This is a genomic window from Kordia antarctica, from assembly GCF_009901525.1.
GTDB lineage: Bacteria > Bacteroidota > Bacteroidia > Flavobacteriales > Flavobacteriaceae > Kordia > Kordia antarctica.
The window spans coordinates 4,480,391-4,595,733 of the sequence record NZ_CP019288.1; the positions used below are offsets into that span (position 1 = coordinate 4,480,391).

At 33.0% G+C, this 115,343-nt stretch carries 109 protein-coding genes and 1 tRNA gene (1 of these 110 cut by a window edge); 57 read left to right on the forward strand and 53 right to left on the reverse strand.

The annotated features are described in order from the left end of the window. From IMCC3317_RS18770 to IMCC3317_RS18780, 3 genes are all read right to left on the reverse strand, one after another. Positions 1–958, reverse strand: partial view of an RNA polymerase sigma factor gene (locus tag IMCC3317_RS18770; RefSeq protein WP_160131018.1) — the 5' portion only. 281 nt of this gene lie to the left of the window's left edge; the window shows 958 of its 1,239 coding nt (coding positions 1–958); it begins with the start codon at positions 956–958; its stop codon lies beyond the left edge, outside the window. A gap of 3 nt (positions 959–961) precedes the next feature. After that, positions 962–1,312 carry a YciI family protein gene (locus IMCC3317_RS18775; protein ID WP_160131019.1) on the reverse strand — a complete coding sequence of 117 codons (351 nt, stop codon included), beginning with the start codon at positions 1,310–1,312 and terminating at the stop codon, positions 962–964. A 92-nt stretch (positions 1,313–1,404) separates the two neighbouring features. Next, positions 1,405–2,175 (reverse strand): SGNH/GDSL hydrolase family protein, encoded by a 771-nt coding sequence (locus IMCC3317_RS18780; RefSeq protein WP_160131020.1) that lies wholly within the window; start codon positions 2,173–2,175, stop codon positions 1,405–1,407. A 93-nt stretch (positions 2,176–2,268) separates the two neighbouring features. Here IMCC3317_RS18780 and IMCC3317_RS18785 point away from each other — a divergent pair, with 93 nt between their 5' ends. From IMCC3317_RS18785 to IMCC3317_RS18800, 4 genes are read left to right on the forward strand one after another with little or no spacing between them, the layout of a single operon-like run. Beyond that, positions 2,269–2,412: a DUF2256 domain-containing protein gene (locus IMCC3317_RS18785; RefSeq protein WP_160131021.1), complete on the forward strand. Its 144-nt coding sequence runs from the start codon at positions 2,269–2,271 to the stop codon at positions 2,410–2,412. After that, the gene (locus tag IMCC3317_RS18790) at positions 2,405–3,703 is read left to right on the forward strand and encodes a DASH family cryptochrome (RefSeq protein WP_160131022.1); all 1,299 of its coding nucleotides are present in this window, start codon (positions 2,405–2,407) and stop codon (positions 3,701–3,703) included. The genes IMCC3317_RS18785 and IMCC3317_RS18790 overlap by 8 nt, the downstream gene beginning before the upstream one ends. Positions 3,704–3,712: 9 nt before the next feature. Continuing rightward, positions 3,713–5,248, forward strand: coding sequence for a cryptochrome/photolyase family protein (locus tag IMCC3317_RS18795; protein ID WP_160131023.1), 1,536 nt, complete (start codon positions 3,713–3,715; stop codon positions 5,246–5,248). Positions 5,249–5,260: 12 nt separating this feature from the next. Next, positions 5,261–5,671, forward strand: coding sequence for a DUF2452 domain-containing protein (locus tag IMCC3317_RS18800; protein ID WP_160131024.1), 411 nt, complete (start codon positions 5,261–5,263; stop codon positions 5,669–5,671). 20 nt (positions 5,672–5,691) lie between these two features. Here IMCC3317_RS18800 and IMCC3317_RS18805 read toward each other — a convergent pair whose 3' ends face one another. Beyond that, positions 5,692–6,741, reverse strand: coding sequence for a hypothetical protein (locus tag IMCC3317_RS18805; protein ID WP_160131025.1), 1,050 nt, complete (start codon positions 6,739–6,741; stop codon positions 5,692–5,694). Between the two features lie 129 nt (positions 6,742–6,870). Continuing rightward, positions 6,871–8,184 carry an aryl-sulfate sulfotransferase gene (locus IMCC3317_RS18810; protein WP_160131026.1) on the reverse strand — a complete coding sequence of 438 codons (1,314 nt, stop codon included), beginning with the start codon at positions 8,182–8,184 and terminating at the stop codon, positions 6,871–6,873. A 490-nt stretch (positions 8,185–8,674) separates the two neighbouring features. On the opposite strand from IMCC3317_RS18810, the gene IMCC3317_RS18815 reads away from it, so the two are divergent. Beyond that, positions 8,675–9,376 (forward strand): zinc-dependent peptidase, encoded by a 702-nt coding sequence (locus IMCC3317_RS18815; protein ID WP_160131027.1) that lies wholly within the window; start codon positions 8,675–8,677, stop codon positions 9,374–9,376. On the opposite strand, the gene IMCC3317_RS18820 is transcribed toward IMCC3317_RS18815, so the two are convergent. Beyond that, on the reverse strand, positions 9,373–10,029 hold the full coding sequence (locus IMCC3317_RS18820) for a sensor histidine kinase (protein ID WP_160131028.1): 657 nt from the start codon (positions 10,027–10,029) through the stop codon (positions 9,373–9,375). The two genes, IMCC3317_RS18815 and IMCC3317_RS18820, sit on opposite strands and share 4 nt — an antisense overlap. Before the next feature lie 548 nt (positions 10,030–10,577). Here IMCC3317_RS18820 and IMCC3317_RS18825 point away from each other — a divergent pair. From IMCC3317_RS18825 to IMCC3317_RS23850, 4 genes are read left to right on the forward strand one after another with little or no spacing between them, the layout of a single operon-like run. Continuing rightward, positions 10,578–11,360, forward strand: coding sequence for a T9SS type A sorting domain-containing protein (locus IMCC3317_RS18825; RefSeq protein ID WP_160131029.1), 783 nt, complete (start codon positions 10,578–10,580; stop codon positions 11,358–11,360). A gap of 49 nt (positions 11,361–11,409) precedes the next feature. Continuing rightward, the gene (locus IMCC3317_RS23845) at positions 11,410–13,623 is read left to right on the forward strand and encodes a thrombospondin type 3 repeat-containing protein (RefSeq protein ID WP_160131030.1); all 2,214 of its coding nucleotides are present in this window, start codon (positions 11,410–11,412) and stop codon (positions 13,621–13,623) included. Positions 13,624–13,644: 21 nt separating this feature from the next. Then, the gene (locus IMCC3317_RS18835; protein WP_228054850.1) at positions 13,645–15,840 is read left to right on the forward strand and encodes a thrombospondin type 3 repeat-containing protein; all 2,196 of its coding nucleotides are present in this window, start codon (positions 13,645–13,647) and stop codon (positions 15,838–15,840) included. 16 nt (positions 15,841–15,856) lie between these two features. Continuing rightward, entirely contained in the window at positions 15,857–17,461 is a 1,605-nt protein-coding gene (locus IMCC3317_RS23850) for a thrombospondin type 3 repeat-containing protein (RefSeq protein WP_160131032.1), read from the forward strand. Between the two features lie 187 nt (positions 17,462–17,648). On the opposite strand, the gene rpe is transcribed toward IMCC3317_RS23850, so the two are convergent. The 3 genes from rpe to IMCC3317_RS18855 all read right to left on the reverse strand — a co-directional run bounded on the left by rpe (position 17,649) and on the right by IMCC3317_RS18855 (position 20,211). Beyond that, the gene (rpe, locus tag IMCC3317_RS18845) at positions 17,649–18,308 is read right to left on the reverse strand and encodes a ribulose-phosphate 3-epimerase (protein WP_160131033.1); all 660 of its coding nucleotides are present in this window, start codon (positions 18,306–18,308) and stop codon (positions 17,649–17,651) included. A gap of 141 nt (positions 18,309–18,449) precedes the next feature. Next, positions 18,450–19,313 (reverse strand): sigma-70 family RNA polymerase sigma factor, encoded by an 864-nt coding sequence (locus tag IMCC3317_RS18850; protein WP_007096854.1) that lies wholly within the window; start codon positions 19,311–19,313, stop codon positions 18,450–18,452. 136 nt (positions 19,314–19,449) lie between these two features. Then, the gene (locus IMCC3317_RS18855; protein WP_160131034.1) at positions 19,450–20,211 is read right to left on the reverse strand and encodes a 7-carboxy-7-deazaguanine synthase QueE; all 762 of its coding nucleotides are present in this window, start codon (positions 20,209–20,211) and stop codon (positions 19,450–19,452) included. A 293-nt stretch (positions 20,212–20,504) separates the two neighbouring features. On the opposite strand from IMCC3317_RS18855, the gene IMCC3317_RS18860 reads away from it, so the two are divergent. From IMCC3317_RS18860 to IMCC3317_RS18870, 3 genes are all read left to right on the forward strand, one after another. Further along, positions 20,505–21,620: a helix-turn-helix domain-containing protein gene (locus IMCC3317_RS18860; protein ID WP_160131035.1), complete on the forward strand. Its 1,116-nt coding sequence runs from the start codon at positions 20,505–20,507 to the stop codon at positions 21,618–21,620. A 329-nt stretch (positions 21,621–21,949) separates the two neighbouring features. Next, positions 21,950–22,738, forward strand: coding sequence for a hypothetical protein (locus IMCC3317_RS18865; RefSeq protein WP_160131036.1), 789 nt, complete (start codon positions 21,950–21,952; stop codon positions 22,736–22,738). A gap of 32 nt (positions 22,739–22,770) precedes the next feature. Beyond that, on the forward strand, positions 22,771–23,277 hold the full coding sequence (locus IMCC3317_RS18870) for a hypothetical protein (RefSeq protein WP_160131037.1): 507 nt from the start codon (positions 22,771–22,773) through the stop codon (positions 23,275–23,277). Between the two features lie 71 nt (positions 23,278–23,348). On the opposite strand, the gene IMCC3317_RS18875 is transcribed toward IMCC3317_RS18870, so the two are convergent. Both IMCC3317_RS18875 and rpsO read right to left on the reverse strand, forming a co-directional pair. Continuing rightward, a complete protein-coding gene (locus IMCC3317_RS18875; RefSeq protein ID WP_160131038.1) occupies positions 23,349–25,586 on the reverse strand; it encodes a polyribonucleotide nucleotidyltransferase in 2,238 nt (745 codons plus the stop codon). 166 nt (positions 25,587–25,752) lie between these two features. After that, positions 25,753–26,022, reverse strand: a complete 270-nt coding sequence (gene rpsO / locus IMCC3317_RS18880) for a 30S ribosomal protein S15 (RefSeq protein ID WP_160131039.1) — start codon at positions 26,020–26,022, stop codon at positions 25,753–25,755. Between the two features lie 241 nt (positions 26,023–26,263). On the opposite strand from rpsO, the gene IMCC3317_RS18885 reads away from it, so the two are divergent. Next, positions 26,264–27,094: a hypothetical protein gene (locus IMCC3317_RS18885; RefSeq protein ID WP_160131040.1), complete on the forward strand. Its 831-nt coding sequence runs from the start codon at positions 26,264–26,266 to the stop codon at positions 27,092–27,094. Between the two features lie 393 nt (positions 27,095–27,487). On the opposite strand, the gene accD is transcribed toward IMCC3317_RS18885, so the two are convergent. The 5 genes from accD to tamL form a co-directional block, all read right to left on the reverse strand. Then, positions 27,488–28,345 carry an acetyl-CoA carboxylase, carboxyltransferase subunit beta gene (gene accD, locus IMCC3317_RS18890; RefSeq protein ID WP_160131041.1) on the reverse strand — a complete coding sequence of 286 codons (858 nt, stop codon included), beginning with the start codon at positions 28,343–28,345 and terminating at the stop codon, positions 27,488–27,490. Positions 28,346–28,742: 397 nt separating this feature from the next. Then, the gene (fbaA, locus tag IMCC3317_RS18895) at positions 28,743–29,810 is read right to left on the reverse strand and encodes a class II fructose-bisphosphate aldolase (protein WP_160131042.1); all 1,068 of its coding nucleotides are present in this window, start codon (positions 29,808–29,810) and stop codon (positions 28,743–28,745) included. A gap of 256 nt (positions 29,811–30,066) precedes the next feature. Beyond that, the gene (gene dcm / locus IMCC3317_RS18900; RefSeq protein WP_160131043.1) at positions 30,067–31,041 is read right to left on the reverse strand and encodes a DNA cytosine methyltransferase; all 975 of its coding nucleotides are present in this window, start codon (positions 31,039–31,041) and stop codon (positions 30,067–30,069) included. A gap of 63 nt (positions 31,042–31,104) precedes the next feature. Continuing rightward, positions 31,105–32,376 carry an MspI family type II restriction endonuclease gene (locus tag IMCC3317_RS18905; protein ID WP_160131044.1) on the reverse strand — a complete coding sequence of 424 codons (1,272 nt, stop codon included), beginning with the start codon at positions 32,374–32,376 and terminating at the stop codon, positions 31,105–31,107. A gap of 31 nt (positions 32,377–32,407) precedes the next feature. After that, entirely contained in the window at positions 32,408–34,948 is a 2,541-nt protein-coding gene (gene tamL, locus IMCC3317_RS18910) for a translocation and assembly module lipoprotein TamL (protein ID WP_160131045.1), read from the reverse strand. A gap of 38 nt (positions 34,949–34,986) precedes the next feature. On the opposite strand from tamL, the gene IMCC3317_RS18915 reads away from it, so the two are divergent. From IMCC3317_RS18915 to IMCC3317_RS18925, 3 genes are all read left to right on the forward strand, one after another. Further along, a complete protein-coding gene (locus tag IMCC3317_RS18915) occupies positions 34,987–35,718 on the forward strand; it encodes a TrmH family RNA methyltransferase (RefSeq protein WP_160131046.1) in 732 nt (243 codons plus the stop codon). A 452-nt stretch (positions 35,719–36,170) separates the two neighbouring features. Continuing rightward, positions 36,171–37,976 carry a hypothetical protein gene (locus IMCC3317_RS18920; RefSeq protein ID WP_160131047.1) on the forward strand — a complete coding sequence of 602 codons (1,806 nt, stop codon included), beginning with the start codon at positions 36,171–36,173 and terminating at the stop codon, positions 37,974–37,976. A gap of 10 nt (positions 37,977–37,986) precedes the next feature. Beyond that, entirely contained in the window at positions 37,987–38,967 is a 981-nt protein-coding gene (locus IMCC3317_RS18925; protein ID WP_160131048.1) for a hypothetical protein, read from the forward strand. 130 nt (positions 38,968–39,097) lie between these two features. Here IMCC3317_RS18925 and porT read toward each other — a convergent pair whose 3' ends face one another. Both porT and ubiE read right to left on the reverse strand, forming a co-directional pair. Next, positions 39,098–39,817 carry a type IX secretion/gliding motility protein PorT/SprT gene (gene porT / locus IMCC3317_RS18930; RefSeq protein ID WP_160131049.1) on the reverse strand — a complete coding sequence of 240 codons (720 nt, stop codon included), beginning with the start codon at positions 39,815–39,817 and terminating at the stop codon, positions 39,098–39,100. 5 nt (positions 39,818–39,822) lie between these two features. Beyond that, on the reverse strand, positions 39,823–40,551 hold the full coding sequence (gene ubiE, locus IMCC3317_RS18935; RefSeq protein WP_160131050.1) for a bifunctional demethylmenaquinone methyltransferase/2-methoxy-6-polyprenyl-1,4-benzoquinol methylase UbiE: 729 nt from the start codon (positions 40,549–40,551) through the stop codon (positions 39,823–39,825). A 160-nt stretch (positions 40,552–40,711) separates the two neighbouring features. Between ubiE and trkA the strand changes: the two genes are divergently transcribed. From trkA to IMCC3317_RS18955, 4 genes are all read left to right on the forward strand, one after another. Beyond that, positions 40,712–42,061, forward strand: a complete 1,350-nt coding sequence (trkA, locus tag IMCC3317_RS18940) for a Trk system potassium transporter TrkA (protein ID WP_160131051.1) — start codon at positions 40,712–40,714, stop codon at positions 42,059–42,061. A 9-nt stretch (positions 42,062–42,070) separates the two neighbouring features. Continuing rightward, positions 42,071–43,561, forward strand: a complete 1,491-nt coding sequence (locus tag IMCC3317_RS18945) for a TrkH family potassium uptake protein (protein ID WP_160131052.1) — start codon at positions 42,071–42,073, stop codon at positions 43,559–43,561. A 103-nt stretch (positions 43,562–43,664) separates the two neighbouring features. Then, entirely contained in the window at positions 43,665–43,925 is a 261-nt protein-coding gene (locus IMCC3317_RS18950; RefSeq protein ID WP_160131053.1) for a hypothetical protein, read from the forward strand. Positions 43,926–44,169: 244 nt separating this feature from the next. After that, the gene (locus IMCC3317_RS18955; RefSeq protein WP_160131054.1) at positions 44,170–44,466 is read left to right on the forward strand and encodes a hypothetical protein; all 297 of its coding nucleotides are present in this window, start codon (positions 44,170–44,172) and stop codon (positions 44,464–44,466) included. Positions 44,467–44,904: 438 nt separating this feature from the next. Here IMCC3317_RS18955 and IMCC3317_RS18960 read toward each other — a convergent pair whose 3' ends face one another. Both IMCC3317_RS18960 and IMCC3317_RS18965 read right to left on the reverse strand, forming a co-directional pair. After that, on the reverse strand, positions 44,905–46,086 hold the full coding sequence (locus tag IMCC3317_RS18960) for a pyridoxal phosphate-dependent aminotransferase (RefSeq protein ID WP_160131055.1): 1,182 nt from the start codon (positions 46,084–46,086) through the stop codon (positions 44,905–44,907). A 208-nt stretch (positions 46,087–46,294) separates the two neighbouring features. Beyond that, positions 46,295–47,347 carry a fatty acid desaturase gene (locus IMCC3317_RS18965; protein ID WP_160131056.1) on the reverse strand — a complete coding sequence of 351 codons (1,053 nt, stop codon included), beginning with the start codon at positions 47,345–47,347 and terminating at the stop codon, positions 46,295–46,297. A gap of 117 nt (positions 47,348–47,464) precedes the next feature. Here IMCC3317_RS18965 and rsmG point away from each other — a divergent pair, with 117 nt between their 5' ends. Then, positions 47,465–48,094, forward strand: a complete 630-nt coding sequence (gene rsmG / locus IMCC3317_RS18970; RefSeq protein ID WP_160131057.1) for a 16S rRNA (guanine(527)-N(7))-methyltransferase RsmG — start codon at positions 47,465–47,467, stop codon at positions 48,092–48,094. Between the two features lie 108 nt (positions 48,095–48,202). Here rsmG and IMCC3317_RS18975 read toward each other — a convergent pair whose 3' ends face one another. Beyond that, positions 48,203–49,882, reverse strand: a complete 1,680-nt coding sequence (locus tag IMCC3317_RS18975; protein WP_160131058.1) for a DUF6029 family protein — start codon at positions 49,880–49,882, stop codon at positions 48,203–48,205. 40 nt (positions 49,883–49,922) lie between these two features. Beyond that, on the reverse strand, positions 49,923–50,411 hold the full coding sequence (locus IMCC3317_RS18980) for a TlpA family protein disulfide reductase (RefSeq protein ID WP_170293858.1): 489 nt from the start codon (positions 50,409–50,411) through the stop codon (positions 49,923–49,925). 225 nt (positions 50,412–50,636) lie between these two features. On the opposite strand from IMCC3317_RS18980, the gene IMCC3317_RS18985 reads away from it, so the two are divergent. Beyond that, the gene (locus IMCC3317_RS18985; protein ID WP_160131059.1) at positions 50,637–51,947 is read left to right on the forward strand and encodes an Omp28-related outer membrane protein; all 1,311 of its coding nucleotides are present in this window, start codon (positions 50,637–50,639) and stop codon (positions 51,945–51,947) included. A gap of 77 nt (positions 51,948–52,024) precedes the next feature. Here the strand turns inward: IMCC3317_RS18985 and IMCC3317_RS18990 are convergent, their stop codons facing one another. After that, on the reverse strand, positions 52,025–54,421 hold the full coding sequence (locus IMCC3317_RS18990) for a T9SS type A sorting domain-containing protein (RefSeq protein ID WP_160131060.1): 2,397 nt from the start codon (positions 54,419–54,421) through the stop codon (positions 52,025–52,027). Between the two features lie 235 nt (positions 54,422–54,656). Between IMCC3317_RS18990 and IMCC3317_RS18995 the strand changes: the two genes are divergently transcribed. Next, positions 54,657–54,824, forward strand: coding sequence for a hypothetical protein (locus IMCC3317_RS18995; protein ID WP_160131061.1), 168 nt, complete (start codon positions 54,657–54,659; stop codon positions 54,822–54,824). A gap of 92 nt (positions 54,825–54,916) precedes the next feature. Here IMCC3317_RS18995 and pruA read toward each other — a convergent pair whose 3' ends face one another. Continuing rightward, positions 54,917–56,542 carry an L-glutamate gamma-semialdehyde dehydrogenase gene (gene pruA / locus IMCC3317_RS19000; protein WP_160131062.1) on the reverse strand — a complete coding sequence of 542 codons (1,626 nt, stop codon included), beginning with the start codon at positions 56,540–56,542 and terminating at the stop codon, positions 54,917–54,919. A gap of 209 nt (positions 56,543–56,751) precedes the next feature. Between pruA and IMCC3317_RS19005 the strand changes: the two genes are divergently transcribed. Beyond that, complete coding sequence (locus IMCC3317_RS19005; protein ID WP_160131063.1) at positions 56,752–57,477, forward strand: NRDE family protein; 726 nt, start codon at positions 56,752–56,754, stop codon at positions 57,475–57,477. Then, positions 57,470–58,483, forward strand: a complete 1,014-nt coding sequence (locus IMCC3317_RS19010; protein ID WP_160131064.1) for a DUF6695 family protein — start codon at positions 57,470–57,472, stop codon at positions 58,481–58,483. Before IMCC3317_RS19005 ends, IMCC3317_RS19010 begins: the two co-directional genes overlap by 8 nt. Positions 58,484–58,493: 10 nt before the next feature. Here IMCC3317_RS19010 and IMCC3317_RS19015 read toward each other — a convergent pair whose 3' ends face one another. Both IMCC3317_RS19015 and IMCC3317_RS19020 read right to left on the reverse strand, forming a co-directional pair. Then, positions 58,494–59,099, reverse strand: a complete 606-nt coding sequence (locus IMCC3317_RS19015) for a hypothetical protein (RefSeq protein WP_160131065.1) — start codon at positions 59,097–59,099, stop codon at positions 58,494–58,496. Further along, positions 59,096–59,686 carry a hypothetical protein gene (locus tag IMCC3317_RS19020; RefSeq protein ID WP_160131066.1) on the reverse strand — a complete coding sequence of 197 codons (591 nt, stop codon included), beginning with the start codon at positions 59,684–59,686 and terminating at the stop codon, positions 59,096–59,098. Before IMCC3317_RS19020 ends, IMCC3317_RS19015 begins: the two co-directional genes overlap by 4 nt. A 105-nt stretch (positions 59,687–59,791) precedes the next feature. On the opposite strand from IMCC3317_RS19020, the gene IMCC3317_RS19025 reads away from it, so the two are divergent. Further along, complete coding sequence (locus IMCC3317_RS19025; RefSeq protein WP_160131067.1) at positions 59,792–60,754, forward strand: hypothetical protein; 963 nt, start codon at positions 59,792–59,794, stop codon at positions 60,752–60,754. A 565-nt stretch (positions 60,755–61,319) separates the two neighbouring features. On the opposite strand, the gene IMCC3317_RS19030 is transcribed toward IMCC3317_RS19025, so the two are convergent. From IMCC3317_RS19030 to IMCC3317_RS19040, 3 genes are all read right to left on the reverse strand, one after another. Then, positions 61,320–61,460, reverse strand: a complete 141-nt coding sequence (locus IMCC3317_RS19030; protein ID WP_160131068.1) for a hypothetical protein — start codon at positions 61,458–61,460, stop codon at positions 61,320–61,322. Positions 61,461–61,519: 59 nt separating this feature from the next. Continuing rightward, positions 61,520–61,771 (reverse strand): hypothetical protein, encoded by a 252-nt coding sequence (locus IMCC3317_RS19035; RefSeq protein WP_160131069.1) that lies wholly within the window; start codon positions 61,769–61,771, stop codon positions 61,520–61,522. A gap of 100 nt (positions 61,772–61,871) precedes the next feature. Beyond that, a complete protein-coding gene (locus IMCC3317_RS19040; protein WP_160131070.1) occupies positions 61,872–63,452 on the reverse strand; it encodes a helix-turn-helix domain-containing protein in 1,581 nt (526 codons plus the stop codon). A gap of 586 nt (positions 63,453–64,038) precedes the next feature. Between IMCC3317_RS19040 and IMCC3317_RS19045 the strand changes: the two genes are divergently transcribed. Next, positions 64,039–64,281, forward strand: a complete 243-nt coding sequence (locus tag IMCC3317_RS19045; protein WP_160131071.1) for a hypothetical protein — start codon at positions 64,039–64,041, stop codon at positions 64,279–64,281. Positions 64,282–64,366: 85 nt separating this feature from the next. Continuing rightward, positions 64,367–64,540: a hypothetical protein gene (locus IMCC3317_RS19050; protein WP_160131072.1), complete on the forward strand. Its 174-nt coding sequence runs from the start codon at positions 64,367–64,369 to the stop codon at positions 64,538–64,540. Between the two features lie 714 nt (positions 64,541–65,254). Here the strand turns inward: IMCC3317_RS19050 and apaG are convergent. Both apaG and IMCC3317_RS19060 read right to left on the reverse strand, forming a co-directional pair. Further along, on the reverse strand, positions 65,255–65,641 hold the full coding sequence (gene apaG / locus IMCC3317_RS19055) for a Co2+/Mg2+ efflux protein ApaG (protein WP_160131073.1): 387 nt from the start codon (positions 65,639–65,641) through the stop codon (positions 65,255–65,257). 295 nt (positions 65,642–65,936) lie between these two features. Continuing rightward, positions 65,937–67,196, reverse strand: a complete 1,260-nt coding sequence (locus IMCC3317_RS19060; RefSeq protein WP_160131074.1) for a type IX secretion system plug protein — start codon at positions 67,194–67,196, stop codon at positions 65,937–65,939. Between the two features lie 193 nt (positions 67,197–67,389). Here IMCC3317_RS19060 and IMCC3317_RS19065 point away from each other — a divergent pair, with 193 nt between their 5' ends. The 17 genes from IMCC3317_RS19065 to IMCC3317_RS19145 all read left to right on the forward strand — a co-directional run bounded on the left by IMCC3317_RS19065 (position 67,390) and on the right by IMCC3317_RS19145 (position 86,950). Beyond that, the gene (locus tag IMCC3317_RS19065; RefSeq protein WP_160131075.1) at positions 67,390–68,739 is read left to right on the forward strand and encodes a Na(+)-translocating NADH-quinone reductase subunit A; all 1,350 of its coding nucleotides are present in this window, start codon (positions 67,390–67,392) and stop codon (positions 68,737–68,739) included. 4 nt (positions 68,740–68,743) lie between these two features. Next, positions 68,744–70,015: an NADH:ubiquinone reductase (Na(+)-transporting) subunit B gene (locus IMCC3317_RS19070; RefSeq protein ID WP_160131076.1), complete on the forward strand. Its 1,272-nt coding sequence runs from the start codon at positions 68,744–68,746 to the stop codon at positions 70,013–70,015. Positions 70,016–70,017: 2 nt separating this feature from the next. Next, on the forward strand, positions 70,018–70,812 hold the full coding sequence (locus IMCC3317_RS19075) for a Na(+)-translocating NADH-quinone reductase subunit C (protein WP_160131077.1): 795 nt from the start codon (positions 70,018–70,020) through the stop codon (positions 70,810–70,812). Between the two features lie 3 nt (positions 70,813–70,815). Beyond that, positions 70,816–71,463 (forward strand): NADH:ubiquinone reductase (Na(+)-transporting) subunit D, encoded by a 648-nt coding sequence (locus tag IMCC3317_RS19080; protein ID WP_160131078.1) that lies wholly within the window; start codon positions 70,816–70,818, stop codon positions 71,461–71,463. Between the two features lie 79 nt (positions 71,464–71,542). After that, a complete protein-coding gene (gene nqrE / locus IMCC3317_RS19085; protein WP_160131079.1) occupies positions 71,543–72,268 on the forward strand; it encodes an NADH:ubiquinone reductase (Na(+)-transporting) subunit E in 726 nt (241 codons plus the stop codon). Between the two features lies 1 nt (position 72,269). Next, on the forward strand, positions 72,270–73,577 hold the full coding sequence (gene nqrF, locus IMCC3317_RS19090; RefSeq protein ID WP_160131080.1) for an NADH:ubiquinone reductase (Na(+)-transporting) subunit F: 1,308 nt from the start codon (positions 72,270–72,272) through the stop codon (positions 73,575–73,577). A 234-nt stretch (positions 73,578–73,811) separates the two neighbouring features. Beyond that, positions 73,812–74,174 carry a Na(+)-translocating NADH-quinone reductase subunit F gene (locus IMCC3317_RS19095; RefSeq protein WP_160131081.1) on the forward strand — a complete coding sequence of 121 codons (363 nt, stop codon included), beginning with the start codon at positions 73,812–73,814 and terminating at the stop codon, positions 74,172–74,174. Continuing rightward, positions 74,171–75,202: an FAD:protein FMN transferase gene (locus tag IMCC3317_RS19100; protein WP_228054852.1), complete on the forward strand. Its 1,032-nt coding sequence runs from the start codon at positions 74,171–74,173 to the stop codon at positions 75,200–75,202. The genes IMCC3317_RS19095 and IMCC3317_RS19100 overlap by 4 nt, the downstream gene beginning before the upstream one ends. 160 nt (positions 75,203–75,362) lie before the next feature. Beyond that, on the forward strand, positions 75,363–78,347 hold the full coding sequence (locus IMCC3317_RS19105) for a sensor histidine kinase (protein WP_160131082.1): 2,985 nt from the start codon (positions 75,363–75,365) through the stop codon (positions 78,345–78,347). After that, positions 78,344–79,096 (forward strand): LytR/AlgR family response regulator transcription factor, encoded by a 753-nt coding sequence (locus IMCC3317_RS19110; protein WP_160131083.1) that lies wholly within the window; start codon positions 78,344–78,346, stop codon positions 79,094–79,096. Before IMCC3317_RS19105 ends, IMCC3317_RS19110 begins: the two co-directional genes overlap by 4 nt. A 95-nt stretch (positions 79,097–79,191) precedes the next feature. Continuing rightward, positions 79,192–83,010 carry a beta strand repeat-containing protein gene (locus IMCC3317_RS19115; RefSeq protein ID WP_160131084.1) on the forward strand — a complete coding sequence of 1,273 codons (3,819 nt, stop codon included), beginning with the start codon at positions 79,192–79,194 and terminating at the stop codon, positions 83,008–83,010. A gap of 22 nt (positions 83,011–83,032) precedes the next feature. After that, a complete protein-coding gene (locus IMCC3317_RS19120; RefSeq protein WP_160131085.1) occupies positions 83,033–83,848 on the forward strand; it encodes a T9SS type A sorting domain-containing protein in 816 nt (271 codons plus the stop codon). A 614-nt stretch (positions 83,849–84,462) separates the two neighbouring features. Beyond that, a complete protein-coding gene (locus IMCC3317_RS19125; RefSeq protein ID WP_160131086.1) occupies positions 84,463–84,783 on the forward strand; it encodes a hypothetical protein in 321 nt (106 codons plus the stop codon). A gap of 469 nt (positions 84,784–85,252) precedes the next feature. Next, positions 85,253–85,507: a hypothetical protein gene (locus IMCC3317_RS19130; RefSeq protein WP_160131087.1), complete on the forward strand. Its 255-nt coding sequence runs from the start codon at positions 85,253–85,255 to the stop codon at positions 85,505–85,507. Then, positions 85,507–86,010, forward strand: a complete 504-nt coding sequence (locus tag IMCC3317_RS19135) for a hypothetical protein (protein ID WP_160131088.1) — start codon at positions 85,507–85,509, stop codon at positions 86,008–86,010. Before IMCC3317_RS19130 ends, IMCC3317_RS19135 begins: the two co-directional genes overlap by 1 nt. A 271-nt stretch (positions 86,011–86,281) precedes the next feature. Further along, complete coding sequence (locus IMCC3317_RS19140; protein WP_160131089.1) at positions 86,282–86,533, forward strand: DUF6364 family protein; 252 nt, start codon at positions 86,282–86,284, stop codon at positions 86,531–86,533. Further along, the gene (locus IMCC3317_RS19145) at positions 86,534–86,950 is read left to right on the forward strand and encodes a type II toxin-antitoxin system VapC family toxin (protein ID WP_160131090.1); all 417 of its coding nucleotides are present in this window, start codon (positions 86,534–86,536) and stop codon (positions 86,948–86,950) included. 85 nt (positions 86,951–87,035) lie between these two features. Here the strand turns inward: IMCC3317_RS19145 and IMCC3317_RS19150 are convergent, their stop codons facing one another. From IMCC3317_RS19150 to gpmI, 7 genes are all read right to left on the reverse strand, one after another. Next, positions 87,036–87,800 carry a class I SAM-dependent methyltransferase gene (locus IMCC3317_RS19150; RefSeq protein WP_160131091.1) on the reverse strand — a complete coding sequence of 255 codons (765 nt, stop codon included), beginning with the start codon at positions 87,798–87,800 and terminating at the stop codon, positions 87,036–87,038. 7 nt (positions 87,801–87,807) lie between these two features. Further along, positions 87,808–88,224, reverse strand: a complete 417-nt coding sequence (locus IMCC3317_RS19155) for a hypothetical protein (protein ID WP_160131092.1) — start codon at positions 88,222–88,224, stop codon at positions 87,808–87,810. 23 nt (positions 88,225–88,247) lie between these two features. Beyond that, the gene (map, locus tag IMCC3317_RS19160; protein WP_160131093.1) at positions 88,248–89,054 is read right to left on the reverse strand and encodes a type I methionyl aminopeptidase; all 807 of its coding nucleotides are present in this window, start codon (positions 89,052–89,054) and stop codon (positions 88,248–88,250) included. Next, on the reverse strand, positions 89,051–89,461 hold the full coding sequence (locus tag IMCC3317_RS19165; protein ID WP_160131094.1) for a BT0820 family HAD-type phosphatase: 411 nt from the start codon (positions 89,459–89,461) through the stop codon (positions 89,051–89,053). The genes map and IMCC3317_RS19165 overlap by 4 nt, the downstream gene beginning before the upstream one ends. Positions 89,462–89,506: 45 nt before the next feature. Further along, positions 89,507–90,085 carry a thioredoxin family protein gene (locus tag IMCC3317_RS19170; protein WP_160131095.1) on the reverse strand — a complete coding sequence of 193 codons (579 nt, stop codon included), beginning with the start codon at positions 90,083–90,085 and terminating at the stop codon, positions 89,507–89,509. A gap of 86 nt (positions 90,086–90,171) precedes the next feature. After that, a complete protein-coding gene (locus IMCC3317_RS19175) occupies positions 90,172–90,762 on the reverse strand; it encodes a porin family protein (protein WP_160131096.1) in 591 nt (196 codons plus the stop codon). After that, entirely contained in the window at positions 90,762–92,279 is a 1,518-nt protein-coding gene (gene gpmI, locus IMCC3317_RS19180; RefSeq protein ID WP_160131097.1) for a 2,3-bisphosphoglycerate-independent phosphoglycerate mutase, read from the reverse strand. The genes IMCC3317_RS19175 and gpmI overlap by 1 nt, the downstream gene beginning before the upstream one ends. A 354-nt stretch (positions 92,280–92,633) precedes the next feature. Here gpmI and IMCC3317_RS19185 point away from each other — a divergent pair, with 354 nt between their 5' ends. Further along, positions 92,634–93,026 (forward strand): ankyrin repeat domain-containing protein, encoded by a 393-nt coding sequence (locus tag IMCC3317_RS19185; RefSeq protein WP_160131098.1) that lies wholly within the window; start codon positions 92,634–92,636, stop codon positions 93,024–93,026. A gap of 71 nt (positions 93,027–93,097) precedes the next feature. Here the strand turns inward: IMCC3317_RS19185 and IMCC3317_RS19190 are convergent, their stop codons facing one another. From IMCC3317_RS19190 to IMCC3317_RS19210, 5 genes are all read right to left on the reverse strand, one after another. Beyond that, positions 93,098–93,268 carry a hypothetical protein gene (locus IMCC3317_RS19190; RefSeq protein ID WP_160131099.1) on the reverse strand — a complete coding sequence of 57 codons (171 nt, stop codon included), beginning with the start codon at positions 93,266–93,268 and terminating at the stop codon, positions 93,098–93,100. A gap of 386 nt (positions 93,269–93,654) precedes the next feature. Next, positions 93,655–94,416 (reverse strand): M48 family metalloprotease, encoded by a 762-nt coding sequence (locus IMCC3317_RS19195; RefSeq protein ID WP_160131100.1) that lies wholly within the window; start codon positions 94,414–94,416, stop codon positions 93,655–93,657. A 368-nt stretch (positions 94,417–94,784) separates the two neighbouring features. Further along, positions 94,785–95,513: a M15 family metallopeptidase gene (locus IMCC3317_RS19200; protein WP_160131101.1), complete on the reverse strand. Its 729-nt coding sequence runs from the start codon at positions 95,511–95,513 to the stop codon at positions 94,785–94,787. Further along, positions 95,506–96,468 carry a TolB family protein gene (locus tag IMCC3317_RS19205; protein WP_160131102.1) on the reverse strand — a complete coding sequence of 321 codons (963 nt, stop codon included), beginning with the start codon at positions 96,466–96,468 and terminating at the stop codon, positions 95,506–95,508. Before IMCC3317_RS19205 ends, IMCC3317_RS19200 begins: the two co-directional genes overlap by 8 nt. Positions 96,469–96,488: 20 nt before the next feature. Next, positions 96,489–96,938, reverse strand: coding sequence for a GNAT family N-acetyltransferase (locus IMCC3317_RS19210; RefSeq protein WP_160131103.1), 450 nt, complete (start codon positions 96,936–96,938; stop codon positions 96,489–96,491). Between the two features lie 94 nt (positions 96,939–97,032). Here IMCC3317_RS19210 and IMCC3317_RS19215 point away from each other — a divergent pair, with 94 nt between their 5' ends. The 3 genes from IMCC3317_RS19215 (at position 97,033) to IMCC3317_RS23805 (ending at position 97,843) form a co-directional block, all read left to right on the forward strand. Further along, entirely contained in the window at positions 97,033–97,458 is a 426-nt protein-coding gene (locus tag IMCC3317_RS19215; RefSeq protein ID WP_160131104.1) for a GNAT family N-acetyltransferase, read from the forward strand. Positions 97,459–97,508: 50 nt separating this feature from the next. After that, a tRNA-Gly gene (locus tag IMCC3317_RS19220) sits at positions 97,509–97,581 on the forward strand. A 136-nt stretch (positions 97,582–97,717) separates the two neighbouring features. Next, positions 97,718–97,843 carry a hypothetical protein gene (locus IMCC3317_RS23805; RefSeq protein WP_262887061.1) on the forward strand — a complete coding sequence of 42 codons (126 nt, stop codon included), beginning with the start codon at positions 97,718–97,720 and terminating at the stop codon, positions 97,841–97,843. A 142-nt stretch (positions 97,844–97,985) separates the two neighbouring features. Here IMCC3317_RS23805 and pepE read toward each other — a convergent pair whose 3' ends face one another. Continuing rightward, positions 97,986–98,693: a dipeptidase PepE gene (gene pepE / locus IMCC3317_RS19225; RefSeq protein WP_160131105.1), complete on the reverse strand. Its 708-nt coding sequence runs from the start codon at positions 98,691–98,693 to the stop codon at positions 97,986–97,988. A 155-nt stretch (positions 98,694–98,848) separates the two neighbouring features. On the opposite strand from pepE, the gene IMCC3317_RS19230 reads away from it, so the two are divergent. The 6 genes from IMCC3317_RS19230 to IMCC3317_RS19255 all read left to right on the forward strand — a co-directional run bounded on the left by IMCC3317_RS19230 (position 98,849) and on the right by IMCC3317_RS19255 (position 105,031). Beyond that, on the forward strand, positions 98,849–99,610 hold the full coding sequence (locus IMCC3317_RS19230) for a carboxypeptidase-like regulatory domain-containing protein (protein WP_160131106.1): 762 nt from the start codon (positions 98,849–98,851) through the stop codon (positions 99,608–99,610). Between the two features lie 86 nt (positions 99,611–99,696). After that, positions 99,697–100,197 carry a DUF6702 family protein gene (locus IMCC3317_RS19235; RefSeq protein WP_160131107.1) on the forward strand — a complete coding sequence of 167 codons (501 nt, stop codon included), beginning with the start codon at positions 99,697–99,699 and terminating at the stop codon, positions 100,195–100,197. A gap of 64 nt (positions 100,198–100,261) precedes the next feature. Next, a complete protein-coding gene (locus IMCC3317_RS19240) occupies positions 100,262–102,535 on the forward strand; it encodes a M1 family metallopeptidase (protein ID WP_160131108.1) in 2,274 nt (757 codons plus the stop codon). A gap of 102 nt (positions 102,536–102,637) precedes the next feature. Further along, positions 102,638–102,910 (forward strand): Sec-independent protein translocase subunit TatA/TatB, encoded by a 273-nt coding sequence (locus tag IMCC3317_RS19245; RefSeq protein WP_160131109.1) that lies wholly within the window; start codon positions 102,638–102,640, stop codon positions 102,908–102,910. Next, the gene (locus tag IMCC3317_RS19250; RefSeq protein WP_160131110.1) at positions 102,910–103,473 is read left to right on the forward strand and encodes a phosphatase PAP2 family protein; all 564 of its coding nucleotides are present in this window, start codon (positions 102,910–102,912) and stop codon (positions 103,471–103,473) included. Before IMCC3317_RS19245 ends, IMCC3317_RS19250 begins: the two co-directional genes overlap by 1 nt. A gap of 37 nt (positions 103,474–103,510) precedes the next feature. Next, positions 103,511–105,031, forward strand: a complete 1,521-nt coding sequence (locus IMCC3317_RS19255) for a S8 family peptidase (RefSeq protein WP_160131111.1) — start codon at positions 103,511–103,513, stop codon at positions 105,029–105,031. A 404-nt stretch (positions 105,032–105,435) separates the two neighbouring features. Here IMCC3317_RS19255 and IMCC3317_RS19260 read toward each other — a convergent pair whose 3' ends face one another. Beyond that, positions 105,436–106,077 (reverse strand): O-methyltransferase, encoded by a 642-nt coding sequence (locus IMCC3317_RS19260; protein ID WP_160131112.1) that lies wholly within the window; start codon positions 106,075–106,077, stop codon positions 105,436–105,438. 119 nt (positions 106,078–106,196) lie between these two features. On the opposite strand from IMCC3317_RS19260, the gene kynU reads away from it, so the two are divergent. Together kynU and IMCC3317_RS19270 are read left to right on the forward strand one after the other, a co-directional pair. Next, positions 106,197–107,456: a kynureninase gene (kynU, locus tag IMCC3317_RS19265; protein WP_160131113.1), complete on the forward strand. Its 1,260-nt coding sequence runs from the start codon at positions 106,197–106,199 to the stop codon at positions 107,454–107,456. 1 nt (position 107,457) lies between these two features. After that, complete coding sequence (locus tag IMCC3317_RS19270) at positions 107,458–108,861, forward strand: FAD-dependent oxidoreductase (protein WP_160131114.1); 1,404 nt, start codon at positions 107,458–107,460, stop codon at positions 108,859–108,861. Here IMCC3317_RS19270 and IMCC3317_RS19275 read toward each other — a convergent pair. From IMCC3317_RS19275 to IMCC3317_RS19310, 8 genes are all read right to left on the reverse strand, one after another. Then, entirely contained in the window at positions 108,858–109,799 is a 942-nt protein-coding gene (locus IMCC3317_RS19275; protein WP_160131115.1) for a hypothetical protein, read from the reverse strand. The genes IMCC3317_RS19270 and IMCC3317_RS19275 overlap by 4 nt on opposite strands. A gap of 2 nt (positions 109,800–109,801) precedes the next feature. Then, positions 109,802–110,686, reverse strand: a complete 885-nt coding sequence (locus tag IMCC3317_RS19280; protein ID WP_160131116.1) for a DUF6175 family protein — start codon at positions 110,684–110,686, stop codon at positions 109,802–109,804. A 14-nt stretch (positions 110,687–110,700) separates the two neighbouring features. Next, positions 110,701–111,162 carry a hypothetical protein gene (locus IMCC3317_RS19285; RefSeq protein WP_160131117.1) on the reverse strand — a complete coding sequence of 154 codons (462 nt, stop codon included), beginning with the start codon at positions 111,160–111,162 and terminating at the stop codon, positions 110,701–110,703. Between the two features lie 5 nt (positions 111,163–111,167). Continuing rightward, a complete protein-coding gene (locus IMCC3317_RS19290) occupies positions 111,168–112,022 on the reverse strand; it encodes a CsgG/HfaB family protein (RefSeq protein WP_160131118.1) in 855 nt (284 codons plus the stop codon). A 306-nt stretch (positions 112,023–112,328) separates the two neighbouring features. Beyond that, positions 112,329–112,850: a TPM domain-containing protein gene (locus IMCC3317_RS19295; protein WP_160131119.1), complete on the reverse strand. Its 522-nt coding sequence runs from the start codon at positions 112,848–112,850 to the stop codon at positions 112,329–112,331. Positions 112,851–113,094: 244 nt separating this feature from the next. Beyond that, positions 113,095–113,877, reverse strand: coding sequence for a hypothetical protein (locus IMCC3317_RS19300; protein WP_160131120.1), 783 nt, complete (start codon positions 113,875–113,877; stop codon positions 113,095–113,097). A gap of 91 nt (positions 113,878–113,968) precedes the next feature. After that, entirely contained in the window at positions 113,969–114,421 is a 453-nt protein-coding gene (locus IMCC3317_RS19305; RefSeq protein WP_160131121.1) for a hypothetical protein, read from the reverse strand. 20 nt (positions 114,422–114,441) lie between these two features. After that, positions 114,442–115,329 carry a dienelactone hydrolase family protein gene (locus IMCC3317_RS19310; RefSeq protein WP_160131122.1) on the reverse strand — a complete coding sequence of 296 codons (888 nt, stop codon included), beginning with the start codon at positions 115,327–115,329 and terminating at the stop codon, positions 114,442–114,444. Between the last annotated feature and the right edge of the window lie 14 nt (positions 115,330–115,343).

Consider the following 115,343-nt stretch of genomic DNA (forward strand, 5'->3'; position numbering starts at 1 on the left):
ACTCATACCAATACAAAATTTTTTCCCAATCGGTTTCTTCAAAATTTGAAGCGCGTAAATGTTCGGCGGCAATAGCGGCTTCGTAATGATAACAAGAATATTCAGTATTTTGAACCGCTTTATTCATTATTGTATTTCCGAGTTGAATTAATGGTAAATGCCACAAACTGCGATCTTGATGTTTTAAATCGAGAATTTCATTTGACGAATTTATTTTCGCTTCCAAACGTGCTGAATGAAAACACATCAATGCAAACAAAGCGTACGCAGCGGAAGTTCGTGTATGTTCGTTTTTGAGCAACATTTTGCACAATCGCATGGCTTCACCGCACAATTCTTTCCGAATCAAGGTTTCTTTTGCATTGGAATGAAAACCTTCATTAAAAATCAAATACAAAACTTCCATGACGCTTTCCAAACGTTCGGGCAATGCTTTTCCTTGCGGAATGTGAAATTTAATAGTTCCTTTTTGAATCGTTTTTCGTGCGCGAGACAATCGTTTTTTTACGGTTTCTTCTTTGGTTAACAATGCAGAAGAAATCTCTTTAATGCTAAAACCTGAAACTGTTTTCAGTGCAAACGAAATTCGATCACGCGGATCTAAATTTGGATGACACGCCGTAAAAATCATACGCAATTGTGCATCTTCAATTTCAGGATCTAAAAAAAGTTCGTTTACAGCAATAAAATCGCGACTTTGCTGCAAATTGGGAAGTAGTTTTCTGTCCGCTTTCAGTTTCCTGAAAATATCCAAAACTCTGTTTTTAGCCGCTTTCGTTAACCAAGCTTCTGGATTCTCAGGTTGTTGTTTTCGCCACGAAATGCTGGCTTTTACAAACGTATCTTGTACGGCATCTTCAATAATTTCAAGATTGGAAAGTCCAAAAATTCGAGTTAACACAGAGACCATTTTTCCACTGTGATGTCGGAATAAATGGTCTATGAGTTTTGATTCCATTTCTTAATGATGTTCAAAAACGGTTACTTCTCTGATGTCAACAGTTCCGTCTAAATCGTAATCGGGAAAATCTTGTGCAATTTCTTGTACAGCGTCAAAATCTTTGGCAACAACGATGTAATAACCGCCAATTATTTCTTTCACTTCCGCAGAAGTAATATCAGTTACGGTTCTATTTTTACCAACAATTCTACGAATTTGAGGATTCAACGCGTTTCCTCCACGAAGAATTCCTGCTTCTTCCATTTTATTTCCCCAAGCAAACCATTTTCCCATTCGGTTTTGTAATTCCTCTGGCGAAAGCCCTAAATCAGCGTAATCTGCTCCAGTGAAAATCATCATAAATTCTTTCATAATTTTGTGTTTTTATAGATTTATATCTCTAAGACGTTTCCCAAAAGATAAAAGAGGACATATTTTTTAACTATTTTTCTAAAATGATTTATTCAAGTTAAAATCTTTTCTTCCAACATATAATTCGCCACATCTTTTGCCCAAATTTGATATGCAAATTCTGACGGATGTATGCCATCGCTGAAAAAATCGGCAGTTGTTGCGTCTAAATTCATACTTTCAATATACTCATTAAATACAATGGGTTTTGAATAGTAATGCACATTGTCAAAATCGTTCACAACTTTTTTGAGTTCTTTGCTAAAGTGTAACACTAAATTTCCCATCACAAATTTAATCGTATTTGTAAATGCAGGAAACTCTTTAATTGGCGGCATATTGATGAAAAAAATGGGCGTTTCGGGATATTTTTCACGAAGTGTAGCAATCAATTCTCGAATAGCTCTATTCCATTTTTTAGGAGAATTTAATTTAAAACTATCATTTCCGCCAAGTCCAATGACAATGATATCCGCAAACTTTTCATGAATGTTTTGAATGATTTTTTCTTTGACACGTTTTGCTGTATATCCGCTTTTTGCATACACTTTCCATGAAATATTTTTGACTAATTTTTCGGATAATGCTTTCGCGAGCGTTCCCGTAAATCCATTTTCATGTGTAGTTGCGCCAACGCCAGCAATCGTGCTTTCGCCAATAGTAATTAATTGAAAAGTTTGATTGCTTGAAACGGTGCAAATTCCTTCAATTCCTGTTGCTTCAGGTAATTGCGGAATCGTTTTTTGAATTTTCTTTCCTTGAAAATATAAAATCGGCAACAACGGAATGGAAACAATCGCGCCAAGCGTATACTTAATATTCATAATCATTTCAAATTAGCGTTCTAAATATACAAATTTCAACTTTGAAAAACATTTTGTTTAATTATTTAGTATATTTGTTAAACAAAATAAAATATGAAGAAAACGCACTTGCCATCAAAATTATGTAAAGTTTGCCAATTACCTTTTAATTGGCGAAAAAAGTGGGAACGCGTTTGGGACGAAGTTCAATATTGTAGCGAACGCTGTCGCAGAAATAAAAATAAAAAAGATGACTAAAACAGGTTTGGTTTGGTTCAGAAATGATTTGCGGATTCACGATCAAATTTCGTTGGTAAAAGCTGCCAAAGAAAATGATTTTGTGATGGCAATTTATTGTTTTGATCCGCGTCATTTTGAAAAAGATCGGTTTGGATTTGTGAAAACAGAGAAATACCGAGCGCAATTTTTGATTGAATCTGTTGAAAGTTTACAAGTAGCATTGAACGATTTGAATATTTCGCTTTTTATTCATGTTGGAAAGCCTGAAAATTTAATTCCTGAATTTATAAAATTGCATAAAATTACGTCTGTGTATTTACAAAAAGAATGGACTTCGGAAGAAGTTGAAGTTTTTGAAAATGTAAAGTCAAACGTTGAAACGGAAATAAATTTCATTGAAAGTTACGATCAGTTTTTGTATCATCCAGCAGATATTCCGTATGAAATTGAGAAGATTCCGCAAGTTTTCACAGGATTTCGAAAGAAGTGTGAGAAATACGCAAACATTCGTCCGATAGAAACAGTTGCAAAAATGGTAGCAACAAACCGTGTGGCGCATCTCACGAAAGTGCCAACATTGAAAGTATTAGGATTAACCGAATTTGAACAAGACGCACGAACCGCTTTTCCCTTTAATGGTGGCGAAAAAGCAAGTTTGCAACGTTTGAAAAATTATACTTGGGAAACCAAAAAGTTATCTTATTATAAGCAAACACGAAACGGATTGGTTGGAAAAGATTATAGTTCTAAATTCTCCGCTTGGTTAGCAAATGGAAGTTTATCGCCACGAATGATTTACCACGAAATTCAAAAATACGAATCAGAAATTGTAAAGAATCAATCGACCTATTGGATGATTTTTGAATTGATTTGGCGCGACTTTTTTAAATATATTTCTCTAAAACACGAAAATAATATTTTTAAGTTGGAAGGAATTTTGCATAAAACCTACGATTGGAATCGAGATCAAAAATTAATTCAACAATGGATTGATGGCGAAACTGCTGAACCTTTTGTAAACGCAAATATGTTAGAATTGAAACACACAGGTTGGATGAGCAATCGCGGACGCCAAAATGTAGCTTCGTATTTTGCCAAAACTTTGCAACTAGATTGGCGAATTGGCGCAGCATATTTTGAATCTTTATTACTCGATTATGACGTTCACAGCAATTACGGAAATTGGTTGTATGTTGCTGGCGTTGGAAACGATCCGAGGAATAGAACGTTTAATGTGAAGCTTCAGGCAGAACGATATGACGCGAATAAGAAGTTTCAAAACCTTTGGTTACAAACAAGTTTATTTTAGAAAAAACATATGAAAACACTTCGATTTATACTTGGCGATCAACTGAATCATGAACATTCTTGGTATCAAAATACCGATGCGGAAGTTGTGTATTTTATGGCTGAAATGAAACAAGAAACGAATTATGTAAAACATCATATTCAAAAAGTGGTGGCGTTTTTTAAAAGTATGCGTTCGTTTTCAGATTGGTTGCAACGTGAAAACCACAACGTTGTATATTTTACGTTGGATTCTGAAAAAAATCAACACGATTTGGTAGCCAATTTGAAACTTCTCATTAAAGAACACAACATAGAAAAGTTTGAATATCAGTTGCCTGACGAATATCGTTTGGATGTGCAATTGAAGTCATTTTGTCAAGAAGTTTCTATTGAAACAGAAGTTTATGACACGGAACATTTTTTAACGTCACGAACCGATTTTGCAGAATTCTTTGAAGGAAAGAAACAATTTGTAATGGAATATTTTTATCGCGATATGCGAAAGAAATACGATATTATGATGCTTACGGAGAAAAATCCGGAAGGAGGAAAGTGGAATTTTGACCAAAGTAATCGTAAGAAGTGGAAAGGATTGCCCGAAATTCCGCCAGAAAAACAACTTAAAAATTCGGTTTCAGCTATTTATGAAATGATTCAGAAAGCCGAAATTGAAACGATTGGAAGTATTGATGTTGCTAATTTTCCTTGGACGACAAATAGAGAAGATTCTTTAGATTTGTTGGATTATTTTTGTGATGAATTGTTGGTTCATTTTGGCGATTATCAAGATGCAATGCACACAGAAGAACGTTTTTTATTTCACAGTCGATTGTCATTTGCGATGAATTCAAAAATGTTACATCCGAAAGAAGTAATAGAAACTGTAATTTCCTATTGGCGAGCAAATAAAGAAACAATTGATATTTCGCAAGTAGAAGGTTTTGTTCGACAAATTTTGGGTTGGCGAGAATATATGCGCGGAATGTATTGGAAACAAATGCCAAATTATAGAACTTTGAATGCCTTAAATAATACAAATTCGCTTCCAGATTTTTATTGGACAGGAAATACGAAGATGAATTGTTTGAAACACGCAATTACGCAAAGTTTGGAAAACGCGTATGCGCATCATATTCAACGTTTGATGATTACAGGAAATTTTGCGTTGCTGACACAAATGCATCCTGACGCGGTTGACGAATGGTATTTAGGTATTTATATTGACGCGATAGAATGGGTTGAAATTACCAATACACGCGGCATGAGTCAGTTTGCAGATGGCGGATTGGTTGCGACAAAACCGTATGTTTCTAGCGGAAGCTATATTAATAAAATGAGCAATTACTGCAAAGGTTGCGCCTATAAAGTGTCTAAAAAAACGGAGGAAAATGCATGTCCATTCAATTCGTTATATTGGAATTTTTTAGACGAGAAAAGAGAATATTTGAAAGATAATCAACGCATGACAATGATGTTTAGTTTGTTAGATAAAATGGACAAAACAAAGTTAGAAGCGTTAAAAAATAGAGCACAAGCAATCATCGCGAATCCTGATGATTATTAAAAGAAAAAGAACATGCAAGAAGAAGATAAAAAGCCAGATAATGTAGTTTTTGACGAAGAAACGCAAAAATATGATGCGGCGTTAAAACCATATGCAACAGGCGTTGGTGCGCCTGTAATTACCACACCAGATACAGTCACGTGGAAAAATGTCAATATTGATAAAGTAAATAAGCAAGTAAAGGCGAAGTACGAGGAACTCAAAGCTGAGTACGATGCGTTGATGGAAAAGTTTGAGTATAATAACTTGATTTACAGCGCGAAGTTTAATTTTGAGCCAATTGTTGGTGAGATTTATCATTTGTATCGTGATAAAAAGCAACAATCATTTTTGTCTATTATTGCACCAAATCAATGTCGTTTTGATTATGTACAAAGCTTTCGCTTGAATGCGGATAAGATGTGGGAAGTTATAGGTGATTAAATAATTAAATGATTTAAAAATTAAAGTATTGAAAGATTGGCTTTTGTTTCTTTTTGAAGATTCAAAGCGGTATCAACATACGTTTTAAAAGCTACATCTTTGTCAACATGAAGTGCCAATTTTGTGAACTGTTTTTTAATACCGAATAGTCCGTGAAGTGTTTGTTCGTTGTGAATTTCTATTAGAATATTGTGACTTTCCATTTCGCCCAATAAGGAAAACCGCATACTATTATCTTCTTCTGTGAATGATTTTTTATAAAGTTTTATTTCTTTGATTTCACTTAGCGGAATTTCGGCTTCATGCATAATTCCGTAACGTAAAAGCAAGGTGTCTTTTGTAACTTCAATTGGTCGTTTTGTCATCGATCTTACAAATCCAAATATTTGAAAACCTGAATAGATACTTAAAATTGTCAAAATCCACGCAACGATAGGATTCCACATTGCCAGCAAAAAGTGAATTGGTACAGTTTCAATCGCGATAAGCATAATGAACATATAAAACAATGTGATTGAGCCACTTTCTTTGTGATAGCTAAATTCGTTTTCGGCTAATTTTCTACGTTTCCAATTGAAAAATCCATAGTAAAAAACCGCAATTTCAGTAGCAAAAGGAATTACAATTGGTTTCGGAAGTATTTCTGCACATGTTTTTTTTAAGGTAGTGAAAAAATCCAGCGTACTGTTTTCTTGTGATTTATGAAAAAGGATTGCTTTTCGCATTTTTACAATGACAAAAGTGACAACACTAATTTCTATGATTGGAAGAAACCACGTTTTAAAAAAGTTGAGGTATTGATGATTTGTTTCTGGCAATACAAAGATTCCAATGAGCAAACCAACAATCATCATTGGGACAATTGTTGTTTTGGGAATGGTAGTTTTTCGAATTAATAAGAAGTAAATAATCGGAATTGTGACTAATAAATCGAGCGAAATCCCTAAAGTTAAAATATCGGTATTTGCTTGAAAGTACGGTGATTTTACATAAATAATAAGAATGGAAAATAATAAGGCAGGAATTCCAAATCGTACGAAGTTTCGGTTGAATAGCTGTGTAATGTTCATACGTTTCTTTTTTGCTTTGGTACTAAAAGTTAGTGCATAAAATTATGCATACGTTACAAAAAAAAGCTAGTATTATTTTTATGTGATACTCATATTTGCAATTAACTCGTCTGAGCGAAATTTTATGTATTAAAATCCAAAATTTGCCAATCTAGGATCGTCTACTTCAAAATCGTACGCTCTCCAAAAACCTGCGCCATCGCCGCCATTGTATTTCCAAACAATTTCTTTTTCAGGAGTGATTTCCCAAAAACCAAAATCACCTTCACAGATTAATGTGTTTCCATTGGATAAACGTTCAGCACCAGATATTTTATTAGAGAATATATCTGTGTTTTCATACGACCAAACTAAATTTGGTTCATTGTCAACATCTGGCGTAAGCGTAAAAGTTGCGGGCATTTCAAGTTCTAATACTTTGGAAAAACCTGCGCTTAATCCGTTTACGTACAATAGAATGTTTCCTTCTCCTGGAACGCCATTTTCTAATAAATTTGGATAGTGATTGCGATCACTTCGCACTTCTCCAACGGTATTGTCATATGCTAATGGATTTCCAAATCGGTATAATAAATCGCCACCTTTTCCGTAATTTCCGCCAGTACTTGTGGTAGCTTCTGCGGTAGTTGTGCTGTGATCTATAACCCAAACTTCACTAAAAAAGTTGACACTTAAATAAATGACATCTTTGGTTTCATCATAATCAAAACCATTTGCGTGCATGATATCGCCGTTACTTGCTGGATTGTAATTGATGTGTATTTTGTGTGGATTTTGACTTACAACACCATAATTTAAAAGTGCTGGATCTTCATCTTGAACGATGTGTTCCCAACTTCTCCATTCCCAAACAATTGAGTTTGTGGTAGGATTGATTTCCATGATTTTTTCTGTATAAATATTGCCACTATTTATAGAACCATGTGGTTCTTGGATGGTTTCGCTAATACGTTCCCAAACTAATAATAATACATTTCCATTTGGCAACATTTCTACATCATGATGCAAAACAAAATCATCAGAACTTAAAAAATACTCCCAATCTACCGAACCATCTGAGTTTAAGATTTTCACTTTTCCGCCATGACCACCAAATATAATTGTAGCAGCAGGATCTTTAAAAATTCCTAGCATTTTTCCGTTGGGCAAAATCTCTAAGTCATTCCCTAAACGATCATCAAATGTAAATTCATGTACTTTCTGACCAGTTTTGTCAAGTAAAAAAGCCGAATCAGAACCGTTTACAACAGCAAGTGTGAGATTGTTATGAATTTTGTCCGCTACGTATATTTCTACTTCATTAGTCAGTGAAACTGGATTAGGATCAGGAGTTGGATTTGGATCGGAAGCAACTGGCGTTATCGTATTGTCATCGTCAGAACAGCTAACAAATGCAAACAGAAGTGCGAATGCAATATATTTTATGGTTGGTGTAATTTTCATTATCAGTCTTAATTAGATTTTATAAAAGTATGGAATTATACAATAAATTACATAGTAAACTAATGTGGTTTTTATTTTTTAACTAATTTATACCAAGTAAACTTTAAAATGACAGTTTAAAATCGTTTCTATTTCCTTTATGTTTCAACATAAAACAGAACCGTAGCTATGGCTATGCTTTCTATATCACATAAAGCAACTATAATTCAATTTTTTATCAATCATTTTAAAATCCATTTGGTATTACTTTTTAAATACGCCTATTTTTCAATTGATTACTATTTTTTATTGTCCAAAGTGGCTTGCGAATACTTTATATAGAACTCTGATTAATTTTCATAACTATTGTACATTTTATAACGTAGAATAATTATTTTAGCTATCTAATTTTAGTATTAACCAATACCGAGTACTGTTACTGCGTGTATTTTTTAAATTTTCACTATTGCTTCTACACCTTATTAAAGGATTTTTTTATAGATCAACAAATATGCATCGTTTTGTGTTGTTTGCGGATGCGTTTACTGAAAAGCAGCGCGCTATTATTGTAAAAGAAATATCATTTTATAGTAAATTGACGCCAAAAGAGCAACGTGTTTTTGAACATAGAGTTTTACGATTTATTCGCTATCATACATTTGTTGGGCGTGAAAATTTGTTTGTTACAGAACGAATGCAATTGTTGATTTCTGCAACAGCAATTATGCTTACGTTTGGTTTTAGCAGGTATTTATTGTCGAAGTTTGAAACGATTTTGGTATATCCGGAGCATTATTTTTCTAATGTTACAAAGCAATTTCATAAAGGAGAAGCAAATCCAACCTATAAAACTATTGTATTTTCTTGGGAAGATTTTGAAGAAGGAATTAAAATTGAAGATGATAATCTAAATTTAGGAATTCATGAACTTACACATGCATTGCACTTTAGTTTTTTGACAGAAGATAGTTATCATGCATCACATTTTTTAAAACATTATAAACTACTATTACTTTCATTGCGAAAAAAAGAGGCGCAAAAACGTTTGATTGAAATGAAATATTTGCGTGAGTATGCGTTTGAAAATCAGTACGAGTTTTTATCAGTTTTGATTGAACATTTCTTTGAAACACCAGATGAATTCAGATCAAAATTACCTAACATTTATAATCGTGTGAAACTCATGCTAAACATGAAGGTTGAAGGTTTTTAAATTTGAATAAGCGGAACTCTAAGACAACTTCGTGTACCTAAAGCCATTCCTGTGTCATTTCGTAGCGTTCGCACGTGCAGAAGCTTCTTTTCGCATTGATTGCCATTGATAATTTTTAAGCGTTCATTTATATTTTCTAGTGAGATTCCAGAAGATTCATTCAATTCACTTTTTGTTTTTGTAATTCCGTCGCCATTGTCAGTTATACAAACATAAAGCATCTCCTTTTCTAACGTAATTGAAATCGTTAATTCGCCTTTTCCTGTTCGTTTTTTACCTTTCAAACCATGTAAAATTGCATTTTCAATTAATGGTTGAAAAATTAATGGAGGCACTTTCGTGTACTGCAAATCGTCTTTTAGTGCTTCATCAATCTTGATAGTATATTTGAAACCTTTATCAAAAAGGTCTTTTTGCAATTCGATATATAATCGTGAAATTTCAATTTCATCTAGCAAATCAATCATTTTACATTTGGTAGATTTTTGAACTAATCCGTACAAACGTGAAAGTCTATTGAGCCAGTTTATAGACTGATTCACATTTCCCTTGGTAATAGAGTTACAAATACTTTGAATCGCATTATTTATAAAATGCGGATTCATTTGAGAATTTAAAAGATCATATCTTAACGATAATTCATTTGATGACATGTGCAATACATTTTTTAGTTTATAATTTGTTGTGCGGATTATTAGGGACGACCACAAATTGGTATAGGTAAATGTAACATCGTTACAGAAGATAATCAAACAGTTGTAGTGCGTTTTCCGTGAATTGGTATTCTACATTCACGGAAAGTAGAAATATAGTTTTGAGTGTAAGTGGTTGTTTTTTAACGATTTAATGTCATTTTTGTGATTTTTATGAAAAAACTAAAAAGTAGCTAAACTTGTAGTGTAAATTCATGAATTCGTACTTGAAATTCATGAATTTACACTATAATTTTTGCTGAAAAAGGTAGTAAAAAGGTAGTAAAAAGCGTAATAAATGACGTTGAAGACAGATTCTTTTGAAAAAACAGCAGTAAATTATATATTCGTTTGACTAAGTATTTTAAAGGATTTAAGCTTTTAATTACAATTTCCGGATCACTTTTTTGAGATAAATAAGGAGTTTTCTCCTTAAAATTCTTAACATTTTTTGTTTTTTTATGTAGATGAAAAATTGTAGTTTTAAGCTATTGAAATAAAGATTTTTTATGATAAGAAAAATACACGTTGGATTGCTACTATTTTTTGTAGTGCAATCGTATGGTCAAAGTCTAATAAATGATGGAGCTACAATCATGCTTCAAGAAGGTGCAATTGTTTATAGTACTGAGAGTTTTACTAATAGAAACGGCGGACAAATTAAAGGCGATGGAACCATGGATTTTGCTTCTGCAATGAATTTAGCAGTTATTAATCCGGGAGTTGTCATTGGCGATTTAAGTTTTAGTTCTTCTTTAACAAATACTTCAGATGCAGGTTTTATGATGGATATTCAAGGAACTGCAGGAATCGGAGTCGATAACGGAAACGATCATGTTTTTGTAGATGGCGATTTAGTCATAAACGGAATCCTTGATATTGCTGCGATTGATGGTTTTATGCCAGTAATAAACGATTCATTTACGATCATATCATATACAGGAGACTTATCAGGATCTTTTACAACGGTAAATTTAGGCGCAAACCTTACTGATTTTGCTGTCGATTATTCCATGTTAGGACAAATACGTTTGGTGCATCAAAGTCTATTAAGTAGGGAAGAATTCATTTTAGAATCTTTGCGTGTATTTCCAAATCCTACCAATGATTATATTTATATCAAAGCTTTGCAAAAAATAGATAAAGTAGAAGTCTATGATTTGCTAGGAAAACAAGTGTTATTGACCAATCAAACAGAAAAAGTAAACTTAGTTTCTTTAGCTAAGGGTTTGTACTTGGTAAAAGTATACAGCGGAAACGCTTCCCAAGTCAAAAAAATACAAGTAAAGTAATTCGCTTTACGATTCAACTAAAAATATAAATCGTTTATATCATTTCCCTATGAAAAAATATTATGTTCTAATTATTTGCATATTAATAAGTTACGTGAGTCAAGCACAAAATTGCGGACAATACAGTGTAGATTTATCGAGCCAGACAGAAGTTGATAATTTTGTGGCTACGTATACAGGCACTTGTAACACAATGCCTTATGATTTAACCATTTCAGGAAGCACTACTGTTGATATTTCTGGATTGTCATTTCTTACGCAAGTAAATAAAAAGCTAACAATTGCAGGTACTTCATTAACTAATTTAAATGGACTTCAAAACTTAACTTCCATTGGTTCTGTTGTATTGACAATTTCTAGTAATCCAAATTTAACTTCAATTAGTGAATTACAAGGCGTAAGTACTTCTAGTGGTACTATTAATTGGATAACGATTCTTAATAATCCTGTATTAGATAACTTAGATGGTTTGGGAAACTTAGAATTAGGACAACGATTAATTATTCGTAACTCAGGACTTACAAGTTTGGGAGGCGTAAATATCCCTAATGGATTTGAATTAATACTAGAAGATAATCCGAATATTGTAGATTTATCTGGAGGAAATATTACAGCATCAGGAGCTACGATTACTATAAAAAATAATGCTTCCTTAAATTCTCTTGCTGGTTTGGAATCGATAACATCCGTTGGAAATTTTGTTATAGAAAATAATGGACTAACAACATTGAATGGTTTGAATAATTTGGGTACAGTATATTCGATGATAATCAAAGAAAACAATAGTCTAAACTCATTAGATGGATTAAATAGCTTAAATTCTGTTGGAACTAATCTCCTAATTAACTTAAATTCAAGCCTAACTAGTATTTCTGCACTCAGTAATTTGACATCTGTAGGAAATTATATTTACGTCATAAATCATCCAAATTTAGCGTCATTAGTAGGGTTGGAAGGGGTAAATACAGTAGATGAAGTGTTGATAACAAATAATCAAGCTATTACCACTGCAGATTTTACAGCACTTACTAGTGTGACTGACTTTATCATATATAATAATAGTCAGTTGCAAAACCTAAGTATTCCAAATTTGACTACAGTCAGTAATCAACTATCTATTTACGGACATAGTTCATTACAAACAATTTCATTAAATTCAACAACAGCAACTTCAATTGGTGTGCTTAGAATCTTTACAAACCCTTCATTAACTCAGATAAATGGAATGCTAGCTAATCATGTTACTGCTTCAAATTCTGGAGGAGTTTTAATTGAAAATAACCTTGTACTTACTTCTATAGATATTTTTACAGCTCTAACAAACTATAAAAAAGTAATTACGATCAAGAATAATTCAAGTTTAGCAAATCTTGATAATCTTCAAAACTTACAAGAATCAGGTGAAATACGTATAGATGGTAATTCGGGATTGGTAAATATTGATGGCTTGCAAAGCTTGCAACTAGCAAATGATATAACGCTAAACAATAATGCTTCATTAACAACTATTGATGGTCTGCAAGGTTTACAACAATCAGGTAGTATAACGCTAAATAATAATGCTTCCTTAGCAACTATTGATGGTTTTCAAAACTTAATCAAAACAGATAATTTGACGATTAGTAATAATCAAAGTATAACGACATTAAATAATTTAGGGCAACGAATAGAAATTTTTGGAGATCTTACAGTTACAGGAAATCAAAATTTAACTGATATCGATTACCTGGAAGATCTTATAAAAATTTATGGAGACCTATCTATTACTAACAATGTAAATTTAGATGAATGTTGTGTGCTTTCTCGTTTTTATACTGATGGAGCAATCAATGGATCACTTGTTATTAGTGGAAACAATACAAATTGTGATAGTAACCGCGATGTTTTAGATAATTGTGGTGAAGATGGCGTTATTGCAAATGATAACTGTCAAGACACAAGCAACCCAGACCAAACAGATACAGACAATGATGGCGTTGGTGATGTGTGTGATAATTGTCCTTCTGTAGCCAACAACAATCAATTAGACTCAGATAATGACGGAATTGGTGATGTTTGCCAAACACTAGCAGGCGTAAATACAGGTTTTGTTGGAATCAGTACCAATACACCAATGAGTAAATTTCATGTTGAAGATGGCGACGTATTTATAAGTAACATCAATCGTGGAATTATCATGAAAACAGCAGACGGAAAATGTTTCCGTTACCAACCAGATACAAATGGTATTTTGGTTGGAAAACTAATTGCCTGTCCACAATAAAAATATAACATTGAAATGAATATGAAAAAATATTTTTTAACAACTATATTGATGCTTTTATGTATTATGATGAATTCACAAAATTATTGTGGATTTTCTAATTCATTTAGATCTCAAGGTTTTACCACACAAGCACAGATTGATTCTTTCGTTGCAAACCATGGATCATGTAATGCAATTGGTAATAGTAATTTAACTATTGGAAGTACTTCTGGTCCAAGCGATATTGTAGATATTTCTGGTTTATCTTTTCTTGTAGAGATATTACAAGGAGGACTTACTATTGCTAATACACAATTAACAACATTAGATGGACTTCAAAATTTGACCACATTGGGTAGTTATAACCATAGCATAATTATTACTGGAAATCCAAATTTGACATCTATTAGTGCTCTACAAGGTGCAACCAACAGTCCAGGAGGACTGCTAAATACTATTGTTATTAGAGACAACCCATTATTACAAAATTTGAATGGTTTAGAACTATTTTCGGTAAAAACTACATTTAACTTGGTTAACACTGGTGTAGCTTCATTGTCAGGGCTAAATCTTAGTCAAAGTTCATTATATTTTATAGCAACTGATAATCCTAATCTTGGAGATTTTTCAGGAATGACAATGGCTTCAGGAACTAATTTCGATCTAATTTCTATAAAAAATAATGCTTCTTTAAGTTCTCTTGCAGGTTTAGAATCAATAACGACCGCTGGAGAAATTATTGTAGAGAATAATGGACTTGTAACATTGAATGGTTTGAATAATTTGACTACAGTGTCTACTACACTTACAATCAAAGAGAACAATAGCCTAAACTCATTAGACGGATTAAATAGCTTGAGTTCTGTTGGAACTAATCTCCTAATAAACTTAAACTCAAACCTAACAAGTATTTCTGCACTAAGTAATTTGACATCCGTAGGAAATGATATTTACGTCATAAATCACCCAAATTTAGCGTCATTAGTAGGGTTGGAAGGGTTAAATACAGTAGATGAAGTGCAGATAACAAATAATCAAGCTATTACTGCTGCGGATTTTACAGGGCTTACTGATGTAACTAACTTTACTATATATAACAATGGTCAGTTGCAAACCCTAAGTATGCCTAATTTGACGAATGTAAGTAATCAACTATCTATTTACGGACATAGTTCATTGCAAACAATTTCACTAAACTCAACAACAGCAACTTCAATTAATAAACTTAGAGTTTTTACAAATCCTTCATTAACTCAGATAAACGGAATGCTAGCTAATCATGTGACAGCTACAAATATAGAAGGTGTTTTAATTGAAAACAATCTTACACTTACTTCCTTAGATATTCTTACAGATATAACAAACTATAAAAAAGGAATTACAATCAAGAATAATTCAAGTTTAGCAAATCTTGGTGATCTTCAAAACTTACAAGAATCTGGCGATATACGTATAGATGGTAATTCAGGATTAGTAAATATTGATGCGCTGCAAGGTTTACAAGAATCAAATAATATTACGCTAAATAATAATGCTTCCTTAGCAACTATTGATGGTTTGCAAAACTTAATCAAAACAAATAATTTAACGATTAGTAATAATCAAAGCATAACGACATTAAATAATTTAGGGCAACGAATAGAAATTTTTGGAGATCTTACAGTTACAGGAAACCAAAATTTAACAGATATCGATTATCTAGAAGATCTTATAAAAGTATATGGAGATCTATCTATTACTAACAATGTAATTTTAGATGAATGTTGTGTGCTTTCTCGTTTTTACACAGGTGGAGCACTTAATGGTTCAATAATTATAAGTGGTAATAATACAAATTGTGATAGCAATCGTGATGTTTTAGATAATTGCGGTGAAGATGGCGTCATTACAAATGACAATTGCCAAGATACGAGCAATCCAGACCAAACAGATACAGACAATGATGGCGTTGGCGATGCGTGTGATAACTGTCCTTCAGTTGCAAATAACAATCAATTAGATTCTGACAATGACGGAATTGGTGATGTTTGCCAAACACAAGCTGGCGCAAATACAGGTTTTGTTGGAATCAGTACCAATACACCAATGAGTAAACTTCACATTGAAGATGGCGATGTGTTTTTAAGTAATATCAACCGTGGGATTATTATGAAAACAGCTTCAGGAAGGTGTTTTCGCTTTCAACCTAATGAACAAGGAAAATTGGTTGGAAAAGAGGTTGCGTGTCCACAATAATAATATTAAAAAAAATATGAAAAAATATTACATCACAATTATCTTTAGTTTTATAATGTTTGTTGTACAGGCACAACCATGTTCTACAACAAACATTACTTTAAATAGTCAAGCAGAAGTAGATAGTTTTATTATCAATAATGCAGGAACATGTACAACTTCATCATTTACATTAACCGTTACGGGAAGCGATGTTGTTGATATTTCGGGTTTATCCTTTATTACTTCAGTTGGAAGAAGTTTGGTCATAGAAAATACAGGTTTGACCACGTTGGACGGACTTCAAAATATTACCGCTATTGGAAATCCTACTTTGTCATATTCCTTAACGATCAATAATAATCCAAATTTAGTATCTCTACAAGCATTAAGCGGCTTAACTTCACTAACAGAAAGTTTAATTATAACTAATAATGCGAGTTTGCCTAACTTACTCGGTTTAGAAGGTTTGGCTAGCTTGGAAGGAACAGTAACTATTACAGGCAACGCCAATTTACAATCACTAACAGGACTTGATAATTTAACTTCTTCTGATACATTTACTGTTACAAACAATCAAACATTAAACACCTTAACATTAAACGCACTTTCTACATCAAACTTTATAACAATTTATGATAATGCGCAATTGCAAACGATTAATATGCCAGGTTTGGCGACAGTTTCCGAGAGACTCATCATCAATACTAGTACTGCTTTACAAACGATTTCTTTAGGTTCAGGAGGTTTGGTTTCCATAAAAAAAATAATAATAAAAGACAATCCTGCTTTAACAGAAATAGGTGGTTTTACATTAGCAAACGATACAACAGGATATGTTCTTGAAGGTATTTTGATTCAAAACAATTTGGCACTAACATCATTGAACTTTTTCGCAAATGTTACTGAATATAGAAGCGGTATCACTATCAGGAATAATTCGAGTCTTGTTGATATGGACGATTTTCAAAATTTGAGAAAATCAGGGAGATTCATCATAAATAATAATTCAGGATTAACTTCTATGGATAACTTTGGAAATAACTTAGAAGTTTTCGGAGATTTGATTATCTCAGTAAATCAAAACTTAACAGATATATCTTATTTAGATGATGTAATCCGAATATTTGAAGATTTGAATATTAGCGGAAACCCAACCCTGGATGAATGTTGTGTTTTACAGCGTTTTTACACTAATGGAGCTGTTGTGGGAAGCATTGCTATTTATTCAAACAATGCTAACTGTAATTCCATTGATGACATTTTAGACGGTTGCGGCGAAGATGGCGTCATTGCAAATGATAACTGCCAAGACACCAGCAATCCAGATCAACTAGATTCAGATAATGACGGAATTGGTGACGCTTGTGATAATTGCGGAACTGTGGCAAATAACAATCAATTAGACAGTGATGGAGACGGAATTGGCGATGCGTGCCAAACACAAGCAGGAACAAATACAGGTTTTGTTGGCGTAAGCACAAACAACCCGTTGAGTAAATTTCATGTAGAAGATGGCGATGTATTTATCAGTAATCTCAATAGAGGAATTATCATGAAAACACCCGAAGGAAAATGTTATCGATACCAACCTAAAGAAAATGGATTATTAGTCGGGAAACAAATTACGTGTCCGCAATAATAATAGGATAAAAATCAAAACACAAAAAAAAGCTATCTGAAAAGATTTAAACAACGTCATTACGAGAAATTTTTCATTTCGAAGTAATCTGTTTGTCAGTAACTTAAACTTGACAGATTACTTCATTTCATTCGCAATGATTGCTTTTCAGACAGCCTCTTTTGTTTTTTATGATAATATTAATTTCTCAAGAAACAATCTTCTTCAAATTAGCAATAGTTGCTGTTGGGTTTTCAGACTTAAACACAAAACTTCCTGCCACTAACACATCTGCGCCAGCATCAATCAAATCTTTTGCATTCTTGTCATTTACGCCGCCATCAATTTCAATCTCTGTTGTTGCGCCTTTTTCAATTATTAAATCTTTCAATCTTTTAATTTTAGAAAATGTGTTTTCTATAAACGATTGTCCGCCAAAACCAGGATTCACACTCATAATACATACCAAATCAATATCTTTAATAACATCTTCTAACAAATTTACATTTGTATGCGGATTCAACGCAACGCCAGCTTTCATTCCAGCGGCTTTAATAGCTTGTAAAGTTCTGTGCAAATGTGGACACGCTTCGTAATGAACCGTTAAAACATTCGCGCCCAAATCTGCAAACGTCTGAATATACCGATCAGGATCAACGATCATCAAATGAACATCAATTGTTTTAGTTGCATGTTTGCTAATGGCTTTCAAAACGGGCATTCCAAAAGAAATATTCGGGACAAAAACGCCGTCCATAATATCAATATGAAACCAATCGGCTTCACTTTGGTTCACCATTTCAATATCGCGTTGTAAATTGGCAAAATCTGCGGCTAGGATAGAAGGCGCAATTCTTTTTATAGACATAACTGAGGAATTTGTTGTGTTGTTGTTTGCCAGCAAAAGTAGTATAAAATAAACGCTCCCGCAAAAGCGAGAGCGTCATTCATCAATCAAAAAACGAACAGTTATGTTATAAAAACTAAACTGCTGTGCGGTTTTAGGAATTTATCCTAAATATGTTTTTAATATTTTACTACGTGAAGTGTGTTTCAAACGACGAATCGCTTTTTCTTTAATCTGACGTACACGCTCGCGAGTTAAGTCGAAAGTCTCACCAATTTCTTCCAAGGTCATTGGATGTTGGTTTCCTAATCCGAAATACAAACGAATTACGTCTGCTTCTCTTGGTGTTAACGTCTCTAATGCACGCTCAATCTCTGTTTTTAAAGACTCATGTAATAACTCTTTATCAGGATTTGGCGATTCACCAGAATTCAATACATCGTATAAGTTAGAATCTTCTCCTTCTACAAGTGGCGCATCCATTGATACGTGACGACCTGAGTTTTTCATCGATTCTTTAACGTCATTCACAGTCATGTCTAACTCTTTTGCAATTTCTTCTGCAGAAGGAATACGTTCATGACTTTGTTCTAAATATGCGAAGGTTTTATTAATCTTGTTAATAGAACCAATTTTGTTTAATGGTAATCGAACAATACGAGATTGTTCTGCTAATGCTTGAAGGATAGATTGTCTAATCCACCATACGGCATACGAAATAAATTTAAAACCACGCGTTTCATCAAAACGTTGTGCGGCTTTAATAAGACCCAAATTCCCTTCATTGATCAAATCAGGAAGTGTTAATCCTTGATTTTGATACTGTTTTGCAACCGAAACTACGAAACGAAGGTTAGCCTTTGTTAATTTTTCTAGAGCAATCTGGTCTCCAGCCTTAATTCTTTGTGCTAATTCTACTTCCTCGTCTGCTGTAATAAGGTCAACTTTACCGATTTCTTGAAGATATTTGTCTAAGGATGCAGTTTCCCTGTTGGTAACCTGCTTGGTAATTTTAAGTTGTCTCATGTAATTTGCTTGGGATTTTAATCGTTATGCTTACGCTCTTAGTTATACGTAGCAACTATTAAAAATGTTACAGAAGTTTATGAATTATTTTAAATAAAGTGAATCTTAAAAACGTAATTAATTCATAACTAATAAATTACACGCCTCTTTTATCGCCATAAATATGTACGTGTAAGCGATCTGTATAATTAAATTGATGCTTTTTACAGATTTCTATCAGCCATTGTTGCTTTTTTTGTAATGCTTCTGGATTCGTTCCTTCGGGCATTAAATATACTTTCCGATTCGGAATTTTATAGGTTTCGCAGATTTCTAACACTTCCGTGAGATCGTTCTCAGCGGAAATCACAAACTTAAAAACTGCTTTCTCATTCGCAGAAAAGTAATTGTACGCTTCCGGTTTTTCGCGTAATTTTTTCGGATTATTAGAGTTTGCCAACTTTGGCGATACATTATATTGATGTATCAAACCTTCAAAAGTAGCATCTGGCACTAAAGTTCCGTTGGTTTCAATCTCAAAAAAATAATCAGTTGCTTTTGTGTTGAAAAACTGCATCAACTCAGATAATTCATCCAATTGCATCATTGGTTCGCCGCCAGTTAAGACAATATTTTTGCAACCACTTTTAAAAACCTCCTCGTATATTTCTTCTAGCGTAAGCGAAATAATTAGTTCGTCCATCTTATATTTCGTATACGTTGGATCTGTATCTTTTACATGTGCAAAACGCGTTTTTTCCCAATTCCATGTATAATCGGTGTCACACCAAATACAATGCAAATTGCAAAGTGACGTTCGGATAAACACACTTGGTTGCCCAATATTTTTTCCTTCTCCTTGTATGGAATGAAAAATTTCTGGTTTTCCGTCAAGATTTGCAATTTTTACTGTGGTCATAAATGATTCTTAAAAGTCGATGACAAAATTAAAGTATTCACAACAAACTATATATAGTTGCATCCGAATATGTTTAATATTTAGCTATTAAGCGGTAATAAATAACCTATTACTAGTATAATTTATCCGATTTTTTCATCAAATGAAGATTTCGGACATTAAATTTTAATAAAAAATTAAAATTTAATCCAAACTTGTGATAAGGAAAATAATCTAGAGAATTGAGCATAAATAAAATGTTAGATTTTTTCAATTTCATCCTAAGTTTCCTACTTTCACAACAAATAAAATAAATGGGTTCTAATTTTTTTAATTTCTTATTAATTGCTGGTGCGGTTCAAGGATTTATCTTTAATGGAGTTACGTTGTTATCAAGGAAAAAAGTTGACAAGGTTATCATCTTTTTAAATTTAACAGTTTTCTTTTTATCGCTAAACAACTTGCAAGCGTGGTTAATTGCAGAAGAATATCGATTTGATATGTTTTTTCTACGACAATTTTTAGTGCCTTGGTATCTATTTATTATGCCGATGTTTTACATGTTTTTAATTCATTACTTAAAAATTCAAGATAAAGTAAAAGACTATTTAAAAATTGCAATTGTATTATTTTTAGTTGAATTAATTGCCAGAATAGTTCTCATCGCAAGTGTTCCTGAAAATGACACATCAGCTATAAGAATATATACATCAACCGAAGAAATTATAAATGCAACATTTTCAATTTTCCTATTCTGTAAATGCTTTCAAATTATATTCAAACGAAGTAAACTGCTTGATTTTATTGCGGATTATGACAATATAAAATGGTTGAAAATTTTTCTAATTCTTGGCGGATTTGTGCTTATTTTTTGGGTCTTGGCAATCATACTAAACAATTATTTCAACGATGATCGCGCGTATTATCCGCTGCGTTTGGCAACTTCTATATTATTATATTGGATTGGTTATCAAGGGTTTTTTAGATATACAATTGTACACGATCGAATTTTATTACGTGGAAAATTAGCGGAGTTAAAGTCAGGAAATACACAGAAAGTTGTTGTGCAAACGGAAACTAATTTAGTTGAAAAGCATCAACAAGAATTTGAAAACATAGCGAATTATATCATTGCCGAACAACGATTTTTAGACACCAAATTAAGCTTAGAACAATTGTCTGACGAATTGGAAATCAGCGCCGGACATTTATCAAAACTCATCAATACATATAGTGAATACAACTTTTCCGATTACATCAATTCATTACGCGTTTCGCAAGCAAAAGTATTTCTAAAAGATGATGATTTTGACAATTATACGATTGTTGCTATTGGATTGGAATGCGGTTTCAATTCGCGATCTACGTTCTACACAGCGTTCAAAAAATTTACCGATCAAACACCTTCCGAATATCGAAAATTAAGTTAAACTGTCTTAAATTTTCACTCGATGAAGATTTCGGACATTTCAAAAACAGTATCATAACACAAACTTTTCTTTCATTTTTCTTCTCTATATCAGTCAAGCTGAAAGTAATTGTGTTTCAAAGTAAATTCTTCTTCAATCATTCGTATTCATTGCTATTTAAGAACTTTTCTTCAAATTAGATTCCTATTGAAGCGACTCTTTTGCGATACTATTTCAACAAAAAAACACCAACAAAAAACGTCCGAATTTCCCCGTTGGAGCATATTTCGGATGCCAAACTTCCAAATCACGTTTACATTCGTTTCATATTAATCTAAAAACCATTTGTTATGAAAATCTTCAAATTTCTTAGTGTTTTAATTTTTATAAGTTGCGCTTCATGCGGAGTTGATAGAGTATATACAAGTGCTAGTTATGGAGATTTAAAATCGCATACCGCTAAACCCGAATATCAAGGAAAGCAAGAAAAAGCACTTTATGTATCTGCGGCATATAGTAAAGGAAAACATAATCAATTGGGCAATGCAGAACAATACAATGATAAGAAATCTATAATTTCTGCAAACATTCATAAAAGTGTTACTGGGAAATATTATAACTATTATTATGGAATTGGTGGCGCTTTTGGAAACTACACATTCATTAAAGGTTTAGATGAAAACGTTCAAGACAATGAACGAAAAAACTTTTTCAATGTAAACTCAAAAGTTGGAATTAATTATACATGGACACGAAAAAAATTCGACTTTCGTTTTATTGGTTTGGAAGTCGCCTATCATTATGAATTTGGTTCATACCAAGATAAATTGAAAGAGTTAGAAGAAGAATACAAAGACAATTCAGCAATATTGATATTCAAAGAAGAATCCATGTTTTCATGGAATTTGTATTCAGAAGTCGTGTACAAAATAAACAAAAACAATGCTTTAGAGTTCGGAATATTTGCAGGAGCTATTTTTCTTTCTCCTAGAGAAAGAGTAAATAATAGATCAAGTTTTGTGGGATACACATTGGCATATCGCTATAAAAGATTTACTGGAAGCTTTGTCTTTTCAAGCGCAAGTGCTGCTGATCCAATTAGAGGAAGTCGTTACGGATTGACCTATCGATTGGACTAATTTTTAACTCATTAATTTTAAAATCATTTATCATGAAAAAATATATCATCATAATACTGTTAGCACCCATATTTTGTGTCTCACAAGAAACAAGTAAGATCAAATTTAAGTCAATAGCTATAAATCCATTATCAATCTATTTGGAAAATGATTCTGGTGGTTTTGCTATAAGTGCGGACGTTGGGTTGTCTTACAAGGAAAATATTTTTCTAGTGTCCACACAGTTTGGATATGAGTTTGCAGTATTCACCACATATCTTGATTCTTTCTCTGAATTAAGTCTATTGTGGGGAAGAGAATTTAAACTTACAAGTTGGTTGCGATGGGACGGATTTGCTGGATTGGGTTATTTTTATTTGAAAGAAGGAAATTTTGATATTAGAGGTCATGATCGAAATTCAACGGTTGGTTTTCCATTAATTTCAAAACTAAAATGTATGATTGGAAACCATTTTTCACTCGGTATCCAACTCAGGGGAAATTTCAATTCTCTACAAACAATCGGTAGTGCAGGATTAATTTTACAAGTAGATTTTTAAATCTCAGTAATTATAAAAAACAAAAAAACGCCTCGAAATTTCGAGGCGTTTTTACTATATGTGAGAAAAGATTAATTCTTATCTTCTCTTGGTTTGCGATCTTCACGAGGTTTTCTATCGTCTCGTCTGTTATCACGCCCGCCACTTGGGCGTTTGTCATCTCTTGGTGGTCTTGCAACATACCCTTCAGGTTTTGGTAAGATTGCTTTACGAGAAACTTTCTCTTTACGTGTCTTTGGATCAACTCCAAAATACTTAACGTCCAAAACATCTCCCATATTCACAATGTCAGTTACGTTATCTGTGCGTTCCCAAGCCAATTCAGAAATATGTAATAACACTTCGTTTCCTGGTGCTTCTATATATTCTACAACAGCTCCAAAGTCTAGCATTTTTACAACTTTCACTTCGTAAATGCTTCCTTTTTCTGGTTTGAACAATAAAGAATCTATTTTTGCCATTACAGCTTCAATACCTGCTTTTCCAACTCCTAAAATTTCAACAATACCTTCTTCAGTTACTGGATCTTCGTTAATAACGATTGTTGTCTCAGTTACTTTTTGCATCTCTTGAATTACTTTTCCACCAGGTCCAATTAAGGCTCCAATAAATTCGTTAGGAATTCTACGTGTAACCATTGTTGGCGCGTGTTCTTTTACGTCAGCATTTGGTGTAGCAATCGTATCTGTTAGTTTAGTTAAAATATGTAAACGTCCGTCACGAGCTTGTTTTAAAGCATTCACAAGAATTTCGTATGACAATCCTTTTACTTTAATATCCATTTGACATGCTGTAATTCCTTCAGCAGTTCCAGTCACTTTAAAGTCCATATCTCCTAAATGATCTTCATCACCTAAAATATCAGACAATACAGCATATTTTCCAGATTCAGCATCAGAAATTAATCCCATTGCAATCCCAGAAACTGGTCTTATCATTTGAACACCTGCGTCCATTAATGCCATTGTACCAGCACAAACAGTTGCCATTGAAGACGAACCGTTAGATTCTAATACTTCAGATACAACACGAACTGTGTACGGGCAACTTTCAGGAATCATTCCTTTTAATCCACGTTGTGCTAAATTTCCATGTCCAACTTCTCTACGAGATGTTCCACGAATAGGTCTTGCTTCACCTGTACAAAAAGGAGGGAAGTTATAATGTAAATAGAAATTTTCTTCACCTTCGAATGATGGCATATCTATTTTATTTGCATCTCTAGACGTTCCTAAAGTTACAGTTGCTAATGCTTGCGTTTCTCCACGCGTAAATATAGACGAACCGTGTGTTGATGGTAAGTAATCTATCTCACACCAAATTGGTCTAATCTCGTCAGTTTTACGACCATCTAAACGTAAACCTTCATTTAAGGTTAAATCTCTAATGGCAGCTTTTTCAGCTTTGCGATAATAATCAGAAACTAAACCACCATAATCTTCTAATTCTTCTTCAGAAAAAGTTGCTTTGATATCTGCTTTAATTTCTGCAAATGCAGCACTTCTTTCGTGTTTAGCCGATCCAGCTTTTGCAATAGCATATACTTTATCGTATGCCATATCATGAACCTTCTTCTCTAAATCTGCATCTGTTCTTTCTCCTTCGTATTCACGAACTTCTTTCTTTCCGAATGCTTCTGCTAATCTTAGTTGAGCAGCACATTGTACTTTAATAGCTTCATGTGCAAACTTAATTGCGTCAGCCATTTCGTCTTCAGAAATTTCATCCATTTCACCTTCAACCATCATTACAGAATCAGCGGAAGCTCCAATCATCATATCGATGTCAGATTCTGCTAATTGTGCTCTAGTTGGGTTGATAATGAATTCACCATTTACACGACCAACTCTTGCTTCAGAGATGGCGCATTCAAATGGAAAATCTGATAATTGAATAGCTGCTGATGCTGCTAAACCTGCCATAGCGTCTGGCATTACATTTTCGTCATGAGACATTAACTGAATCATCACTTGCGTTTCTGCTGTATAATCTTTTGGGAATAATGGACGTAAAACTCTGTCTACTAAACGCATCGTTAACACCTCGCCATCACTTGGTCTTGCTTCTCTTTTGAAGAAACCACCAGGATACCGACCTGCAGCCGCAAATTTCTCTCTGTAATCTACCGTTAAGGGTAGAAAACCAAGATCTTTTTGTTCGTAATTGGAAACAACTGTACATAATAGCATACATTTTCCAGACTGAACAACAACAGAACCATGTGCCTGCTTTGCTAATTTTCCGGTTTCGATAGAAATTTCTCTTCCGTCACCAAGGTCTATAACCTCTTTAAAAACTTTTGGAATCATAAATTTTTTTTAATTCTAATTAAACAAAGGTCGTTGTGTTGTTGTTGTGTGTAGTTGTTGTTTTGACCCAATGAAAAACCAGTGATAATAGCTTTTTATTACTTTTCACTTTCGTGAGAAGGCACTCTTATATATTAAAAAAAGAGGCACGAAGCCTCTTTAGTTTTTATTTTCTTAATCCTAATTCTACAATTATCGCACGATATCTGTTGATCTCAGTTTTCTTTAAGTAATCAAGTAAGCTTCTTCTTTTACCTACTAACATTACTAGAGAGCGCTCTGTATTATAATCTTTACGATTTTTCTTTAAATGCTCTGTTAAGTGATTAATTCTGTGCGTGAATAATGCAATCTGACATTCTGATGTTCCAGTGTCAGTTGCTGATTTTCCATGCTTTGCGAAAATTTCCGCTTTAACTTCTTTAGTTAAGTACATGCCAATATTAATTTTAATGATTTTTATGTATCAATACGTATCTCGTATCAAGCGGCAAATATACTACTATTTTTTAGATACCAAATTAATAATTAAACCTTTTTGATTGCTAACAGTCTTATAATCATAAATGTTAAAAATTGTTAATTATGAAATGAGCCATCACAATTGGTTGGTACCAAACTGATAGGATTATTGGCGAATTCCATCTAACAAAATTAAAAATTTAAAAACAAAACAGATGAAAACCACATTCAAAATGCAACGAGGGATTTTCTTTTTAGTAGTAAGTCTCTTATTAATTACAACAGCTTGTCAAAACGAAGATGAAACTTCTTTAGCTGCAGAAGGAGCCGAACTAAACAGCGAACTTGCACTCCGAAGTGCAGACATTGATTTAATTTCTGATGATATTGGAATTATCGTAGAAGAAGCCTATCAAGAAGACGAATCACAGGTGTCTTTTTTACCAACTTGCGTCACCATTACAACAGTACTTACCACAGGTTCTAGAACACGAACTATAGATTTTGGTCAAGGATGCGAATTACCCAATGGAAATGTGCTTAGTGGAATTATTACCATAAGCCACGAAGTTGACAACAATCCGGCTCGAAGAATGATTGCCGTTACTTTTGATAATTTTCACAGAAATGATGTATTAATAGAAGGAACACGAAGCATAGAACGTGTTGTATCAAATGATGCTGGAAATCCACAATCAACTGCAACAGTAAATATGCAGGTTACTTGGCCAAATGGCGCGACATATTCACGTGAAGGAACAAGAATCCGTGAATGGATTGAAGGTGTTGGTTCAGGAACTTGGACGGACAATGTATTTTCTATTACGGGAAGCGTAACGACCACAGGAGTGCTTGGAAATACGCATGCAGCTACTATTACAACTGCATTACGTAGAGAATTAGCGTGTCCTTTTATTGTAAGCGGAACCGTAATTTTATCCAGAAATAGTGCATCAGGAACATTAGTTTTTGGTGACGGAAGTTGTGATAATGAAGCTTCTTGGACGAATCCAAACGGAGTAACACAAACAATTTATTTAAACTAGAAATCTAACAACCTGAGTTCGATATAAGTTTACTCAAATGAAATTTTAAACATATTTTTAAAACAAGTGCTAAGTATCTGATTTTCATTTTTTTATTTTCGTTTTCTTTGTTCGCACAAAGAATACTGAATCAAGTTCAGCACAGGCTTCACAAAAGAAAGTGCGCTTTTCCAGAGGTATTTTTAGTTTTTCTTTTAAGGAAAAACTAAAACCGCATGAATTTTTCTAAATTTTCTCCAAGGATTCGAAAATTCTTAACGAAAAATCCCTGCTATACTGCGGAAAAGACAAAAAACAATCTGAAACTTTATATCGAACTCACGTTAACAGTTTTAGGAAATAAAAAAGCATCCAATTGGATGCTTTTTTTGTACGATATGTTTTAAAACAAAATTACGCGCGTATTGGCTGATTTTGAATTAAATCAATATATAAGTTGATTTTGTTTTTGAGTGCTTTTCTGTGTGTAATGAAATCCAAAAATCCGTGCTCTAATAAAAATTCAGAGGTTTGAAAACCTTCTGGCAAATCTTTTCCAACGGTATCACGCACAACTCTTGGTCCTGCAAATGCAATTAATGCGCCTGGTTCTGCAATATTAATATCTCCCAGCATTGCAAATGAAGCAGTTGTTCCTCCAGTTGTTGGATCGGTACATAATGAAATATACGGAATTCCAGCGTCTGCTAATTGTGCTAGTTTTGCAGAAGTTTTTGCCAATTGCATTAATGATAAAGCTGCTTCCATCATACGTGCACCACCAGATTTTGAAATAATCATGAATGGAATGTTGTTTTTTAGTGAATATTCTGCGGCACGCGCAATTTTTTCTCCAACAACACTTCCCATAGAACCTCCAATAAAAGAGAAATCCATACAAGCAATGACTAAATCTTTTCCTTTCGATTTTCCAACAGCAGTTCTAACAGCATCTTTCAATCCTGTTTTTTCTTTGGCATCTTTTAGTCTGTCAACGTATTTTTTACTGTCTTCAAATTTTAAAGGATCTTTAGAAGTTAGATTTTTATCTAATTCTTTAAATTCTCCTTCATCGAATAATATTTCGAAATATTCTTTACTTCCAATACGAACGTGATATCCATCTTCGGGACTTACGTAATAGTTTTTTGCCAATTCTTCTGAATCTACAATTTTCCCCGTTGGTGATTTGTACCAAAGTCCTTTAGGAGTATCTTTTTTATTTTCTGTGGAAGTTTGAATTCCTTTTTCTTTTCTTTTAAACCAAGACATAATGATCTATAATTTATGATTTAGATTGAATGTTCAATCTGTATCGTTGGTATCAATTAGTTAGTTTTTACTTGCGTAAGCTGACAAAATTACTGTTTTTATTAGTGAAACTCAAAATTTGAATCCGCTATCTATCATTTTGATGCTTTATAGTCCTAAAAAACCTCGTTTATAAACTGATTTTACTCAGTATAAACGAGGTTCTTGTTTTTGATTATTTTTTTGTTTTTCACTTTCCACTTTCGTGAGAATAGCCGCGTTAGGGATTGAGGCATTTGTTGAAGCTCTTTTGAGATTCCTGCCTACGCAGGAATGACAAAAAGCGACTGCCGAAAGCCCGACGATTTTAGTTTGCTGAGGTTTTCTCGAAGCGAACTAAAATGGGAACGCCCAAATTTTACAACGTATTCACATTGTTCAAATCTTCAAATGCTTGTTTTAAACGTGTTTTGAACGTCAATTCGCCTTCACGTAACCATTTTCTTGGATCGTATGTTTTTTTGTTAGGAATGTCGTCTCCGTCAGGATTTCCAATTTGTGCCGCTAAGTATCTTTGATTGGTTAACATATAATCACGAATTCCTGACATGAATGCGAATTGCAAGTCCGTATCAATGTTCATTTTAATTACTCCGTAACCGATTGCTTCTCTGATTTCTTCTAGCGTAGAACCAGATCCGCCGTGAAATACAAAGTCAATATGATTGTGCTCAACATTGTATTTTTTAGAGATATGTTCTTGCGAATTTTTTAAGATTTTCGGCGTTAATTTCACGTTTCCTGGCTTATAAACTCCGTGAACGTTTCCAAAAGCAGCCGCAATTGTAAATCGTGGACTTACTTTCATCAACTCTTCGTATGCGTAGGCAACTTCTTCTGGTTGTGTGTATAATTTAGAATCGTCCACATCGCTGTTGTCAACTCCATCTTCTTCACCGCCAGTTATTCCTAATTCTATTTCTAACGTCATGCCCATTTTGCTCATGCGCGTTAAATATTTTTTACAAATTTCGATATTTTCTTCAATTGGTTCTTCCGAAAGATCGATCATATGTGAACTATATAATGGTTTTCCAGTTTCGGCGAAGTGTTTTTCGCTTGCGTCTAACAAACCATCAATCCAAGGTAATAATTTTTTTGCGCAATGATCGGTGTGTAAAATAACAGGAACTCCATATGCTTCTGCCATTACATGTACATGTTTTGCGCCTGCAATAGAACCTGCGATTGCTGCTTTTTGGTCTTCGTTGGAAAGTCCTTTTCCAGCGTTAAAATGTCCGCCACCATTAGAGAATTGTATAATTACGGGAGCATTTAATTCTGCGGCTGTTTCTAAAACACCGTTTATAGTGTTTGATCCAACAACATTTACAGCTGGTAAAGCAAAGCCTTTTTCTTTGGCTAATTTAAAAATTTCTTGTACTTCATTTCCAGTAGCAACTCCTGCTTTGATTGTATGACTCATTGCGTTTTAGTTTTTTTGTTTGGTTTACAAAAGTACTAAAAATGTAAAGAGTTTTTACGTAGTTGCTAATTTTAGAAGCGAATGAGCAATCACTTTTACGAATTTGATAATTTATTGCGTTTTGATGTTGTGATAACTGCTAAAATGTTTGTGTTTTTGCTGAAAAATTGATTTGTTGTTGGTGGTTTTGAAGAAGAATTTTAGTGTGATTTGTAACTGTCTGATGGCGCAAACGTTATAGTTTGGTTTTCAATATTTAGTGTGCGACTAAGTTCTTATCTATTTTCAATGCTACTTCTCTTTCTAATGTTGATAAAGTTTGTCTTATCTCGTTAGCTATTGCTTCTATAACAGGAACTGCTACAGAATTTCCCATTTGTCTATACATTTGTGTACGAGATACAGGAAAAATAAAGTCTTTAGGGAAACCCATAGTAGCTTTACATTCGTTTTCTGATAATAGCCTCAAACCCGTTTCACCATCTTTAACAAAAGTACCTGTTAATCGTTGGATTTTATGATAACTAGAAACTAATGTTTTAATTGGAAAATTTGAATTTTCATCTACAATTTGCGGTCTTCCATCATTTTTTTTGAAAATATATGAGTTTTGTAAATGTTTAGAAATATTATAACCTTGTTCATGTGTTTCTATAAATTTACCAATTCCAACCTTGGTTTCGGATTGCTTTGGCCAATTAAAATCAATTAAACTATTAGAATCATTCTTAAATCCAACAATATATATTCTTTTTCTATGTTGAGGAACTTTAAAATCGGCAGAATCTAAAATTTTGAAATCAACCCAGTATCCAAGTTCATTTCTTAAAGTATCAATAATGGTATCAAATGTTTTTCCTTTATCATGATTCTTTAAACCAGCAACATTTTCTAGTAAGAAACTACTAGTTTTTTTTTCCTTTAAAATTCGTACTATGTCAAAAAACAATGTTCCTTGTGTTGGATGTTGAAATCCTTCCCGTTTACCTATAGTGCTAAAAGGTTGACACGGAAATCCAGCAGTTAATACATCATGATTAGGAATAGACTTTATATCAATTTTTGTAATATCTCCACTTGGCATTTCAGCAAAATTTTTCAAATAAGTTTTTTGGCTAAAAGTATCCCATTCAGAACTAAATACACATTCAAATTCATTTCTTTCAAAACCCATTCGAATTCCTCCAATGCCAGCAAATAAGTCTATAAATTTGAATTTTTCTTTATTCATGAATATTGTTTTGTTAAAAATAATTTTTTTTAATTAAAACTTTACGATTATCATAAAAAGTTATCAATTATTTATTGAAGATAAAATAGGCATTTTTAATTGAATTCTTTTTCCTCTTTGTTTTGATGGATATGTCCAAGAAAATGGTGTTGAAAATTTTAATGTTGAGTTTTTCATTATATAATCAATATACTTATCATACTCGAAAAAGTGAATCTTTCCGTTCGAATTTATTAGTACGAAGTTTGAAATTTGTTTTGATGAATCTATTAAGTTTTCGATGTCGTGAGAGCCTTTAAGACACCATTCTGTCAATAATTTTGCTTTACCTTTCATTAGATTTGAAAATTCTTCAATTGTGTAATTTATTGGAAGATTGTCTTCAAATTCCGAATACGTAGGATAATTTTGAAATAATTTTAAGTAGGTTTCTAATTTTGTACCTGCACAGTTAAGAACTCTAATAAAGTCATCTGCTTTATAATCATGACAACTTACCCTTTTTTTTGTAGTATTCTTAATGGAAATTGTTTCTGAAATAATTTCACCATCTATAGTTGTTATTTGTATAAAAAGATCCGTTTTAGGATTACCTCCATTCTTGAGTAACGGAATTGAATTTGTTGTGTGAATTTTTATAATATCATTTTTGTTTAACTGATACTTTTTTAAAATAGTATCAATGATAATGTCATAAGTTGAATACTCTTTGATTGCTTTATATCTTTTGAGATACGTTTTATTATTTAACCACTCAGAAATTTCTTTTTCTAATTTATTTCCTTGAATGCCATAAAAACTTCCAGCTTCTCGTATGGATTTAAACTTTTGTTCGGATTGAATATCTTCAAATAAAGATGATTTTTCCTCGTAATATGTTTGCAAGAATTCAACAAACTCTGATAAAGTGAATAGGTGAGTTGCAGGACAATAAAATTCTTTATTGATGAACTTTTCTCTTAAACTAATAAAATTTGAGTTCTGTAGTTCTTCATCGGAAACAAGATATATTGTAGAAATGATATCTTCTGATAGATTTGATAATCTTAATATTCCATCAAGATCATAAAATCCAATTTTTGCTCTATCACTTCTAAATGAATTTGATGACCTAACTATAATTCTTTTATCATCAACAGTATGTATTACAAAGTTTGCTAAAAACTGATCTTCATAATCAAAAGCTCTATGTTTAAAATTGACTTTCTTTTCAAAATCTTGAATTATTCCATGATTTTTTAATTCAGAAAGTTGAGTTGTTATAAATAAAGTCATTCCTTGTCCTGAAAGGACTTTACTTTTGTTACTTTCGGATAAGGCTTTTTTTATGTCCATTTAATAGGGTTTTGTAATTTAGAGAACCAACCTAAAAAGGATAATTAATCCCAATATTATACACAGCATTTCCAAAGTTATAATCATTAAACCAACGATTGCCAATAGGATATGCAGGATCGTACGTTTTGAAACCTGTATCAAATCGCAATACAAAAAAGCTAAAGTCGTACCGAATTCCAAAACCAGTTCCGAGTGCAATATCTTGCAAAGAAGAAAATCCGTTAAACTCTCTATCTTTATCTCCAATATCATCAAACACATTCCAAATGTTTCCGGCATCGGCAAAAAATGCACCTTTGAAGCTTCCGACCAAATCAAAACGATATTCTACGTTAAATGCTAATTTTAAATTTGCTTCGTTAAAATCTAACAGACTCGCCGAACGTCCTGGACCTAATTGATACGCGCTCCAAGCTCTGTTGTCATTCGATCCGCCACCAAAGTAACTTCGTGCAAACGGAATATTATCTGAGTTTCCATACGGAATTGCAATCCCGAAAAAGCTACGAAATGCCAATACATCTTGCTTTGCCGAAATTTCCCAATGTTTTATATAATCGAACTCAGTTTTTATATATTGTGAATACTGAACGCCGAAAAGCTCATATTTTCCACGCGCATTTTTATCTAATTTTGTCACATTAGCAATTGCAGACAAAAAGTTTCCTGCAAATTCTAGTTCTGTACGGAATTGGAAAAAAGTATTATCCGAAATATTTTCTTTGTTGTTGTGTAAAAAATTAATCTTCGAAGAAGCAATCAAGTTATCTTGTGTCAATCGGAATTGACGTTGTTCCACACTCAAAACTGTAGATAATTGATCTGCGGTTACCGAAAAAGCATTGTTCACAACATCTTCTATAAACTGATCTGTTTCGCCCAAAGCGATATCCAAAGAAGCGTCATCCGCAATATAATTAGAATTTTGAGCAACCTCATTTAAGCGATCATACGAACTTGTATACACGTTAAAATAGTTACTTGTGTTTAAGTTTCTAATGAATTGAACATTGAATAATTCCAGATTAAATGTATTCTTCTTACTTGGTGTCCAATTGTAACGAATCAATCCTGTAAACGTTTGTCTGTCCAATCCAATATTTTGTTGCACACTTGTTCCCAATGATAAAACCGTAGTTGGCAACATGTATTTTGGAATGATTTTATCCGTATTAAACGGAAAGAAGAAACGCGGAAAATTTAATCGAATATCAGCTCCAATTTCAGAAATATTGAAGAATTGATCTTCCGAATCGGCTAAATCTTTGGAAGCACCTAATGTTCCTCTCGCAGAAATTTCTAACGTTTCTGCGCCGCGAAATACATTTCTGCTTAACAACGATGTGCTAAACGAAAATCCGTAATCCTGAATGTTAGAATGTGTAACATCAATATCAAAACCAAGCGAGAATTTTTTCAGCGGACTCAAATATATATCCGTCACTAAATCGGTAAGACTATCGGTATCGTATTTATACTGAATATTTGGGTATTTAAACGTTCGTAAATTACTAATGTGTTTGTATGTCAATGTCCGATCATTATCGCGATATACATCACCTGGATGAACAAAAATCGCATCTGTAATTGCCTTTGGACGAAAACGCAACTTCTCATTCGAATAAATGGTATACTCATTATAAGTAACCGAATCAATATATTCTGATCGCGAATTGGCAAAGGTATTATCTGTATAAATATTTACTTTTTTGATGCGATGCACTTTGTATGGTTTTTCAACAATTGTATCCTGTTTCCGCTCTTGTAAGTTGTTAATTTTGATCAATGTTGGAAGTTTATAATCAGGTGTTATTGAATCAATTCCAACCGTAGGTTTAATAGAATTTAACTGAAAATTATAAATTCCGGAGTTTCTAAACAAAACAGTTAAGCGTTCACGTTCATTGTAAAAATCAGCCGTATTGTATTGTTTTCCTTGCTTTACAAGCGATTTGTCTTTGTGTAAATTGTAGATAGAATCCAAATCGGGCGATTTAATCACTACTTGCAAACTATCAATAAAATATGGATTTCCTTTTACTATCGTATAATCGATACTTGCTCTTTTTTTCTGTTCGGAAGAAATAACTTCGTAGCGCGCTTTTGCATTAAAATATCCTTTATTTTGATAATATACCTTTAAACGATTGGTTGTTTTCTTGGTCTTTTTTTCGTCGATAATCACAGGCGCTTCACCAATTTTTTTCAACCAATTATTAAAACCAACTTTATAGCTTCTCATTTCTTCCACTTGCTTTTCAGAATAACGTCTGTACAAACGTTCTCTTCGCGTCGGATCGCGATCAAGCCAAGCTGTAAACACAGAATCAGGATCAACCCCTGCGGCATTATAAATATTTAATCGCAACGGATACCCCAAAATACGACTGTTTGGTTTTTGGTACATTTGACTCAACGCATCAGGATCGTTTGATTTCTCTCCGTCAACGATTAAGTTGTTGTTAATCAGTAATTGCTCACTTTCTTTCACGCGCTTAATAGAATTACACGAGCCAATGAATGCGACAATTATAATAAATAATGATATTTTTGCTAAATAAGATTTCAATAAGTGGTATTTTTCAAATTCAAAAATAAACTATTTGCATGGTAAGCAAAAGACAAATAAAAATAATAACGAGTCTACATCAAAAAAAGTACCGAAAATCAATTGGTTTATTCGTTGCGGAAGGAAAAAAGGTCATTGACGAGTTTTTAAACTCTCATTTTGAGCTTGATTCATTATTTACTACGGACGAAAATTTATTTGCTGTACATCCAAAAGTAACCGTTATTTCTGAAGCTGAACTTAAAAAAATAAGTTTTTTAAAAACACCGAATAAAGCACTTGCACTTTTTAAAATTTCTGATGATAAAATCGCTTCCGCAGAAGGCTTCATAGTTGCACTTGATGATGTCCGAGATCCTGGAAATTTAGGAACCATCATTCGTTTGTGCGATTGGTTTGGCGTAAAACAACTCGTATGTTCTGAAGCTACTGTTGATTGTTACAACCCAAAAGTAATCCAGGCAACAATGGGTTCGTTAACACGTGTAAATGTTGTATATACAGATTTAGGAAAATATCTAGCCGAAGCAAAACTTCCAGTATTTGGTGCGTTTATGGATGGAGATAATGTCTATAAAACAAAACTGCCGAAAGACGGAATTTTAGTCATGGGAAATGAAGCAAATGGTGTTTCTGAGGAAGTTTCAAAATTAATCACACAAAAAATAAGCATTCCACGATTTGGAGAAATTCAAGCAACCGAAAGTTTAAATGTCGCAACAGCCACAGGAATATTGTTGAATGAGTTTAAAAGGAGTTTGTTTTTGTAGTATCGTTTACCACATTTTCAGTCTCATTAAGATATTCAAGCAAACAAAAATTAGTTAATATTTTGATTTTACGGTTTACCGTAAGGTCAGAATATTTCTTATTTGTATGTAGTTTTTTATTATTAGAAATCCCGTAATTGAAGTAATGTAAAACCGTATTTACCTGGTTGTTAAATGGTTATATTTGCTGTGTTAAAAATATTCATTGAATTATTATTCAGCAATGTAATCGTCATATTGAAATTAGTATTACACGCTCTCATTTGAAATCAAATTATGCTTCTGTCAATTATATGTTTACTATTCGCGTAAAGTAAATCATTATTTGCTCAAAAAAGACTATTTCTATTAGCAATTGTTATAGGTGTAATTTTGCTCTATTTAGTTAATTTATCAATGATTTTGCCGAAAATCCTCTTATGATTAGGTATCATCAAAATAACAAGCGAAAAATGAAAAAACACATTTTTATATATTTTATTTTACTCTTTTTATTCTCATGTGATAATGATGAATTTCATGAAGCAGAAGAATTAGAGAATCACGTATCAACAGACTTAAGAATTCAGTACAAGCGAGGAAGTGAAGTTTCTGCCTCTGCACTTGACTTCATCAAATCAAGAACGAATAATACATTTACTGTCACTAGCAAAAAGGGTGAAGTTAAATTGAATAGTTCTCTATCATTATCGAAAAATAATGAATTGGGAACAGTAGATACTTCAAAAGAAATTGTTGTTATTAATGAAAATAATACAAAACATACTTTTAAGGTAATTGCACCCTCAGAACATTCAAACACTGTTATAAACCTTATTGTAGTGGAAAAGGAGACGGATAGTTATGAGTACTTTTTAAAATATACTTTCGCTGGAGAACTTCCAATAAATGAAGAAACAGGAACAACAGATTTTTCAGAATTTAATGGAACAATAGAGACCTTTAATGCGGATGGTGCTTTGATAGGCTCAATGACAATTGAAAACGGTATTATAACAAACGATCAAGGTCAACTGTCTCCTTGCCCTGACGACAGCCAAGAACCTACTGATGATAACACTAATGTAGATTCTAATACAGGAGGTTCAGACAGTAGTACTGGAATACCAAATGACGACAATACAGATGACCCTTTGAGTAGTGGAAACGGTGACCCTAATCAGAGTTCTCAATTTACTGATCCAAATGGAGATTGCGGTTTAACTTGGGCTTATGAGTCTTGCGGATGTGGAGGTAGTCCTAATGGTCATGCTCCTCAAGGAGTTGATTGTTGTCAAGGAAGTCCTTTGGTAATAAGAGACTGTAATGGCACTGTTATTGCTCAAAGAGATTCAAATACATCAACAACAATCTTTAAAAGAAACGGTTTTGATCCTTGTGATGATGGTGATGTAGGTGTAATTTTAGACGATGATGTTTTATGCGCTATGGATAATGATAGTTTTAATGCTTACTATTCTAACAAATCTCCTTTCGATGTTGATTTGAATGATGTGAGGAGATACTGTGATTCTATTACACCTCCAGATCCAGAAAATGAAAAATTTATGTGTGTTTATAATAAACTAGTAAATTCTCCGAAGTTTAAACATTTATTTACTGATGTTTTTGGTGACAGCGAAAATTTAAATGTGAAATTTGAAATTGTTGATGTAGTGTCTGCTACAAACCCTCATATTAATGCTAATTGTCAGGCTTCAGGAACTCTTGACTCAAATGGTAATTTGGTAAATGCCCTTATGACTATTAAGATTAAAAGATCGCATATAAATGGGGACCCAAGAATTTCTCTAGCTAAAACTATATTACATGAATGCATACACGCTTACATAAAACTGAAAAAACTTGACAGTAATCAAGGTACAACCTTCCAAGATATAAACAATGAAACGTTAGGGCAACTTATAAATCAATATTATGGGAATGGACAGTTTAGCAACGGTCAACATGGACATGAATTTATGTTTGATTATATGTTGCCAAGTATGCAACAGATGCTAAGTGACGTTAGAGACAATCTTGTCCCGGAAAATCATAGACAGATAGTTGAATCAAGAAACTATCAATCTTCTAGTAATCCTGTTGTCTCAAATCATCCATGGGATTGGAATGAATTTTATTACTATTACAGCTTACTCGGTTTACATAATACAAATGCATTTGAACAACAAATAGAATCTAATCCAATAAAAAACTATCTTTATGGTAAATATAATGGAGATGGAGAATTACTAAGCAGTTCTTATTGTCAAGACTAAGATAAAAATTATGAAAAAAATCATACTAATTATTCTATTGTCAAGTTATGGGCTTTTTGCTCAAACAATTGACGATTTGAAAAAATCAGATTCAATCTATTTTTACTTTTCTTCAAGTGGATCTCAAGAAAAAAAGGTTTCTAATGAAGATAGTTACACAAAAGATACCATAGTAAGTTATTCTTATTTCAAAAATGGGAAAGAGTTTTTAGGTTTTAGATACTCAAAATATAAAAATTTTGATGCTATTGATGCGAAAAAAGAAACATATAAACAATATCATAAAAAGGAATTTCTAATAAAAAATGAACAACAAATTGTTGATATTAAATTTTTGAATAAATTAAGCTTACATACTTTTGAATTTAGAAATATAATACAGGGAAAAAAACTTTTTTTGATAGATGACGAAGAAATTACAGGCGAAAAAATTCTAATCCGTGAAGTTTTTATAAATATGTTAGATGCTGCAATATGTGATGACACAGAAAATATAAAAGTAACTACTGTAAAAGATATTCCTCCTTTTTATTACGAAATGCGAAGCAAGGATGAGTTTTATACTTTTTTAAAACCCAAGAAAGATGATGGAAACGAAAACTTATATGTGCTATTTAAACCTTCTAATAATACCTATAAAAATAGTTATAAGTATACTACATTAAATGGATCAATACGCTCTGAGTCTAAAATTCAAGAACAATTTACGTTTAAGCTTACTATAAAAAATCAAAAAGTGTTTTTTCAACTCACTAATAAGAGAAAACAAAAAATGATACTTTTAAAAAAAGATGATCTGTTTAGTGGGAAGTACAATACTGTCTCCCATGAGAAACTCAGTACTTTATCAGAAAAGCAGTTTGAAAATTTATTTTCAACAGTAAAAAATATTTATGTTGTAGAAAATTTTGAAAATAGTGAATTTGTAACTCTTAAATTGGTAAAAATTTCTGCCGAAGCAAATGATTTTATAAGAAAGGACTATGAATAAACTATCACTTCAGATTTTATTTGGTACTACGGCTATAGTGAACGATGTTATAAGGTTTTAATAATTTTATTGTGAGTAAGTTTCAATAAGATTAACATTTTCTTAAAAGCTGTGAAAATAAAGTTGTAGCTTACTGAAACGTAAAATTAATAAAAACGCCACGCGATTTCATTGCCTTAATATTTCCTGTCCATGGACTATTTGGATCTACATCACGAACCAATTCATCATTCAAAGCAAAAACGCCACGAATAGAAGGTGTGAATTTAAAATAGTATAAGTAAAAATCGACTCCGAAACCTACTTCGTAATAATACGTCGCTTTCTTCATGCGAAACTGATTGTTACTATTATCATCAGGATTGTCTTGATTGCTAGATAAATTCAACGAAGTAGAAAATCCTCCAACAACAAAAGGCTTAAAATTATTTATTCGTTTCGTGCTAAATTTCAAAAGTAACGGAACATGCACATAACTCGATTTTATTTCGCGCGCTCTATCCACAGGATCTGTCAATCCGTAACTTTCTGGATATTCTAAATTTCGTGTCGAAAAGAAAATTCCTGGCTCTAAACGTATGTTTACATAATTGTTCAACTTTACGTCTCCAACCAATCCAACATTAAAACCTGTGGCTGGTTTTCGGACAATAGCTTCTGCATTTGTGTTGTACGTAAACTTAAAATCGTAACTATTAAATCCTAAATAATAACCCCAAGTTAGGATGTTATTGTCTATTTGACCATTTCCTCCACTAGCATCATTTAATACTTTCTTCTTGCTGAATAACTGAGAATAAGCAGGTTGTAATGTAAAAACACAACAGATGATTACCAAAATCTTCTTCATAAATTCTATTTTGTTGCGGTGTAAATACTTGCTACACCAAACGTTTGTGGTTTATCGTTCACATCTATAAACCCAATTTTTCGTAAAATATTGTTGAAGTTCTCACCATATGGAAAAGCGGCTGCCGATTCTGACAAATATCCATACGCAGAATTATCTTTAGAAAACAGTTTTCCGATGAGTGGTAGGATGTTTTTTGTGTAAAATTTATAAAATTGTTTGAATGGCGTTTTTACAGGAACTGAAGTTTCTAACACAACAAAAATTCCAGTTGGTTTTAAAACTCTCAAAATTTCTTGCAATCCCTGTTCTAAGTTTTCAAAATTCCGAACACCAAAAGCAACGGTAATTGCATCAAAAGAATCATTTTCAAACGGAAGTTTTTCTCCATCGCCTAATACCATTTCTATCTTATCGCTTAATGCTTTCTTTTCAATTTTTTCTTTTCCTACTTCCAACATTCCTGGCGAAATATCGAGTCCTACAATACGTTCAGCACTTGTTTCTGCTAAGTTAATTGCTAAGTCGGCAGTTCCAGTGGCAATATCTAAAATTGTCTTCGGATTTGTTGCGCCCACTAATTTTACTACTCTTTTTCGCCATTTAATATCAATTCCAAAAGAAATCACACGATTCAGTCCATCATAATTCTTAGAAATCGTATCAAACATCTCTGTAACTTGCTCTTTTTTGCCCAGATTCGACTCTTTATACGGTGTTACATTCTTTGACATATAGGAAATTTTGGCAAATATAATTAATCCTATGATGAATGTAACGTTGCAAAGCCTATAATTTACATAGGATATACAATTCTGATACTCAACACTAAAAGTAATGGTGTAAATAGCTTTTTTGCCGTATATTTGCATACTTTTTCAATACGATTCATAAATGAAAATTATTATTGCTGGAGCTGGTGAGGTTGGGTATCATTTAGCAAAACTCCTTTCTTACGAATCTCAAGATATTACGTTAATTGACTGTAATAAAGACAACTTAGAATATGCAGATGCTCACTTAGATATACGTGTCATTAAAGGCGATGCGACGTCTGTAAGTATCTTAAAAGACGCCAGAGTTGCAACCGCAGATTTGGTAATTACCGTAACTTCTTCCGAAACTACAAACATTACCATTTGCGTATTGGCAAAGCAATTGGGTTGTAAACGAACTATTGCACGAATTTCAAATACTGAATTTATAGATAATCAAGAAGAATTACGATTCAAAGATTTAGGAATCGATGAATTAATTTCTCCTGAAAAGTTGGCTGCTGCCGAAATAAGATTATTACTAAATCAATCAGCATTTAATGATAGTTACCAGTTTGAAGATGGCGCTTTAACAATGGTTGGAACTACGTTACAGCGTACCGCACCATTTATTGGAAAAAGTGTGAAAGAAACTGCAAATGTGTTTCCAGAATTACACTTTGCGCCAATTGCCATTCAACGATTTGGAACACAATATACGTTAATTCCTCGCGGAGATACTATATTCAAAGAAGGCGATCAAGTATATTTTATCACTTCAAAACAAGGTGTAGACGAATTATACAAATTAATCGGAAAGGTAAAAGAAGAGATCAAGAATGTCATGATTCTTGGCGGAAGTAATATTGGTTTTAAAACTGCGCGCGATCTTTGTCAGAATAAATTCAATGTAAAATTAATTGAAAAAGATAAAGTGAGAGCTTTTGAATTGGCAGACGATTTGCCAAATGCATTAGTAATTCAAGGTGACGGACGAAATGTAGAATTGCTTGAAGAAGAAGGTGTATACGATATGGACGCGTTTATTGCCGTTACTGGAAATTCAGAAACAAATATTATGTCGTGCTTGGTTGCGAAGTCGAAAAATATCCGAAAAACCATTGCGTTGGTTGAAAATATGGACTATTTTCAACTCTCACAATCTATCGGAATTGATACATTGATTAATAAAAAATTACTAGCTGCAAACAATATATTTAGACACATTCGTAAAGGTGACGTTGTCGATATGACGCGGCTCAACAATATGAATGCCGAACTATTAGAATTTATCGTAAAGCCAACTTCTCGCGTATGCGATAAAAAAATAATAGACTTAGATTTTCCTCGATCAGCCATTATTGGCGGCGTCATTCGTGATGGAGAAGGAATGATTGCTTTGGGCGATTTTCACATAAAATCAGGTGATAGAGTTGTCGTTTGTAGCTTACCAAGATCAATCAATAAAATAGAACGCATGTTTCTCTAATCATTGATCATGAAGGTAAATTATAAAATCATTTTTCATTTAATGGGACTGCTGTTAGTTTGCAACGGCGGATTTATGCTTATAGCCACATTGGTAAGTTATTTGTATGAAGATGGCATCACATTTCAGCTCTTTTTAGCAGCATTAGTGACAATTATTACTGGTTCACTTTTAATGGTAACGACAAGAGATCATGTCAAAGAAATCAAAAAACGAGAAGGATACATTGTCGTAACTTTTGGTTGGATTTTTATGTCCCTTTCGGGAATGTTTCCGTATTTATTTACCAAAACAATTCCAAGTTTTACAAATGCTTTCTTTGAAACTATGTCTGGTTATACCACAACAGGCGCAACAATTCTTGAAAAAATAGAAGGTTTGCCAGAAGGGATATTATTCTGGAGAAGTATGACACATTGGATTGGTGGAATGGGAATTATTGTATTGGCAATTGCAATTTTACCATTATTAGGAATAGGAGGAATGCAGTTATTTGCTGCGGAAGCGCCTGGACCAAGTGCCGACAAATTACACCCAAGAATTACAGATACAGCCAAACGTTTGTGGCTTATTTACGTAGGATATACAATTGCAGAAACCATTCTGTTACAGATTGCAGGAATGTCGTTTTTTGACGCTATTAACCATGCAATGTGTACATTATCTACGGGAGGATTTTCTACAAAAGACGCAAGTATTGCGCATTGGAATGATACTCCAATCATTCAATATATTATTATTTTCTTTATGTTTTTAGCAGGAACAAACTTTGTGTTGAGTTATTTCGCCTTTAAAGGAAAAATTCAAAAAGTGCTGAGAGACGAAGAATTCCGTTTTTACCTAATTTTTACGTTGTTGTTTACCATAATTGTCACGGCAATCATTCATACACAAGTAAATGTGGAACCTTCTGCGTATCATCCGATGGTTTGGGGCGAAGCGGAAAGTGGATTTAGACACTCGTTGTTTCAAGTTGTTGCAGTCATTACAACCACAGGATTTGTCACTGCAGATTTCACTTCTTGGACCACATTTTTAACGATTTTCTTTTTTGGTTTAATGTTTCTTGGAGGTTCCGCAGGCTCTACTTCTGGAGGTGTAAAAGTTGTACGACATTTATTGATGATTAAAAATGGTTTTTTAGAATTTAAACGAATGTTGCATCCGCGCGCAATTATTCCTGTGCGTTATAACAACAAATCTGTTTCTGAACAGATTGTATATAATATTTTAGGTTTCTTTATTCTTTACATGTTGCTATTTATTATTGGCGCACTAGTTTTAGGATTTGTTGGATTAGATTTTGAATCGGCAATTGGAGGCGCAGCATCTTCTTTAGGAAATGTTGGTCCAGCTTTGGGCAGTTTGAATCCGCTTGAAAATTATAATAATATACCAGCTTTTGGAAAATGGTGGTGTGCATTTTTGATGCTTCTCGGACGTTTAGAATTATTTACGGTATTGATTCTGATTACGCCATTCTTCTGGAGAAATCGCTAGTTTTCAGTAATTTGAGAAATATTTTTTGTGTTTTTTTTGAAAAATCCTGTAACATTAATTGTGTTGAGCCGTCTTACTTATATAATCAATCAAAAAAAACATCATGAGACCAACACATCAATTACAGCCAATTTCAATTCCTATTGAATCTACACAAAATCATTCAGATTTCTTCAGCAGAGGAATGTTAACTTCTAGTTATAAAGAAGAAATTAAGGAAAACTTTCGCAATTTAAAATCAAACTCTTTGTTTAGTTTAAAGCAATTAGTAAAAACGAATCAACTCCGATTTACATCTGCAATTGGAACTATTTTAAAGGTTTCTGTATTCGTAATCGCTTATTTGATTGTTTATACCAATTAAAATTTAAAATGACAGTTTAAAATTGTTTCTATATCCTTACTGCTTTAACATAAAACAGAACCGTAACTAAGGTTATGCTTAGGTTTTCTATCTCACATAAAGAAAATATAATTCAATTTTTCATCAATCATTTTAAACATTAGTTGGTATTTTATATAAAATATGCGAGAAAGGGGAAAAATCCCCTTTTACACTTCAAATGTTTTAGTGATATTTACAGTAATTATCAAAAGCATTAAAACAAATGTTAAAGAAGTTTAATTTTCTGGAATTTTGCTGGTTAGTTACCGTTGTACTATTGACAAGTACTGTTGTAATGATTTTTATAAGTTCAGACTTTACAGTACAATCTGCGCCAGCACGAACATTTTTCGGAATCGATTTGACATATTGCATTGTTATTTTTTATGCTTTTAATACCTTTCTGTTTTTCGGAATTAAAGAATTTTTCTGGCGTTACGAACGGAAGTTTCCAAACTCCATCATCATGTTAAGTGGTGCTATACTAACGATTTCACTTTTAGTACTCAATATAATTTAGTTAATTAGTTAATCTCAACCGAGCCAAAAGATGTCCTTATCAAACATTTTTTGGCTTATTTTTTTTGGATAACTTCACTTTTGTTGATTTGTTTGTTTGTTTGTTTGTTTGTTTGTGAAAAAAACTTTTAACTTTTATATTTTGCGTTTTATATTTTTGATTTCACTCAAAACGTCACTTCGAGTGATTTTCTGTCACATTGAGCGGAGTCGAAATGGATAGAAAATTGTATCGAGAAGTACTATGAATTCTACATTTTTTTAGAATATAGTTATTCTTTATTTAATTTTTCGATCTAGAGAAAGCAACAAAACTGTCTATTGAATGAGTAACAGATTGCTACGAATTTTTAGCAAAATTCTCGCAATGACAAGACAAAAAAAAAGCTGCATTCTTTCGAAAACAGCTTTTATACTATATTTTAAAAATAGACTTTATTTAAAGTACTTCTTTGATTTGTTTGATGGCAGTTCGTAGTTGTTCTTCGGAAGCTGCATACGAAATTCGGATACAGTTTGGGCTTCCAAAAGCATCTCCAGTTACCGTAGCAACTAATGCTTCATCTAATAAATACAACGAAAAATCAGTAGCATTGTTGATCGTTTTTCCACGTAATGTTTTCCCAAAGAAATACGAAATATCTGGAAATACATAAAAAGCACCTTCTGGAACATTTACCTTGAATCCTTCGATTTCGCCTAATAATTCTAATACAATATCTCTACGCTTTAAAAACTCATCAATCATGTATTGAATTTTGTCTTTAGAAGCATTTAAAGCAGCAATTGTAGCACGTTGTGCAATACAATTAGCACCACTTGTAATTTGTCCTTGAATCTTGTTACAAGCTCTTGCAATTTCTGTTGGTCCACCAATATATCCAATTCGCCAACCTGTCATTGCAAATGCTTTGGAAACTCCATTTACCGTAATCGTACGATTGTACATAGATGGAATTCTCGCAATACTGAAATGCTCGTTGGTAAAGTTGATATGTTCGTAAATTTCATCAGAAACTACATAAATATTTGGATGTTTTTCTAGAACTATTGCTAATGCTCTTAATTCTGCTTCGCTATACACAGAACCACTAGGATTACATGGAGAGCTGAACCAAATCATTTTTGTTTTTGGTGTAATTGCAGCTTCTAATTGCGCAGGCGTTATTTTAAAATCAGTTTCAATAGACGTTGCGACTTCCACAGGAACGCCTTCTGCCAATTTTACAATATCGCTATAACTTACCCAATAAGGTGCTGGAAGAATTACTTCATCGCCATCATTTAATAAAACCATCGCAATATTTGCCAACGATTGTTTTGCTCCCGTAGAAACTACAATTTGAGAAGGTTCATATGTTAATTGATTGTCTCGCTGAAATTTGTGAATAATCGCTTCTTTGAGTTCTGCATATCCATCAACTGGCGTATAACTATTGTAGTTATCATTAATTGCCTGAATGGCTGCTTCTTTAATGAAATCAGGTGTATTGAAGTCTGGTTCGCCCAAACTTAATCCAATGATATTTTTCCCTTCATTTCTCAATTCTCTTGCTTTTGCTGCCATTGCTAGCGTAGCAGAAGTGGACATGTTTAAAACTCTTTCAGATAATATTGACATTGTTGTATTGATTATATTGTTTGAAACTGAATCTTGCGAAATTAGTTATTTTATAATTTAAGACGAAACAATGTTAATACTAATTATTGGGTTTTGTGTTATGATTTTTTCTTTTTGAAGAAATCTCAAAGATTCACTTTTAATTGTGGTAATAAACAAAAAAAAGCCTACTAAAGTAGACTTTTTCATAATTGTATGTTGTTTGAAGTTAGCTTGCTACGCGAACTTTTTCTAGTCTGTAGTATTCTCTAAACGTAATCATACGTTGTTGTTCTTCATCCCATAATTTGTGAAACATCATTTTTAATCCATCTTTAAAGGAAAGCGTAGTTACGTATTTTGATAAGATTTTATTCTCCGTAAAACACTTTTTTAAGTTGTAATTAGGAATTCTACTGTTTAAGTGGTGAATGTGGTGAATTCCAATATGTCCTGTAAACCATTCCATGATTCTTGGAAGTTTTATGTAACTACTTCCTTTGATAGCAGATAATACAAAATTCCATTCTTCTTTCCATTTCTTGTATGAGAATTCATGTTGATGCTGAACGTAGAAAAACCAAAATGCAATGATTCCGAAGAAAAATAAAATGATAAATTGAACCGCAAAAAAGTCTGCCCAACCTATTAAATATCCCAATACTAAATAAGGAACAATCATTACAATGTTATCTTTAATGAGTAAATACGTGGTTCTTTTCCAGTTATTAAATTTTAAGAAAGGATATTTTGTTGTGATAATTAAATAATATGCTGGTGCAATTACAAAAATTACAATTGGACTTCTGAATACTTTGTATTTGAATTTTCCCCACCAATTTTTTGCTCTAAATTCTTCAACGGTTAATGTTGGTAAATCACCAACTTGGCGTACATTTTTTTCTAATTGTCCGTTATGTCCGTGGTGAAATGTGTGTGTTTCTGCCCAATATTTAAAAGGTAAAAAACTAAATACACTACAAAAATATCCTATAAAGTTACTTGCTTTTTGTGATTTGATAAAGGAATTATGTCCACAATCATGTTGAATGATAAAGATTCGAACTAAGAAAAATGCATTTACAATTCCTAGTAAGAATGTTAGTATTAGTGAAAAATCAAGTGTGAAATACATTAATGCCCAGACGGCTATAAAAGGTAAAAACGAGGAAGCCATTTGACCGATCGCTTTTTTAGTACTTTTTTTCTTATACTTTGCTATGATTGATTTCCAATTCTTTAATGATTCTACGATTTCTTGATCGTCATTTTGTTGCGTCATGGAGGAACTATTTTTCTTTTATGAGTAACGATACTTTGTTACTTTATATTGCAAATATCGTGATTTGAAAATAATAAATTCACATAATCACAAATAAAGATTAGTTTTGTCGAAGATATGGAAATTATACAAAAATATTTTAAAGAGTTAACGGAGATTCAAGTTGCTCAATTTGAACAACTAGAAGCGTTATATAAAGAATGGAATGCACAGATTAATGTGATTTCGAGAAAAGACATTGACGAATTGTACATTCGACACGTATTGCACGCGTTGGCAATTGCAAAGGTACAACCGTTTGTGTCAGGTTCGCGAATACTAGATGTTGGTACAGGCGGCGGTTTTCCTGGAATTCCTTTGGCTATACTGTTTCCAGAAGTTCAATTTGTGTTGGTTGATGCAATTGGAAAAAAAATAAAAGTAGTAGAAGCTGTTGCGGAAAGTTTGAAGTTAACGAATGTTTCTGGACATCATATGCGCGCCGAAAATGTGAAAGGTTTGTTCGATTTTATTGTGAGCAGAGCTGTTACTAATATGCCCGATTTTGTAAAATGGGTTCGCAAGAAAGTTGCCAAAAAGCAACATCATGAATTGAAAAACGGAATCTTATATTTAAAAGGTGGCGATTTGTCTGAGGAATTGAAAGATTTCCCGAAAGCAACCTTGTATTCAATTTCAGATTATTTTGAAGAAGCGTTTTTTGAAACAAAGAAAGTAGTACATGTTCCTTTGAAGTATAAACCTTGATAGTTTAGAATTATGAATTTTCCTTTTTCTGAATGATAAAAAAATAAAATCCCTTATGCAAAATACATAAGGGATTTTTTGTGGTTAGTTGGTTTGGTTGTAAGTTTTCTAAAATGCTGTTGATATATTAACGGTCAATCCTGTACTTTGTGGTACAAAACGACAAACACCTCCAACACATACTAATCCGCCACGTTGACGTCCGTAGTTTAAGGCAATTCTTGATGCACCTTTACTGAAACTTCCGCCAACATTGTAATAGTGAATTTGTTCATCTTCTATGTCATTTCCGTAGTTGTAAATATCAGTCACGTAAAATGATAATCTTGGCGTTACGTTGAACTCTAGCGTTCCACCTGCCCAGTTTTTGTCATCATCTGGCGTCCATAAATGTTGTGCTTCTAAACGAATTGATTGTTTTGAGCTTATTCTATACGTTGCTTCTGCAACAGCAATATTTGAGTTTACAACGCCACGTTCGTCAATAATATACCGTTGGTTGTAATATTGGTTTACATAGTAAAAGATACTACGCCATTTAGAATTCCATTTTTTACGAACTTCTAAACTAACTTCTGAAAAATACTTCTGTCCGAAACCAAAATATTCTATTTCAGCGTCTCTGTCTGTAAAATTAAAATCGCCTCTTAATCCTGCCCAATAGGAAGCATTCATAGCAACTTTAGTTCCATATTTCCCACCTAATGTAGATCCTTTTTCAAAGTTATAGAATATATCTATTTGTCCGCCAATCTCACCAAATTTAAGTAAAGATGGATCAGGGACAGAAATTGCAGGTTGCGCTTGGTATACATAAATGTTTGTCAACGCGTAATCGTGCTGTTTTGTTAATGCAGGTAAATAGTTTACAATGTTTTCGTTGAATACGTTTCCTGTGGCATCTCTATCCGAAAAGAAATTCATGTTTTCTAATCTTCTAAAAGTAGCGTCAATTCCAAGTCCTTTTTCAGAATATCCGAAGTTTACTAAAAGTGCATTTCCTTTTTCTACAAAGTTTTCAATGTATCGTTGTGAATTTACAATAGCATCTTTTCCTTTCGTGATGAATTCAATTCCAGAATAAAAAGAGTTTCCAGAATAATCTAATCGTGCAGAAAAAGCGTTTGTTAGTTCGTCAAAACCAGTATTTTGGAATTCTTCTGGAATGTCTTGTTTTCTTCCCACATAACTTACACCTGCAGAAAGCGAAGAAGTTTCTAAGTTGAATGCAGTTGTTAGGTCAATTTCTGAGTTGAATCCGAAAACTTCACCTTCTGACAATTTGAAACCTTCGCGTTGTCTTCCATACATTCCGGTAAATGATAAAGAGTTTGAAGGATCATATTTAATTCTTCCTCCTCTAAATGCGTTATTAATTCCTAACGGACGATTTTCCCATGCTCTTAAAATAAGTCCACTTCCAAATTGCTCATAAAAATAACCGGCAGTTACTTCCAGTTTTTCGGTTTTATATTTTGCATAGTATAATGCAACATTTGTATCGTCAAGTTTTGGAGAATAGTTAAGTAATGGCATTGGCGCATACGATTCTACTTGAATACCAACAAACCATTTTCCGTAATTATAGTCTAATTTTAGATAGTTGTTTGATCTAAAATGTTCGTCTTCGGCAAATTTTCCTAGTTTCGTATCATCATTATACCATTGCATATTAGATTCAAATCCACCAGTGAGTGTTCCCCAATCTTTTTTGTCTTCATCATCTTGTTCTTGCGCAAATCCTACAGAAAAAGCCAATGCAACAGAAAGGTATAGTAATTTTTTCATGCAAATATGTTAGTTAGTTTAGTTTAATTTTTGGTTAGGTTTACTTCGTGTTTTTCTTAACTACTTCGTAAAGTTGATCTTCTGCACCAGGAAAGTATCCTGTGTGGCGATATACAATTTCTCCATCTTTAATTACAATTACGTGTGGCATTGTTGTGATATTTAACGCCCGTTGTAAATCTTGATTTTCATCTAAAAGAATTTTGTATTCCCAACCTTTACCATTAATTAATGGCTTAATTCTTTTTTTAGTTCTTGCGTCGTCAGTTGCAATAGCAATTAATTCTACATTAGTTTCATCTTTCCAATCGTCATACACTTCACTAATTGCATCTAACTCATTAATACAAGGAACACACCAAGTTGCCCAAAAACTAATAATTTTTACGCCTTTTACTTTCGTGATTTCATCCATGTTTAATGAAGTTCCGTCTAAGGTTTTTACAGAAATATTAGGAATTTCTTTTTGCGCATTTGCATGTAGTGTAAATAGTAAGAATACAACAGCAATACTTATAATTGATTTCATATTTTTTAGTTTAATAGTGAGAATTTCGTAAATATATAAAAGGATATTTTAAAAAAGCAATAATAATAAAATAAATCGATTTCACAATTTTCTCCACATTCTCTATATAATTAATAGGCTATTTAGTTGATTTACTGTTTATTGTATTTTTCTTTTTTTTAACAAAAATTTACTATAATTTAGTACGCAAAATAAACCAAATCAAAACTTTAAAAAAAAGTCTTTATGAAAACAAGAAACATCTTAAAATGCTTAGTCGCTGTAGTCGCTATATTTACCTACTCTTGTAGTAGTGATTCAGACGGAGGCGGAACACCTACAACACCAACGCCGGGCGGCTCAGGAATTACATCTATAACAGTAACTTCAAGTGACAGTTCAATAGAGTTAGGTGGTTCCGTTACATTTACAGTAACAGCTAATGATGGAAGCAACGTAACATCGACTTCAACTATATTAGTAAACAACAGTTCTATTCAAGGCGTATCTTATACACCAACTGCAACTGGTTCATTTACTATCAAAGCTTCTTACGAAGGATTAACAAGTGCTAATATTAATTTAAATGTGTTACCTCCAGTACTTACTGCTTTACGTGTAGAAAGTGCAGATACAAGTATTAAAGTAGGAGATACTGCTGCTTTTATTGTTATCGGAACAGATGCTTCAGGAAACGATTATACAATTACAGATTCTGCTGATATTTCAGTAAATGGAACTGCTATTGTTGGAAATAGATTTATGGCAACAGCTATGGGAGATTTAGAAGCAACAGCTACTAAAGATGCACTTACTTCAACTATATTTACATTGCCTGTAACTGCTGAAACTGCGCCAGGAACTTTCGCTAGAAATGCGGTAATTGAAGATTTCACAGGAACATGGTGCGGATGGTGCCCAAGAGTTTCATATGCTATTGAGCAAGTTGAAGCACAATCAGATAGAGTATTTGCTATTGCAGCGCACAGTGGAGATAATATGGAAAATTCATTTAGCTCTACATTAGTATCTCAATTTAATCCAGGTGGAAGTTACCCAACAGCAGTAATTAACAGAGATGCTGAATGGACATATCCTGAGCCAAGTAATGTTGCACAAGCTACAAACTTAGCTACTGGAACAACTACTTCAGGATTATCAATAAACTCTATGGTAGTTGGAAATCAATTGCAAGTATATGTTAGTACTGCATTTGCACAAAGTACATCAGGAGCAAAATTGGTAGTATTGGTTCTTGAAGACGGAATTGTAGCTTCACAAGGTAATTATACAAGTTATTATGGAGGAGTAGATCCAATTCCACAATTTGAGCACAATCATACATTAAGACATTCAATGACGAATGTATTAGGTGATGCTATTGCTAATACAGCTGCAAACTCAAAGAATGATAAATTATTTGATATTGCTATACCAGCTTTGGTAAATGATAGAAGCAAAATGTCAATCGTTGCTATGATTGTTGCTTCTGATAATACAGTAATCAATGCTACAGGAGCACATGTTGGAACTGATAAAGATTATGAAGCTAATTAATAATTAGTTATACTTCTTAAATTATTAAAAAAGCAGCTCAATTGAGCTGCTTTTTTAATACTACTATGTCTTAAAATTTAATGAACTATAACCTTTTCTACCTGTATTTTATCATTATATCCTAATTGAAGTATATACATTCCAGCGTTTAATTTCATTGGAATTGTTATGTTGTTTGATGTGTTAACTATATTTTTCTCTAAAATCAATCTTCCGGAAATATCATAAATTGAAACAGCTAATTGCGTTAAATCAATAGGGATATTTAGTATTAATTGTTCTTTAACTGGATTGAGAACAATTATAAAATCATCTTGTATATTGTCGTTTATTCCTAAAGAATTATTCACAATTTCATTCCATGCAAAATTAACATTTTCAGGAGAAAGTGAAATGTGATTTTCATTATTCACAGGCATGTGCCAAGCGTCAAAAGGTGTTTCATTTACGTTTTCTGCAGTAGTTGGAGTAGGTATTGCATACCAATTGTTTTGATTTTTTAATGCCATTGAACTTATGGTGGGAATAAAATTAAAATAATCAGTTTGTAAATTCATGAAGAAAGCATCAATCGTAGGATCTCCGCCTGTGAATGTAGTTGATAAAGCGCCTAAATCAAAAAGTCCGCCCATTGCTGCATCAATTCCATTTGAAAAACTTTCCGCTCTAGAATCTGCATCGGCATAAATATCGCAAAAACATAAAACGGGTGCATCTACCCAAATATCACTAACTTCTGCGGTAGTTCCGCTAGTTGGTCCATACCATACTTTTAAATGAACATCCGTAAGAAATGCTACATCTTCTATAAGTGCATCTAACACTTGTCTTCCAGGCAAAATAGGATTATTCATTTTGTCTAAATAAGGATTTCCAAAACCACTCCCGTTAATCATGGTTACTTTTCTTAAATTTTCAGGATAACCAGATGTTCCTGTGCCATTTAATCGATTAAAGAAAAGGTCAAAATAAGGATGCGGTTGCGGTAAAACAACACTATCATCAAATTCTGCAATTTGTCCACTTTGTAAATGTGATTCCATATGATCAGTAAGCATTTGTCTTGCTGCTGGCGATTTTAACATTCCGTCAACAACGGGTCGTAAAGAAACTACACTAAAATTACCAACCCAAGTATCTAATCCGTATGCTAAATAGTTGAATAAGTGTTGAAATCCAATAGGAACATTTGCACCTAAATGTGGCGCATCAAATGAAATCCATAAACGTGTATCGTGCGAAAGCGAGTTATCTTCCATATACTTTAAGGCGTATCTAGAAATTAATCCGCCCATGCTAGGACCAATAATTACATTTTCTTCATTTCCGACTTTCTGGCTGTTAATAGTAGTAATTAGTTGAACCAATGTCATTGCATTTCGTTCAATAAAATCTGCGCCTCCATCAACTAAAGTGCTTCCAACAGGATAATCAGTTTCATCAATAACCAAATCTCCATTTGTGTCAGTAATAGTACTTAACAGTTGTAATGTATTATCTGTTAATTTTAAATACTGTGGCAGATTTAAAATAACAATATCAAAATCTTCATCAGCTCTAATTCTGTCTCCTAAATTTTGAGTCGCTCCACCAGCGTCTGTATACGTTAGTAAATCATAAATTGCGTTGATATCTCTTGTATCATCAGGATCAAAGCCATCAATTACAATGATAGGTTTATCTAATGAATTATCTGCGCCTAAAAATATTTCATATTCTCCCATTCCTGGGAAACTGTCTACACCTGAATAAATAGACAATGCAGGATCAATAGTTGCGGTTACAGTATGCATATTTTCTGGCGAGTTTGAACCACTTACAAATAAGGTTGAAGTAGATTCAGTTTCTTCACCATTAGCAAAACGTACATTAAATGTAAGTGTCTTTTTTCCAGCATTTACATAAGAAATTTGAATTGGAGTATTGAAAGGAATAGTTCTAAAATCCTGTCCATCTCCAAAATCTATTCTTAGTTCTGAAATAGAATTTGTAGTTGTATTTTTGAATAAATTACTATCCACATAAAAACTAGTTGCCAAACCTCTTTTATGCGTAGTTAATGATGCAATAATTGTTTTGGTTTTCTTCTGAAAGATATTAGAAACATTCAATCTAACTTTATAACCATCACCAGAAACAATGACATCATTTCTCGAAATAGCTTCAGGATGTATAGTTTCAAAAGTAGTATGAATTCCTCCAATTTTTATAGTTTCATTATAAGAAGTAGTTCGCATTGATTTTTCTAGTGTTTGACTGTCAAAATCAAGTCCAGCAGCATTCAATTCATTGACCGATTGAAGCAAATTATACATTCCGTAATACTCATAATCTGCATTCAACACAGAAAAAGGAGCCATTTTAGTAACTACAATTCCTGTTTCAGACGGAACAGTTTTAAGATCAACATACGTATCATTTGATTGTGCAATTATAAATAAAGGGAAAATTAAAAAAAGTAGTTTTATCTTCATAAGATATTTTTTAGAAAAAGAATAATAGAACAAAATACCATTTATTTTCTTCACTGACAAAAACTTGAAAAATACGGGACTCCCTTTTTATTTTAAGATGGAACTGAGAATTATGTAAAAGATATTTTTTTCTGCAGATGATGTATTTAATTGACAATTAGTTTTTTACGGTGAAACCGTACTAGAAATCGCTTTTGAATATGTACTTTTAGTTTATAACTTAAAATTAAACGTCATGAAAAAAAGAAATTTCAAGAAAATTAGCCTAAACAAAAAAATAATTTCAAACTTAAAAGCAGGAACTGTAAAAGGTGGAGCGCCATCTCAGCGATGTAGCGATGTATACTACGAAGATGATGACGGAATGATTATTTGCTGTACTTTTCAAGGACACGGATGTTAATTAATCATCAATAGTACCAATAAATAAAGAAGAAAAAAAGCCAGTGTATTTTATGTACACTGGCTTTTTGAATTTATAAATTATTTTAGGTTTTATCCTAAAAACGGATATCTGTAATCTATTGGTGTTACAAATGTTTCTTTAATTAATCGTGGAGAAACCCAACGTAACAAGTTCTGTGGAGAACCTGCTTTGTCATTTGTTCCTGATGCTCTTGCGCCACCAAATGGTTGTTGTCCAACAACAGCTCCAGTTGGTTTGTCATTCACATAAAAGTTCCCTGCGCAGTTTACCAAAGCCTTTGTAGCTTCTTCAACCGCATACCGATCTCTAGAGAAAACAGCTCCTGTTAACGCGTATTCTGAAGTTTGGTCAACTAATTGTAGCGTTTCCGACCAATCAGCATCGTCATACACATAAACAGTCATAACAGGTCCAAATAATTCCGTTTCCATTGTTGTATACTTTGGATCTTTTGCAACAATTACAGTTGGCTCAATAAAGTATCCTTTTGACTTGTCATAATTTCCACCAATAATAACTTCTGCGTCTGCATCAGCTTTTGCTTGGTCTATATATTTTGCCAATTTATCAAACGAACCTTCATGAATTACCGCTGTAATATAGTTTCCTAAATCGGCAGGCGAACCCATTTTAAAAGAAGCAACATCTTCTTTTACATAGTTTAATACTTCATCAGCCATTGATTTTGGTAAATATGCTCTTGAAGCAGCACTACATTTTTGTCCTTGAAACTCAAATGCACCACGTGTAATTCCGGTAGCAACTTGTTTAGGATCTGCACTTGGATGCGCAATGATGAAATCTTTTCCACCAGTTTCTCCAACAATTTTTGGATATGTTTTATATGTGTGAATTTTGTTTCCAATCTTCTTCCAAAGCTCTTTAAATACGTAGGTAGAACCTGTAAAGTGAACTCCAGCAAAATCAGGACTTTCCAAAACAGTATCTGTAATCATAACAGGATCACCGTAAACAACGTTTATAACGCCATCTGGTACACCAGCTTCTTTAAAAATATCTACCAATACTTTCGCAGAGAAAATTTGACTATCACTAGGTTTCCAAACTACTGCATTTCCCATCATGGCAGCACTTGCAGGTAAATTTGCTGCAATCGCTGTAAAGTTAAAAGGCGTAATTGCGTATACAAATCCTTCTAATGGTCTATATTCAACACGATTCCAAACGCCTTCTCCAGAATCTGGTTGTTCAGCATAAATTTGAGACATAAACTCTACGTTAAAACGTAAAAAGTCAATCAACTCACAAGAAGCATCAATCTCTGCTTGGTGTACATTCTTAGATTGCGCAATCATGGTCGCAGCGTTTATTTTTGCTCTATAAGGACCAGCAATCAATTCAGCAGCTTTCAAAAAGATAGCAGCACGTTCTTCCCATGCTATTTGCGACCATTTTTTTCTAGCTTCCAAAGCGTTTTCAATAGCGTGTGTTACATGCTTCTTTTCTGCTAAATGATACGTTCCAACAATATGTTTATGATCGTGTGGCGGAGACATTGTATTGGTGTTTCCAGTTCTTACTTCCTCACTACCAATATACATTGGTACATCTACATTTCCATTAAAATACGTTTCGTATTGAGCAATAACAGCAGCTCTTTCTGGAGTTCCTGGTGCGTACGATTTTACAGTTTCGTTAATTGCAGTTGGAACTTGAAAAAATCCTTTTCCCATAGGTTATATTTTTAATTAAATTTGATTAGAATTTCGAGGTGCAAAGATACAAAAAAAAAGCACCTTAACTTGCGGTTCACTTTTTTATCACTTTTAAAGTAGTATGTTGATTTTGAAGCTGTTTTTCTAAAAAACATACATTTCGTAATTTGCTCAATATCTAGGGAAAATTTTGTAAGTTGCTTCCCTAAAGTTAGACAAAAGCTTCTATGTGTACAGTTAGTTTTATATATAAAGGAAATGAGGAGTTTGTAATAACATCAAACCGAGATGAATCGCCAATGCGAGAAACATACAAACCTAATTTTTACAATACTTTAGATACAAAAATGATATTTCCAAAAGATGCCGTTGAAGGCGGAACTTGGATTGGAACAAGTGATAAAAAACGTGTTGTTTGCCTGTTAAATGGTGGTTTTGAAATGCAGGCGCATTTGCCAAAGTATCGTCACAGTCGCGGTATTGTTGTCAAAGATTTTTTAGCTTCCACAGATATTACAAAAACTGTTACTAATTATAATTTAGATCTCATAGAACCGTTTACGATTGTTATTGTTGATTGGAATACAACAGTTCAACTTTTTGAATTAATTTGGGATGGAACTCAAAAACACTTCCAAAAACTTCCGTTAAAACCTCGTATTTGGTCGTCTTCTACATTATATACTGAAAAAATGAAAGAAATGCGACGCAATTGGTTTACTGCTTTTCAGCAAGAAGAAACACTGAATGCAACTTCAATACTCAACTTTCACAAAACGGCAGGAATCAACGATCCAAATGTTGATGTGATTATGAATAGAGGTTTTGTGCAAACAATCAGTATCACGCAAGTGGAAAAAATAGCAAAAAATGTTACGATGAATTATTACGATCTTGTCAAAAAATCGCATACTATTAATTCTTTTAATCCAATAGAAGCAGTATATGAATAATTCGGGTATTATACTTGCGCTGGCATATCCTGACACTATTGTACGAACTGCCGAAGAATGGTATTCGCCTTTTATGAGGTTCGTAGGAATTGGTAAAAAACACTACATTCGTGCTGGTCATGCGGCTTTGGTGCTCATTGAAAAATCGACAGGAACTATTGCGTATCACGATTATGGACGTTATGTTACAAAACTGTCTTACGGACGCGTACGATCAAAAGTGCGCGATCGTGAACTCGATTTTCCGCTAAAAGCAATCATTCGTAATAACGAAATTGTCAATCTAGACGAATTATTACACTTCTTTGGAAACAATCCAAAATTAACACATGGCGAAGGAAAAATGGTGGCTTCTGTATGCGATCAAGTTGATTATGAAATAGCTAGAAATTATATTGATTATTGCCTGCGACACGGTTCCACAACGTACGCGGCTTTCTTGAAAAATGCTTCCAATTGTGCGCGATTTGTTACAGATACTTTAATTGAATCCGTGACCAATCCGAAAGTGAAAAAGCGATTAAAAAAATCAACATGGTTTACGCCAAGTACTGTCGGAAACGTCGTGTTGGCAAATACAACGAAACATATATATGAAGTTATTGGCGAAAATATCCAAGTGTTCAATTCTACTTCTCGAAAAGAAATAATACGTTGTTTTTTAGATCGATTAAAAACTCATGAACCAAATACAACAGGGAATTTAGTACCAAAATCACTTCCTACTATTTCAGAAAACGCGCAATGGCTTTCAGGAATTGGTGCTGGCGTATGGTTTGAAATTGAGCAACTTCCGGCAATTACCTATTGTTTTAGAATCCGTAGAATTTCTCCGTATGGAAATGTAGATGTGGACGGAATTTTTAAAGTAAATGATCCACGATTTGATTTGCAACAACCCTACGAATTCATTCATGATTCCAACTGTTCGTATTGTAACATTCTACAAAACGATAAAGTGTATTACTTTAGTTTTCAAGAGGATTATACGTTGGCTATATCCTAAATATTTACTTTCATAATGGAGTATTTATTTTTTTATAATGTAGACATTCGTCAGAAGCGCTACCTGCGGCGAAAAAGAAGACAGAACCAATACTTTTTATAAAATGATTAATCATTAAATCACCTTTATGAGAGACACCAATTCGGAGTTTTTTATGATAAACACTTTCGAAAATAAACGGAACTCCTTTTCGTTTTTTTTCTTCCAATTCGATTAAATGAATAAAGCCATCATTTCTCAATTCCATATTCATTGTAATAGTTGCAAACACATTATTTTTGTGCTCTTCTTCTCTAAAGATAAATTGGATTTTAGTGTCTGATACTATACTTATATCAACTACATACGGAGTAAATGTATGCAAAGCTATTTCCTGTTCTAATATAAAATGTGCAACCGTAGATTCGTTTTTTCTTGTGCCTGTATATACAGTTTTTGAGTGCGAATTTATTCTCTTAGAAAAGTTAAGTTGATAAGTTCCGTCAATTTTGTGAATGGTATTCTGAGTAAGTGCAATACTGTCTTTTTTTGAAATTTTATTTGTAAATGATGCGCCACAACTTGACAAACATGCAATTGAAAGTACTATTACAATGATGAGATTTATTTTTTTCATAATATTGATTGTATTTTTTCATACGTACGTCTATATCTCCATGTTTTCCATGATAAAAAGCCAACACCGCCAATGGCACCTGAGCGATGATTATAAACATCAAATACTAAATTTTCATCTTTGTCTAATGTCAATCGCGTTCTTTTCACATCAACGGCGCCAAAAACGTATGGAATTAACACGAAACCGATATTCTTATTTTTTAGATACAAATAGCCATCTTTTTTAAGTTTCGTTTTTAGGAAGCGTTCTCTAAATATGACATCATTTTCAAGATACGTAATCTTTATTTTTTTCTTATTAATAATCTTTAGTTCAAATGTATAGTTTTTTGCACTATCAATTTGCAAGGTATCTTTTAAAAGCTTTCTGTCTATTTCTCGTAAAAAATTATTTCCAGTCCAAAAAAGTTTTGAAGGATATAATTCAGAAAGGCTATCAAATCCCATTTCTTCAATATCATACAGACCATTTATATTGTTTAAACTGTTTTTTTGCAAGCGATTTGGATTCTTCAAGTTTTTATCAAATACGCCACAACTTGTCAAACAAATGGCGACAATAACTACTAATAGTATTTTTTTCATAATAAATCATTTTTGAATTATAGCTCAAATCTATTGCAATAATTACAAGTAAAATCGTTGGAATAGCAATTGAGAAACTTTATTTTTGTGAAAATCGCAAATCATATGCAAGAATTCTTTCTATCAAAATTAAAAGACGCGTTACCCGCGAATGTTTCCTTAATAGATACCGTAGCGGAAATACTCGACATCAGTTACGATGCCGCGCACAGACGCACAAGCATGAAAAGCAAATTGTCGTTGGAAGAAGCGGTAAAACTTTCTCGTCATTTTAATATGTCTATCGATCAGTTGTATGAAATTGGTTTGCAAAATGTCATTGCTGTAGAGAAAACTCAAATGATTAAATCGCAAAAAGACTTAGAAACGTATTTTTTGGCTTCGTATGAAAATATTCAAAAATTGCTAGCGATGGAAGATTCTGAAATCATTTATTCCGCAAAAGATTTACCAATATTTTATACAGCTTCCGACAATGTGTTATCACGATTCAAAATGTTTGTTTGGTTGCAATTATTAAGCGAAGAACAAAAAGTACTTACTTTTGAAAACTTTGCACCTTCGGTTTCGTTGGTTTCAGAAGCTTCTCGTTTGGGAGAATTATATTCAAATTTGAATGTAACCGAAATTTGGGATGTAACTACAATTAACAGTACGTTGAAGCAAATTCATTATTATTACAAAGCTACATTACTCACGGAAAAAGTGGCGTTGAATTTGTGTGATGATTTAAAAGAACTCTTGGAAACGATTGAAAATAAAGTCGCGAATGATGTACAATACAAATTATATTACAATGAATTGTTGCTGATGAATAACTCGGTAATGGTAAAAACGCCGATTATAAAAACGTTATTCGTTGCGTATACAATTTTGTCGTATTACAAAACAAGCGATACAGAAACATTGGCACAAGTTGATGAACATTTACAACGACAAATGCGGAATTCAAAACTACTATCTACTGCAGGAAAAAAAGAACAACGTATCTTTTTCAATAAAATGTATAAAAAAATTGAAGCGTTAAGGCATTTGATACAAGCGGAAAATGTATTGGATTTTGAGTGATTTTTGGACTCGCTTTGCTTTTGGAATGTTGGTATCGCTGTCGCTCTTGGAAACGGCTTCGCCTTTAGTATCGCTGCGCTCTTGGTATTTTGGTATGTGAATTTTTTACATATTAGATAAACTTATAAACCTTTCAACTCTTAAACTAAAATTCTACTTTAGGATTGTTTGACAGGCTACGCTGTTACTAAATTCTGATTATAAATACATTCTCTTCTTTTTCTGTATTCTAAGTTTTGCAGTTGATGTCCAATCATAAAACAAAGTTATAGTCAGTTTAGAAACTGTATGAAAGAGTTATGAAGAAAGAGATATGGTAAGAGTAAAACTATTAAATGAATTAGTGTATTCGTATTACAGAGTCAAGATGAGTTCAATACTAATAAAACTTGATAATATTTAGATCAATCATAAATACTAGCCGATACTTTACAATTTAAAAAAGGAAAAGGTATATACTACCGAAGACTCAGTATACTAAAACAGGATTAAATTATAACTAATTTAATCCTGAGTTTTTAAAACTTATACAGTTTGTGAGATGTTCCCATTTAAGGATAAAACATTACCCGTCACATTCATTAGTTTCAGCAAAACCTTCCAATGTTCTTGTTCCACCATTTGTTCCTCCTTTAATTCTATAAAGTTTAATAACTGAGACAGTTTTTTTGTTTAAATTAAGTGGCTTTAAATTCTTTGTTTTCATAATGTTTAAAATTTAATTTTTAGAAATATACAAAATTCACTTCATTTAAGGATAAAACATTACCCACCACATTCATTAGTTTCGGCAAAACCTCCTGTTACATTTCCTAGTGTTTTTGTTCCACCATTTGTTGTTTGACAGCTAGTACCAAAAGGGTCTTCGGTTTCTCTTGGTGGGCAAGTAAAAGTGTCTGGCAAACAATTATTAATAACAGTTTGCTGATAGCTAACTGGTTGATTGTTTCCACCTAAAATCATGCTCAAATTGTTAATCTTAGCGATTTTGATTTTTTTAAACTTTAAATTTTTCATAATGCGAATTATTTGTTTTGTTATCTATGGCAAGATGAGAAATCTTTTTAAAATCTGCTAATTGTTTAATTGATGCTTTATAAAACATCAATTTTGTATGTCATTGATTATTAATGCTTTTGATGTAATGTGAAGGAAGCATTTTTGTTTGCGCTTTAAAGGCTTTAGAGAACGTTTCTTGGCGTTTAAAACCAAACTCTTCAGCAATTGCCTTGATGGTATATGCTCTTAATTTCTGGTCATTTCTTAAGCGAATTAGTGCAGCGTTGATTCGTAATTCGGTAAGGTAGGATGTAAACGGTTTTTCTTTATAGGTATTAATCACATTTGATAAATAAGATGTATTGGTTTTTAACTTTTTGGCAACAAATCCTAAGGTGCAATCTTGTCGTAAGTAATATTTTTTTTCCTCAAAAGTTTTCAAACCTTCTAAAATTTCCAATACACTTTCATCTGTAATCACCGAAGTTGTCGTTTTTACTAGTTGCGATTCGGTTTTAGATTGCTCCAACGCATCTATAGTTTGTAATAGCTCTTGAAAGCGTTTTTTAGCTTGTTGTTGTTTTTTTCTGTATAAGAAGAAAAATAATAGTAATGATAGAATCAAAACCCCAGAGATACTATACCATAAAGTTGCACGACTTTTTTGTTGTTGCCCATAATCATCTAAAGATTCTATTTTTTCTTTTAAAGGTACTATGTCGTTTTTTATGTGTAGTTCATTATTTACTATTACATTGATACTATCGTATTTCTGGTCAAACGTTGCAGCTAATTTTTGGTTTTCAAGACTCTTTTCTTTGTCACCTATTTTTGTGTAGCAAATACCTAAGGAGTGATGCACTTCTTTTAGTTCGGGGAATTCAAAATCTTCTTTTGCGGTAATTACTTTAATTTTTTCAAAATACTTAATAACACTATCGCATTCCTGTAATTGTAGGTAATTTTTACCTAAATAAAGGTAAGATGTTGTTAGATATTGTCGATCACCAAACTCTAAAATACCATGAATTAAAGAATTTATATGATTGATACTTATTTTATATTTTTTCTGTTGAAAGCTAATAATAAATTTACTAACAGAATTATAAATATACAAATCTTGAAATTTTTTAAAAGAAGTTTTTTGTAATGCTTCATTAGCATATAATTCAGCATTTTTATAATCTTGCATTTTTAAATACGTATCTGAAAGAAAACTTAGACTTTTAATTTCAAGGCGTTCCAAATCACTACTTTTTTGCTGACGAATTAATTCTAAATTTTCAGTAAATATTTGCACTGCTTCTTTTAGATCATTAGTTTGTTTTTTTAGAAAACCTATGTTGTGATTTATATTTAAAATAGCATTAATACTGCCCATACTTTTCGCAATATCTTTTGCTGATAAATATTGATCAGTAGCATTTTTATAATCTCCCTTTAATGAAAAAATATTCCCTTTTAGAACAATATTCTTTAAGATTAAAGAGTCACTATTTATTTTTTTTGCAATAGAAAGCGAATTTTCCACATGTTTAAAAGCATCATCATTGTCATTTAATGATTGAGCTATAAAAGCTTTTCTAAATAGAGCTTCCCCAATTTTCCTGTCATCTTTAGTCATTTGAACTTTAACATAGAGCTCATCTGCATATATTTTAGCCTTTTTAGGATTGTTATATCTATAAACCAAATACAAAGAATCTAAATCTTCATACGATTTCTGCGCTAAAGAATCTGATTGTGCATACAGCATTGAAAAGTTACAAAAGAGTATAAATAATAAAACTCTTTTAAGAATATTAGGGGATGGTTGACTATTAAACATATAATAAAATTCTTGAGATTACCCAAATATAATGAGAAATTCCATTCCATTGAAGAAGAAGAGTCACCTAAATATATTAATTAATATTTAGACGGTTTTGTGAGCATACAAAAATGTAAAAACTTACATATAGTGCTATATATATTATCTGCAAAAACACAATTGGTACTTTATAAAAGGTCAATTGATGTTTTATAAAAGGTCAAGTACATTCCTTTGTTTATCTGTATTAACTTGTTTTCTTTGAATCAATAATTCATTTAAAACATGTACTGTTATGAAAGAAAATGTTTTAAAATTTTAAGAATGTTGAGTTAACGAAAAAGACTCATATCCAAGTTCATGAAGGTCATAACACTCAATGGTTGCAACATATTACGAAAAATGGATTAGTAAGATCAAACGAAAATATAGCTATATCACTTTAATATTAACATTTTAATTAAAACTACAAATTATGAAAAAACAAAAAATGAACGCTTTAACACTAAACAAAAAGCGAGTATCTAACTTAAACACACTTCTTGGTGGCGCACCAAACTATACGCATGCACCACAACGCACACGAGATGACAGATGTATCGTTTCTGCACATTATGGTTGTCCAGACACGTTTCTAAATACATGTAACTTGTCTGAAGCCGGACCATCTGTATGTGCAAACTGTCCTGTAGAACCATCAGGTCCAGTAGATCTTTAAGGCAAAATAAATTATAATCACTACTTATTTTAATACATATTAACATTCAAAATTTTAAATTATGAAAAAACAAAATTTTAAGTCATTGACATTAAAAAGAAACACAGTTTCTAATCTAGATTTAGTAGAAATTAATGGAGGAATTTCTGGAGGAGCTTGTGGTTCACATGGTAACTCTGCATGCTGTCCACAATCATATGGCAACTGTAATTCAGATCAAAGAACATGTACTGATTCAGTTGTACACTGTAATGGGTAATTAGAAAGTTTATACAAACTTAACAATTATGGTCGGAAGAAATTTCGACCATTTTTATTAAACAACACTTAAATTTTATATAAATTATTAGTAGTGTCCGATAAAAGATATAAGACCGCTTACTTCGACTTCGCTCAGCACAAGCCGACCATAGAGCCAAGAATAAAGACTTTATGCTAACTATTTGACAACCAGCAGTAATTTAAAATAGAATATTGTGTTTCTACCTTTTCAAAAATTGTTTTTAAAAGCAAGGTGTTGTTGCAGTAAAACACTTAGACTTCAATTATAAATAGACTTTGAGACATTTCAAATAATTTTGATCGGACACAACTAATAATTTTAGTAATATTAAAGATCCAGCACACAAACTCGTGTTAATGGAAGCAGCACATGGTCAGGCAATTAATGATGATACAAATTTACCATGGTCGGTATTCAGTCCGGAGTTAGTCACGGCTTCGTCTATAGTATCGCTGTCGCTCTTGGTATTTTGGTATGTGAATTATTTACACATGAGATAAACTTATAAACCTATCAACTTTTAAACTAAAATTTTACTGTTAGATTCGCTTCGCTTTTGGAATATCGAACAAAGAATATCGAATGTTGAAGTTTTCTGAAGAAATTTTAAATTATGAATGTTGAATTTTAAATAAAAAAATATTTTACCTAATACCTAATACCTAATACCTAATACCTAATACCTAATACCTAATTAAGCGCAAAAGGCGCACTCAATTTAAAAGTAGGAATAAAAACTCGGAACTTTTTTGTAGTTGTGAAATTCACCATATTAAAATGCCCGCGCATGGCTCCAATTGGAGACGAAAGCAACGAACCTGATTGATATGTGTGTGATTCTCCTGGTTTTAAAACAGGCTTTTTGCCAATAACACCTTCGCCATCTACAATTTCAATACTATTTAAAGCATCAAAAATTTGCCAATGTCTTGAGGTTAATTGTACAGAATCTTTACTTTGATTTGCAATCGTGATTTGATACCCAAAAGCAAAATGCATCTTGTAGTTCTTGAAGAATGTACCTTCAAAACTTGTCTCTACCGAAATTTTTATACCTCTAGTTACCTGTTGAATCATCTGTGATTTGTATAAGTACTCAAAACAAATAGCTTTTAGGGTTTTATAGCTATTCTTTCTCCCTTTTTCTGTGTTAAAATTTTAAACCGTAACTGCTGCTATGCTTAAAAATTTTGCCTTGATAAAGAAAAAAATAATTTTCTCTAAATTCCCGAAAATCTAAATGTATTGAGTATAAATGATTACGCTCGTTTTGTTATCTATACAAAAGCAATACACTCAAAAATACGAATTTTCTATTTACTTCTTCCAAAGACACTGAAAATTTAACGATTTTCAGTGTAAAAACTGCCTTTTAATTTTTAATTACGCTAGAATTTGTAGTGCCAATTCCTATAATACTATCATAGGTTTCGCCAAATTTTCGGAAATATACGATAATCAAATAGTCGTTTTCTGTTTCAAAATTAGAACCGCTAATTTTACTTGATTCAATTTCGTTTTTACCATTTACAACTACATATTTATAATTGTAAAATCCTTGTTTTAGCAAAATTGCTGCTTCATACAAGTCCGTTTCAGAATTGTAAAGCAGTTGATTCTCTTCTGTCAAAGCATAATTATTAAAACGTCCGTAGACATATACTTTGCTGTTTTCTAACGTCATATAATTGGCAAGCGAAAAATGGATCATTGCATAATCAGCTTCAATAGAAGGATCATCTCCTTGAATTGTATTGACAACAAAATTACCATTAATGTCAGGGTAAAAAGTATACGGTTCTGAAGCGCGCGTAGCATCTACATGTAAAAAATTATGGTAAATATCTTTGAGTTCAAAGGTTCTGATGCTAATATTTCCGCCACGAATTTCTTTATTATCAAAGTTATAAAATTCGTTTCCTCCTGGAAAACTCGTTTCAGTATTGTAACGATACATTAATTTAGAACCTAACGTATATTGTGGTTTGATGTTTGTAATTGCAGTATTCCACTGATAATTCTGTAAAATGGCAACTTTTACTTCGCGTTCTGGATTTCGTAATAATAAGTTTGGCGAATTGATCTCAAACTGAATCAATTGATTTTGCTGAATCGTACTCAAATCACGTGTTCTATGAACTGCTGCGCCAACATTTACATCATTTTGAAACACAATAAACTTTCTGGAAAACATTAATTCATCTTCATCATTATAAATAGAAAGCATATAATTCCCTGTCAATAACAAGGTTGTCAGTCTATTAGGAATCGTCAATCGATAATTGGAATATAACTGTAATGTATTAAATGAATTTTCATAATTGATAATGCGTTGATTGTCAAATCCTTTTAAATATTGTGCTTTCGCTAAATTGGAAGGTGTCCAATCGTAATTGCAGTGTACAATTTTATAATAATAATCAGCTTCATCGCCATTTACATCATCAAAAGTAACTTTCAAAGGTTCGCCTAATCGTAACACAGGAAATTGATCGCCTGTATTCGTTCCAGCTAATACAATACTTTTAATAAAATTTGGTGGTGCAACTTCTTCCAAAGGCGCAACTTGCGCTTGTGTGTAAAAGCTTATAAATGACAATAATGAGAAGATATAAAAATTGCGAAGCATCATTAGTTTTAGAATTTATGTAAAGATATGCAAAATGTATGCCCAAACGAGGTTCTTAGCTTTGTAGGTTTAAAACGAGTGATTAAATTATTAATTTAGAACGAATATAAATAACTTTTATAGTGGCGCAATGGCTTTTAGTTGAGTGTATAAATGTTTAAATTTGCACGTTTTTTAGTAAAAAAAATCTATAACTATGTCAAAAGACATTCGCATAAAAAAAGGCTTAGATATTAAGCTTGTTGGCGAAGCAGAAAAAACTACAATTGCAGTAAAGGCAAGTAGTTTTTATGCTGTAAAGCCAGAAGATTTTCACAGCATCATTCCCAAAATGTTAGTGAAAGTTGGTCACAAAATAAAAGCCGGTGAGGCATTATTTCATTCCAAAACAGATGAAGCATTACTTTTTCCTTCTCCCGTAAGTGGAGAAATTGCAGAAATCATACGAGGAGCAAAGCGTAAAATTTTAGAAATTAGAATTGAAGCAGATGCAACTCAAGAATACCATGATTTCGGCAAAAAAGATGCTGCTAAAATGTCTGGAGACGAAGTAAAAGCACATTTGCGCGCTACAGGTTGTTGGCCATTTATAAAACAGCGTCCGTACGACGTAATCGCTAATGCAGGAAAGTCGCCAAAAGCGATTTTTGTTTCAGGACACAACAGTGCTCCTTTAGCTGCAGACTTCGATTATGTGTTGGCAGGAAAAGAAGCTGAATTAAAAGCCGCATTAACCGCGCTCACAAAACTTACTGAAGGAAGTGTTCATGTAGCAACAAAGAAAGGTGGAAATTCTCCATTGGCAAACGTTGTAGGAACAATTTCACATCAAGTTTCTGGACCGCATCCATCAGGAAATGTTGGAACGCACATTAATAAAATTGATCCTGTAAATAAAGGTGAAGCTGTTTGGACAGTATCTGCACACGATTTGGTAATTATCGGAGAATTGTTACTTACGGGTAAATTCAACGCTACTAGAACAATTGCAGTAACTGGTTCGCAAATTACAAAACCTACATACGTAACCGCAATTGCTGGTGCAAGTATAAAGGATCTTGTTGCAAACAACATCAACTTAGACAACACTCGTATTATTAGTGGAAACGTATTGTCAGGAAAACAACAAGCTGAAGATGGCGCTATTGGATATTACGATAACCAAATCACGGCAATTCCAGAAGGTGACGATTACGAATTATTTGGATGGAACAAGCCAATTTTCAATAAAGTAAGTACTTCTAGAGCATTTACATTTTCTTGGTTAACGCCAAATAAAAAATTCGACCTTAATACAAATACAAACGGTGAACATCGTGCTTTTGTAACTACAGGAACGTATGAAGAAGTATTTCCATTAGACATTTTTCCGATGCAAACACTAAAAGCGTGTATGTATGCAGATTTAGATGAAATGGAAGCTTTAGGTATGTACGAAGTAGCACCTGAAGATTTTGCATTGACAGAATTTGTATGTGTTTCAAAGCAGCCACATCAAAAAATTATTAGAGAAGGTTTAGACTTAATGCTTAAAGAAATAGGATAACGCTATGAGCTTAAAAAGTAAATTACATACTATAAAAGAGAAGTATAAAGGAACCAAAATGGCGCCTGCGTTTAATGCATTGCATACGTTTTTATACTTACCTAATGAAACTACGCACAACGGAACGCACATTAAAGTAGCGGACGATTTGAAGCGTACGATGAACACCGTAATTATGGCGTTAGTGCCATGTTTAATTTTCGGAATGTTCAATGCAGGTTACCAACATTACTTAGCATTAGGAGAAATAGAAGCAGCCAGCGGATTTTTTGGAGCTTCTTTTTGGACTTTAGATAATTTAATTCTTGGAGCATGGCAAGTATTACCACTTGTAATTGTTTCTTATGGAGTTGGACTAGCTGTTGAATTTTTATTCGCAGTCATCAAAGGACACGAAGTTGAAGAAGGATATTTAGTAACAGGAATGTTAGTTCCATTAATTGTACCAGTTGATATTCCATTATGGATGTTAACAGTTGCGGTAATTTTTGGAGTTGTCATTGGAAAAGAAGTTTTTGGTGGAACTGGAATGAACATTTTAAATCCTGCGTTAACCATTAGAGCTTTCTTATTCTTTGCATATCCAACGTGGATGTCTGGAGATCAAGTTTGGGTTCACGGAGCTGTTGAACGTGCTGGAACACCAGATGCAATATCAGGAGAAACTTTACTTGGTTTCTATGCGAAATCAGGTCAAGAACTCACGATTGCAGGTACAAATGGCGGATCGGAAATAGTCACAACGTACGGAGAAAGAGCTGCCGATTTATATTCCTATTGGGATATGTTTTGGGGATTAATTCCTGGATCTGTTGGAGAAACGTCTAAAATACTAATCATCGTTGGCGCATTATTCCTAATCTTCACGAAAATTGGAAGTTGGAGAATCATGTTAAGTACCGTAATTGGTGCTTTAGCAATGGGATTAATTTTTAACGGAGTTGTGGATGCTGGATGGATTCCAGAAACAAGCAAATTCTTTGGATTAATGAGTATTCCTTTTTGGCAACACTTAATCATTGGTAGTATCCTGTTTGGAGCTGTTTATATGGCAACCGATCCGGTAACGGCATCACAAACAAACAAAGGAAAGTGGATTTACGGATTCCTAATTGGTTTTATATCAATTATGATTCGTGTATTCAATCCAGCATATCCAGAAGGTGTATTCTTAGCAATCTTGTTAATGAATGTATTTGCACCAACTATTGATCATTATGTGGTTCAAGCAAATGTGAAGAAAAGAATGAAACGTCTAAAAGTAAAAACAACTTAACGATGGAAAAGAGAACAGATAAAAATTCATATACCATACTATTCGCCATTGGAATGGTGTTTGTAGTTGGTTCGTTGCTAGCATATTTGGCAATGGTATTAAAACCATTGATTACTGAGAATGAACGTTTAGAGAAGCAACAAAATATTCTCTATACAATGGGAATCAATAATAATGATGAAAGTAGCGCTACATTTATTTCTACGAAAGAAGCTCCTAAAGAATTTTCAAAATACATAACAGAACAAATTGTTTTAGTTGTGAAAAATGGAAAAATAGTAAGTGAGCAAACTAGAGAAGAATACAAAGCAGAAAATAACGGGCAAGAACCATATTTGATTGATGTTAAAAAACAACAAGCAAATGTAAAAGCAGGGAAACCTAGAAAGTTGCCTTTGTTTATTGGGGAAAAAGATGGAAAAAAATTCTACATCGCGCCGATCAGAGGAAAAGGACTTTGGGATGCAATTTGGGGTTATGTTGCTATGGATGAAAACATGGTTGTGCAAGGTGTATACTTTGACCACAAAGGAGAAACGCCAGGACTTGGAGCAAACATCAAGCAACGTTATTTCATGGATGATTTCACAGGAGAGCGTTTATTGACAGAAAGTGGATCTTTTAAAGGAATTACCATTTCTAAAACAAATGCAGATCCTATCAACACAGACAAAGACGATTACGAAATAGATGCCATCGCAGGTGCAACAATTACCGGTGATGGAGTTACAGCAATGATCAAAAAAGATTTGAAGTTGTACTTACCATATTTTCAAAACTTAAAAAACAACAAATAAGTCATGGGAAAAGATAGTAGATTAATATTAGACCCATTAGCAGACAATAACCCAATTACCATTCAGGTATTAGGTATTTGTTCCGCACTGGCAATTACAGCAGAGCTTGAAGCTTCTATTGTAATGTCTATATCCGTATTATTTGTATTAGCAGTTGGAAACGTGGTGATCTCTTTAATGAGAAACATTATACCTTCAAAAATTAGAATTATTGTACAATTAATCGTTGTAGCAACACTTGTAATTATTGTCGATTTAGTACTAAAAGCATTTGCTTATGAATTAAGTAAAACACTTTCAGTATTTGTTGGATTAATTATTACAAACTGTATCATTATGGGACGTTTTGAAGCATTTGCTTTAGGAAATGGACCTTGGAGAGCATTCTTAGACGGAATTGGAAACTCATTAGGATATGCACTTATCTTAATCATTGTAGGATTCTTTAGAGAATTATTAGGTTCTGGAACACTATTAGGAATTCAAATATTAGGAGATCCAATCGGAACAGCTACAACTGGACCAACAGGATTGTACGCTTTTGGCTATGAAAATAACGGTTTCATGTTATTATCGCCAATGGCATTAATCGTGGTAGGAATCATCATTTGGGTACAACGTTCAAGAAACAAAGCTTTAATAGAAGACTAAAAATTAGTTGTTAGTTTATAGTTGCTGGTTGTTAGAAATGCACCAACAACAAATAACTAACAACTAAAAACCAAAACATATGGAACACATAGAATTATTATTCAAATCAATATTCATAGATAACATGGTATTTGCAACATTCCTAGGAATGTGTTCATACCTTGCTGTATCTAAAAAAGTAACGACTGCTGTTGGACTTGGAGCCGCAGTTATATTCGTACTTGCGATCACAGTTCCTTTAAATTGGCTGTTAGATCAATACATCTTACAACCTGGAGCATTATCTTGGTTAGGATCAGAATATGCAAGTTACGATCTTAGTTTCTTATCATTTATCATGTTCATTGCAACCATTGCAACCATGGTACAATTGGTAGAAATTATTGTAGAGAAATTTTCACCTTCATTATACAACTCACTTGGTATCTTTTTACCTTTAATTGCTGTAAACTGTGCAATATTAGGTGGATCACTTTTCATGCAATCAAGAGAAATTGCAACCTTAGGATTGGCAACAACCTACGGGATTGGTTCAGGAATCGGTTGGTTCTTAGCAATCTTAGCGATTGCAGCTATTCGTGAAAAAATCAGATACTCTAACGTGCCACCAGCTTTAAGAGGTTTAGGAATTACCTTTATAATCACAGGCTTAATGGCAATTGGATTTATGAGTTTTGGAGGAATGTTAACAGGTGGTGATGAAGAAGGAGAAGCATTAGAAAATAATGATGGAGCTCAAATCGAAACCATACAAGACAATAGTACTACAAATGAAATCGCTAACAATATAAAAGTAATTGATTAATATGATATTAGCAGCAAGTACATTAGGAACAGTAATAGCAACCGTAGCAGCCTTTTTACTAATTACGTTAGTATTGGTTTCTCTATTGCTATTTGTAAAGCAAAAACTATCTCCATCAGGACCTGTAATGATTACAATCAATGGGGAACGAGAAATTCAAGTGGCTTCAGGAAGTACACTTTTAACTACGTTAAGTAGCGAAAAAATATTCTTACCATCAGCTTGTGGTGGTGGAGGAACATGTATTCAATGTGAATGTCACGTATTAGAAGGTGGTGGAGAAGCATTGCCAACTGAAGTTCCGCATTTTACACGTAAAGAATTAAAACACGGAGCACGTTTAGCTTGTCAAGTAAAAGTAAAGCAAGACATGAACATTACAATTCCAGAAGAAGTATTTGGAATTAAAAAATGGGAAGCAACGGTTGTTCGTAACTATAACGTAGCATCATTTATTAAGGAATTTGTAGTAGAAATTCCAGAAGATATGGGTTACAAAGCAGGTGGATATATTCAAATTGAAATTCCTCCATGTGAGATAAAATACGCAGACATGGACATTACTGCGCATCCTGAAGAGCATGAAACGCCAGACAAATTCCAAGCAGAATGGGACAAGTTCGGATTATGGCCTTTAGTGATGAAAAACAATGAAACCGTAGAACGAGCATACTCAATGGCTTCTTTCCCTGCGGAAGGTCGCGAAATTATGTTGAATGTTCGTATTGCATCGCCGCCGTGGGACAGAGCTAAAAATGCTTGGATGAGTGTAAATCCAGGAATTGCTTCGTCATACATATTTGCACAAAAACCAGGAGACAAAGTAACAATTTCAGGACCTTACGGTGAATTTTTCATCAATGAGTCTGATTCAGAAATGTTATATGTTGGTGGTGGAGCAGGAATGGCGCCAATGCGTTCACACTTGTATCATCTATTCAAAACCTTACGAACAGGTCGTAAAGTTACATATTGGTACGGAGGACGTTCTAAGCGAGAATTATTCTACTTAGATCATTTCTATGAATTAGAAAGAGAATTTCCAAACTTTAAGTTCTACTTAGCATTATCTGAACCATTAGAAGAAGATAATTGGAAAGTTAAAAAAGATATTGATGATGAAGGAGATGGTTTTGTAGGATTCATTCACAACTGTGTAATTGACAACTATTTAAATCATCATGAGTCGCCAGAAGATATTGAATTATACTTCTGTGGACCACCATTAATGAACCAAGCAGTTCAAAAAATGGGAGAAGATTTCGGAATTCCGGATGAACATATCCGATTTGATGATTTCGGAGGATAAAAAAACTTCATTCAAAATATATAAAAAGATCGTTTACGTAAAGTAGACGATCTTTTTTTGCATTCAAAAGCTTTTGTAAATATTGTGTTATCTGAAATTAAAGTATCTTTATACGGTTGTAAATTCTTAAGTAAATAAAGTATGTTGCTGAGGTTTATCGCAAAAAAATAAAACAATAAAAAGCACTATCAATACATCAATACTTTCATTCGTATTGAACTATTATTTCTACTAATGGAAAAGCTAACAAAACAAGAACTCCACAATCTTGCGATGAATATCGTAGGAAAAGAACTGGAAGAAAAAGGATATGAATTTTTGGCGGTAAACAGTCAACTGAAAAAGCATCCGCAATTTGTCTGTATTGATAAACTTAATAAAAAGAAATTCGTACTTGTAAAAGCAGTTACGTATCCTGAAGATCCTAAAGAATACGATACCGTTTGGATGGAAACATTCCGACAACACGTAGAAAAGTTTGAAGGCGAATTGTATTTTGCTGGTGTTGGACTCGGAAATGCAGACAATCCGTTAGAAGAAGTATTAAAAGATCAGCCATACATTTTAGATTACGATGGTTTAATTCAAATTACATGAATATAAAAGCAGTTAAAATATCATTGTACGTATGTATTGCATTATTTATAACATCTTGCGCAGACAAGCCAAAAGATGTCATTATGCGTGCCAATACGGGTTTTGCATTGGGAACTACGTATTCTATTCAGTATGAAATTTTTGATGAAAAAGAAGATTATAAAAACGATATTGAAAATGTATTTTTTGAAGTGAATCAATCAATTTCGACCTACATACGAACTTCGGATATTTCCAGAATCAATAAAGGAGAAAAGGATATTGTGATTGATGATTATTTTAAAACAGTCTATGAATTTTCAAGAGAAGTCTACGAAAAAACAGACGGTTATTACGATCCTAGTGTTGGCGCTTTGGTTAATGCTTGGGGATTTGGCCCAGAAAAACCAATCAATAATCTAAACAAACAGCAAGTAGACAGTATTTTACTATTTACAGGATTTGATAAAGTACGCGTTACGAAAGAAGGAAAAGTAGAAAAAGATCATCCTTCAGTGACGTTTGACTTTAATTCTTTAGGAAAAGGATACGCAATTGACCTTATTGGAGAAATGCTTGATAAAAAAGGAAGTAAAAACTACATCATTGAAGTTGGTGGCGAAATCTTAACTAAAGGAATAAATACGAGCAAATCTAAAAAATGGTTTGTTGGTATAGACAGTCCAATTCAAGATGAAGAAGAACGTCAATATATAGAATACATTACGCTTGAAAATAAAGCAATGGCGACTTCTGGAAACTACCGAAAATTCAGAATTGATCCAATAACTGGCGATCACTATGTACATATCCTAAATGCAAAAACAGGATATCCAATGAAAAATAATGTATTGAGTGTTTCTGTCGTAGCAGATAATTGCATGAAAGCAGACGCATACGCAACCGCTTTTATGGTGATGCCTTATGAAAAAACAAAGCAATTGCTCAGCGAACTAAAAGATGTAGATGCATATATTGTGAGCAAAGATGAACAAGGAAACATGCAAACATATAGTACAAAAGGTTTTCAAGATTTAATCATTAAATAAAGACAATTACTTCACGTTAGTAGCGTTAACTTCCACATAAATATTTCAGAAAATTCAATTTCAAAAAAAAGTAAATTTAGACAGCAATACTTCACTTTCAGCAATTCACACACTGCTTTCATAAAAAAAGTAACTGAATCAATTATTTAAAATTGTAATTTTGAGAGTTATAATTCTAAATACGTTGATTAAAAAACTACATTTTCTATTCATATTGCTTTTTGCTACTGTTGCATTTGGGCAACATCCAATATATACGCAGTTTTCTGAAAAAGATGGTTTACCCGATATTGAGTTCTACAATATGACGGAAGACAGCAAAGGTTTCATTTGGCTGGCTGCCAATAAAGGATTTTACAGGTATGATGGAAATCAATTCAAAATCTATACAAACAAGGAAAAAAGGGGTTTATCAGTCTTTGAACCCAAAGAAGATTCCAAAGGAAGAGTTTGGTGTTGTAACATTTCAGGACAATTTTTTTATGCTGAAAACGATGAACTCATCACCTTTATTGATTTAGAAAAAGAAATTAATGGGCGACTAGGAAGTTTCATCGTTACAGATAAACACTTATTAGTATTTACGTATCAAACAATTTATAAAATTTCATTAAAAACAAGAGAAATTGATACGCGTATACAAATCGGAAATCCCCTAATCGGAAGTCCTTACAGATATGGAAATGAAATATACGTAACTACTGGAGAAAGCATTGTTACATTAGATTTAGAATTAAATATAACCAAAAAAATTACTTCAGAAGCTATTTATGACGACTTATCTAAACGAAGTATAGGATCGCCATTAATTACTGGAAGCAAAGGGAAAACATATTTAAAATTTATGGATAGAAATAGCCAATCATATCTATATCTATTTGATTTGAATTCAGGTCAGTACGAAGAAATTGAATTGGAAGCAGCACTAAAAAACAGCAATATAGCTGCGATTAGTTTTTATAATGACGAAATGTTATTCTCATCCTCTAGCGGACTTTGGGTATATAGTATGGAAGGCGGGAATTTAGTTTATAAAAACAGGTATTTCAAAAATGAATATGTTTCAAAAGTAGTCGTAGATAGAAACGAAAATTACTGGGTTACAACGCTTCGTAATGGTGTATTTGTCATTCCAAATATCAACAACAATAACTACAATCTCCAAGATGGTATTGAAGGTTTTAAATACATCGAAAAAATAAATGAAGCATCGTTTTTCTTTGGAACTGCAACTGGAGATGCAGGTTTTTACAATATTGAAACTAATAAAATATCGCTGATTGATTTAAAAAAGAATACGCCTGTACAAGCGGCTTTTTATAATAAAAGCAACAAAAAGATGTACATAAGTCAACAAGATCAAGGAGTTATATACGATTTTGAGACAAAAACCATCACAACAAACCGTGATTTTTTCAATGCAAGAAGTATATCATATATAAACAAAAACACGTTTCTTCTTGCTAATTACCAAGGAGCTTCTGTTGTGGAAAATGGAAAAGTAGACTCCCGATTAAAATTTTTGCGAGCATATATTGGTTTTCACGATACCATCAGTAAAAATAGTTATGTCTCTTACGTGGACGATTTGGTAAAATATGATTCAAAATTTAACGCAAAAATAATTCGCTATCAAGGAAAAAAAATTCATTCCGTTAGTATTACAAAAACCGACGACGGAACTATTTGGGTTTCTACATTTAAAGATGGTTTATATGGTATTAAAAATGATAGTGTTGTTGTAAATTATACTACGGAAAATGGATTGGCTTCAAATTTTACTCAAAAAATAAAAGGAGACAGAAACTCACTTTGGATTGTTACCAATAAAGGAATTCAATTGCTAAATACTAAGACAGAAACGTTTAAAATACTAACTAAAGGTGACGGAATAAGCACGTATTTAATTAATGGAATTATTCCTTTTAAAGACAATGTTATATTTTCTACCAATAAAGGTATATTTTCGATTGATCGGAAAACGGCATTTCAACAAAGAGTGAAACCCGAGATTTACTTTACAGGTATTCAAATCAGTGAAAAAGATACACTATTACAAGAAAAATATACACTACCACATTCTCAAAACGCAATAAAACTAAGCTTTAATTCCAATGGTTTTAGATCCAAAGAACACATTCGGTATTACAGTAGATTGCTAGGGTTTAATGAAAATTGGATTCCTGTTGATGAAGGTATCGATTTTGTAAAATACAATAGTTTGCCAGTCGGAAACTACACGTTTCAAGTACTTGCAGAATCTACTTCTTTAGCCAGAAAGTCAGAAATTGCAGCCATTGAAATTGCAATAGAAAGTCCATTCTGGAAAAGACCTTGGTTTGTTATAAGTTCGGTTTTGTCAGCGTTACTATTTATCATTCTCTATTACCGAAATATTCTCAAAAAACGTGACAAGCAAAAAAATAAAGAACTCGAAAAATTAGCTCAAGAACGCGAATTGGTATTCTTAAAACTAGAAAATTTACGTTCGCAGATGAATCCGCATTTTATCTTCAATGCATTGAATTCGATTCAGGAATACATCATCCTAAACAAAAAAAACTTAGCAAGCGATTATCTAGGGAAATTTGCCGATTTAATTCGTACATATCTCAATCACAGTAACAAAGGTGCAATTTCTTTGCAGGATGAAATAGATTGTTTGGAAATGTATTTAGAATTAGAAGAATTACGCTTTGAAGATAAATTATCTTATACATTTCACATAGATGAAAACATTGATACAGAATCACTTAGTATTCCAACGATGTTGATTCAGCCATATGTAGAAAATGCGCTCAAACATGGTTTATTACACAAAAAAGACAACCGATTATTATCAATTTCGCTACAAACAGTTCCTAAAAAAAATGCTATTATTTGTACAATTGAAGACAATGGAATTGGAAGAGAAAAAGCGTTGGAACTCAAAATAAAAAAAGACAAAATGCACAAATCTTTTGGAACGCAAGCAACGCAAGATCGATTGGATTTACTCAACTACGGAAAAGGAAAACGTATCGGAGTTTCCATTGAAGATTTATACGACGCACATACAAAAGAGCCAAGCGGAACCAAAGTTGTCATTACAATTCCGGCAACCAACATAACGGCTTCATCAAACTATACAACACAAGAATCATGAAAGTAATCATCATAGACGACGAACGAAAAGCAAGAAACTTGTTGCGTGTTCTCGTATCAGAAAACTGTCCTAAAATCACAGAAATATTTGAAGCGGAAGATTTACTTTCAGGAATAGAATTGATCAAAAGCGAACAACCTCAAATTATATTCTTAGATATTGAAATGCCACAACACTCTGGCTTAGAAATCTTAGACTTTATAGAAAAAGACAATTTTAATTTCGAAATCATCTTTACAACTGCGTATAGCGAATATGCTATCAAAGCATTTCAACTTTCCGCTATTGATTACTTACTAAAACCTGTACGTGCAACGCAAGTGCAAGAATCGGTTGAAAAAGCGGTAAAACACATTGGGAAATCGCAAATCAATACAAAACTAGAAGAGCTCAAAAAAAGTTTAGCATCGTCTAATTTTAATAAAATTGGATTGCCATTTGCTGATGGTTTCGAATTTGTAAACTTCAATGAAATCATCTTACTAAAAGCGGACGGAATGTATACTAAAATTACAACACTCAACGAATCTGACATCTTAGTCAGTAAACCGTTAAAGCATTTTGTATCGTTGCTCGAAAAAATAAGCACCTTCTACAAGCCACATCGTTCGTATCTCATCAATCTAAAACACATCAAACAATACATCAAAAAAGATGGCGGTTACATTGTCATGGATAATAACGAAACGGTTTCTATCTCCAAAGACAAAAAAGAAGAGTTTTTAGCCATTGTTCAAAACATTGGATAACGGTTTAGCAGTTCAAAACTGACTTTCAGAAGATGAAACAAAATACAGACCGTTAACTACATATTTTAGCCTTCATAAACTATAAATTATACATAATGAAGACAAAAGTATTTTTCTTATTTCTTTTTGTAAGTTTAACTACTTACGCAAATACTTCAACTACAAATTTAGAAAGCGAATATTGGTTTGCCTGCTTGCCAGAAAATGTTTCTGTATATAACATTGCTCCAAACGCAGCAGAGGTATCTTGGACATCTACTTCAACAGATACAACAGTACGATATGTGCAATTTGGATTCCCTTTTTCTTTAGGGACAGACATCACTAACATTTCAGGAAACACACAAACGATAACAGGATTAAACACGAATACATCTTATGATGTGTATGTACAAGGGAATTGTAATGGTACTCAATCTGCTTGGACTTTAGCAACAAATTTCACCACATTAAGTGGAAGTATTATTTATGTGAATCATGCGGCTTCAGGAACAGATGATGGTACAACTTGGAGTAATGCTTTTTTAAATTTGGAAGACGCTCTAGCGATTGCTACAGGAAATGATCAAGTTTGGGTAGCTCAAGGAACTTATGTTCCAACTACAGCAAATGCAAATTCTAGAAAGGCAACTTTTAATGTATTAACAGGAACGAAAGTTTATGGAGGATTTAATGCTACTGAAACTAGTGTTTCTGAAAGAGATGTTGAAGCAAACCTTACAATACTAAGCGGAGATTTAAATGGAGATGATAATGATGTTATTACCGATACGGAAGCTACTCGACAAGACAATGCTCATCATGTTGTGAGTTTGAGAAGAGATATTAGTGATGTGTTAATTGATGGATTTACAATTTCTGGAGGAAATGCTAACGGAGGTACAGTAACTTGGGGATCTGTTCTTACACAATTTTCAGATTCAAAAGGAGCAGCCATTTATTTAAACCCAGTTGTAACAGGAGAAGATGTAACAGCAACGGTTCAAAATTGTATTTTAGAAAAAAATTCAGCAACAAATAATAGTGTTTTTGCAGGTTTTGGCCCCTTAAACGCCGCGACTTGGAGTAGAGACTTTACTGGGAATTTTACAAACTGTATAATTAAAAATAATTACTCTTTAAATTCTTCAGCGTTTCAATATCACGGATCTACAGGTCAAGGATATAATGCTTATGGAACAATAACGAACAGCTTATTTTATAATAATACATCTGTAAATGGTTCATCTTGTTTGTCATTAGTTGCAAGTACAACGAATGGTGGAAATACTTCTGGAATGAATGTTAGTGTCATTAATTCAACTTTTGCAAATAACATAGGTGTTACTGGAAGTGTTGTTGAAATGGCTCAAGCATCAAACAGTAGAATAAGAAATTCTATTATTCATGCTAATGGAAGTACAACACCATTTACAATTACAACTTCTGGCTCTGTAATATCTAATAGTATTGTAGAAGGTGGGCAACAAAGCGCAACAGATGTAGATCCGTTATTTGCTAATTCGGCAGCGAATCAATTTTTTTTACAAACGGGATCTCCAGCTATAGATACAGGTATGAACAGTTACATTTCTAGTACTATTATTTACGATTTAAATGCTAGAGCTCGATATGTGAATTCTATAATTGATATGGGAGCTTTTGAATATGGAAATTTAGATTGTAGTGGTACTCCATCAAATGTTATCGGAACGAATGTTTCATTTACCTCAATAGACCTTAGTTGGACAGCTGGCGGTGATGAATCTGTTTGGGATATTTTATATGTAGAATCGGGTCAACCAATTTCATCAGGAACAGCAATTTATAGTGTTAGTAATCCTTTTACAATTTCAGGATTAACTCCTAATACTGCTTATGATATTGTTATAGTTGCTTCTTGTATTTCTTCGCAAGGTGGAGGAGCTGCATCATATACCTTTACAACTGTAGACCCAACGTTATATGTTGATAAAGATGCATCGGGAACCAATGATGGTTCTTCTTGGACGAATGCCTTTACAAAACTAGAAGATGCACTTCTTTTAGCAAGCAATTTAAGACCTATATGGGTAGCAGATGGTAATTATATTCCAAGTACTGCCGATACAGATACAAGAAAAGCAACCTTTTCGATTTTAAATGATACAAAAATTTATGGCGGATTTAATGGAACAGAAACGACTGTTACAGCAAGAAATCCAAAAGCGAATATTACACTATTATCTGGTGATTTAAATGGAGATGATAATGCTACTATTCTTGATACAGAAACAACAAGGCAAGATAATTCATATCATGTTGTCTCCATTAGAGGGAATGCCCAAAATATAGTAGTTGATGGTTTTACAATAACAAGTGGGAATGCAAACGGTACTGCAAATAATAGTTGTTCAACTCCAGCAATAGACCAATCTTATGATTTAAGAGGAGGAGCCATTTATGTTAATCCATATGTTTCTGGTAGTAGCCTAACAGCTCAATTCAAAAATTGTATACTTCAAAACAATTCAGGTATTAGTGTTGCTGTATATTCAGCTTTTACACCTTGTGGAGTTTCAAACTTAACTCATGATGTAGATTTTGAATCGTGTATAATTAGAGATAATTATTCTCAAGATTTAGCTGCAATGTTGTTTTCGGGAGCTCAACAGTACAATCTTTATGCAAAAGGATCTATCGTAAATAGTTTGTTTTACAACAATACTTCTGCTAACAATTCATCTTGTTTATATTTAGGTGCTAGCGCAGGAGGAAATGCTACAGCCTTAGAATTTGAAATGATCAACTCAACATTGTCTAATAATGTAGGAGTTAATGATAATGTTATAACGATGATTCAGGCTTCAAATAGTACTATTGAAAATAGTATTATTTATGGAAATGGATCTGGTACAGGTTTTCCTATCGCAATTACAACATCTTTTTCTGTGGTAAACAATAGTATTGTTGAACTTGGAATGATAGGAGGAGCTAATAGTGATCCATTATTTATGGATGCCTTAAATAACGATTATACATTACAAGCAAGTTCGCCAGCTATAAACGCAGGAAGTAATGCTTCTTTACCAGTTACTATAGTTGAAGATTTAAACGGAAATACACGTACAGTAGATACTACGGTAGATATGGGAGCGTTTGAATATGATGTAAACTTAAATTTAGTTATTAGTCCAAAAATATATTTGCAAGGAGCTGCTTTAAGCCCTAATACAGGAGAAGAAACTTTAATGCGAGATGATTTGCGTGTAACTAATTTAATTGCTACAACATCTCCTTATGCAGATGGCGCAACGTGTAATACCACTGTTTTTGCAGTAACAGGAACTAATGCAATTGTAGATTGGGTTTGGGTAGAACTAAGAGACGCTACAACCAATACAACTATTGTAGATTCGCAATCGGCATTAGTACAACGTGATGGTGATGTTGTTGGAGTAGACGGAATTTCATCTTTAGTCTTTAATAAAACAATAGGTAATTATTACATAGTAATTAAGCATAGAAACCATTTAGGTATTATGACAAATAATACAATTAGTTTAAGCGGAACAACTACTGTGGTAGACTTTACGGTTGCAAACAATCAAATCACTTTTGGTAGCAATTCGCAAACTACTTTTGGAATGCCAAGTGGTGTCGTTGCCATGTGGGCAGGAAATGTAAATGGTGATGACATCGTACAATATTCGGGAACTACTCCAGATGCTCCAAGTGTTTTATCGGAAGTATTAAATGCTTCAGGAAACTTCCTTAATTTTCCTACGTATCTTTTAGATGGATACAATGCGCATGACATAAATATGGACAGTAACACACAATACACAGGAACTACACCTGATACACCTTTCATTCTTCAAAATGTATTAGCGCATCCAGGAAACTTTCTAAACTTTAGTACGTATCAAATTCAAGAACAATTACCAGAAAACTAAATCATAGATTCACAATTATATTATGAAAAAAATTATTTCAATACTATCACTTACGGTTCTATTTACTTTATTCTCGAACAGTGTAAATGCTCAAGACGGTTACACATATACATTAGTAGACAACGGAAACTATAGTTATACAATTTCTGCTGTGCCTAATGCAAGTGCTTCTAATTTTGCCACATCTGTACAAAGTTATGGTTTTACCATTATTCTTCCAGATGGTGAAACGGCGAGTATAACATCATCTTTAGGAAATGGAGCTAGTGGCACTTTTTTTAATGGGAATGATGTTGGAGAGCCTACTATTGACGGCTACTTAATTACAGAAACATTAGGAAGTCCTATTGCATTGCCAGCGCCATCAACGGGAACAGTTTCTCCTATGGTTACAATTCAAATGAATACGCCAATGGCTCCAGGGACGATTAGTTTATTGGCAAACGATTCTCCATTAGCTACGTCAGTAACACCTTTAAAAAGTTTTATGTCTGCCGATATGGTAGATGATGGAATGGCAATGTTTACACCAGTTGTAGACTCCGTAGGTTCTGGTTTATCAGGAACGACAAGTCATAATTTTTCAACGTTAAGCACAATTGATTTTGAGTTCAGTAAAAATGAAATCAAACTTTATCCAAATCCAACATCAGGTTTTATTAATATTCAGACGAATACTACTGTAGAAAGTGTTGCGATTTACAACCTATTAGGGAAACACGTTTTACAAACTAATTTAAAAACAATTGATGTTTCACGCCTTTCTGAAGGAATATATATCCTAAAAATTACATCAGATCAAGGCGCACAAATCACCAAGCGTTTCATAAAACAATAATTTATAGTTTATTTTATTGTATAAATCCTGTGAGTTATAAGCACGCTTGCAGGGTTTTTTTAACATTCAAAAAATGCTCTTAGAAACTTAAAAATAGTTTAAACAATATTACCCTGAACCAATTATTGCTAGTATTGCTAACCTGAGTTCGATCTAAAATTTTAGAGTGTTTTTTTTTGTCTTTTCCGCAGTATAGCAGGGATTTTTCGTTAAGAATTTTCGAATCCTTGGAGAAAATTTAGAAAAATTCATGCGGTTTTAGTTTTTTTCAAAAAGAAAAACTAAAAATACCTCTGGAAAAGCGCACTTTCTTTTGTTGACGCCTGTGCTGAACTTGATTCAGTATTCTTTGTGCGAGCAAAGAAAACGAAAATAACGTTATGAAAATGAGATACTTATTGTTTATTTCGAAAATGTGGTCAATTTTTTTTTGAGTAAACTTATGTCGAACTCACGTTGCTAGCTATATTTTCAATCGGATTGTAAAGCCTACAATCCGATTGTTTATATAAAATGACCATTCAGAAAGTAATACGAGCGTTTCAGAAGTTTATTTCACTTTTATAGTTGGATACAAAGTATATTTATATCGAAACAAAAAATAGAAGCTTTTTATGAAACTAACACTCATTGCCATCAGTTTACTCTCCATACTTTCATTTTCGGAAGTAACACAAACGACAACTACGGAAATTGACACAACGGAAGAAGTCTACGGAAGTAGTTTTTCATTAGTAAATGACACCAAAAACAAAATTTCTATCTACACAGGAAGTGGTTACGTAAGCTTGAATAAAGGAAGCAAAACGAGTATTTCGTGTAAAGTTGGAAAAACGGTGCATTGGGCAAGTAAAGGAAAAAAAGGCGATGTGATTTTCAAAATTACAAGTGATATGTGCGGCGAAACTGTAAAGCTTTCTAAAGTGATGGATTAATTAAAAATAATTGTGATTTTTAAAAGCACACATCATCAACCGACATTAAGTTTTTAAAAAGGGGAAGAAAGTGAACGCTTTCTTTTAGTAAACAAGAGAATCTTTTTAAAGAAGGTTCTCTTTTTGTTTGAAGCTTTATTTTGAAAAGTTATGGAGTAACGCATTTAAAATATTTAGCTGAATTAGAGGCTGTCTAAAAAGTCGAATTTTTGTCAAACCGAACTTGATTCGGTTTCCCATAATCATTGAAAATCAATATAATAAGATTCTGAATCGCATTTCGATACTATTTAAAAATCTTTAGTTTATGTTGAGGTTTTCAAAATTTGTTGGTGGTTTTTATGAGTGATTACGGGAAACCGTAGTGTTTGAATGTGGTATTTGTTTTATATTTATGGATTCTAAGAAAGAAAGGTTTAAGAGAATTTAATGTCCTCTCTTTTTATAACCGATTAAATAAAATCATATAATGAAAGATAATATAATTAAAAGTTATTTGAGTAAATTAAGTGATGCAAACTCAAATGAAGAAATCGACAAAATCTTAGATGAAGTAATTCCTAAATTGAAAGCTAACGGAATATCATTGCCACAGGTGATGATGTACTTCAAAATGTATGGAGATGATGCTATACCAAAATCACAAGATCATCGAAACTCAATTTCAAATTCTAATAAAGCACAGATCGTTCTTCAAAAACTATTAGCAAAATTGAAAAATTAATGGAATCAAATACTGTAGATTGGATTAATGCTGTTTGTTCAATTGTATCATTATTGGTCGCTATGGGAGCATTGTATTTCGTGTACAAGCAAATTAGTCAAATAAATAAGCAATTGAATAGTATGAATGAAACTTTCAGAAATTCAACTTTAATGACCGTCTTAGAATTAGAAAATGAATTGATTAGAAGAAAAGTTAGTTGGGATGAAGCTAGTTTTCAATTACGAGAATATCCAATTACTTTAAAAAAAACTAAGGAAAAATTAAATAAAGCAACTATTGAAATTTTAAGTGATAAGTTTAGTACGTCATTTGAAAACTATCTAAATTCTTTAGACAGATTTTGTTATTGTGTTTTACATAATTATATTTCTGATAGAGATTGGAAAACTGAGTATAGAGATGTGGTTTTCGATATTGTTAATAATAATCCAGAAGAATTCAATGTTAATTCTAGGTTTAGAAATACGATAAAGATTTTTCAGAAATGGAAAGACGAATAATAATTATCTATGATATTGTTTTGTTAATTGTTACACAATACTCAAATAAATAAACGATTTTACCAAAAGCTAAAATACCTACTTAAAACAAACAGTAATAACTTCACCTTCCATCAAGCAATACTTATCAATATCTTCAATGATAAAAATTACACTATAACCAATATTTTTTTCGTTCACAACATGGTTGCACGTATAAAAATAAATAATTTAACACGTGTTGTTAAATTATTTTGTAATTTTGTATTTGACAATTCATAAACTTATTAGTATGAACACAAAGTTGACACTAACAATAGAAAAAGAAATAATTGAAAGAGCAAAAAACTATGCGAAAGGAAAAAATCGCAGCTTATCAGATATTATCGAAAACTATTTAAAAATGCTTACCAAAGAAGAACGAAAACAAAAAAGTAAAAAGCTCAATCCAATAGTAGAATCCTTAAAAGGTTCTTTTACAATGCCAAAGGATATGGATTATAAAAAAGAACTTGAAAATCGCTTAGAAAAAAAGTATTTATAAATGGATAAAGTTCTCATAGATACAGATGTATTGCTAGATTTCTTTTTTGACAGAAAACCATTCTCGGCATACGCGACAGAAATTCTAAACTTATGCGCTGAAAAAGAAATAAAAGGATATACAACTCCTGTGATAATTTCTAATGTGTATTATTTACTTAGAAAAACAGCAAAACATGCAGTTATAATAGAAAAAATAAAACAACTTATAACTATAATTGATATTGTGAAAATGGATAAGAATGCAGTCCTAAAAGCTTTAAATTCTGAATTTAAAGATTTTGAAGATGCGCTACAAAATTTTTCAGCTATTGAAAATGGACACATAAAAATCATTCTAACAAGAAACCTAAAAGATTTCAAAAAGAGTGAATTGGTTGTTTTAACGCCCGAAACATATTTAAAAGGAAAATCTTAATAAGTACTAACAAACAACCAAATTAACAGAAAACGAATTAACAAAAAACAAAAAAGGAGCAAAGCGACTTAAAAAATCTCACTACTTATTTAAAACAAACAGGAATAATTTCTCCTTCCATCAAGCAATACTTGTCAATATCTTCAATAATAAGATCTGCTGTATAATCTACTTCTTCAACTCTAAATCCGATACTTCGTAGCTTATCAAAATAGTCAAGTCCGTACACACGCACATGATCGTACTGACCGAAGATTTTTGTGCGTTCTTTTTTATCTACAATCGTATCATCTTCAAAAGTAATTTCGCGATCTAAATCTTGTGGAATTTGCAAAATTGCCATTCCGCCAGGTTTCAAAACACGATACAACTCTTGCATCGCTTTCGTATCATCAGGAATATGTTCCAGCACATGATTGCATAAAATCGTATCAAACGAATTATCTTCAAAAGGTAAATCGCAAATATCAGCTTTCACATCTGCCAACGGCGACAACAAATCAGTAGTTGTATACTCTAAGTTTTTCTGTTTTCTAAAACGCTTGTAAAAAGCTTGTTCTGGTGCAAAATGTAACACCTTCTGTGGTTTTGTAAAAAAGTCTGTTTCGTTCTGTAAGTACAACCAAAGTAATCGATGACGTTCCAAAGACAATGTGCTTGGCGATAACGCATTTTCACGATTGATGGCATAACCATACGACAAAAACGTTCGAAAACTCTTTCCGTCAATCGGATCTGTATAGTTCTTTCCTTTCAATACAAACGTAACAATTGGGCGAATCCAGTAACTCAACTTAATTAAAAGTGGTCTTGGAATCGTATTTAGTATGTATTTAAAAAGGTTTTTCACGTATGTATTATTCAATTTTAATCATAAATGAACTCACTTCTGTTTTTTTTAAAGCCTTATAAAGATTGGCAGTAAAATAAATAGTATCTCCTTTTCTAGCAGTTAAATCTACCTGAACACCGCCATGTTTACGAACAAGTGCTTCCATAGGATCTTCTCCTTCTTTCTCTGGCTCGGGAAGCATCAAATAACTACAATCACTAAGCCATTTAAGGCGCGAGCTTGCTTCATCCCCATTACTCATATATTCTCTTTGAAAATTATTTTCGCGGACTATTTTGGTCGAAAGCGGAACAAATTTATCCGCAGGAATAATAAATACACCTGTTTTTAAATCGGAACAATCTACTTCTTTTTCTTCTTGAGCGTTTGTAGAAAAGCTAAGTAAGCAAAAAATGAGTGTGCTAAAGAGTAATTTTTTCAAAGTATTTTTTTGTTTAAAGATGTTTATGATTGTCTAAATTCTGCTTCTTCGTCACTTTCAATGCCTAAAGCTTCATAGACATATTTGAAAGTTGAAAGCAATTCGGGCTTTCCATTTACAAGTGCAACGTCGTGTTCAAAATGTGCGCTTGGTTTTCCGTCACGCGTCAAAATTGTCCAGCCATCACGCAATTGTTTTATGTTTTTAGTTCCCATATTAATCATAGGTTCAATCGCAACGACCATTCCTTCAATAAATTTCTTTCCACGACCACGTTTTCCATAATTTGGCATTTCTGGATCTTCATGCATTTTTCTTCCCAATCCATGACCAACCAATTCGCGGACAACGCCATAACCGTGTGATTCTGTATATTGCTGAATTGCAAAACCAACATCGCCTACACGATTTCCAAGTTTAAATTCGCGGATTCCTACGTACAAAGATTCTTTGGTTACTTCCAACAGTTTTTTCACTTCCTCAGTCACTTCTCCCACAGGGAAAGAATACGCATGATCGCCATAAAATTTATTCTTAATAGCGCCACAATCTACCGAAATAATATCGCCTTCTTTTAAAGGTGAATTATTTGGAATTCCATGAACAACTTGTGCATTTGGACTCACGCATAATGTGTTTGGAAAGTCATACAATCCTAAAAACCCAGGAATTGCACCTTGGGCACGAATAAATTCTTCGGCAAGTTTATCTAAATGTAACGTTGTTACGCCAGGCTTAATTTCGCCAGCTAACATTCCTAATGTCTTGGAAACGACTAATGCACTTTCGCGCATCAATTCAATTTCTTCTCGTGTTTTTGCTACTATCATTTTCTTAGAAAGGAAAACAATCCTTTTTTCTTTTTTAATTCTACGTTTGACGTTTCGTTGGTGAGTAACTGATAAATTTCGCCCCAACCCAAAAATCCGCCAATATTTCTATCATCAATAAAATAGTCTGCATTGATTTTCCGACTTACCTTTCCTTCAAATATTTCTTCGGGAAAACTATGATTTACGGCATAAAAATCAATGCCATTTTCTTTACAAAATGCAACAGCTTCTTTCAAACGTTTTCCGCTTCTATAGGTCCATAAAATCAATCGATGTCCATCTTTCTCTAAGCGTTTCAAGGTTTCAAAAGCAAAGATTTTCGGACTACCAATTTTAGGATACGCATCTTCAACAATGGTTCCATCAAAATCTATGGCAATCAATAAGCTCTCTTTCGCAATCATTCCAGTCGCTATTTTGTGTTTGCAAAGCTACAAAGAAATCCTGTTTTATTCAGCATACGAATGTTTATAGTCGTCTCCAGATAAAATAGTCAAGATATCTTCTTCTAAAGTATCTACTGGCGACTCCACAATTCTATTGATTTCTTTTCCGTTGCGATAAAATATAAACGTAGGAACATTGGTAATATTAAAACCATCTTCCAAATGCTTAGGCGTTTCCTTTTCTTCATCAAGCGTAATCAATTCAACCTTTTCTTTAGAAATATTCATAACATCTAAAATCTTGTAGAAATGTGGAACTTCCCGCTGACTATCTTCACACCAAGTTCCCATAAAAATCTTCACAGTTATATCAGCAAACAACGTTTGTATTTCGGCTGTAATTTCTTTATCCACAGGATATGTTGAATATGTTGGCGCAAACCAACTATCATAAGGTGCTGCCGAAATTGTTTCACGTGTTTGAACGCCAGTCAAAATTGGTAATTCTTCTTCGTCTTCCATTTCATCTGAATCATTTTTATCTGTAGTTGCAGTAGTTTCAGTCGTTGGAACAGTTTCTTTCTTTTCGTTTTTGCATGCGAAAAAAGTAACGATCACTAGAATATAAAGTATTTTTTTCATCTTAAATTAGGATATAAATGTTGTTTAATTTTTTTAGATTAATGATTTTCGGGTCATTAATTTGGGTTGAATAACTCCAACGATTGTTATTTATGTATTAATTTTTCAATATCTACTGTCAGCATTGCGTATGCTCCAAACATTTTTGATTTTACATCAGCATCAAAAGCATTGGTAAGTGAATAGTCGAAAATCAATTCCAAACCTAAAAACTTAGAAAAGTTAGTTCCAACTCCTAAATTTAAGCTAAAAGCACCATTTTTATATCCTTCTTTTACATCTACTCCTGTAGTGGTTTCTGCTGCTGTGAGAATAGCATAGCGCAAACCTGACTTTAGATAAAAGCCTTGATTGTAACTTCCGTTGATGTCAAATTTTAATTTTGGGCTCAGACTGATGTAGCTCAATTTTGTTCTTGGGTCAATGTTTATAGTTCGTTTCTCATATGCAATATCTGCCACAATACCAAAATGGTCATTTAATTGATAATCTCCATAAACTCCAACGTGTAGTCCAGCATATTCTGGTATAGAATAAGACCCACTCGGATTAAAAGAGACATTGCTGTCGGTAAGTAATGAGTACACATTTGTACCTACAGAAATTCCGTATGATACATCTTGAGCCTTAGACTGCAAGCAAAATATAATTGTGATAATAAATACTATTCTTTTCATTAGATAAGTGATTTTCGCGTCATTAATTCAGGTTGAGGTATTCCGATCATTTCCAAAATAGTTGGTGCAATATCGCTCAAAACTCCGTCTTTTATATGTTTAATGTCTTCATCAACCAAAATAATAGGAACAGGATTTGTCGTGTGCGCTGTGTTTGGACTTCCGTCAGGATTAATCATAGTGTCACAATTTCCGTGATCGGCAATTACAATTGTGCTATAACCATGTTTTTGAGCAACTTCAATAATAGCTTTTGCACATTCGTCTACAACCTCACAGGCTTTTACGGCAGCTTGAAAGTTTCCGGTATGACCAACCATATCTGGATTAGCAAAGTTTAAACATACAAAATCGGCTGTTTCTTTTTCCAATTCTGGAATGATTTTATCGCGAATATCATACGCGCTCATTTCTGGTTGTAAATCGTAGGTTGCTACTTTTGGTGACGGACATAATAAACGTTGTTCGCCTTCAAATGGTGTTTCTTGTCCACCATTAAAAAAGAATGTTACATGCGGATATTTTTCTGTTTCCGCAATACGAATTTGTTTTTTTCCATGTTTGGATAAAACTTCGCCCAAAGTATCTTTAATATTATCTTTATTAAAAACAACATGAATATTCTTATAAGAAGCTTTGTAATTCGTTAAAGTTACATAATAGAGCGGAAGTGCTTTCATGCCAAATTCTGGAAAATCTTGCTGTGACAAAACCTCTGTTAATTCGCGCCCACGATCTGTTCTAAAGTTAAAAAAGATTATGACATCATCTTCCTTTATTTTTGCAATTGGCTCGTTGTTTTCGTCCGTTAAAATGATGGGTTTTATGAATTCATCTGTAATATCAGCATCATAATTTTCTTGGATACTTTCTGTAGCATTTGTGCTCAACGTTCCTTTTCCGTTCACTAAAGCATCATATACTAATTTCACGCGTTCCCAACGTTTATCTCTATCCATTGCATAATAACGACCTGTAATTGTTGCTAGTTTTGCATTATTTTCTGCACAGAAGTTTTCTGTACGTTCAATAAATTCTATTCCAGATTTTGGATCAACATCTCTTCCATCTGTAAATGCATGCACAAAGACATTTTCTACATTATGATCGTTTGCTATATTGACTAAACTTTCTAAATGACTGATGTGCGAATGTACGCCACCATTAGAAACCAAACCTAAAAAATGAACTGCTTTGTTATGCGTTTTTGCATGTTGCAAAGCTTCTTTTAAAACAACTTCATCTTTCAACGTATTATTCTGAATGGCTAAGTTGATTTTGGCTAAATCTTGATACACAATACGTCCTGCGCCTAAATTCATATGTCCAACTTCGCTGTTTCCCATTTGACCTTCTGGCAAACCAACATTCATTCCGTCAGTTAGCAAATTGGCGTTCGGGTATTTGGTATATAAACTGTCGATAAATGGAACATTTGCGTTGGCAATAGCAGAAACTTTTGGATTGGGCGATTTTCCCCATCCATCCAAAATCATTAAAATAACTTTCTTATTCATTCGAGATAAATTGATTTAAAAAAATAAAAATAAGCGTATTTCATTACATAATAACAACCTGAACCTTAAAAACCAATCTTTTTACCAAAGGTTTATCATATTCATAATAAAACACTGCTTTTTTCGTAGAAACACTAAAAATACAATACTAACGACTTCTTAAAATTTTCTATATAAACTGTTAACACTTTTCTATTTTTTAAGATGGCTTTAACAGATTTATGGCTGAATAGTTAAGAAAGTGTTATAAATGAAAAAAGCGTGCAACGTTTTTTGTGTAGCGTCGTCTCTTAGGTGTAATCAAATTACAAAAATCAAAAAATATCAATCATCAATTAAAAAACATCAATTAGTATGAAAAAAACAATTTTTATGATCGCTCTTATAGTAGGAGCTTCATTCACAACGGCAAACGCAACTGAAGGAAACAACGAAACTACGAACACATCTGAAATTACGATAACAAAAGTAGTCAAGGTAAATTCATTTTGTATTGCAATTGCAAAAGGCGATTTTGATACAGTTAAAAAAATGATCGAATTCGGAGAAAACGTAAACAAAACATCTAACGGAAAAACACCATTAATGTATGCAGCACGTTACAACAGAACTAAAATAGCTTCTTTATTATTGAAAAGTGGTGCGAAATTTGATACAAAAGATAAAGACGGACATACTGCTATTGATTACGCAGAACAATCAAAAGCAACAGACGTTAAAAAAGTATTGACAGCAGCTTCAAAATAAGAATGCAAGATTACCTATAAAAAAGCCGTTTCTGGAAGGAAACGGCTTTTTTTTTATGCAGTATTTTAATATTAATCTTGACTAGGCCATTTCTGACATTGATTGGCTCCGTAGCATCGTGTGATTTGTACGGTTACAACTGGACACTGACTCGAATGACCTCTTCCGCCAGTTACCGATGATTGATTTAAAATACTAATTTGTTTCTTGTTTAATTGTAAGTAATTCGTCTTTTTTTTCATGGTTGTATAATTAAGTTAATAATAATCAACAAGATATAAATAAAAAAAAGAGAAACGTTACTGTTTTACCGTCATGATGGTAGTGTTGGAGGTTTAATAATTTTAAATTATGAATGTTGAATTATAAATTTAAAAAATATTTATTTTAAGACCAAAGACCAAAGACCAAAGACCAAAGACCAAAGACCAAAGACCAAAGACCAAAGACCAAAGACCAAATACTGGATGTAGAGAAACAGATTGCTTCAAGTTTTTCTAAAACTTTCGCAATGACGTTCCACAGGATTAAGAGGCAAAAGCTAAAGACAAATAGCCAAAAGCTGAAAATTAGGCACTTTCACATTTAAAATTTAAAATTCAACATTTAGCATTTCAAACCCAAAAACCTACTGCTTATACTTAGCAATCGCTTCCTTAATCTTAGCAATTCTATTTTCTGGATCTGGATGCGTGCTTTGAAACTCTGGAACTCTATTTGGTCCTGCGGCAGATTTTAAAATTTTCATCACATCAATCATTGCTTTTGGATCGTAGCCAGAATTTATCATCAATAAAACACCTAAATCGTCACTTTCCAATTCGTCTTCACGACCATTTTGTAATAAAGTGTTTTGTGCGTAGCCACCAACCAAATTTCCCATATCAGCACCAACATTAGCGCCAGTTGAAATCGTTTTCCAAAAATCAGTTTCAGCAATACGTTCTGCGGAATGTCTTCCCAAAACATGTCCAATTTCATGACCCAAAACACCTGCTAGTTGGTTGTCATCGAGTTTACTATATAAAGCATGCGTAATAAAAATTTGCCCGCCAGGCAATGCAAAAGCGTTAATAGCTCTGGTATCGGCAAGCAAATGAAATTCAAATTTGTAGTCAGATTGTTTTGCCATACTCATGTTCACTAACTTTTCTCCAATCATATCAACACGTGCTTGCGCGCCAGCATCAGGGTACAAACCGCCATGTTGTTGCGCCATCGCATCACGGTTTGCAAAACCTAGTTTAATTTCTTCATCCGTAGTCATATTGATCGTTTGTACACGATTTGTATATTCATTTCGTTCTTGACTGCCACATTTCTTAAAAAAAGCAAATGCTACAATTGCTAGTCCAATCAACAATCGAATTTTTAATTTATTTCCTCTCATGCTATTTCTTTATGTTTTAAAAATACAAAAATGCTGTGATAAAATGTATCTGTTGTAATAATTTCAAAATACAAACTTAGACTTCCTAAGTAAATTAGTAACTAAAATACATCATTTTTAGGCTTAGATTTTCATTTTCTTTGCTCGCACAATAGATACTGAATCAAGTTCAGTACAGGCATCAACAAAAGAAAATGCGCTTTTTCCAGAGGTATTTTTAGTTTTCTCTTTGGAAAACTAAAACCGAAAAACTTTTGCTAAATTTTCTCCAAGGATTCGAAAATTCTTAACGCAAAACCTTTTCTATACTGCGGAAAAAGAAAAACATTCAATAAACATTTAGTAATTCTTAGATTGAATTGTTATTGTTACAAAAGTTCAGGATTAATATCCAAAATGTTCTCTTTTATATATGAATTGATAAAATTTTCGTCGAAATGCTCACTTCCCATTAATTTTTCAGCTTGCAACATTTTTTTAATATCTAACTTGCGATATTCCTTTAACATCGGTTTTGATAATGGCGCGTAACTATAATGCCAAGGTTCGTACTCAAAACCTTTTCTATGTGCATCATCAGTATATACAATATAAAAATCATACGTATTTGCATTCGTTTCCAACCATTCGCGAAGTTTGCAAAATGGTCCGTCGCCGTGAAATTTTTCAGGAACTAACACATCGCCACTATACGAAGCGCTTTTGTCAATAATATCAATATCGGTTGCCCAATGATGTCTGGAAGTTCCTGGAATCGTAGAATATGCTATAATTTTTTCAATTGCTTTTATAGGCGATAAACCTTGCTTTGTAAACCGTTTGTACTTGCGTTCCCAAATTCGGTTTTGATGTGCGTAATTCCGATAGCTTGAAACTGGATGAATCTCAATTCCGTCTTTTGCAGCGGCAGCGGTCATTTTTACAAACGCATCATAGGCTTCTTTTCGCAAGGAAAACCCGTTGCCAAATACGGTTGGATTTCCTTTTCCGATAAGTTCCAATGTGTCTGATTTTTGTGTATTAAAAGCCATGCTTGGGAAACTATAAAGTGCAACAGTTCCAAGTCCGAAAAGCTTCATGAAGTTTGATCTATTCAAGTCGAATTGATTTTAGTAATTTTTCAAACGGAAGATAGTAAATTTTTGAAGTTCCATTACTTCCTGTATTGATAACTTTTTTTAAGGCTTCTATTGATAAAGTATCATACGAAGTCTGAATCGTGCTTTTTTCACTTGTAAAGAAGAAATATTTCTTGTCAAAAGAAACAAACGGACAATAATCTATTTGATCGGAATTAATTAATTTTCCTAAATGAACAGCTTCTTGCCACGTATTATTTTTGTTAAAACTAATGTATAAATCGCCTTTTCCTAGACTTCCTTTTCGTCCGTACGAACCAAAAATGATAAACGATTCATCAGGACTCACATATGCATTGTATTCATATGTTTTTGTATTTACGCCTTCACCTAAACTTTCAGGTGTTTGATACGTTCCGTTTTTAAATTCACTTTTGTAAATGTCTTCTTTTCCTTTTGCATCATCGCGTTCAGCGGTAAAATACAGCGTTCCGTTATTGGCAATTGAAGGATAATATTCGTTTTTGTCTGAATTGATGGTTTCTGGCAATCGAGTTGGGTTTTTCCATTCGCCATTTTCTTTGGTTACAACCCATAAATCGTAGTCTTTTTTCAGAGAAGTTTCTGTTCCTATTGGACGTTTAGACGCGAAAAATAACTGTGTTCCATCTGGAGAAAAAGCAGGCTCAATATCATGATATTTTCCGGAGAAAGAAGCAATTGCAAAAGCTGTCCATTTACCGTTTACCTTCTTGGAAGTTAAAATGGTTCTAAATGCACTTTTTGGCGCATCTAAGGTGAAGAAAATTTCATCATTCGTTGGAGAAATCGCTACATCTCTTACGTTGATGTTTTTAAATTCAGGAAGTTGCAGAAAAATTTCAGGCGAATCGAAATCTTTCTTAAAAGTGATTTCAGTTTGCTGCGCGAATAAACTTGTACTCGTAAGCAAGAGAAAAATAATTTTTTTCATAATAGAATTCCTATTTTTAGTTATAACATTTTAATCATTACAAAATGCAGGCCAATTTTTGGAATAGAAAATGGATTGCCATGTTTTTTATAGCCTAATTTTTCATAGAAACGAACCGCAATCTCACGTGCATTCATCCAAATAAATGTTCCGCCACGAGCGAGAATCATTTCTTCAGATTTTTTTACCAACGCATCACCAATTCCTCTTTTTTGAAAATTGGTCAACACTGCCATTCCACGCAATTGAAACGCCTTTTCAACGGTTAATTCTGCATGCTCTTTTTCTAACAACGTAACTACGCCAACTAATTGTTCATTTGTGTAATATCCTAAGTGAAAAGTGGTTGGTAAATTATCTCCATCAAAATGGCAAGAATCTAACGGTTTTCCTTCACGCAATACAGGATGGCGAACGTCGTATGCAGTTGTCGCAGGAATTTCTTTAATGGTAAAATTGTTGTTTTGCATAATGACAATATTTAATCTAAATATTCAAAAGTATAATTAATTTTGGAGTTGAGTTTTACAGAAATAAATTAATTTTGAATAAAATTAGTACAAAATGCAAGTTACTTTTAAATTACTCAAAGGCGAAGAAGCGGAAATCATTTTACCATATTTGGATATTATGAACGAACAAAAAGTTCCGATGGATTTACTAAAAGCTCGTTTTGCCGAAATGTTGACACAGCATTATGAAGCATTTGGAATTTACGATAGCGAACAATTGATTGGTTGTTTTGGTTTGTGGAGCACAACGCGGCATTATTGCGGAAAAAGCTTTGAACCAGATCATGTGTATATTGATGAAGCGTACAGAAGTAAAGGAATTGGGAAGCAATTATTTGAATGGATTGAAGTCTACGGGAAAGAAAAAGGTGTGACTACGATTGAATTGAATACGTATGTGCAAAATTTTCCGTCACATAAGTTCTATTATAATCAAGGATTTAACGCGCTCGGCTATCATTTTTTGAAAAAAATCTAAAAAAACATTAGGAAAAAGTGTTTGTATTTTTCTATATTTGCACCCGCTATGCGAAAGTAGCTCAGTTGGTAGAGCGTCAGCCTTCCAAGCTGAATGTCGCCAGTTCGAACCTGGTCTTTCGCTCTAAAAAAGCCGATTCATTTGAATCGGCTTTTTTTATGGGGAAATTCTACTGAGAAGTCGAAAAATATTTTTGTATTGAGCCATCTTAATCACTTAAATTATATAACGTATTAAAAAAAGAGAATTCAAGAAGAAGTTGAAATTTACAAAAGTTTCAATATTTGACTTATCAAAAGCAAGAGGCGGAAGAGTAGCAGGAACACATTATGATCATTGCGATCCAAATTATACAGATTTTCCGTGTACTATTGAAAAAGAATAAAAAAGTAAAGAAGTTGTCACAAAAGCTATAAAAGGCGTCATTCTGAACTTGATTCAGAATCTCATAACACTGATTATCGATGATTAAGAGAAACCGAATCAAGTTCGGTTTGACGAAATTCACACTTTTCAGACAACTTTTTTTATTTTATAAACACTATTTCCGAACCAGTTTCTAGTTCGTACGGATCTTTTTCGTACTCAAAAATCCGTGCGCTGTGTTCGCCTTCTAAGGTAACTTTTTCACCTTTGACACGAATCCAACTTCCTTCTCGTATTCCCACAACAGGAAGCGTGTTAAATTTATGAAACTCTTTAATTCGTGTTTCACGCGTTTCTCCCATGTGTTTGCTACCTTCAATCGGATCTAAATAATGTGGATTTATGTTGAATGAGACAACGCCTAATGTTTTAAAACTTGGCGGATATATTATTGGCATGTCATTCGTTGTTTGCATGGTAAGTCCGCAAATATTACTTCCTGCACTTGTGCCCAAATATGGTGTTCCGTTAAAAATAGCTTCTCGCAAAGGTTGCATCACTTGATGTTGATATAATTGAGAAACTAATAAAAATGTGTTTCCGCCGCCTGTAAAAACACCTTTTGCATTTGCAATTGCTTCCACAGGATTTTCAAACTCGTGAATTCCACGAACTGTTTTCCCAATCTTTTCAAAGGCTTTTCCAGCGACAGCTGTATACTCATCATGTGTAATTCCACCAGGACGCGCATATGGAATAAATAGAATTTCTTCCGTATCTTTATAAAACGAAGTAAGTTTGTTAAGTAAATAGGCTAAGTAGCCACTTCCGTGGACAGTTGATGTACTGGCAATGATGATATTTTTCATAATGTTTACGCGCTAATGTGTATACTAAAACGTAAAAGTAATGATTAAATGTTTTTAACAAAATTTTAATGTACGTTGGCATTTTTTTAAGGAGAATTGTTAATTTCTTTATGCCGTATTTGCAACCATACTTTTTAACCAACAATACAACATTTATGAAACAAAAATTAGTCTTAGTATGTCTCTTTATTTCCATAGGATTGCTTGCGCAAGATAGCGAACGGAAAATTTTACGTGGTGCTGTAATTTATAGAAACGTCAATGTTGTTGGTGTAAATGTTGTAAATAATACAACCAGTAAAGGAACAAGCACAAATTATAAAGGTGAATATGAAATCCTGGCTAAAAAAGATGATATTTTGGTTTTTTCTTCTGTTCAGTATACAATTAGGGAAATTGTAATTACAGATAAAATTATCAAAAATAATCGGTTGGTGGTTGAGGTAAAAGAGAAAGTAGAAGAGTTAGATGAAGTTGTGATTACTCCTGAAAATCAAGAGAAATTTTTAGATTTTCAAGAAGAACAAATTGTTAAGTATCAAGATTATCAATTTGCTTCTGACCGTTATTCGCAAGTAAAAAATGAAGCGCTTGGGCAAGCAAATTTTCAAGGTGCTAATATTCTCGGGCTTGTGGGAATGCTTTTGAATTCTATCATAGGAAAAAGAAAAAATAGAGAAAAAGAAAAGGCTATTTATGAGCGTACAAGTTTTAATGAAATACGGTATCGTTATAAGGATGAGTTTTTTGAGAATAATTTAGGCATACCAAAAGATCAAATTAGCGCGTTTTTATATTATTGTGATGATCAATTGCCTTCGGAAGATATTTTTTCAGAGAAAAATGAATTTTTAATGATTGATTTTATGGTGAAACAAAGTAAAACGTTTTTGGAATCTATCAAGAAAAAAGACTAATTCATCGAGCAATAAAATACAAAAGAGCAATTTGGAATGCTTTTTGAATATCTTTGTAACAACAAAAATAAAAGTTATATACTTCAATGAAAATTCAAAAACTACTCGTGTTGTTCGTTGCTATTCCGCTACTATCATTTGTAACAGCGCATAAATTCTACGTAAGTGTTATTAACATTGAGCATAGCAAAATAGATAAAGCTTTACAGATAACAACGCGCATCTTTATTGATGATTTTCAAAAAGTACTGGAAATGCGCTACGACCTAAAAGAAGAACTGACTACCGAAAAAAACACCAAAGAAGTAGAACAGTTAATGGAGAAGTATCTCAATAAGAAACTAAAAATTTGGGTTAATGGCGAATTGAAAACATTCGATTTTATCGGAAAAAAATACGAAGATGATGTCACTATTTGTTACTTAGAGATTAGTGGTGTTGCAGCGGTAAATTCACTCGAAATTGAAAACACTATTTTATACGAATTAGAAGAAGATCAACAGAATTTAGTACATGTAAAAATAGCAGATCGGCGCAAAAGTTTACTTTTGGTTAAAGAAAACGATAAAGGTTTGTTAAAATTTTAACAGAAAATATTCAAAATGTCTACTTTTAGGGTCTGAAAAATACAAACCTATTTTAAAAACCTAAATGAAACGTAAACATCTCTACATCTTCGCTTTTCTAATTATGGGAGCGAACGTTATTTTTGCTCAAGATAGCCAAGAAGACAAGAAGCCCCAAGGACACATCAATAGCAATAAATTTAGACAACTCTATCAAGAATTCTCTACTCCAAACATGTACAGAACTGGTTCTGGTGCGCCAGGAGCAGCATATTATCAGCAACAGGCTGATTATGAAATAGATATTGAGCTTGATGATAAAAATAAGAAAATGTATGGTGTTGAAACCATTACATATACAAATAATTCCCCTGACAATTTAGAGTACCTTTGGGTTCAACTTGATCAAAATGTTCGCGCTAAAAATTCGCAAGCAAAACTTAAAAATGGATCGAGTTTTCCACGTTTAGAAAGAGCTTCAAAATTTGTAGGAAGCTATGTAGTTGATCCTTTTGACGGAGGTTTTAATATTGACTATATAAAAAACGAAAAAGGAAGACCAATGTCATTTACGATCAACGAAACAATGATGCGTATTGACTTGCCACAACCGTTAAAAGCTGGAGCTAAAATTTCGTTCTCCATCAAATGGTGGTATAATATTAATAATCATGTAACCAACAGAGGTCGTTCAGGATATGAATTTTTTGAAAAAGATGGAAATTACGCTTATGTAATTGCTCAGTTTTTCCCAAGAATGGCAGTTTATAATGATGTTGAAGGTTGGCAAAATTTTCAGTTTTGGGGAAGTGGAGAATTTGCGTTACCATTTGGAAACTACGAAGTAAATATTACGGTTCCTGCAGATCACATTTTAGATGCAACAGGCGAATTACAGAATAGAAAAAACGTGTTTACCAAAGATATGATGAAGCGTTATGAGCGTGCGCTAGAATCATACGATAAACCAGTAATCATTGTAACACAGGCAGAAGCAAAAGCTGCTGAAAAAGACTTTTCTACAAAAAAGAAGACATGGAAATTCTACGCGGAAAACGTGAGAGACTTTGCATTTGCAACTTCGCGTAAATTTATTTGGGACATGCAAGCCGTTGATATCAATGGTAAAAAAGTAATGGCAGTTTCCATGTATCCAAAAGAGGGAAATCCGCTTTGGGAAGAATATTCTACGAAAGCTGTAGCAAGTACATTAAAAACATATTCAAATCATACATTTACATATCCATATCACAAAGCAATTTCTGTACACGCTAAAAACCAAGGAATGGAATATCCTATGATTTGCTGGAATTACGGACGTCCAAGTGAAGACGGAAAATACTCTGAACGTGTAAAATTTGGAATGATCAGTGTAATTATTCACGAAGTAGGACACAACTTTTTCCCTATGATTGTAAACTCTGATGAGCGTCAATGGGGTTGGATGGACGAAGGTTTGGATACTTTTATGCAATACTTAGCAGAACAAGATTTTGCAAAAGCGCATCCAGAATCTGTGGTTTCTAACGGCGGAAAATATCCTTCACGTAGAGGAGAACCTTCTAAAATTGTTCCGTACATGAAAGGAAGTCAAAATAGATTGTCTCCAATCATGTCAAATCCAGAAAATGTACATCAGTTAGGACCAAACGCTTATGGAAAGCCAGCAACAGGATTAAATATCTTGAGGGAAACTATCATGGGACCAAAAGCATTTGATCACGCATTCAAAACTTACGCACAACGTTGGATGTTCAAACACCCAAGTCCAGAAGATTTCTTTAGAACAATGGAAGATGCTTCTGGAATCGATTTAGACTGGTTTTGGAGAGGTTGGTTTTACACAACTGATTATGTTGACATAGGAATTGAAGGCGTTAAAAAATACCAAGTAGGAACTCGTATCACAGAAAGTGAAAATTATGTATATTATATTTCTGAAGATGATGAAGATTACAAAAAAGAAAACGAAGGAAAAGCAGTATTAGATGTAGAAGGAAACGAATCATTAAAAGAATATTTAATGGATAACTTTACGGAAGCAGAAAGAGCGAACTTAGAAAATCCTAAATATTTCTACGAAGTATCATTTAATAAACCAGGCGGATTGGTAATGCCAATTATTGTTGAATGTACGTATGATGATGGCACTAAGGAAACGGTAAAATATCCAGTTCAAATTTGGAGAAAGAACGACAACAATGCTACCATTGTAATTGCTTCAAGCAAAGAAATCAAAAATATTCAGTTAGATCCTAAACTTGAAACAGCTGATATTGATACTTCAAACAATGTATGGCCACGTGAAGAAGGCAATACGGAGTTCAATAAGTTTAAAGACGATAAGATAAAGCAGTAAATAGTATTATCAAAAATAAAATCATAAAAAACCAGCTTAATTGCTGGTTTTTTTATAACATAGTATTTACTTGTTTATATTTGTAGAATAATAGAACAAAGTATGGCATTATTTATTAGTGGAGGAGAGATAGTTGTAATTATGCTAATTGTAGTTATGGTGTTTGGTGCAGACAAGATTCCTGAAATCGCAAGAGGACTAGGAAAAGGAATGCGCCAATTAAAAGATGCAACCAACGAAATAAAGCACGAAATTCAGAAAAGCGCGGAAGATAGCGGACTAGATACCAACATTGCTGGTGACGTTCAAAAAGAAATAAACAAAGTAAAAGAAGATATCGAAGACATGTCAGGTCCTATTAAAAGGCAACATTAATGTTTAATGAATTACTGACATACGACAAAGAACTACTCATCTATCTAAGCAACCTAGGCGAAATTCACTTTGATGTCTTTTGGGTTTTCGTTACAAGTTTCATCTATTGGATTCCATTACTACTATTTGTATTCTACAAAATTTATAAAAAACTCCCCAAACATCAAGCTAAATACATTATAAGTTACGGACTTTTCATCTTATTCTTTTCTTTACTTTTAGTTGAAATTGTAAAAATAGGAGTCGAACGTATTCGCCCATGTAACGATCCTACAGTAGCGCCATTCATCAATATTATCATACAACCTGAAAATTATAGCTTTTTCTCAGGACATGCAACGGTTTCTTTTGCCTTAACCACTTATTTATTTTTAATACTCAGGAACGTATTTTCTTGGATACGCTATTTATACATGTGGCCGCTATTTTTTATGTACAGTCGGTTGTACTTTGGAGTGCATTATCCTTCAGATATCTTAACAGGAATTATTATTGGAATTATCATTGGAGTTGTATTTTATCGAATTTATAATGCGCGCATACTAAAGTTACAAATTTATTGATATATTAGTTGGAATTTAAACCAATAACCAATTAAACATGAAAAATTTAAACCTTAAATTAGCCCTAGTTATGGTGGCTTTAGGCGTAATTTCTTGTTCTAACGATGCACCTATCATCGAAAACTTAGAAGAAGAAAACAGCGTTGTACTTGTACAGCGTACACCACTTACACCTACAGAAATCAATGCAAAAATTAATGAAACCATTTCAAGTCGAGAAGATTTTGAATGGTCAAACATGGACGCACACATGATATGGAGTGCTACTGTTCATGGAGATCAAATTCTTACCATAGGATATGGAGATAATGAGAACGATTTCAACAAAGAAAATTCTAACGCAAGTGGAATTAAAGACAGATTAATTGAAAGAATTGCTTCTATTGAAGGTGGCGGACAAAAGAAAACTAGCGATTTCTTAATTGATGAAGATGAAAAACTAAACATCATCGATGTGAAAATTGAAGACTTAGCAACGGTTCAAGATTTGTTATCTCAAAAAGGAATTCGTTACATGGAGCCAGCTGGTTACAGATACCAATTACATCAAACCGGAACAACAGAATCTGGCGCAGGATGCGGATATGGTTCTTCAACGTTAAATTCAGGAGATTATACAACAGTAGCGCCAGGCGCAAAAGTACCTTGGACGTTTTACGAACATAACATTCCATCAGCTTGGAATTACAGTACAGGTTCAGGTGTTGGAATTGGAGTGATTGACACTGGATTAACACCTAATAACTCATTAATGAACGGAAGTTTTAATGATGGTTATTCATCTGGAAGATACGTTCAGAAATATGGAACTTACGTAGATTCATGGTGGCCTTGGTCGTCAAGAACTGACGGACCAAATGACAAATGTGGACACGGAACAAGTATGACATCTGTGGCAACAGCACCAAGAAACAACAACGGAATGCCAGTTGGTGTTGCATATAACGCGAACTTAATTAGCTACCGTGGAACTAAAAATGTACTCTTAGATGGTTATCATGAGCAAAAAGGTGTGGCAAATGCACTAACAGCTCTTGGAAACAGAAGCGACGTAAAAGTAATTTCAATGTCTATTGGACATATTTTTTCTATTGGAAGAATAAAGGATGCAGTTAGATATGCAAATAATAGAGGAAAATTAATTTTTGCAGCAGGTGGAACTTCTACAACTTTTACGAACTTCGTAGGAGTAATATTTCCAGCATCAATGAGCGAAACAGTTGCTGTAACTGGAGTAACAGATGCTAATTACTATAAAGAATGTGACATTTGCCACAAAGGAAGTCAAATAGACTTTACAATAGTAATGCAGCGTAATGGTAATGGAAGCAGAACAACACCAGTATTAAGTTACTATAACGGACAAACTGATTATGTAGGTGGTTCGTCAGTAGCAACTGCAACTACAGCAGGAATTGCGGCATTAGTATGGTCAAGACATCCAAGCTGGACAAAAACACAAGTATTAAACAGATTGAAGCAATCTGCAGATTTCTATCCAAACAAAAATTCACAGTACGGATATGGAAATATAGACGCATTGCAAGCAGTTCAATAGAACAGTTGGCATATTTAGTTTAGTAAATAGGGAGAAACTCTTGTCGCAAGGCAAGAGTTTTTTTAGTTTCAAGATTTTCAGAAAAATCTTGAAACTAATCTCGTCGCAGGACGAGATCTCAGTAAGCATTTGAATGTTTTTGCCACGAATACACGAATATTTTTAGTCCGTTTTTCGGAACAAGGTGCAAACTTGCGCTAGCGATTTAGTATCGAGAAATACTTCGTTTCAAAAGATTTCTCGATACAATTTTTCTTCATTTCATTACAAAAAACCACTCGAAATGACGTTTTAAACATTAACAAAAAATAGTTGGAAGCTACTCAATAAGTTAGCAATTTTAACAAACTAACAAACTAACAAACTAACAAACTAACAAACTAACAAACTAACAAACTAACAAACTAACAAACCCGACTAATCGTCAAGCCATCTCTAATAGGTAACACAACGGTTTCCACACGTGAATCTTCTTTTAAAAGTGCATTGTATTCTAAAAGTGCTTTGGTAGAAAAATCATTCTTCTGTAAAGGTTCAATCACTTTTCCGCTCCATAAAACATTATCGGACAAAATAATTCCATTCGGATTCATCTTCTCAATAATCGCATGAAAATAGGCAGGGTAATTTGGCTTATCGGCATCAATAAACACCAAATCGAATGTGGTATTCATTTTAGGAATAATTTCTAAAGCGTCGCCTGTATATTGATAAATTTGACTTCCATAACTTGAAGCATCAAAATACTTGCGTTGAAAATCGTGTAACTCTTCATTAATATCAATCGTATGCAATTCGCCTTCTAGTTGCATTCCTTCTGCCAAACAAAGCGCAGAATATCCTGTATACGTTCCAATCTCTAAAATCGTTTTTGGGCGAATCAATTTAGACAACATACTCAACAATCGTCCTTGATAATGTCCGCTCAACATACGTGGCTGTAAAATTTTCTGATACGTTTCGCGTGTCAACGCCTTTAACAAATCTGGTTCATTCTCTGAATGATTTACAACATATTCATCTAAAGCTTCTGGAATAAAATGCATACTACTTGAATTTGTGCAAAAGTATTAATAAAAAAAGATTCCATTACAGATTACAATTTGAAAAATATCTTTTCATACCCAAAATGGAATCCGTATTTTTGATAAAAATAGCATTCATCATGTTTCAAAATACATTAGCGTATGCAAAATCGCAAGACGCAATAGATCCTCTAAAAAGCTACCGAACTAAATTTCACATTCCAAAAGATGCCGCTGGCAATGAATGGATTTATTTTTGTGGAAATTCGCTCGGATTGCAACCAAAAGTAACGCAAAATTATATTCAACAAGAGTTGAACGATTGGGCAAACTTAGGTGTAGAAGGACATTTTGATGCAAAAAATCCTTGGATGCCGTATCATGAATTCCTCACGGAAAACATGGCGAAAATACTAGGAGCAAAGCCAATTGAAGTCGTAATTATGAATACATTAACGACGAATTTACACTTGTTGATGGTTTCTTTTTATCAACCTATCAAAACAAAATATAAAATTGTCATTGAAAGTGATGCATTTCCATCGGATCGGTATGCAGTAGAATCGCAACTAAAATTTCACGGATTCGATCCAAAAGAAGGATTACTAGAATGGAAACCAAGAAAAGGCGAACAATTACTTCGTATGGAAGATTTGGAAGCTTTGCTTGAAGAAGATGGCGACGAAATTGCATTATTAATGATTGGCGGCGTAAATTATTACACAGGACAATATCTTGACATCAAAAAAATAGCAGAACTCGGACACGCAAAAGGTGCGATGGTTGGAATTGATTTGGCACATGGCGCAGGAAACATTCAGCCAAATTTACACGATTCTAATGTAGACTTTGCGGCTTGGTGTACGTACAAATATCTAAATGCTGGACCTGGAAGTTTAGGAGGTTTATTTGTACATGAAAAACATGCACATAATAAAGAATTGAATCGATTTACAGGTTGGTGGGGACACGATAAAAATACGCGTTTTAACATGCGTTACGATTTTAATCCAATTCCTGGTGCGGAAAGTTGGCAATTGAGCAATCCGCCAATATTATCAATGGCAGCGATAAAAGCGTCGTTGGATATGTTTAATGAAGTTGGAATGGATGCTTTACGCGAAAAATCTGAAAAGTTGACAGCGTATTTTGAATACTTAATCAATGAACTTACTACAGATCGAATTAAAATAATTACACCTTCAAACCCAAAAGAAAGAGGTTGTCAATTATCGATTCAAGTCAAAAATGCTGATAAATCATTACATCAAAAACTGATAGACAAACAGATTATTTCCGATTGGCGTGAACCAGATGTAATTCGTTGTGCGCCAGTTCCATTATACAATACGTTTGAAGATGTTTATAGAATGGTGGACGAATTAAAAAAATGCTTATAACATGAAGAAGAAAGAACATATACTCATTATTGGCGCAGGTTTGTGCGGTTCATTATTGGCGTTGCGATTAGGACAACGCGGTTACAAAGTGACTGTAATGGAAAGTCGTCCCGATTTGCGAACTGTAGATATTTCTGCGGGAAGATCGATCAATTTAGCATTTTCAGATAGAGGAATTAAAGCCATGAAAATGGTCGGAATTGCAGATAAAGTTATGCCTTTGTGCATTCCGATGAACGGGCGTTTGGTACACGATATTGAAGGAAATACGTTTATGTCTAACTATTCTGGTCGTGAAGACGAATATATCAATTCGATTTCCAGAGGTGATTTAAACGCGCTTTTATTAACGGAAGCAGAAGAACATGAAGCTGTAAATATCACATTCAACAAAAAATGTACAGGCATTGATATTGAAGAAAATGTTGCCACTTTTTATTGTTACGATACTAAAAAAGAAGTACAACTAAAAGCAGATGTAATTTTCGGAACAGATGGCGCAGGTTCAATTTTGCGTAAAAGTTATTACTTGGAGCGCAAATTTTTATTCAGCTATTCGCAGAATTATTTAAGTCACGGATATAAAGAATTAAGCATTCCACCAACAAAATCTGGTGGTTTTCGTACAGAAAAAAACGCATTGCACATTTGGCCAAGAGGCGACTTTATGATTATTGCCTTGCCAAACTTAGATGGAAGTTTTACAGTTACGTTGTTTCTGTCGTATGACGAAGGCGAATATAATTTCAACAATTTAACGACAAAAGAACGCGTACAAGAATTCTTTGAAGCACAATTTCCAGATTTAGTACCGTTGATCCCTGAGTTGACAAAAGAATACTTCGAAAATCCAACAGCGCCATTAGGAACCGTAAAATGTTCACCTTGGTCGTATAAAAATAATACATTATTGCTAGGTGATGCAGCGCATGCAATTGTTCCGTTTTACGGACAAGGTATGAATGCGTCTTTTGAAGATGTTGTTGTCCTAAACGAAGTCTTGGACGCGCATGAAGGCGATTGGGAAGTCGTTTTTAAAGCCTTTGAAAAAGCACGTAAAATAGATACAGATGCGATTGCTGATTTAGCCATTGATAATTACTACGAAATGCGCGATCATGTTGCGAACCCGATCTTTAAAGAAAAGCGTAAGTTAGAAATGGATTTGGAAAAAAACTTTCCTGAGGATTATTTCTCTAAATATTCAATGGTAACGTTTAATGAAGACATTCCATATAGCAAAGCCATGAAAATTGGTCGTGCGCAAGATAAAGCGTTATTGAATCTAATTGCAGACGACAAAATTGATACCACGGGCGATTTAAAAGAAATTCTTAAAAAAGTTCAAGCAGAAACCAACGAAATTTTAGACGAAGACAATGTTGCGAAAACAATGAAGCATTAAAAAAGACTTTTATAAGTTATTGTTTGTGGTCTTGATTGGTAATAAGCTTTTGCAATATCTCTGATAGTTTGCAATCGATATTTTTTCAAATTGTAATTATCAGTATACATTTTAAGTTTCAGATTCCATTCTTTACGCTCTTTTTCATCTACTTTGCTAGCTGATTTCGTAATTAAACTTTCAGCTTCTTTTGCACAAGGAGAACTCGGATCTACGTAACGCAATGTATTTAATGCGCCACTATAATCATTGTTGGCTAATTTTGTTTTTGCTGTTAAAATGTTCTCTTTACAGAGTTGTTTTTGATATGCATTGTAAGCTTCTACAGATTTTTGCTGAACATTTCCATAACACTTTTTTGCTTCTCTCGGAATAGTGCTTAATATAGCAATTGCTTGTTGATATTGTTTCATTTGTATGTACGCATCTGCATCTTTGGTGATTTGATCGCAATTATTTTCGTAATATGAGAGAATCTTTTCTTTTCCTATTTTTATAAAATCTTTTAATTTTGGATCTGAAGCACTAATTTTTGAAATTGCATTGTTCAGTGCTTTTTGCTTTGTGGTGCCGCTGCCTTTTAAGGATTTTGAGTACGAAGCGTATATTTTTCGAGTGCTGTATTGTTGTATGAAAAGGCTAAATTCAACTTCTAGAGAAACTAAATTTCGCATTCCGGTAACCGTAGATTCGTCAAATATTTCAAATTTTGGATAGATTAAAAATTCATTAGAATATCCACTTCCTGAAATTCCATTTCTAGTAACAATATGTTGAATTTTTGTTTCTATTTTAGATACTGTTCTTTGCGTTAAATATTCTGAATTATCAGGCAATACAACTGATAGAGAAATCGAATTTAGATCCGCATCTGTATTTTGTGAGTGAATTGTATTTGATACTAAAATCAATACGAACATTAATATTTTTTTAATCATAATTATTGAATTATTATATTAACTTCAGCTTCACTACGTTTCCCTTGTTTAACGGATAAGCCTAATTTATTTTTTATATATTTTCTTAATTTACTAGACAATTTTGTTGCCCTATAATTTCTTCCCGTTTTTGGATCTTTCAGCGGAATTCTAAAATCGTCAATAACCATTGTATTTTCGCTTACACCTTGTATGTGGAAGTTGTTATTATGTGCGTTTACGTCCATCCATTCTTCTAAAAGATCAGAAAGTAAATCACCTTCATCACCTATTTCGGAGTCCATGTTATGTTCTGAATCTTCAATAAATCCAATATTGATTCTTATTGAACGACCATTTTCAATAATACCGCTAAACTTGTCGTTCATGGTATTTAAAAAATCTTCAATACAACTTTCAACAGCTTTCTTTGATAATTTTGCAATATCATCGGTATAGAATTTGCCAGATTCACCTATTTTATTGGAGAGTGATTGTGCGGTGTATGAATCTTTACCTTCCAGAATTAATTTTACAGAATTTCCGGTAGAAGATTTTTGCACAAATACTTCCGTTTCTATAATGATATCTGCGCCAGACAGTCGAATAATTTCTGCTTTTAAATCTGTTTTTTCATCTGATTTTAAAGCCATTTCATTCATGGCTTGTTTTAACTTTTGTGTAAAATCGTACGTTGTAAAACCTCTATCATCAAAAGCTTCTTTAACTTTTGCAATTGCAATTCGCTTATTAAAATCGTCTTCTAAAATTGTCCGAATGTCTTGTCCATCTTTAACCCACGGAATTATCATAATGGTAGGCTGTACTTGCGTTACTTTTTCTTGCGCTTGCAGTTTTAAATTAGAACTTAAAACAATAAAGACAAGAGTTAAAATGTATTTTTTCATAATGGATTATACTTTTAAAGTCCAAATTTTCTAATAACTTTTCGTTCTTCTAAATCTCTTTTTAAGGATAGAATATTAATTTTTATATCATTCGTTCCTGTAAACACTTTGTCCCTTCTTTTATAAGGAGAACTTACATAAGAACTCATCACAAAAGAGCGATATCTATCTTTAAAAAAGGAATCAAAATATGCTTTGTGTTGTGACATTAATGAGTTTTCATTAGCACCAACCATTGGTTTTTCTATACTCGTATTTGGAATACCTCTAAAAAAGATAAGTTCAAACACTTTTCGTTCTGCGTCACCGATTGCTTCGTTTTCACTATTTCCATAACCAACGCTTCTAACTTCTAAGGTTTTGTTTTTTTGTTCATTTAAAACTGTTGCCTCAGCCGTCAATGGCGTGTATACTTTTTGTCCACAATTTGTAACGAATAAAGCAGTTGCAATTAGAATTATAATTTTTCTATACATAGTTATTAATTTTGAGAGTAGCATCTGATTTGTGCGCCTGCGTTGAACTTTTCCAAAATCATGTCGCCACCTTTAGTAACTTTTGCTTCTGAAATTTCTTCACCTTCAACATTAGTAATTTTAATAGTTCCTATTTCTTTTTTTCGGATCAACTCTTTTCCATTCACAATAACTTTTACAAGTTCAACAACTTTAAATTCCTGTTTTTTTCTAGCGCCATTAATATTTCCTGTGTTTATTAATAACATTTTAGCTTTGCTTGAAGATGCTTTTGTAATTTCAATAATTTGTGTAGTTACAGGAAAATTATCAGCAACGAACTTATCAATTGCTTTTTGAGTTCCTTTTAACGAATTAAAAAAAGCTTTATTAGGTGTTTTTGTATCATAAGTACTTACAAGACCTCCTAAAAAAGTTTGCTTTGGTTCAATCAGTTCACTAGCAATAACTTTACCTGTAGCAATATCTATAACTTCTAAGGAGAATGAAATAGTACAAACATAATGCATAGAACTTTTAGAAGTTTTTCGGGTAAAACTTATATGATTTATACTTCCTGTAACAATTTGTTCAGCACCTTCAAAAGAACTCTCCGCAGTAACTTTACCGTCTATAAATTCTTCTTTTTTTTGAAATTCTCTTTCTGCAAGTAGTTTTTTGTAGTTTCCTCTGTCAACGATTTTAAAACGATTGGTATTTTTAATGGCAGCTTTTACTTTGTCTTCAATTGCCTTAATATATTGACTTTCAATGGAAGTACTACCAGTTGATTCAAAAGTAGATATGGCAACTGTTTTTTTCTGAGCAAATCCGATAGTAGTAATTAAAAATATAAGTAAGAAAAGTAGATTTTTCTTCATAAGATCACAAGGTTTTTTTAGGAATAACATAATTGATTATTCTTATTGATTAGTCAATTACAAACTTATTGTGATCTGTTTTATTTTCTTTACGGATTTCCGTAAAGAGGCTAATTTTTTTGAATTTATTTTCTAAGTAATTGAATTAATGCCGTTTGCGAAGTTGTAAAATGTTGAATTTGATTGAAGAACAATTTTAAAAACCTACTTTGAAATGAATGATACTATATTAAAGCAGTAAGTGGAAAATTGAATCTATCACTTTTAGTATAATTATCGAGAAGCATTAAAAAAGACTTTTATAAGTTACTCTAACTCTTCAATAATCCCTTCAATTCCTTTATAAAAACCAGTATAATAATCATTGTTTTTAAACTCAGGAACCATCACGTTATTAATGATATGTAGTGTTTCATCATCCGTGAGTTTTTCCATAATTCCGTCGCCATTTTGAATCCAAACACGGCGATCTTTCATGTATAACGCAATTAAAACGCCATTATTTTTATACTCTTGTCCAACTTTCCAGTTGTTTGCTAAATCTAATGAGTATTCTTCCAATCCGCTATATTCTTGAATGGAAGTTAGTGTAACAATTGCAATCTGATTGGATGTTTTAGCTTCGTGTTGTTGCACCAATTCTAGTAAATTGGCTTCCTGTTCATCTGACAGAATATTATCGAAATCATTGACAAATCCGATAGGAATAGGAAATATAACGTCGGTTGTGTGGGTAGATACGTGCGAGTGAGAATGCGTTTTGTGAGTCGCTTCACAGCTAATACAAAGTATAACCAGCAGGGCAGGCAGGAGACTTTTGAATTTCATAGTAGGCAATTAATATCAATTTGGGTATGTGCAATATAAGAAAATACTTTAAGCTTTTACGAAAAATTAACATATGAATATTTAAACTGTCATTACTTCATATATTGTATTCTTGCCATTGCAACGGATTCGCCAATTTTTTCGAACTAAATTCCAAATGTAATACACGCCGTTGTTTATGGTTTAATGAGCAAAACCATTTTCTCTCAGTGATGATTTATAGGATATACTTTCGATCAAAAAACTAATTTAATAATTTTAATTGCTCATCAATTTGCGCGTGAAGAAAGCTAATTTGCGCGGTATATTTATCAGTATCTTCATTAATTGTTTTTTTAAATAACTCGAATACTTCCAAACGCAATTCGCAATAGCGCATTAGTTTTTTATTTTGTTCAATAAACTCACGCGGTAAGTTTTTTATCGTATCGGTTTGTTTTATAATTTCGATATTTTCTTCCCATTTAGGAATAACTTTTTCATTCAATTCAGCAATGAGCGAAAAACGATTTCCAGTTTCAATATGATCGTAAAAGACTAAAGATTCTTCTTCGTTCTTTACAAACTGTTCAATTTTAGTATCATATAAGTTTTCAGCTTCAAAATCAGTAGATAAATAAATAGCTCCAAAAAGTCCAATTCCTAAAACAATTAAGGATAATATACCAATTCCGGCAGCTCTCCATCGTGAGAAGAAGTTGTATTTATGTTCTTCATGTTGCTTGAATATATCGCCAAAATTGCGTTCAACCCAAAAAACGGTAAAACCTGTATAAATTGTAGGAATGATCATTTTGGGAACTTTCTCTATAATATGTTCAGGAATAGAAAAAATTAACGCAAATAGTGCAATCGTTGCAACAATTGAAATGATAAGCGCATTGTTTCCTTTTTGAGTTTCATCTAACGCTTTATAATTTTCTCTAATTAAATAACCTGCCGCTATTGGTCCGCCAATAAATGTAGCGATACCAATGGCTTTGTGAGAATAAAATGTAATGTCTTTTGTATTGATTTCTTTTTGCATGCTAAAAGTTTCAAGGGAATTTGAAAAAGCCAAAGATAACAAATATGAAAGAAGTGAATTGTTTTGTTAGCCTATAAATATGAGTTTTGTGTTAGCTATTTTTTTTAGAAGTAACATGGTTTATCAACTTCTCCAAATTCAGTTTCAACAACTTATATTCTGGCGTATTTGGCGGTGTTTCTTGTAATTTGATTCGATGCCATTGCATATAAGTTTCGTAATCAATGGTGGTTTGTAAAGTTTCACGCAAGTGTTTCCATGATTTTGTATCGCGTTGCGAAGGAACTTCAAAATCGTAGTGAACTTGAAGCATTGCATTTTTACATTGCGGACAGGAAACTTTTATTTTTTGATGTCTTGCATTGATATATTTTACAATATCAGTTTTTGAAGCAGTTTCGTAATATTCGTTTATTAAATTTGAAAAATCATCATTCACAGGGTTTTTCATGTCTTCTTTTGAAGCACGTTTAAATCCTTTTTGACATTTCAGACAGATATAATGTCGTTTGTAATTTTTTGTAGGAAGCCACTCGAAGCCCATGATTTGTATTTATGAATTTTTTACACCAACTTCTCCTTAAAAAATGCAATCGTTCGTTCCCAAGCCAACGTTGCTTCTTTTTTATCATAACGTGGCGTTGTATTATTATGAAACCCGTGATTTACATTCGGGTAAAAATGTGCTTTGTAATCTATTTGGTTAGCTTTCAATACTTTTTCATAGGCTTCCCAACCTGCATTCACGCGCGTGTCCAATTCGGCATATTGTAACAACAAAGGAGTTGTAATTTTTGCAGCATCTTCATCACTTGGTTGTCTTCCATAAAAAGGAACAGCAGCCGCCAAATCGGTTAGTTTTACAGCCATCATATTCGAAATCCAGCCGCCAAAACAAAAACCAACAACGCCAACTTTTCCATTGCAATTTGGGTGATTTTTTACATATTCAAATGCAGCAATAAAGTCTTCCAACATTTCATTTTTGTCACGCTTTTTCTGCATCGTTCTTCCGTCGTCGTCATTTCCAGGGTAACCGCCAAGTGGCGATAATGCATCTGGTGCTAAACTTATAAAACCATCTAATGCTGTGCGTCTTCCGACATCTTCAATATACGGATTTAAGCCTCTATTTTCATGAACAACAATGACGCCAGGTACTTTTTTCGAAATATCTTTGGGTAAAGAAAGTAGTCCTTTAATCTTTCCGCCACCTTTTGGAGAATTATACGTGATAAATTCAGAATCTAGCCGAGCATCATCTTTTGAAACTTCGGAAGTCGTTGTATAATTTGGCGACATAAAACTCAGTAATGAACCAACAGTAATACTTCCTGCGGCATACAAAGAAAGTCGTTTTGCAAATTGACGTCGCCCAATTTTATTGTGTGCATAGTCGTCATACAAATCAAAAACTTCTTGTTTAATATCTTCTTTTTTTAATTCGCTCATGTCTTTAGATTTTG

Coding starts and splice junctions, on each gene's coding strand:
- IMCC3317_RS19110 (WP_160131083.1), top strand. CDS start 78,344: ATGAAAGTAATCATCATAGACGACGAACGAAAAGCAAGAAACTTGTTG.
- IMCC3317_RS19290 (WP_160131118.1), bottom strand. CDS start 112,022: ATGAAGAAAAATCTACTTTTCTTACTTATATTTTTAATTACTACTATC.
- IMCC3317_RS18790 (WP_160131022.1), top strand. CDS start 2,405: ATGACTAAAACAGGTTTGGTTTGGTTCAGAAATGATTTGCGGATTCAC.
- IMCC3317_RS19185 (WP_160131098.1), top strand. CDS start 92,634: ATGAAAAAAACAATTTTTATGATCGCTCTTATAGTAGGAGCTTCATTC.
- IMCC3317_RS19070 (WP_160131076.1), top strand. CDS start 68,744: ATGAGCTTAAAAAGTAAATTACATACTATAAAAGAGAAGTATAAAGGA.
- IMCC3317_RS18820 (WP_160131028.1), bottom strand. CDS start 10,029: ATGTCATCAAATGAATTATCGTTAAGATATGATCTTTTAAATTCTCAA.
- pepE (WP_160131105.1), bottom strand. CDS start 98,693: ATGAAAAATATCATCATTGCCAGTACATCAACTGTCCACGGAAGTGGC.
- IMCC3317_RS18795 (WP_160131023.1), top strand. CDS start 3,713: ATGAAAACACTTCGATTTATACTTGGCGATCAACTGAATCATGAACAT.
- IMCC3317_RS19095 (WP_160131081.1), top strand. CDS start 73,812: ATGGAAAAGCTAACAAAACAAGAACTCCACAATCTTGCGATGAATATC.
- ubiE (WP_160131050.1), bottom strand. CDS start 40,551: ATGTCAAAGAATGTAACACCGTATAAAGAGTCGAATCTGGGCAAAAAA.
- IMCC3317_RS19280 (WP_160131116.1), bottom strand. CDS start 110,686: ATGAAAAAATACATTTTAACTCTTGTCTTTATTGTTTTAAGTTCTAAT.
- IMCC3317_RS18985 (WP_160131059.1), top strand. CDS start 50,637: ATGAAAACAAGAAACATCTTAAAATGCTTAGTCGCTGTAGTCGCTATA.
- IMCC3317_RS18855 (WP_160131034.1), bottom strand. CDS start 20,211: ATGACCACAGTAAAAATTGCAAATCTTGACGGAAAACCAGAAATTTTT.
- IMCC3317_RS18860 (WP_160131035.1), top strand. CDS start 20,505: ATGGGTTCTAATTTTTTTAATTTCTTATTAATTGCTGGTGCGGTTCAA.
- pruA (WP_160131062.1), bottom strand. CDS start 56,542: ATGGGAAAAGGATTTTTTCAAGTTCCAACTGCAATTAACGAAACTGTA.
- IMCC3317_RS19230 (WP_160131106.1), top strand. CDS start 98,849: ATGAAACAAAAATTAGTCTTAGTATGTCTCTTTATTTCCATAGGATTG.
- IMCC3317_RS19205 (WP_160131102.1), bottom strand. CDS start 96,468: ATGAAAAAAATTATTTTTCTCTTGCTTACGAGTACAAGTTTATTCGCG.
- IMCC3317_RS18850 (WP_007096854.1), bottom strand. CDS start 19,313: ATGAGACAACTTAAAATTACCAAGCAGGTTACCAACAGGGAAACTGCA.
- IMCC3317_RS19210 (WP_160131103.1), bottom strand. CDS start 96,938: ATGCAAAACAACAATTTTACCATTAAAGAAATTCCTGCGACAACTGCA.
- IMCC3317_RS19020 (WP_160131066.1), bottom strand. CDS start 59,686: ATGAAAAAAATACTATTAGTAGTTATTGTCGCCATTTGTTTGACAAGT.
- kynU (WP_160131113.1), top strand. CDS start 106,197: ATGTTTCAAAATACATTAGCGTATGCAAAATCGCAAGACGCAATAGAT.
- IMCC3317_RS19240 (WP_160131108.1), top strand. CDS start 100,262: ATGAAACGTAAACATCTCTACATCTTCGCTTTTCTAATTATGGGAGCG.
- rpe (WP_160131033.1), bottom strand. CDS start 18,308: ATGTCTATAAAAAGAATTGCGCCTTCTATCCTAGCCGCAGATTTTGCC.
- IMCC3317_RS19175 (WP_160131096.1), bottom strand. CDS start 90,762: ATGAAAAGAATAGTATTTATTATCACAATTATATTTTGCTTGCAGTCT.
- IMCC3317_RS18975 (WP_160131058.1), bottom strand. CDS start 49,882: ATGAAAAAATTACTATACCTTTCTGTTGCATTGGCTTTTTCTGTAGGA.
- IMCC3317_RS23845 (WP_160131030.1), top strand. CDS start 11,410: ATGAAAAAATATTATGTTCTAATTATTTGCATATTAATAAGTTACGTG.
- IMCC3317_RS18905 (WP_160131044.1), bottom strand. CDS start 32,376: ATGGACATAAAAAAAGCCTTATCCGAAAGTAACAAAAGTAAAGTCCTT.
- IMCC3317_RS18875 (WP_160131038.1), bottom strand. CDS start 25,586: ATGATTCCAAAAGTTTTTAAAGAGGTTATAGACCTTGGTGACGGAAGA.
- IMCC3317_RS19130 (WP_160131087.1), top strand. CDS start 85,253: ATGAAAGATAATATAATTAAAAGTTATTTGAGTAAATTAAGTGATGCA.
- fbaA (WP_160131042.1), bottom strand. CDS start 29,810: ATGAGTCATACAATCAAAGCAGGAGTTGCTACTGGAAATGAAGTACAA.
- IMCC3317_RS19100 (WP_228054852.1), top strand. CDS start 74,171: ATGAATATAAAAGCAGTTAAAATATCATTGTACGTATGTATTGCATTA.
- IMCC3317_RS18950 (WP_160131053.1), top strand. CDS start 43,665: ATGAGACCAACACATCAATTACAGCCAATTTCAATTCCTATTGAATCT.
- IMCC3317_RS18955 (WP_160131054.1), top strand. CDS start 44,170: ATGTTAAAGAAGTTTAATTTTCTGGAATTTTGCTGGTTAGTTACCGTT.
- IMCC3317_RS19165 (WP_160131094.1), bottom strand. CDS start 89,461: ATGATTGCGAAAGAGAGCTTATTGATTGCCATAGATTTTGATGGAACC.
- IMCC3317_RS18915 (WP_160131046.1), top strand. CDS start 34,987: ATGGTAAGCAAAAGACAAATAAAAATAATAACGAGTCTACATCAAAAA.
- IMCC3317_RS23850 (WP_160131032.1), top strand. CDS start 15,857: ATGAAAAAATATTACATCACAATTATCTTTAGTTTTATAATGTTTGTT.
- IMCC3317_RS19065 (WP_160131075.1), top strand. CDS start 67,390: ATGTCAAAAGACATTCGCATAAAAAAAGGCTTAGATATTAAGCTTGTT.
- IMCC3317_RS19295 (WP_160131119.1), bottom strand. CDS start 112,850: ATGAAATTCAAAAGTCTCCTGCCTGCCCTGCTGGTTATACTTTGTATT.
- IMCC3317_RS18835 (WP_228054850.1), top strand. CDS start 13,645: ATGAAAAAATATTTTTTAACAACTATATTGATGCTTTTATGTATTATG.
- IMCC3317_RS18990 (WP_160131060.1), bottom strand. CDS start 54,421: ATGAAGATAAAACTACTTTTTTTAATTTTCCCTTTATTTATAATTGCA.
- nqrE (WP_160131079.1), top strand. CDS start 71,543: ATGGAACACATAGAATTATTATTCAAATCAATATTCATAGATAACATG.
- IMCC3317_RS18925 (WP_160131048.1), top strand. CDS start 37,987: ATGAAAAAAATCATACTAATTATTCTATTGTCAAGTTATGGGCTTTTT.
- IMCC3317_RS19080 (WP_160131078.1), top strand. CDS start 70,816: ATGGGAAAAGATAGTAGATTAATATTAGACCCATTAGCAGACAATAAC.
- IMCC3317_RS18805 (WP_160131025.1), bottom strand. CDS start 6,741: ATGAACATTACACAGCTATTCAACCGAAACTTCGTACGATTTGGAATT.
- IMCC3317_RS19310 (WP_160131122.1), bottom strand. CDS start 115,329: ATGAGCGAATTAAAAAAAGAAGATATTAAACAAGAAGTTTTTGATTTG.
- trkA (WP_160131051.1), top strand. CDS start 40,712: ATGAAAATTATTATTGCTGGAGCTGGTGAGGTTGGGTATCATTTAGCA.
- IMCC3317_RS19305 (WP_160131121.1), bottom strand. CDS start 114,421: ATGGGCTTCGAGTGGCTTCCTACAAAAAATTACAAACGACATTATATC.
- IMCC3317_RS18885 (WP_160131040.1), top strand. CDS start 26,264: ATGAAAACCACATTCAAAATGCAACGAGGGATTTTCTTTTTAGTAGTA.
- nqrF (WP_160131080.1), top strand. CDS start 72,270: ATGATATTAGCAGCAAGTACATTAGGAACAGTAATAGCAACCGTAGCA.
- IMCC3317_RS19015 (WP_160131065.1), bottom strand. CDS start 59,099: ATGAAAAAAATAAATCTCATCATTGTAATAGTACTTTCAATTGCATGT.
- IMCC3317_RS19190 (WP_160131099.1), bottom strand. CDS start 93,268: ATGAAAAAAAAGACGAATTACTTACAATTAAACAAGAAACAAATTAGT.
- IMCC3317_RS19030 (WP_160131068.1), bottom strand. CDS start 61,460: ATGAAAACAAAGAATTTAAAGCCACTTAATTTAAACAAAAAAACTGTC.
- accD (WP_160131041.1), bottom strand. CDS start 28,345: ATGTCTTGGTTTAAAAGAAAAGAAAAAGGAATTCAAACTTCCACAGAA.
- IMCC3317_RS19140 (WP_160131089.1), top strand. CDS start 86,282: ATGAACACAAAGTTGACACTAACAATAGAAAAAGAAATAATTGAAAGA.
- IMCC3317_RS18780 (WP_160131020.1), bottom strand. CDS start 2,175: ATGAATATTAAGTATACGCTTGGCGCGATTGTTTCCATTCCGTTGTTG.
- porT (WP_160131049.1), bottom strand. CDS start 39,817: ATGAAGAAGATTTTGGTAATCATCTGTTGTGTTTTTACATTACAACCT.
- IMCC3317_RS19010 (WP_160131064.1), top strand. CDS start 57,470: ATGAATAATTCGGGTATTATACTTGCGCTGGCATATCCTGACACTATT.
- IMCC3317_RS19115 (WP_160131084.1), top strand. CDS start 79,192: ATGAAGACAAAAGTATTTTTCTTATTTCTTTTTGTAAGTTTAACTACT.
- IMCC3317_RS19270 (WP_160131114.1), top strand. CDS start 107,458: ATGAAGAAGAAAGAACATATACTCATTATTGGCGCAGGTTTGTGCGGT.
- IMCC3317_RS19025 (WP_160131067.1), top strand. CDS start 59,792: ATGCAAGAATTCTTTCTATCAAAATTAAAAGACGCGTTACCCGCGAAT.
- IMCC3317_RS19075 (WP_160131077.1), top strand. CDS start 70,018: ATGGAAAAGAGAACAGATAAAAATTCATATACCATACTATTCGCCATT.
- rpsO (WP_160131039.1), bottom strand. CDS start 26,022: ATGTACTTAACTAAAGAAGTTAAAGCGGAAATTTTCGCAAAGCATGGA.
- dcm (WP_160131043.1), bottom strand. CDS start 31,041: ATGAATAAAGAAAAATTCAAATTTATAGACTTATTTGCTGGCATTGGA.
- IMCC3317_RS18980 (WP_170293858.1), bottom strand. CDS start 50,411: ATGAAATCAATTATAAGTATTGCTGTTGTATTCTTACTATTTACACTA.
- IMCC3317_RS18995 (WP_160131061.1), top strand. CDS start 54,657: ATGAAAAAAAGAAATTTCAAGAAAATTAGCCTAAACAAAAAAATAATT.
- IMCC3317_RS19300 (WP_160131120.1), bottom strand. CDS start 113,877: ATGCAAAAAGAAATCAATACAAAAGACATTACATTTTATTCTCACAAA.
- IMCC3317_RS18810 (WP_160131026.1), bottom strand. CDS start 8,184: ATGAAAATTACACCAACCATAAAATATATTGCATTCGCACTTCTGTTT.
- IMCC3317_RS19285 (WP_160131117.1), bottom strand. CDS start 111,162: ATGTATAGAAAAATTATAATTCTAATTGCAACTGCTTTATTCGTTACA.
- IMCC3317_RS19255 (WP_160131111.1), top strand. CDS start 103,511: ATGAAAAATTTAAACCTTAAATTAGCCCTAGTTATGGTGGCTTTAGGC.
- rsmG (WP_160131057.1), top strand. CDS start 47,465: ATGGAAATTATACAAAAATATTTTAAAGAGTTAACGGAGATTCAAGTT.
- IMCC3317_RS18920 (WP_160131047.1), top strand. CDS start 36,171: ATGAAAAAACACATTTTTATATATTTTATTTTACTCTTTTTATTCTCA.
- IMCC3317_RS19035 (WP_160131069.1), bottom strand. CDS start 61,771: ATGAAAAATTTAAAGTTTAAAAAAATCAAAATCGCTAAGATTAACAAT.
- IMCC3317_RS18945 (WP_160131052.1), top strand. CDS start 42,071: ATGAAGGTAAATTATAAAATCATTTTTCATTTAATGGGACTGCTGTTA.
- IMCC3317_RS19135 (WP_160131088.1), top strand. CDS start 85,507: ATGGAATCAAATACTGTAGATTGGATTAATGCTGTTTGTTCAATTGTA.
- IMCC3317_RS18785 (WP_160131021.1), top strand. CDS start 2,269: ATGAAGAAAACGCACTTGCCATCAAAATTATGTAAAGTTTGCCAATTA.
- IMCC3317_RS19275 (WP_160131115.1), bottom strand. CDS start 109,799: ATGATTAAAAAAATATTAATGTTCGTATTGATTTTAGTATCAAATACA.
- IMCC3317_RS19250 (WP_160131110.1), top strand. CDS start 102,910: ATGTTTAATGAATTACTGACATACGACAAAGAACTACTCATCTATCTA.
- IMCC3317_RS19125 (WP_160131086.1), top strand. CDS start 84,463: ATGAAACTAACACTCATTGCCATCAGTTTACTCTCCATACTTTCATTT.
- IMCC3317_RS19195 (WP_160131100.1), bottom strand. CDS start 94,416: ATGAGAGGAAATAAATTAAAAATTCGATTGTTGATTGGACTAGCAATT.
- IMCC3317_RS19215 (WP_160131104.1), top strand. CDS start 97,033: ATGCAAGTTACTTTTAAATTACTCAAAGGCGAAGAAGCGGAAATCATT.
- IMCC3317_RS19145 (WP_160131090.1), top strand. CDS start 86,534: ATGGATAAAGTTCTCATAGATACAGATGTATTGCTAGATTTCTTTTTT.
- map (WP_160131093.1), bottom strand. CDS start 89,054: ATGATAGTAGCAAAAACACGAGAAGAAATTGAATTGATGCGCGAAAGT.
- IMCC3317_RS18775 (WP_160131019.1), bottom strand. CDS start 1,312: ATGAAAGAATTTATGATGATTTTCACTGGAGCAGATTACGCTGATTTA.
- IMCC3317_RS18825 (WP_160131029.1), top strand. CDS start 10,578: ATGATAAGAAAAATACACGTTGGATTGCTACTATTTTTTGTAGTGCAA.
- IMCC3317_RS19005 (WP_160131063.1), top strand. CDS start 56,752: ATGTGTACAGTTAGTTTTATATATAAAGGAAATGAGGAGTTTGTAATA.
- IMCC3317_RS19120 (WP_160131085.1), top strand. CDS start 83,033: ATGAAAAAAATTATTTCAATACTATCACTTACGGTTCTATTTACTTTA.
- IMCC3317_RS18965 (WP_160131056.1), bottom strand. CDS start 47,347: ATGACGCAACAAAATGACGATCAAGAAATCGTAGAATCATTAAAGAAT.
- IMCC3317_RS18815 (WP_160131027.1), top strand. CDS start 8,675: ATGCATCGTTTTGTGTTGTTTGCGGATGCGTTTACTGAAAAGCAGCGC.
- IMCC3317_RS19045 (WP_160131071.1), top strand. CDS start 64,039: ATGAAAAAACAAAAAATGAACGCTTTAACACTAAACAAAAAGCGAGTA.
- gpmI (WP_160131097.1), bottom strand. CDS start 92,279: ATGAATAAGAAAGTTATTTTAATGATTTTGGATGGATGGGGAAAATCG.
- IMCC3317_RS18870 (WP_160131037.1), top strand. CDS start 22,771: ATGAAAAAATATATCATCATAATACTGTTAGCACCCATATTTTGTGTC.
- IMCC3317_RS19235 (WP_160131107.1), top strand. CDS start 99,697: ATGAAAATTCAAAAACTACTCGTGTTGTTCGTTGCTATTCCGCTACTA.
- IMCC3317_RS18960 (WP_160131055.1), bottom strand. CDS start 46,086: ATGTCAATATTATCTGAAAGAGTTTTAAACATGTCCACTTCTGCTACG.
- IMCC3317_RS19060 (WP_160131074.1), bottom strand. CDS start 67,196: ATGATGCTTCGCAATTTTTATATCTTCTCATTATTGTCATTTATAAGC.
- IMCC3317_RS18865 (WP_160131036.1), top strand. CDS start 21,950: ATGAAAATCTTCAAATTTCTTAGTGTTTTAATTTTTATAAGTTGCGCT.
- IMCC3317_RS19260 (WP_160131112.1), bottom strand. CDS start 106,077: ATGCATTTTATTCCAGAAGCTTTAGATGAATATGTTGTAAATCATTCA.
- apaG (WP_160131073.1), bottom strand. CDS start 65,641: ATGATTCAACAGGTAACTAGAGGTATAAAAATTTCGGTAGAGACAAGT.
- IMCC3317_RS19170 (WP_160131095.1), bottom strand. CDS start 90,085: ATGAAAAAAATACTTTATATTCTAGTGATCGTTACTTTTTTCGCATGC.
- IMCC3317_RS19245 (WP_160131109.1), top strand. CDS start 102,638: ATGGCATTATTTATTAGTGGAGGAGAGATAGTTGTAATTATGCTAATT.
- IMCC3317_RS18800 (WP_160131024.1), top strand. CDS start 5,261: ATGCAAGAAGAAGATAAAAAGCCAGATAATGTAGTTTTTGACGAAGAA.